The organism is Cupriavidus sp. GW823-FHT06D04 (assembly GCF_058795055.1).
In genome coordinates this window covers 1-115034 of sequence record NZ_JBXAHL010000015.1, presented here as the reverse complement: position 1 = coordinate 115034, position 115034 = coordinate 1, and the positions used below count along the sequence as shown (strand labels likewise).

Here is a 115034-nt window from a genome sequence, read left to right as displayed (position 1 = left end):
CTCTGGAGCGCCATGAGTCACAGAGAGACCTTTGCGTCAAGGCAGCATCCTACAAGATGCCGGCTTTTGCGGCAGATGGAATGGACGTGGTCGCCGTCTGCGAAGCTGCCAGGAATGCCGTGGCCAGCGTCAGGGGCGGCACGGGGCCGGTGTTCCTTGAGCTGCGCACCTATCGTTTCCGCGCTCACTCCATGTACGACCCGGATCTGTATCGCCAGGCGGCCGAAGTCGAGGCGTGGAAGGCACGCGGTCCCATTCATACGTTCACCGCGCGGCTGAAGGCGGAAGGCAAGCTGACGGAAGACGAATTTCTCTCGCTGGACGCCGACGTTGGGGTGGAGGTTGCGAGGGCCGAGGCCTTTGCCGAGGCGGGTACCCTGGAGCCTGTCGAGGATCTGCTGAAGGATGTGTGCTCACCGGCGGGAGGCACCCCATGAGCGTGCGCCTCAGCTACCGCGAGGCCGTGCGCGAAGCCCTGCGCGAGGCGCTTGCCAAGGACCGTCGCGTCTTCCTGATGGGCGAGGACGTTGGCCGCTACGGTGGCAGTTATGCGGTCTCCAAGGGACTGCTAACCGAGTTCGGCCCGGAACGCATCCGCGATACCCCCCTTTCGGAACTCGGCTTCACCGGCGCCGGCATCGGCGCGGCCCTGGGCGGCATGCGCCCCATCGTCGAATTGATGACCGTCAATTTCAGCCTGCTCGCACTCGACCAGATCGTCAATACCGCAGCCCTGTACCGCCATATGTCTGGTGGGCAGTTCTCCGTACCGCTGGTGATCCGGATGGCCACCGGGGCGGGCCGCCAGGTCGCGGCCCAGCATTCCCACAGCTTCGAGGGCTGGTATGCCAGCATACCGGGCCTCAGGGTCCTGGCGCCCGCCACCGTCGAGGATGCACGCCGCATGCTGGCGCCGGCATTAGCCGATCCCGACCCGGTGCTGATCTTCGAGCATGCAGGCCTGTACAACGTGGAAAGCGAAATCCCGGAAGCGTCCGTCGTGGATATCCATTCGGCACTGGTCAGGCGGACCGGCAAGGACGTGGCCCTGATCGCGTATGGTGGCGGCCTGCCCAAGGCGATGCAAGCCGCCGATTTGCTTTCGGCCCAGGGAATCGATGCAGAAGTGGTCGATTTGCGCGTCCTGCGCCCGCTGGACGATGCGACCATCATGGCATCCGTCGCGAAATGCCGTCGTGCGGTGATCGTCGACGAGGGCTGGCGCAGCGTCAGCCTCGCCGCGGAGGTGATGGCGCGCATCGTCGAACAGGTCTTCTATGAACTCGACGCACCGGTCGCACGAGTCTGTTCTGCGGAGGTACCGATTCCCTATGCCAGGCATATGGAAGAGGCCGCCCTGCCCCAGGCCGACAAGATTGCAGCCGCCGCCAGCCAGCTGATCGCATGAGCAAGCCGGCACCCCTCACCTCCCGTGCCCGCAATCGGCGCATCGTTCCGGCGAGGACAACGTGATCGAATTCCGCCTGCCCTCGCTGGGCGCAGACATGGATGAGGGTACGCTGCTCGAATGGGCCGTGAAGCCCGGCGACACCGTGAAGAAGGGGCAGATCATCGCCGTGGTCGACACCAGCAAGGCTGCGATCGAGGTGGAGACGTGGCACGACGGTGTCGTCGCTGAACTCCTGGTTTCGCGGGGAGACAAGATTCCCGTCGGCACGCTGATGGCGACCTTCCTTGAGCCTGGCGAAACACCGGTCGCCATACGGCACGCGCCTAGACCAGAGCCGGCGGGCGGCACTCAGGGTCGACGCATGGTGTCCCCGGCAGCGCGCAAGCTCGCTCGGGAACAGGGGATCGACGTCGAAGCCCTGACCGGCACCGGGCCGGGTGGCGCGGTGACACTGGCCGATGTCGAGCAAGCAGCGCGCAAGCCCGCCGCCACGCCAGGCGACCGATCGGCCGAAATCCGCAAGACAATTGGCGCGGCGATGGCGCGAGCCAAGCGCGAGATTCCCCATTACTACGTCGCAGAGACGATTCCGTTGCGCACTGCGCTCGCCTGGCTCGCACGGGAAAATGCTGGCCGGTCCATGACCGAGCGCGCCCTCCCGGCAGTCTTGCTGATCAAAGCCGTCGCAGTCGCTCTCAAGCGCTTCCCCGAGTTAAATGGATTCTTCCGCAACGGTGCGTTCAGCGCCGCAACGGCCGTGCACGTCGGGGTCGCGATATCCCTCCGCCAGGGCGGCCTGGTGGCGCCAGCGCTGCTGCATGCCGACAGCAAGCCAGTTGCACAACTGATGCAAGAACTGGCCGACCTGGTCAAACGCTGTCGCGCTGGTTCCCTCAGGCGTGCCGAGTTGTCCGAGCCTACCGTCACCATTACCAATCTCGGGGATCAGGGCGCGGAACAGGTGTTCGGGGTCATCTACCCTCCCCAGGTGGCGCTGGTGGGTTTCGGTCGCATCATCGAGCAGCCATGGGCGGAAGACGGTGCAGTGACAGTGATGCCAGCCATGACAGCCAGCCTCTCGGCCGACCATCGTGTCTCCGACGGTCATCGTGGCGCGCTCTTTCTCACCGAACTACGGGAACTGCTGCAACATCCTGAGGAGCTTGATCGATGAACAACGCCAGTATCCGCGCCATCGTCATGTCCACGTTACGCGAGATCGCCCCTGAGATCGAGCCGCAGGCCCTGCGCCCGGATCGTCCGCTGCGCAGGGAGGTCGACCTTGATTCCATGGACTGGCTCCGCTTCCTGCTTGCCCTGCATGAGAAATTGAAGGTGGAGATTCCGGAGTCAGACTACGGCCGGCTCGTCACGCTTGACGATGTCGTGTCCTACCTGGAAGCCGCAGCAACACGTTGAGCTTGCTTCGGCCCGAAGGCTAGAGAACGTCGTGTCCTGCACACCCGGCACACATGGCACCGGATGGAAGCCCTTCGCCGAACAGTGGTCGTCCGTGTCGCCGGCGGGCAAGCCAAAAGCATCGGGGGCAATATGCCAGAGTACGTGAAAACCCCGTCTCCCGAACCGAGACCCACCTGGGTGGAACACTATCCCCCAGGCGTGCCTGCGGAGGTCGACGTCCATCGCTTTGCTTCGCTTGCCGACATGCTCGCGCACAGTTGCCGGCGATACGCCACGCGTGAGGCCTTCACCAGCATGAAAGCTGTTCTCACGTACGCGGAACTCGATTGCCTGACGCGCGACTTTGCCTCGTATCTCCAGCAGCAGGGGCTAAGCCGGGGTGCTCGCGTGGCGATCATGCTGCCAAACCTGCTGCAATACCCCGTGGTGCTCTTCGGGATCCTTCGTGCCGGCATGGTGGTGGTCAACGTCAACCCCCTCTACACGGCGCCCGAGTTGCGGCATCAGCTTGCAGATTCAGGCGCGACCGCGATCGTCGTGTTGGAGAACTTTGCCCACACCTTGCAGGCGGTTCTCGGCTCCACTGCCGTTCGTCAGGTCGTGACCACGAAGGTGGGCGATCTTCTCCCTCCGTTGCGGGCACGCCTGGTCAACCTTCTCGTCAAGTGGATCCAGCGTCGCGTGCCGCCCTGGCGTCTGCCGGGTTCGGTCAGCTTCCATGCCGCGCTGCGACGTGGCCGTCGTCAGCCGCCAGACGAACCTCCGCTTACGCCGGAGGATATTGCCCTGCTGCAATACACGGGTGGCACGACCGGGATACCAAAGGGTGCCATCCTCACGCACGGCAACCTGGTGGCCAATGTCGAGCAGATTTCCGCCTGGCTTGGCGCGACGCTTCAGGCTGGCAAGGAGGTTGTGGTAACGCCGCTGCCCCTGCATCACATCTTTGCGCTGACGGCGAACCTGTTGACGTTCGTGCGATGGGGCGGCAACAACGTGCTCATCACCGACCCGCGCGATCTCCGCACGCTGCTGCGTACGCTGCGGACCACGCGCTTCAGCGCGATCAGCGGGGTGAATACCTTGTTCAGGCTATTGCTCGACGCACCGGGTTTTGCGGAGATCTGCCGGGCAAACGCCGGCAGCCTCAAGGTGGCAGTTGCCGGCGGCATGGCAGTGCAGCGCGAGGTAGCGCTGCATTGGCAGCAGGCCACCGGAGTTCCGTTGATCGAGGGGTATGGCCTGACCGAAGCGGCACCGGTTGTCTGTATCAATCCTGTGGGTGGCGTGGCGTTCAGCGGGGCTGTCGGCATGCCGCTGCCCTCCACACGGGTAGCCATCCGGGACGAGACGGGTCAGGACCTCCCTCCGGGCCAGGCGGGCGAGATTTGTGTGCAAGGCCCGCAGGTCATGCGGGGCTACTGGAATATGCCGGAGGAAACGGCACGCGTTCTCGGCGTCGGCGGGTGGATGCGCACCGGCGACATGGGTGTGATGGACACCCGAGGCAGTATCCGCTTCCTCGCGCGCAGCAAGGAGGTCATCGTGGTATCCGGCTTCAAGGTCTACCCCAAGGAAGTCGAGGATGTGGCCATGCAGCATCCCGGCATCCGGGACGCCTGCGCCATCGGCGTCGCGGACGAACGCTCCGGCGAGTCAGTCAAGCTCCTGGTGGTCAGGCGCGATCCCGCGCTTTCCGCCGAGGCAGTGCTGGCCCATTGCCGCGCGCAGCTGACCGGCTACAAGGTGCCCCACTACGTTGAGTTCCGGCCATCGCTGGCCAGGTCGGCCCTCGGCAAGGTCTTGCTCAGGCCGCAAACCGAAGGGCGGGCAACTACCATCGGAATGCGCCCCTGAGTTGTCGGCGAGTGAAGATGCAATGAATGACATGCGCGATCCTACTCCCCCTTGTGCACCCGAAGCCGGGCCTGCCGATGCGCAACGTCTGCTTGGCATCGTACGCGCGCTGGCGGCAGAGTTGCGGCCCGGTGCGCAGGAAGTCAGCACTTTGGGGATTGATCATTCGCTCGAGCGCGATTTCGGTCTGGACAGCCTGGCGCGCGCGGAGCTGCTGACGCGCATCGAGGACGAATATGGCGCCAGGGTCAATGAAGAAGCGCTCATGGCCGCCGAGACGCCTCGTGACCTGCTCAGTCTGACAGCGCACGGGGCAGCCGCCGCCATCCCCGCTGCGATGCCCGCGGTCCCCGTGGTGCATGGTGCAGCCAGGACGGCAGCAGCCAACCGGCCGCCAGACAGTGCCGCTACGCTCATGGACCTGATTGACTGGCATGCAGCGTCCCATGGCGATGAGATATACGCCACCCTCCAGGGGAGCGGCGACCTCAGCTACGGGTCAATGCGGGCGGGCGCGCTTGCCGTAGCCACTGGCCTGGCGCGGCAGGGCCTGGCCGCGGGGGACCGGGTGGCCCTGATGCTGCCGACCGGACGCGACTTCTTCGACGTCTTCTTCGGCGCCCTCTATGCCGGTTGTATCCCCGTGCCGCTCTATCCGCCCGCGCGCCTCTCCCAGATCGAGGATCACATGCGGCGCAGCGCCGGGATCCTTGCCAATGCCCAGGCTGCCATCCTCGTGACTGCGCCACCGGCCAAGCCCCTGCTGCGCCTGCTGCGCGCGCAATGCGCGGCGCTGCGCAAGATCCTGGCGCCTGCCGATCTCAGCGCCGCTGGTGATGGCCCAAGCGGCGCAGGGCGCGGGCGGCCGGATGACATTGCCTTTCTGCAATACACCTCCGGCAGCACGGGCAACCCGAAAGGGGTCATGCTAACGCATGCCAATCTGCTCGCCAACTTACGAGCGATGGAGCGTGCCGCGCATGTTACCGCGGCCGATGTCTTTGTGTCGTGGCTGCCGCTGTACCACGACATGGGCCTGATCGGAGCCTGCATGGGGGGTCTGCAGCTTGGATTCCGCCTGGTGCTGCTGTCGCCCACTGATTTCCTGACGCGCCCTGCCTCTTGGCTGTGGGCCATTCACCAGCATCGCGGGACCGTGTCCGCGGCGCCCAACTTCGCCTACGAGCTCTGCGCGAGCAAGATTGATGAAAAGGATCTTGCCGGCCTGGACCTGAGTTCGTGGCGTCTGGCATACAACGGTGCTGAGCCGGTCAGCCCGGAAACCATTGAGCGCTTTGCCGCACGCTTTGCCAGGTATGGCTTCGATCGCGCCGCCATGACCCCTGTATACGGCCTCGCCGAATGCTCAGTCGGACTTGCGTTCCCGCCAACAGGACGTGGGCCGTGCGTCGACCAAATCGATCGGGATGCGCTCGCGCGCCAGGGTATCGCCCGTGCGCCGGACCGGTCGGGGCGCAGGGCGCTCAGGCTGGTCTCCAGCGGCCTGCCGCTGCCGGGCCATCAGATCCGCATCACCGATCCAGCCGGGCACGAGTTGCCCGAACGCGCGCTGGGGCATGTCCAGTTCCGAGGCCCGTCCGCGACCACGGGCTACTTCCGCAACCTCGACGCCACAGCGGGCCTGTTCGATGGTCCATGGCTGAGGAGCGGCGACATGGGCTATATCGCAGCCGGCGAGCTTTATCTGACAGGGCGCCTCAAGGACATCATTATTCGCGCTGGCCAGCACTTGTTCCCGCAGGAGCTCGAAGAGGCGATCAGCCGGCTGGCCGGCGTGCGCAAAGGCGGTATCGCGGTCTTCCCCGCCACCGATACACGCTCCGGCACCGAGCGCCTGGTCGTTCTGGCCGAGACGCGCGAAGAGGACGATGACGCGCGCAGCCGGATACGTGCCGAAATCAGCCATCTGGCGGTAGACCTGATGGGCATGCCTGTCGACGAAGTGGTGCTGGCGCCGCCGCGCACGGTACTCAAGACGTCCAGTGGCAAGCTGCGCCGCGCCGCCTGCCGGGAGTTGTACGAACGGGGCGAGATCCATGGCACGCCGCGCGCGCCCTGGCGTCAACTGCTACGGATTGCCATCTCTGGCGCAAGCATCCAGTTCGCGCGCTTCCTGCATCAGGCCTCAGCGTGGATCTGGGGTGCCTGGGTATGGACGGTTTGCGTCCTGTTTGCCCTGCCAGCCTGTCTGCTGGTGGTGCTCCTCCCGGGGCGCCCGCTGCGTCGGCGGATCGCGCGGGCCAGCGCCCGGCTCGGCCTCGCGCTGACTGGGCTGTCTCCAAAGATCGAAGGCCTGCCCGACCTCGGCCGGTCGGCGCCGGTGGTCATCGTGGCCAACCACGCCAGCTACACCGATGTGATTCTGCTCACGGCGGTGCTGCCTCCCCACTTCACCTTTGTGGCGAAGCAGGAACTGCTGCGGAGCCCGCCGCTGGCGATGCTCCTGGGCAGGCTTGGCTGCGCCTTCGTTGAGCGCTTCGACCCCGCGCGTGGGGTCGAAGATACCAGTGCGCTGGAGAAGCGAATCCTGGGGGGCGAATCCCTCGTCTTCTTCCCCGAGGGCACCTTCCGGCGAGAGCCCGGATTGAGGCCTTTCCGGCTGGGCGCGTTCCGGTGCGCCGCCCGCGCGCGGGCGCCGGTTATTCCCATCGCCCTGATCGGCACCCGCTCATTGCTGCGGGACGGGCGCTGGTGGCCGAGTCGTGCTTCGTTGGCACTCGTTGCCGGCGAAGCCGCGTTCGCATCAGGCAATGACTGGCCAGCATTATTGCGACTGCGCGACACGGCACGCAACGAGATCCGCTCAAGGCTACAGGAGCCAGACGCGGCAGATTGATCCGCCGCCTGGGGCGACTACGGCGCCCGCTCCAGGTATTGTTCCCTGCACTCCAACTCACGCCCTCTCACGAGCCTGCTGCCGATCAATGAACCGCGAGTCTCGGTAACGACGGTTCGCTGGCCCTCTTCGTGGCCGGCGTCGTAGAAGTAAATGACCACCCAGTCTGCGGTACGCCGGAGTTCATGGGCGCGCTGGGTATTGGAAAACAGCGCCGTAAAGTGCCACTGATCCTTGGTCACATGCAGGACCGGCAGCCACGCTTTTCCCTCTGGGTTCAATCGCTTTGGGGCAATGGTCGGCAGCGCACCAGCGGCGGCCTTCTCGCGATAGACGCGATCTATCTCCAGCAACATAGATACGGACGGCTCCATCATCGGTGCCTTGCGCTGATGCAGGACTCGCCACTGACGCTGCCGGCTCAGGATTTCATCCAGCGCAGCGCGAATGCCTGCCAGGCGACGCGGGCCAACGCCTTCGACCCGCTCGAGACGGCCGTCGCGAGCCGCAAGCTCCAGCGCTTCAAGGGTATCGATATGCAAGGTGTCACGGATGCGGGTGGCGAGTTCGTGGCCAATCCCCGGCACCGTCTGAAATAGCCCCGCATCGTCCTCTCCACCGCGAAGTCGCTCCAGTTGGCGCCAGCGATCGGTAATAAGCATTTCTGCGATCGCCCCCCGCGATTCCCTTGCCAATGCGGGGCAGCGCATCAAGCGCGTCAATGCCCCCCTCGTCAAAGAGCGCCCGGATATCGGCATCAAGGTTGGCAACGGTGTCCGCGGCAGCCAGGTATGCGCCGACCCGGAACGGGTTCGCGCCCTGCTCCTCCAGGTGCTGCGCAGCTTCCTGCAGGCAATGGGCGACACTGATTGTCGGGAAGATTGCGGGGAAGTTTCATCTTGCCTTGTCAGCCGTGGGGCTTGCGCCGCCATAGTCGGCGGACAGCAACGTGTCGGCCGTACTGTCGGATACTCCTGTCTGTCGGCCCCGTTCAGGCCAGCACCTGCTCTGCGGGTACATGGTCGTAGCCATGAGCGCTTGCGACGGCTGCATAGGTCACGCTCCCGCGACAGATATTTAGCCCGGCCCGCAGGTGGGGATCGTCTGAGAGCGCGCGGGACCATCCCTTGTCGGCAAGGGCCATCGCATTACCGATCGTGGCGTTGTTCAGGGCAAAGGTGGAGGTCCTGGCCACGGCAGCCGGCATGTTAGTCACGCAGTAGTGCAGCACGCCGTCCAGCACATAGGTCGGATCCGTATGGCTGGTCGGACGCGATGTCTCGGCGCAGCCTCCCTGGTCTATCGCCACGTCCACCAGCACCGAACCCGCTTTCATGCGCGCCACCATCGCGCGCGTGACCAGCTTGGGCGCCTCGGCGCCCGGCACCAGCACCGCGCCGATGACCGCATCGGCCGAGAGCAACGCGCGCTCGATACTGTCCGCGCTGGAGTAGACCGTCACGACTTGATTGCCGTACGCAGCGCCGAGATGCCGCAGACGATCGATATTCTTGTCCAATACCGTCACGCGCGCCCCCATGCCAACCGCGATCTGGACAGCATTGGCGCCCACCACGCCGGCACCGATCACCACGACATGTGCCGGCGCAACGCCGGGGACGCCGCCGAGCAGCAGTCCCATGCCGCCGTGCGGCTTCTCGAGGTAGGCGGCCGCCACCTGGACTGACATGCGGCCGGCCACCTCGCTCATGGGGGCCAACAACGGCAGACCACCGTCAGGGCCCGTAACCGTCTCATAGGCAATGCAGACCGCACCGGATTTCAGCAGCGCGGCAGTCAGCTCACGGTCCGCGGCCAGATGCAGGTATGCGTAGAGGATCTGCCCGGGCTTGAGCAGCGCCAGTTCGCGTGGTTGTGGCTCCTTGACCTTGACAATCATCTGGGCCCGGTCGAATACGGCCTTCGCATCGGCAGCCAGCTTCGCGCCAGCCGCTTCGTATTGCGCGTCGGAAAGACCAAGCGCGGTCCCGGCCCCGGACTGGACCATGACCTGGTGACCGCGGCTGACAAGTTCGCGCACGCAGGCAGGCGTCAGGCCAACCCGGTACTCGTTGTCTTTGATCTCTTTGGGCACACCGATCCACATGGCCTTGCTCACACGGGTGGTAGTTCCGGCAGATTCCGCACCAGGTGCTTGAATCGCCCCCAGTCCACCGCCGGATGCACCGAGGCCTCTCCGTGACCATACGCCCGCACCAGGACCGATACCTGCATGGCGGTTTCGATGTCGTTGGCCTCGAAGATATCGAGATAATCATAGGGCCCGAGGGTCGCATAGCTGCCCAGCCATTTCACATCCGGACAGACTTTTTCCAGATAGCCGGCAACGCCGCGTTCCAATGCCTCAAACGATCGCGGCTGCCGCAGGGACTCCACGGAGACACGGGTTTCCATGATAAATATCGCCATGTTCGACTCCTCAAGGTGGCTGCGCCCTTTGTCGGCCGTATAGCTAGAGGCTAGCTGCTGTCTGGCCGCAGCCCTTGTCCCAGCGCAACGTCCGGCACGGAACCCGCGGCCACCTTGCTCGATTGCGCGCAAAGTTCCTGCGAGCGACCCTCAGTTGCCATTGAGTCCTCCGCAGATGCCGCACGACAAACTTTCACCATCACCACTTACCGGAGGCACCGCCACCGCCAAAGCCGCCGCCACCGCCGCCGAATTCGCCAGGGCCCGAGCGGCCGCCATTTCTTCCCGAGCGACCGCCAATAGTTAGCAAGCCCATGTGCGAGCCACCCATTAGCGTGAACAGAGCGCGACTGCTCCCGCAACCATGCCGGCAAAGATGGCGCCGGAGAGCATCCACGCGACCACACCAACGGCCCCACCGGTCGCGACTGCACCCGGGAAGCGCCCCAGCATGGAGCGCAGAACCCCACCCAGGATCAGCGTGAGCACAAGGAGGATTGGCATCAGTTGCCGCATGGGGTCGCCCCGATCCCCTGCCGTTTCCTCCGGCGGTGGCAGCGGCTCCCCTTCGATGACCCCAAGCATGCGGTCGATGCCCGCAGACACACCACCATAAAAATCGCCCTGCTTGAATCGGGGCACGATATCTTCACTGATGATGCGCTTGCTCGCGGCGTCAGTCAGGACGCCTTCGAGGCCGTAGCCCACCTCAGTATGAAGCGCGCGGTCATCCTTGGCGATGATGAGCAGCGCGCCGTCATCGACGCGCTTGCGTCCCAGCTTCCATTGCTCGACCACGCGAAGCGAATACTCCTCGGTGGGCTTACAGGGACCAGAGGTCAGCAGGTGACAAGATCCGTATGCCCAAAGCCCTTGGAATAATCGAGCACGGAAATGACCATTGGGATCACCCTGAATATTCGGACGTCCGCCGTGGTCGGCATCGGCACCGGCAAGGCAATCTGCTCCGGATACTTGAATGGGAACATCCGCAGGATCCTCTCCGCTAAGGCCACATCGACCACCAGTTGCGCGTGCGCCGCCATGGACAGGCCGGTAATCGCCATGAGATCTGGCGTATCGTGATCGATTGTCAGCGAGACACGGTCATCCAATGCCAGATTGGCCGCCTTTTGGCTGCTCGGACCACAGAGGAAGTAGAGCGTGAGACCCTCATTCACATAACCTACAGTGGTAGCCTGAGGCCAGCCATCCGGCCTCAGGGTGGCAAGCGTCATGATCCTGTGTTGGTTCAACAAGGTCAGGATCTTCTGTCTGATCTCTTCGTCCATATTTGGTCACCATGGTTGCACTAGTACAAACGGCCCTAACGGGGCCGGCATGGCTGCCGCCTCGGCTTTGGCTCTATGGTCCTTTCCTTTCCAAGGTAGGGGATGACAAAGCATGCATCGTTGATGCCTGTCAACGAAGGTACTAAATGCCGCCCGGGGCTGGCCGATAGCCGTGCCCCTGACCTGCATCAACCGGCCCACCCTTCCCGGCCCTAAGCTGGAAGCAGTGTCTATGTCCCCGCATACGGGGATCGCTTCACTCCGGCCCGCGGGCGCTCAACAAGGAGGCAACGCCATGTACCAGACAATCGTCGTCGCCATCGACGGCAGCGACTGCGGCGATCGTGCCTTGGCCGAGGCGATCCAGCTCACGGCCATGTTTAAGGCCCGCCTGGAGATCGTCCACGTGGTCGACAACAGCTATCTCAAGTACGACATGGGCTACGGCAGTCTGGCCGACCTGCGCCCCGACCTGGTCGAGGGCGGACGCAGCCTGCTCGCCGAGGCCGCGGCCAAAGCCCGCGCGGCCAAGGTCGAATGCCACACGCAACTGGTTGATGAGATCCTTGCCCTTGGCGACATCGCCACGGCGATTGACGCGGCTGCACAGCGGGTCCACGCCGACCTGGTCGTGGTGGGCACCCACGGCCGGCGCGGGGTGCGCCGCCTGGTGATGGGCAGCGTGGCCGAGGGCCTGGTGCAGGGGTCGAAGGTGCCAGTACTGCTAGTGCGCGCGCCACGGGCTCCGTAAGGCATGGAGAAGGATGCAGAGCCGCCCCTCCCTACGGTCGACCGGCCCTCGGGGGGCGACCGCCGTGCCGCGTCAACCCCGGGCCGGCAGGGTTCGCCGCACGCCGTCCACGTGACGTCCCCGCCAGCCGAACTGGAATGGGCTGCCACGCATGATGCCAGCGAAGTCCTGGACAGACTTGGCGCGACCGAGGCGGGCTTAACCGAACGCGAGGCGGCCTCGCGCCTGGGGACGTGTGGCCCCAACACCATTGCCCCCAACCATGGCCCACACTGGCTTGCCAGCCTGGCCCGGCGGCTGGCTAGCCCCGTCAACGTGATGCTGATCGTGCTGTCGGCGGTATCAGTGCTTGTGCACGACTACAGCGCCGCTGCCTTGACCGGCGGAATGATCGTGCTGAGCGTCTCGCTTGCCACCTGGCAGGGGCAGGAAACGCGTAGCGACCGCGCCGTGGCGGCGCTGCGTACGATGGTCCACACCACCATCGCCGTGCGGCGCCGTGCGGACCCAGGCAGCACGCCCGTCGCGCAGGAGCGCCCGATCGCCGAGCTTGTTCCTGGCGAGATCATCCATCTGGCTGCGGGTGACCTGATACCCGCCGATGCCCGGCTGCTCGCATCCAAAGACCTGTTCGTGAACCAGGCGGCATTGACCGGCGAATCCATGCCGGTGGAGAAATTCCCCGCGCGCTGCGCTGTCGCTACCGCTGCCCAAGCCGGCCATCTTCCCAATATCGCCCTCATGGGGACGGCGGTATTCAGCGGGACAGCCACGGCGGTCATCGTGCTGACCGGCGACCGCGCGATCTTCGGGCACATCGCGCAGTCGATCGCCGGGCAGGAGCCGCCTACCGATTTCGAAGCTGGCCTGAACCGCATCGCCCGGTCGATGCTGGCAATCCTCGCAGTGATGTCGCCATTGGTGTTCCTGATCAACTGGCTGACCAAAGGCGACTGGTTTGAAGCGGTCCTGTTTGCCATGGCGGTTGGCGTGGGCCTCGCCCCCGAGATGCTGCCGATGCTGGTCACCGTCAACCTGGCAAAGGGCGCGATGGCAATGTCCCGGCGCAAGGTCATCATCAAGCGTCTGGCCGCAATCCAGAACCTTGGCGCCATGGACACGCTTTGCACGGACAAGACCGGGACCCTGACCCAGGACCTTGTCATCCTCAAGCAACATGTCGACCTGGCGGGACATGACAGCGAGCGGTTGCTGGAGTTTGCGTATCTCAACAGCTATTTCCAGTCTGGCCTGCATAATCTGCTCGACGTGGCCGTGCGGCGGCATGAGGAGTTGAGCGAGCGCATGCGAATTGCGCAGGCCTACCGGCTGATCGACGAGATTCCCTACGACTTTACCCGCCGGCGCATGTCCGTCGTCGTGCAGGCGCCCCACGCCCGGATGCTGATCTGCAAGGGCGCGGTGGAGGAAGTCTTCTCCGTCTGCACCGCGGCCGAACTTGAGGGTCAGCGCGTGCCGCTGGATACCACGCACTATCGTGACCTGATGGCCATCAGCGATCGCCTGAATGACGATGGCTTCCGCGTCATCGCCATCGCCTTTCGCGAACTGCCGGAGGCGCCGGAGACGCACGCATACTGCCTGGCCGACGAACATGGGCTGACCTTGCTGGGCTACATCGCGTTTCTCGATCCCCCCAAGGAAAGTGCGGCCCCCGCGCTGGCTGCCCTGGCCGACAGCGGCATCGACGTCAAGATCCTGACCGAGGACAGTCCACGCATCGCGAGCAAAATCTGCCAGATGGTCGGGCTTGCACGCAGCGCGCCGGTGCTTGGCAGCGACCTGGACAAGCTGGATGCCCAGGGCTTGGCCGATGCCGCGCTGCGCAACCAGATCTTTGCCAAGCTCACGCCCGTGCACAAGGCAGCCATCGTGCGCGCGCTGCGCGAGCATGGCAGGGTGGTTGGCGTGCTGGGCGACGGGATCAACGACGGGCCGGCGCTGCGCGCCGCCGACGTCGGCATTTCCGTGGACAGCGCGGCCGATATCGCCCGCGAGTCAGCCGACGTCATCCTGCTGGAAAAGAGCCTGCTGGTGCTGCATGACGGCGTCATGGAGGGGCGGCGGGTCTTCGCCAACCTGCTCAAGTACCTGCGCATGAGCGCCAGCTCCAATTTCGGCAATATCTTCAGCGTGCTGGGAGCAAGCGCCTGGCTGCCCTTCCTGCCAATGGCGCCGATCCAACTCCTGACCAACAACCTGCTCTACGATTTTTCCCAGACGGCCCTTCCCACCGACAATGTCGACGACGAGTCCTTGCGCAGGCCCAGGCGCTGGGAGGTCGGCAAGATGGGGGAGTACATCCTTGGCATGGGCCCGGTCAGCTCATTCTTCGACTACCTGACCTTCGCCGCGCTGTTCTGGCTGCTGGGCGCCAATACGCCTGCGCACGCGGCGCTGTTCCAGACCGGCTGGTTCATCGAGTCCCTGTTCTCGCAGACGCTCATTGTCCACATTATCCGCACGCGCAGGCTGCCCTTCATCGAGAGCCGGTCCAGCCAGGCCTTGCTGGCCACTACGGTCGGGCTGTGCCTCGTCGGCGCCTGTCGCCGCTGGCCACACCGCTGGGCATGCACCCGCTGCCGGGCGCTTACTGGCCGCTGCTCGCGGCCATCCTGCTGGGCTATGCTGGCGCTGCGTTTGCCGCGCGCCGCCTGCTGGCGAGGTGGGTGCCGGTGGACTAAAGCGGACGAAGGCGAACGGGCCGGCGGGCTATTGAATGCCGAATGGGTCATGCGCCAGCGCGTAGCTGAACGCATATTCCAGTTCGCCGGACGCCTGGGCGTGCAGCGTGCAGAGCGGTGTGCCGGCTGCGACCTCGTCGCCGGTGCGGACATGCAGCTCCAGCCCCGCCACCTGCCGGCGCGGCGCTCCGGCCAGCTTCGCCGCGCGCGCGATGTGACGGTTGTCGATGGCGGTCACGATGCCGCTACTTGCCGCCACCAGGTCGCGCCGGAACACCGCCTGCCCCGGGGTGCGCAGCCCGCCTTGCGCTTCACAGATCGCCTGGAACCGGGCCCAGGCCGCACCGCTGTCGAGCAGACTGCCGGCCTGCTGCCATCCCTGTCCTTCCGGCATCGCGCCGCAGAACTCCAGCAGCTCCCCCGCCAGCAGCAGCGAGCGCTCGCGCAGGTCGGCGGGCGCCGTCGGCTGGCCCTGCAGCACTGCCAGCACGTCGAGCGCCTCGAGCGCAGGCCCGACGCCCCGCCCCACCGGCTGCGAGCCGTCGGTGCGCAGGATCCGGATCTTCAGCCCGAAAGCGTTCGCGACTTTGGTCATGGCGCTCTGCAGGCGTTCCAGTTCGCTGTCTTCGCGGATCTTCGCCGTCGGCCCCACCGGCACGTCGATCAGCACGTGGGTGGAGCCGGCCGCAACCTTCTTCGACAGGATTGACGCTACCAGCTGCGCATCGCTGTCGATATCCAGGGCGCGCTCCACGCGGATCAGCACGTCGTCCGCCGGACTCAGGCTCAGCGCGCCGCCCCACACCAGCGCCGCTCCAACCTGCTCCACCACGCGCCGCAGTTCCGTCGCGTCCAGGGTCACGCGAGTCAGGGTTTCCATCGTATCGGCGGTGCCGGCGGGCGAAGTGATCGCGCGTGACGAGGTCTTGGGCAGCACCAGGCCTGCCGCCGCCGCGATGGCCACGACGATCGGCGTGGTGCGATTGCCCGGCAACCCGCCGACGCAATGCTTGTCCGCAACCACCTCGCGGTCCCAGCACAGGCGCTCTCCGGACCGAACCATGGCCCGGGTCAGGTCGACGGTCTCGCGCAGGCTCATGCGACCGTCCGCGCAAGCGGTAAGGAATGCCGCAATATGCACGTCCGCGTATCGCCCTGCGCTGATGTCGCCGATGATGCCGTCCAGTTGGGCGCTGTCCAGGTGGCAGCCATAGATCTTGGCACGTAGTGCCCGCACCGACTCCAGCGCCGGCGCATGGGTGACATGCACGACATCGCCGGCGCGTGCCGCCAGCGTGCGTGCCGCGCTCACCGATAGGCTCGCTTCGCCCATGGCCAACAGCGGCGCGCCCAGCAGCGTCAGCGTGGCGATCAATGACCTGTCGCCGATTTGCACGCGCACGCGCGCCTGCGCGGAAAAGCCCTCGGCGCGGCAGACGGGGCAATCCGGATGCATGTAGATGACATGCTCCTGCCAGGTATCGATCTCGAGCGGCCGGAACACCAGCGTCCCGACTTCGCGGGACGCGGCGGCGGCCACGCCATCGCCGAGCCGGCCGGGAATTCCGGGATCAGAACTGGGATCGTTCACGTCATGCCTTGCCGAGTATGACGCTGCTAGCGAGCATCCAGGGCATCCAGGTTGAGCAGCTCGATGGACTTGCCCTGCACGGTAAGCAGGCCTTCCTGCTGGAACCGGGATAAGGCCCGGCTCACGGTTTCCAGGGTCACGCCGAGGAAGCTGCCGATGTCCTCACGCGTCATACGCAGCACAAACGACGTGGCCGAATAGCCGCGTTCGCGGTAGCGTGCCGAGACGCTCAACAGGAACGCCGCCACGCGCTGCTCGGCGGACATGTTGCCCAACAGCATCATCTGGCGCGATTCCCTGACGATCTCGGCACTGAACATCTTGTGCAACTGGCGTTGCAGCGGCTTGATCTCGCGGCAAAGCGCCTCGAGCAGGTGGAACGGGATCACGCAAACCACGCTGTCTTCCAGGGCAATCGCATCGCAGTTATGGATTTCCTGGCAGACTCCGTCCATCCCGATGGTGTCCCCCGCCATGTAGAAGCCGGAGATGATCTCTTTGCCCCGCTCCGGCGCCACCACGGTCTTGAACGAGCCGGCGCGGACCGCATAGAGGCTGCGGAACGGATCGCCGGCGCGGTACAGCCGTTCGCCCTGCTTGATCGAACGCCAGCCCTGCACGACGGAGTCCAGGCGGGCCATGTCGCCGGCCTCGAGGCTGGCGGCCATACAGAGGTTCCCCAGCATGCAGTTCGTGCATCGCGCCCGGGCATCGCCCGGCGCCTGCGGCGCGGCCTGGGTCTCGTGGCGCCTTTCGAACACGACGAACATCTCGGTCGCGCCACAGGCGGCGTCATCCTCAGTGTGCAAGTCAAACATGGTTGTCTCCGGCCCGCAGGCCCTTTCCCTCGTCCCGACCCTCGCTCGTCCCATCGTTTCTGGCGGACCGCAGCGTTGTGCGGCGCCATGTCTGTGTTTGACAGAAGTATTGGCCGGCAGCGCTTGCGCGCCTAGAAGGCTGCGCTGAGTTGACTGTCAGGAATGCAGCAGGGCTTGTCAGGCTTACCTGACGCGCCCTGCCGCATGCGTCCGAGCGGTGCGGCACAAGTGACGCAATCTCGCTATTCGGGGCGCACAAGCGGCGCATTGGTAGGCATTGCGCCGGCGCTTGATGCAAAGCAAACCGCAATCGCCCCCGCTTGCCAAAGTAAGAAGCATCCGGTGCGCATCGCGCGCCGTCATCCCAGGAGACCAAGATGAGCAACATCAGGCGCTACGACCCGTTCTCGATCGAACCGCTCGGCGACATGCTGCAGAGCATGCTGCGCAACTGGCGGATTGCGCCAGGTACCGAGCTGGCGTTCAAGGTCGACGTGGCCGAGTCCGACACCAGCTTCACCATTACCGCCGACCTGCCAGGCGTGAAAAAGGAAGACATCAACGTCAGCGTCGATCGCGGAACGGTGATGATCTCCGCCAAGCTCGAGAAGGCTTCCGAGGAGAAGGAAGGCGACCGCGTGATCCGCCAGGAGCGCTACAGCGGCTCGATGCAGCGCGCCTTTACGCTGGATGGCAACATTGACACGGAAAAGATCGATGCCAGCTTCCAGGACGGCGTGCTGCGCCTGGTGCTGCCCAAGAAGGAAAGCTCGACCCAGCAACGCATTCCCGTACGTTAGGCGAGTGCGCCGAAAAGGAGACCGGGATGCTAGTCCAGGATATCTGCTCAGCGAAAGCCGTGCATGTCCCGCTGTCCTGCACCCTGCAGGAAGCTGCCGTCCAGATGCGGGACCGCCACGTCGGTGCGCTGATCGTGACAGAGAACTCACCGGCCGGGACGCGCGCGGTCGGCATGGTCACGGACCGGGACATCGTCATCGGTGCGACAGCTACCGGTGCGGACCCATGCCAGACCGACGTGGTCGAGGTGATGACGCGCGGCCTCGTGGCGATCCAACGGGATGCCGTCGTCGCCGATGCAATGCAGTTGATGCTGACGCACGGCGTACGACGCCTGGCGGTGCTGGACGGCGAGGCAGTGACCGGAGTGATTGCGCTCGATGACCTGTTCGCCGCCCTCGCAACCGACTGGGGCATGCTGTTTTCGCTCGTGCGCAAGGAGCAGGAGCGAGAGCGTTCCAGCAGCGCGCCGCCCCGGTCGTCCACTTGACCACCAATCCGCCTATTGACTTCACACCCGGTGCCGCGTTCGGCGCCGGACTCGTACAGAGGTAAAGCATGAAAACCGATCATCAGATCCAGAAGGATGTCACCGACGAACTCGACTGGGATCCGGCGATTGACGCGGCGTCCATCGGCGTCGAAGTCCATGAGGGGATCGTCACGCTGAACGGGCACCTGTCCAGCTATGCGGAGAAGCTCGCCGCCGAGCGCGCTGTGGAACGTGTTTCCGGCGTGCGCGCGGTTGTCATCAAGCTGGACGTGCATCCCCCCGGGGCCTTCATGGACGAAGCCATTGCCGAGGCGGCCCGCGACGCGCTGCAATGGCACGTGCATGTACCCGCGGACGCTATCAAGGTTCGCGTTGAGCAGGGCTGGATCACGCTGTCGGGAAACGTCGACTGGGGCTACCAGCGTAGGCTGGCCGAACGCACGGTCAGCCAGTTGCGCGGCGTAATCGGTGTCGTCAACAACATCCGGATGAATGAGAAGACCGCGCCCCCCGATGTGGAACAGCGCATCGAAGAGGCGCTGCGACGCCATGCCCTGCGTGAGGCCCACCATATCAGCGTCACGGTCGAGAACGGCACCGCCACGCTGACCGGCCGCGTCGGCTCCCTGGCCGATCGCCGCGCGGCCATCGGTGCGGTATGGTCTGCGCCGGGTATCTCGGCCGTCATCGATCAGCTGGAAACGCGGCCGTGACGCCAACTGAAAACGCGGTCGAATGCCGATAGCGCGAGGCCGCGTCGGCACGCACGGAGCAGGCGGCACGCGCCGCCATCGCGCCCGAGGGCGCCACGCAAACAGGAGACAACGACATGAAAGGCGATATCCAGCTCAAACAGCATGTAGTCGAGGAACTGGCCTGGGACCCGGCCGTCGATGCCGCCGAAATCGGCGTGCAGGTCACGGACGGTGTGGTCACGCTGACCGGCCATCTCAGCAGCCATGCTGCCAAGTATGCCGCTGAGGACGCCGTCAGGCGTGTGCCCGGCGTGAGGGGCCTGGCCGTCGAAATCGACGTGCGCCTGCCCGATGACGCGCAGCGCACCGATGCCGACATCGCACGCGCCGCGAGCAACATCCTGGCGTGGACCTCGGTGCTACCCGCGGATCGCATCCAGGTGATGGTCGAGGACAGCTGCGTCACGCTGACCGGCACGGTCGACTGGAACTACCAGCGCCTGGCCGCCGAGCGCGCGGTGGCGGGGCTATACGGCGTGGTTAGCGTAGCCAACGCGATCGCGGTTCAACCAGCGATCGCACCTGGCGACGTGAAGGAACGAATCGCCAAGGCGATCGAGCGCCAGGCGGTAGACGACGCGACCCATGTCACCGTCGACGTCAAGGACGGTGTGGTGACGCTCCGAGGCAGCCTGCGCAGCTGGGCCGAGCGCGAGGCCGCCTCCGAAGCCGCCTGGGCAGCGCCGGGGGTCACCGAAGTGTCGAACATCATTCAAGTGAATCTCTGACCTCCCGACTGGGCCCGGGACGCAGGTGGTGCCGGCAGTTGCCAGGAGAGCCAGCCATGACAGTTCGTAACCTCAATGCCCTGTTCCGTCCGCGCTCGGTCGCGCTCATCGGCGCGACGCTGCGGCCGCATAGCGTGGGGGCAACCGTGCTGGCGAACCTGTCCGCGGGCGCCTTCACCGGCCAGCTGTACCTGGTCAACCCGAAGTATGCGACGCTGGCGGGCCAACCCTGTTACGCGCGCGTCGGCGCGTTGCCGGCGGCGCCGGACCTGGCGGTGCTGTGCACGCCCGCACCCACCATCCCGGTTCTCATCGCCGAGCTCGGCGCCGCCGGCACGCGCGCGGCCATCGTGCTGACCGCCGGCTTCGAGGGGCCCGAGGACAGCGCCGGAGGCGCCTTGCGGCAAGCCATGCTCGACGCTGCGCGGCCCCATCTGCTCAGGATTCTCGGGCCGAACTGCGTCGGGCTGATCGCTTCGGGGATCGGCCTCAATGCCAGCTTCGCACCCGGCACGGCCCGGCAAGGCAAGCTGGCATTCGCCACGCAATCCGGCGCGCTGGCCACCGCCGTGCTGGACTGGTCGCGCTCGCGGCAGATCGGCTTTTCCCATTTCATCTCGCTGGGCAACAGTGCCGATGTGGACGCGGCCGACGTACTCGACTACCTGGCCAGCGACGCCGGGACGCAGGCCATCCTGCTCTACGTCGAAGCGATCCGCCACGGCGCCAGGTTCATGTCCGCGGCGCGCGCCGCCGCCCGCAACAAGCCGGTGCTGGTCGTCAAGGGCGGGCGCTCGGCGCAGGCGGCACGCGCCGCCGCGTCCCATACCGGCGCCATGGCGGGTGCCGACGACGTCTACGACGCCGCCATCCGTCGTGCCGGCATGCTGCGCGTGGACAGCACCGAGAGTCTGTTCGACGCCGTCGAGATGCTTGCCCGCATGCGCGGGCTGCGTGGCGAGCGCCTCGCCATCCTGACCAATGGCGGCGGCGCCGGCGTGATGGCGACGGATGCGCTGGCGGATGCCGGCGGGACCCTGGCGCGCCTGTCAGACCAGACCCTGACCCGGCTGGACACCGTGCTGCCCGCCACCTGGCCGCGCGCGAATCCAATCGACATCATCGGCGACGCGCCCGTCAAGCGCTACCTGCAGGCCTACGCCATCCTGTGCGAGGCGCCCGAGGTTGACGCTGTATTGATGATCCATGCACCCACGGCCATCGTGCCGGCCGCCGAGATCGCGGCCGCGCTCGTCGGCGCGCCGTCCGGCGGCAAGCCGCTGCTGACAGCATGGCTCGGGGCGGATGCCGTGCAGCAGGCACGCCGCTTGTGCCAACATGCCGGCGTACCGACCTTCGACACCCCGGAGCGGGCAGTGCGCGGCTTCCTGCAGGCCTGCGAATACCACAGGAACCAGCAGTTGCTGATGCGCACGCCGCCCGCAGACGGCATGTACACGCCGGCTGACAAGAACCAGGTACGCACGATCATCGGCAATGCCCTGCGCGCCGGCAGGGCGTTGCTGACCGAGCCGGAGGCCAAAGCCGCGCTGGCCGCCTATGGCGTCCCCGTGGTCGCGACCCGGACCGCGGCAAGCGTCGATGAGGCTGTCGACCAGGCCACACGGATAGGCTATCCGGTCGCGCTCAAGATCCTGTCCCCGGACATCACGCACAAGTCTGCCGCGGGCGGCGTTGCACTGGACCTCGCCGACGCCGCCGCGGTGCGCAGCGCCGGCAGCGCCATGCTCGAGCGGATCTGGCAGCAAGCCCCGGAGGCACGGGTGGAAGGCTTTACCGTCCAGCCGATGGTCGGGCACGGCGATGGCTTCGAGCTAATCGTCGGCGCCGCCACCGATCCCGTGTTCGGCCCCGTCTTGCTATTCGGCCATGGCGGCGTCAACACCGAACGCATCGGCGACCATGCGGTTGCGCTGCCGCCGCTCGACGCGCTGCTCGCGCAAGACCTGGTGTCGCGCACCCGCATCGGGCGCCTGCTGGAAGGCTGGCACGGACACCCGGGTGTCGACGGGGACGGCTTGCTCCAGGTACTGGTACAGGTATCACGCCTGGTCTGCGATATTCCCGAGATCGCCGAGCTTGATATCAATCCTCTGCTGGCGAGCGCGACAGGCGTCATCGCGCTCGATGCCCGCATCGCCATCAGGGCGCCGGCGCCGGGCACGCGCCCGCGGCTGGCCATCCAACCCTATCCGGAAGCGCTGGAGGAACGCGTCGAGCAGGACGGCCGCACCATTGTGCTGCGGCCCGTGCGCCCCGCCGACGAAGCAGCCTACCAGGCTTACTTCCGCCAGCTGACGCCGGAAGATGTCCATGCACGCTACTTCTGCACGTTCCGCGAGCCGGAACACAGCCAGTTGGCAAGGCTCACGCAGATCGACTACACGCGTGAGATGGCGTTCATCGCGACGACTACCGATGCGTGTGGCCAGACCTCCATCCTGGGGGAGGTCCGGGCCGTTGCCGATCCGGACAATCTCCAGGCGGAGTTCGGCATCGCCGTGCGCTCGGACTGCAAGGGGCAAGGACTGGGAAAGCTGCTGCTCGAGAAGATGATCCGCTATGCGCGCGCAAAGCGCATCGGCGCGCTGGTGGGCTGCACCATGCATGACAACCGGCCCATGCTGACTCTGGCGCGCGCCTGCGGCTTCAGGACCAGCACCGCGGCCGGCGTCGATGGCGTCAACCTGCACCTTGCGCTCGGCGAAGAGGATGCCGGCGTTCTCGCTTAGGGTTGCGGCATCGCAATCGGCGCGCGCGGCTGCCGGTCTACGCTGGTAGCAGGCGAGCAGGCTGCTCGCTGCCTGCAAGCGGCACCTGCGGCAGACGGCGGCGGCAGCTCCACTCCTTTCATCAACCCGTGGGGAGCTGTCCTACCATGAATCTTCAACGTATCCCTGGCTGCCGGGCCCTGCTGCTGGCGGCCCTCCTCTGTGCCGGCACTGCGCCGGCGCTTGCCCAGCCCGATACGTCGCCGGCCGCGCCGCCACGGCCCCGCGAGGCAGTCCGCGGCGCAGACCTGCTCGCCGAGGCGGAGCGTGCCGACATTTGCGCAAGACTGCGCAGCGCCACGTCCGCGCAGGAGCGCCAGGCGATCATGCAGCGCACTCACGACCTGATCGCGACGCGCGCCAGCGAGCGCGGCGTCACGCTGCGCCACGGCGGGTCTGGCAACCGGCGTATGGGGATGAACGACCGCTTTGGCAGCCGCTACGGCATGGACTGCAGTCCGCGCGCGGCGGGAGCGACCGCTGCGGATGGCATGCCGGCGCCCAGGGACGCCGATGGCGTTCGCTACCTGACCGGGGGTGTCGGCCAGGACGAGGCGGCTTACCTGCGCAAGGCCAGCGGCGACTACAGCCTGCGGCTCACTTTCACCGGAAGCGGCGGTCAATACCTCGCTGGTGTCGACACGTATATCTATGACAGCCGCGGCAAACAGCGCTTCGCGGCCGTGTCCGATGGTCCGTTCCTGTTCGTCCAGCTGCCGCCAGGCCGCTATCGCGTCGTCGCCAGCGCGGATGGCAAGGAGCGCGAGCAGACGCTGGTGGTGCCGGCTAAGGGCGGCGTGTCCCGCACGATGCGCTGGACGCCTGCCTCATAGCCATTGGTCCCCAGGGATCCCGGTCTTGGCCGGGTGGCGGCGTACCCGCCAGGTGATCCGGATGCCTGCGCGCCTACCGCCGCGCGCCGGCAATGCCAACGCGAATTGCCATGCCTTCGTCATGGCCGCCGGCGAGCAAGGCGTTGGCAATTTCGATCGCCTTTCCGCGCACTGCCGGCGGCAGCCGCTTCATTGAAGCAAGATATCGGTCAGCATACCAAGGCATCGCAGGCTCCCCCTTCACCCGCCTCGGTAGCAGCCACCGGTGCCAACGCCCTGCGCGCGCCGCAGCGCGTGGCGCTGGGTCCCAGTCTGCGCCGGCGCGACAGGGAAATCCCCTGGCAGGCGCAGCATCAACGACGGTCCGGTGCCATCCGGGCGCACGCGCACGGAGCGGCATTCGATCGCGCCTGCGGAGCGGACCAGCGCGCGATAGTCGCCTGGCGGCAGGCGCAGGTACAGCAGCGGCCCTTCACTCATCACTAGCAGCACTATCTCGCGCCGCGCATCGAACAGGGTCACGGTGACGTCAGACAAGCTGCTGCCATCGACTTCGTTCACAAAGTGCAGATGAACGTTGAAGCGGCCGGCAATGCTGCGCATGGCTGCTACCTGGTCCACCCCGATTCCGCCGGAGACGTAGTCGATGCCATTCATGTTATGAACCGCCGGCGCCGCCGGAACCACGGGCGACTCCACCGAAGCAGCGCCCGCGGGGATGGCAATGAATGGACCCGCACAGAGCAGGCAGGCGGCAAGCGCCATCGCGCGCATGGGAATCTCCTAAGACAAGCCGGTCGCCGACAGGCATCGGTTGCGCCGGTGATGTCATCCAGAGTAGGTGCGCAGGAGGGCGCGATCTTGGGCTACATCAAGACACGGCCACATCCGTCAGTGCGGGGGTGCTGGAACTGGCGATCACGGTCGGCGCGGTGGCTCTTGTGGCGGCGGCAATTAAGCTGGGCGGGGTCCTAGGCAAGACCTAGGCCGCGCAAGCTGACGTCTCGCGGCGCAGGTACATTGACTTCCCTGAAAATCCGAGCCGCCATCCAACCCGGATCAATGGACATTGCTGCGAGCTGTCAGGGATTACTGACACGGCCTTCTGCCGCCCTGACGCCACTCTCAGCCGCCTCCTATATTCTGCCAAATAGGCGGCGGTCATACTGGCCACATGCCAGACAGTATCCAACCCAAGGTCCTCACTGTGTACCTGCTCGAGCATGCGAATGCGATCCGAAGCAGGCAGCTTGGCATCTTCGCACGATTGCCTCGCATACGAATTGCAGGGTCGGGCGCTAGCGCCATCATGGAGCTGACTAGACTCATGCGTCATCGCCCCGACGTTGTCGTGATCGGCTTGCGCACCGCAAGTGGCGGCGCGATCCAGGAGGTGAGGATACTCAGGTCAGCCATCCCAGATGCCATCGTGATCGTGCTGAGCGACGCCCTCAGCCTGCCGCTGCGGCGCGCTTGCCTGCGGGCAGGCGCGAGCTACTGCTTTGACAGGACGCTGGAACTAGACGCGCTGCGCTTGGCGCTGACCGGGCTAGGGACCGCCTCAACATCATAATGCCAGGGCGAGTTCAACTACACGCGACTGCTACAGGTCGGCGTCGTCGTCGAACAGATGGTTCCGCATAGCATACCGCAGCAGCATGGCCTCATTGGGCATTTGCATCTTTTCCATGAGGCGCATCTTGTAAGTGCTAACGGTCTTGGCGCTGACACACAGTGCCATGGCGATCGCCGTGATGGGCTCGCCCAGCACCAGCCGCCGGTACACTTCCAGCTCGCGGTCCGACAGCCGCAGGTGGGGCAAGTCATCGCTCTGATCCTTCAGGCCGCTTGCCAGTTTTGCTGCAATTCCCTGACTCACATAGGTACCACCCCGCGCTACCTGTCCGATGGCGGACACCAGCTCCGTGGCCGCGCTTTCCTTGGTCAGGTAGCCTGCCGCTCCGGCCTGGAACGCACGGACGATATATTGCTCTTCCGCATGCATCGTCAACACGAGGATGCGCAAGGCCGGCGCTTCGGTGCGTAGTAGGCGGATCAACTCCAGACCGCTCCTGCCAGGCATGGACAGATCAAGGAGCAAGACCTGCGGACTGCATTCCCTCACCATTCTTGGTACTTGCGCACCGTCAGCCGCTTCGGCAACCACCTGAAACGACCCCGCCCGTTCCAGGATGTGCCTTAAGCCGTCTCGCACGACGGCGTGGTCGTCCGCAATCATCACGCGTGTCATGCATGGTCTCCCTGTTCATGTGAGAAGAAAACAATCACGCGGAAGGCCCCTCTTCCCACGAGTTCCGCAGAGCGCATCGCCGCGACGGAACCTTCAGCGATTTTCCCTTTCCCATCGAACCGGTTGGCCGGCAGCAGGCTCTCATTGCCGTTAACATGCCAATGGACTATAGAGTCTGTGCCGGAGAAGGCAATCCCGCCATGTGCCCGATGCCCCACGATGGCTGGCAAGCCGCCGGCGCCGGGCACTGTTGGCACGACGCAAGCTCGATCGCAATTGGATGCTCATCCATGAGTCACCTAAAGTGCTGTCGATATGACGCCGCGGCCCTACCTTTCGCAGTGGTGCCAACGCCCGGCCACGCGAGTGATTTGCCGGGCGCTTTATGGCGTTCATCCGGGCGGCAGTTTGTCAAGCGTGGGGGATCTCCCCTAGAATCGTGTTGCTTTGGAGCATTTCAAGGCCCTGCCAGGCCGGCGTTCCGTTGCGGGGGGATATCTACCCTCAAGCAAAAGCCCTTCCCGGGAGCACTTTCGATCGATACGGCGCCCCCGAGCAGACGAGACCGCTCCCGGATGCCCAACAGCCCCAGCGACTTGCGCGGCTCGTTGGCGTGTGGCTTCATGTCCCAGCCTGCACCATTGTCCTGTACTCGCAGGCCAACCCGGTCGTCGTCACACACCAGGTGGATCTGCACGCTGGTCGCGTTAGCGTGGCGAACGACGTTGCTCAGTGCCTCCTGCACGATGCGAAACAGCGCGGTCGCCGTCTGCTCCGGGACATCGACGTCGACGCCGTCCACCGTCACCGCCAGACCATACCGGTTGGCAAAATCGTTCGCCAGCCACTCAATGGCGGGCAGCATACCCAGGTCGTCCAGCAGCGCGGGCCGCAGAGCGCTAGCGATACGGCGGACAGAGGCCACCGTGTCGTCAATGACCGCGTTCATGCCTGCGATCTCGTCCAGCAGGCCAACGGTGGGCTTACACTCCTCCACGTCCGTGCCAAGCATGGCTAAGTCCATCTTCAGCGCGCTCAGGCGCTGACCCAGGTCGTCATGGAGTTCGCGCGCGATGCGGCGCTTCTCCTCTTCGCGAGTGGCGAGGATACTGTCGGAAAGCTGCTGCAATTCCTCGCGCGAGCTTCGTAGGGCCTCTTCGGCACTGACGCGCTCAGTAATGTCGCGCAACATCACTGTATACAGCTTGCCGCCACCGTCGACCGTTTGCGAAATAGAGGCCTCGATCGCAAACTCGCTGCCGTTCCGCCGCATGGCGTAGAGCGCCAGGCGTTGACGCCCCATCTGGCGCTCCGATACACCGGTAATCCCAAACCGGCGCACATGCTCCGCGTGGGCGGCGCGGAAGCGCTCAGGAATGAAGTCGCCCAGTGGGCGCCCGATCGCCTGCTCCGCCGGCCAGCCAAACAAGGTTTCGGCCATCGGATTGAACAGCACGACGCGCTGGTCGCTGTCCACAATGATGATCGCCTCCATGGAGGAACGGATGATCCCAGCGAGGCGCGCCTCGCTTTCCCTCACGCGTTGAAGACTGCGCTGCATGGCCTCCTGAGCACGGACGCGCTCGGTAATGTCGCGCAACATCACGGTGTACAGCTTGGTGGCGCCGTGAACAGTTTGCGAGATGGACGCTTCGACCGGAAATTCGCTGCCATCCCGCCGCATAGCGTAGAGCGCCAGGCGTTGAGACCCCATCTGGCGCTCCGAAACGCCAGTAATCCCAAACCGGCGCACATGCTCCGCGTGGGCGGCGCGGAAGCGCTCAGGAATGAAATCGCCCAGTGGGCGGCCAATCGCCTGCGCCGCTGGCCAGCCAAACAAGGCTTCGGCCGTCGGATTGAACAGCACGACGCGCTGGTCGCTGTCCACGGTAATGATCGCTTCCATGGACGAGCGAATGATATCCGCCAAACGCGCTTCGCTTTCTTCCAGTCGTTGACGGCTGCCCCCCGAGACGCGCCTGAGCCTTCTCAGCCTGATCCAATAGAGACCAACAACGAGCCCGATGCCCCCCCCCAATAGCGGCACCAACGGCGCCAAAAGCCCCCGGTGCCGTTCGACGGTAGCCTGCAAAACGAAGGCAAGCACTACGAAGAGGACGACCGCGCCACTGCCAATCGCCATATCGATAGCATAGGAGCGCGGGCTCTCGAACGATAACAGCTGAGCCTTGTCTTTGGGGGCGAATGGGTTAGTCACGCAACGCGCAATGTCTGGCCGATTCCGGGCTTCTTAATCACTTCTGAATAGAATATAGCGCGACGACACGGTCCTGCAAGCCAAAGCTCAATCCGCTCAGCACCTGAGCCGGCGTGTTCCAAGGCTGGATTCTCGTGCTTCTTCGGCGCTTCGGCAGCCGAGCCGCTGTTGTGGGAAGCCGTTTTAGAGACTAGCTCAGGAATCAGCTCGGCGATGTCGGCAACCCGACGTTTGGCTTGCCCGGCAAAGTGCTAGCCAAACGGCGCCCCCGGCACGGCCTCCGCTAACGCACTGCCAGGTCCGACTGGCAGTAATCGCACCTCAGTGCGACATAAAGACTGGAAACGCTGCCTGGCGCAGTAGGGCGCGGGTGGTGCCGCCCAGCACAAGCTCCTTAAGCCGGGAACGGCCATAGCCGCCGGCGACCAGCAGGTCGGCCTGTACCTTGCAAGCAAGTTGCGGCAGAACGTGGTCGGGGTCGCCCTCCCCGAAAACCAGATCGGCATTGATGCCATGGCTGGCCAGCCACGCTGTCAGCCGGTTCCCGCTGTCACGGTAGGCCACTTCCCCAATGGCACCACCATACTTGTCTGGGCTGACCACCAGGACGGAAACAGCACTGGCATGCGCGAGCCACGGCAATGCGTCCGCTACCGCCCGCGCGGCCTCTCTGCCGCCGTTCCATGCGATGGCGACATGGCGACCAAAGCGCGGGCCGGCCGCGCCCGGCACCAGCAAGATGGGCCGGCCGGCATTGAGCATCGCATACTCCGCAACCCCGGCCAGCAGCGCCGGCACATCGGCATCCGCCGACGGCGGCGCGGGCAGGATGAGATCGGCGAAACGGCCCTCGTCGGCAAGCGCCCAGCCGGATTCGGCGTCGATAATGATGTGCCGGGTGGGAATGTCCGGCGACACTTGCCTGGTCAGCGTGTCGAGGGCTTCCTTGTGACCGGCAACCAGTTTGTGCAGCTGGCTGGCGGCAAGCGCCACGTATTGCCCTGCTTCTTCGCCCGCCCCGCGAAACGGCTCCAGGTTTGTTCCAGTTGCAGTCAGTCCGACCACGCTGCCGCCGAATTTCGCGGCAACCCGTGCCGCCGTTTCAATGCGTGCCGACCGGGCAGAATCTTCGCTGAGGTCGACGAGGATGGTTCTAAAGTCCATAACGTGATTCCGGTTTGTCAGACGTGCCCAAAGATGCACATGACAGGCGCCGGGCTGGATCAATCGAGCGGGTAGGACCGCCGATATTCCGGCATGGTGACCGCCCAGCGCAGATCGCGCTCGATGTGCTGGCGCAGCGCATCGCTTGCCTGTGGCTCGCCGTGCACGACAAACGTACGCCGCGGCGGCTGGTGAAAGCCGCCAAGCCAGGTCATGAGTTCCGCGGCATCGGCATGTGCGGACAGGTTCTCCACCTGCTCCACCGACGCATGCACGGCGATGTCCTTGCCATGGACGCGGATGTCGCGCCGCCCTGCGGCCAGCGCTGCGCCGCGCGTACCCGCCGCCTGGAAGCCGGAAAGCAGGATGGTGTTGCGAGGGTCCGGGCCGTAGGCGGCAAGATGGTGGACCACACGACCACCGGTAGCCATGCCGCTGCCAGCCAGGATGATCTTGGGACTTCGGTCGTGGTTCAGCCAGATCGACTGCTCCATGCTTTGCACCGGGGTGGCGAGATTGCAGGCTGCGGCGCACTCTTCGCGGCTGATGCGCAGCTCTTCCGGATGCAGCGAGAAAATCATGGTCGCGTCGATGGCCATCGGGCTGTTGAGGTACACCGGCACGTCGGGGATTCGCTTGAGCTCGCGCAGGCGGTGCAGGCAGTACAGCAAGCTCTGCGTGCGCCCCACCGCGAAAGCGGGGATGATCAAGCTGCCGCCGCGGCCAATTGTCCGGCTGACTATCTCGCCGAGCACATCCAGCGGGTCGTCATCCGGATGCCGCCGGTCGCCATAGGTGGACTCCACCAGCAGGTAATCCGCCTGACGCACCATCTCCGGCGCGCGCATGACGATGTCTTGCTGCCGCCCGAGGTCGCCGGAGAAGACGATGCGCTTGCCGTCGACGAACAACGTGACGATCGCTGCCCCGATGATATGTCCGGCCCGGGCAAACTCGGCCTCTACGCCGGGCACCACCTGGAAGCGCTTGCCGAATTCCATTGGCTGGAGCCGCCGCATTGCTCGTGCAGCGTCGGCGGCAGTGTAAAGCGGCAATGCGGGCCGGTGACGCGAAAAACCCTTGCGGTTCGCGTAATCGGCGTCTTCTTCCGCCAGGTGGGCGCTGTCTGGCAGCAGGATGCCGCACAGCTGCGCGGTGCCCATGGTGCAATACACGCTGCCGCGGAAGCCGTTGCGCACCAGCAGGGGCAAATACCCGCTGTGGTCGATGTGTGCATGGGTCAGCACCACGGCGTCGAGCTTGGCCGGATCAAGCGGCAGTGGGTCCCAATTGCGCAGGCGCAGGGTCTTGTATCCCTGGAACAAGCCGCAGTCGACCATGACTTGGTGACGGCCGGTATCGAGCAGGTACTTGGAGCCGGTGACCGTATCGGTCGCGCCGAGGAATTGCAGTTGCATGCTGGTGTCCTTTGACGCTTGCGCAAAGCCGCTGGCCCCACCACGGGTGCCGCTGGCTGATACAGGCAGTCTAGGAGGGGGAACCGAGTAGTGGTTGATCCGGATCAATCATGTGGACACACGGGTACCTACGCTTGAACAGTGTCCGGCCCCGCCGGCCGCATATGGCGTACGCGCAGGGTGCACACGCCTGGCTCCGCGCCGAGCATCCCTTGGGAAACCTCATGCAAAATCGCTCCAGCGCGTTGCAAACGGATCGCCCCCGATCTCACGAAGAACCTTACGGTACCCGGGATGGCATCGATCCGGCGCACGTCCCTCCCGGCCTGACCACCGCGCAGGCTCGTGCGCGGCTGGCGGAGGTGGGCCGCAATGTGCTGCCTCAGGCGGCCCCGAAGTCGGTTGTCGCGGTGTTTCTGCGCCAGTTCCTCAGTCCGCTTATTTACATCCTCCTGGCCGCGGCGGCGGTGTCGCTTGCATTGGGTGACCTGAAGGATGCACTGTTCATTGGGGCAGTACTGCTGATTAACGGCGTCATCGGCACCGCACAGGAGCATACGGCCGACAAGGCGACCGTGGCGCTGCGCAAGATGGAGCAGCCCCGTGCCACGGTGATCCGGGACGGCGTGCAGCAGGAGATCGACGCAAGTACCCTGGTACCGGGTGACCTGGTGGTGCTGGAAGCCGGCAGCCGAGTGCCGGCCGACCTGGAACTGACCTACGCCATTGACCTGCAGTGCGATGAATCCCTGCTTACCGGCGAATCGTTACCGGTGCGCAAGCTCTCCGCACGTGATCCCAGCAACGCCCCAGCGAGCGCCCGCCAGTGTCTGACCTTCGCCGGCACTGTGGTGCTCCGCGGCAGGGGCCACGGCATCGTGGTGGCAACTGGCCCTGCCACGCAAATTGGCCGGATTGGGCGGGAACTGGGCCGCGAATCCATCTCGCAGCCACCTTTGATTCTCAGGCTCCAGCGTTTTTCTCGACTGATCGCGGTGGCGGTAGGCGTCGCTGTAGCGTTGCTGGTGTTGGTGGGTATGCTGCGCGGCATGGCATTGCGCGAGCTGTTCATGATGTCGGTCGGACTGGCGGTAAGCGCGATCCCCGAAGGACTGCCCGTCGCCATTTCGGTGGCGCTGGCGATCAGCATCCGGCGGATGGCAAAGGCCCACGTGATTGTGCGCAAAATGCCCGCCGTGGAGTCGCTTGGCTCCTGCACCATGATCGCCACCGACAAGACCGGCACCCTGACCATGAACGAGCTCGTCGTCACGGATATCCGGCTTCCCGGCGGCACGGCGCTGTCCTTCGACGTCGGGCACGACCTGGATGGATGCAAGATCCGCGCCGCCGGCGCCACCGAGCAGGACGCGAGAACGCAGGTAGCGGCCCTGCTGAGGGCCGCGGCGCTGCCAAATGAGGCGCAACTATCCAGGGAGCGCGACGGCTGGACTGGCACCGGGGACAGCGTGGACGTGGCGCTGCTGGCCGCGGCGCACAAGGGAGGCACCGTAGCCAATGAGGTCCGACAGCGGTACCCCTTGGTGGCCCGTATCCCCTATGAGCCAGACCTGCGGTACGCGGCCTCGTTCCACCGGCACGAAGAGACGATCCGCGTGTTCGTCAAGGGAGCGCCCGAGACGCTGATCGCCATGTGCGACCAGGCGGATGTTCGCGGCCATGCCGTGCCGATCCGGCGCGAGGCACTGCTTCGGGAAAAGACAGCGCTGGCCGCGCAAGGACTACGCGTGCTGGCGTTCGCTGAAGGCACGATTGATGCGGAGCCGGACGGGTCCTATGGACACGGGCACCTGGTCAATCTGACCTTTCTGGGAATGGCAGGCATGAAGGATCCGGTTCGTCCAGAGGTCCCCGAGGCTATCCGACGCTGCTACAGCGCCGGCATCGACGTGGCGATGGTGACTGGCGACGATCCGTTGACGGCCAGCGCAATTGGCGCACAGGCGGGGCTGCGCTTTAACGCGGACCAGGTCGTGACGGGCGAGCAGGTGCGCCAGGCCGAGAGCGAGGGGCCGCACGGACTCGACCAACTGACCCGCCGTGCGCGCATCTACGCCCGCGTCAGTCCGGACCAGAAGCTGTCCATTGTCCTGTCGCTGGCAAGAACCGGCCATTTCGTGGCAGTCACTGGCGACGGCGTCAACGACGCTCCTGCGCTCAAGCACGCACACGTCGGTGTGGCCATGGGCCGAAAGGGAACTGAAGTGGCGAAGCAAAGCGCAGACATTGTCCTCACCGATGACAACTTTGCGTCCATCGTCAACGGCATCCATGAAGGCAGGGTGGCGTACGCGAACATTCGAAAAGTCATCTTTATGGTGGTTTCCACGGGCGCGGCCGAAATGGTTCTGTTTCTGCTGGCGATTCCCCTGGGTCTGCCAATGCCATTGCTGCCGGTGCAGCTGCTGTGGCTCAACCTCGTGACCAATGGCATCCAGGACGTGGCTCTGGCTACCGAGCACGCGGAGGGCGATGAACTGTCGTATCCGGCGCGCAAGCCCCGGGAACCGATCTTTGACCGCGTAATGATCCGCCGCATCTGCTATTCGACTCTAGTCATGGGCGTAGGGGGATTCGCAACTTTCTACTGGTTGCTCGACCGCGGCTATCCCATCGACGAGGCACGCAACCAATTGCTGCTGCTGTTTGTGCTGTTTGAGAACTTGCAGACGTTTAATAGCCGTTCGGAGCGCCACTCCGTATTCCGACAGGGGGTCTTCGCCAATCCGATGCTGGTGGCCAGCGTACTGGCCGCCCAGTCATTCCATATTGTTGCCATGTACATACCTGGGTTAAGCGACACGCTCAGTCTCACACCTGTGTCGGCTACGACGTGGGCCGGGCTGTTGTCGCTCGCGCTGACATTGACGATTGCGGTGGAGCTGGACAAGTGGTGCAGCCGGCGGTGCAAGCTGTAGCGCAGAGACCGGTGCTCGCCCACTCGCGGCGCTGACCTTTGCCCCCATGGGTGCGGGCAGACTGGCCGGCGCCGCCGTTCTGACGATCCGTCCCTGAAGTCGACGAATCCCTGCAAGGGCTGCAAACCCTCAGATCTCTGGAATCGTCCGCATGCGTCACTTGAAAGAGAAGGCGGAGGCGCTACTCCATTGGCGCCGGACCCGACGCCCCTTCAGGAGGGTCTCTCGCGACTTTCATTCCGACCATCCTCCGCGCCCACTCAAGTACAGGCAACAGCCGGGGCGGCAAGTGCTGCTCAGCTTCAGCAAAAGATACCCAGCGGAATTCATGGTGTTCCGGCCGGCCCAGTTCCGGGCTAATCGGCAAGACAACGTCGCCCCGGGCCGAAACCGCCAGATAATAGCGAGCCACCTTGCTGCCGCGGTTGTAGGGCTCGGTTTCGCAGTACTGCTCGCCCCACCGAAACTGCAGCCTTGTCAGGCCGGTTTCCTCTTCGGTCTCGCGCAATGCCGCCCCCAGTTCGGTCTCCTCTGGTTCAGGCAACCCCTTGGGGAAATCCCAATTTCGGTAGGCACGTAGAATGAGACAACGCCATTCGCCCGCCTCCGGCCGCAGCACAACCACGCCCGCCGATCGCTTCATTTGATGCGACATCCCGGCCTCGCCCTATTCCTATTCCCCTCTAGGGGAAGAACCGCGCTTGCGTGCTGTGGCCGACCTGGAACGCGCCCACCGACGCCGGCGCGCTGCTGGAGATCGCGGACCGCACTCGCTGCGACCCCATACCATTGCCTATTTGCTTGAACATGCACGCGACCGTCACGCCGGTCCACAGCTCGATTTGCCGAAGCTCGGAAGGTATCCCCGCCATCGCCATTGCGGCCTGCTCGAAGCGACCCTCTACACGCCGGCGGTCCAGGCGGAGGTCAGTGCGACATCAATACGGGAACGGTCAAGGACGCCAGCAACGTGCGCGTCACACCGCCGAGCACCAGCTCGCGCACGTGGCCATGGCTGTAGGCCCCCATGACGATCAGGTCAGCATTGAAATCTGCCGTGCGAGAAAGCAGCAACTCGCCGATGGTCAGATCGGAGCCCCCGGTACCGTGCTCGACCTCTACGGCAACGCCGTAGCGCATCAGCGTCCGGGCCGCGTGGCTGCAAGGCGTTGCGTCCACGCGCATCTCCTTGGACGTGGTTTGCACGTTCAGGATCCTGACCTGCGCGCCGGCGAGGAGCGGAATGGAGTCGTGCAGGGCCCTTGTCGCTTCCCGGCTACCATTCCATGCCAGCATGACCCGCGTCCCCACCGTTGGGAATACCCCCGCCAACGGAATCACGAGCACCGGCCTGCCGGCTTCAAGTATCAAAGATTCCAAAAACTGATGCGCGACGAAGCTGCCGGGATCGCTCGGATCGTACTGTCCGGCAACGATAAGGCCGGCTTCGCGGGCTTCGCGCAGCGCCATCGCCACAGGCTCGCCCTCCACCGCACGCCACTCCGTTTCCACTGACAGCTCGCTCACTGCGGCCTCGAACCGGCGTCGCACCTCGTCGCGTACCTGGTGGCGCCGCTCGCGATCCTCGGCCATGAACTGCTCAGTACCTTGCATAGCATAGACCCACGCGGGAGCCATGAACCCTGCAAACAGCCCAATCAGCCGGCATTCGTTGGCCACGGCCAGACGGGCGGCGAGCTCCAGGCGCCGCGCTGCGCTCTGGCTGGCATCGAGGTGCACTAAAATGCTTTCATAGCGCATGGCTGTACTCCGTCGGCCTGGATGGTCCTGGATTCACTCTAGGTTGTGATGCCCAAGGACGGTTGATGGAGATCAGTGGCGCCTTCGATTGTCCGGGACGTCCAAATTGCTCGAGATTGCGATAACCGGAACGGGGCGAGCTGCAGCCAGCAAGGGCATCGCCTGGGCGCCCACGCGCCCACGCGCCCACGCCTGACACGATTTTACATAGACCGATGATCCGTCGCCACGCTACCCATGCCGCTGGAGCGGCTGCCTCGGGCGCTGTCCGGTGGCGGGAGCAACCGCGCACCCGCCCCGGCCGCCCGGATGGCCCCCACCGACGACGGGGCCGCTGTCATCGCTTGGCTCGCGCGCTAAGCCTGCGACTGACGTCGGCATGCAGCCGGCTCACGCTATTGACATGCGCGCACCCATTCCGTGCCAGATAGGCAGTATTGAACGGTTCGTCTTTGTCGGTCGGGTCAAGCCGACCCAGCGCAAGAAAATCATCTACCGAGAGGTTGAATTCACGAAGATATTCGCGCGCATACGCATAGACCAATGATGGCGGAAATGCATCGAATCCTGCCGGCACTGGCGTGTGCGTCGTGAACACGTTCCCGGCGCCGGTGGCCCACATGGCCTCCCGGAACGAGACATTCGTGCGCTGCATGAAGCGACGGGCTCGCTCCAAGACCACCAGCGCCGCGTGACCTTCGTTGAGGTGACACACCTCCACCTCGATGCCGAGCGCTTCGAGCATGGCCCAGCCGTCAATGCCAAGCACCACCTCCTGTAGCAGTCGCATTTCCGCCCCCCCGCCGTACAGCTTAGCCGTGATGCCGCGTTCCGCGGCACCGTTGCGCACATCGTTGCTATCAAGCAGGTATAAGCGGGTGCGTCCGACAATCGCCTGCCATACACGGACAAACAGCATACGGCCAGGCAGCCTCAGTTCAACTTTCAGCCACGCGCCATCCGCGCCGATCAACGGCTGGATAGGCAGGCTCGTCGGAGCGTTGTGGGGATAGGCTTCCCGCTGGTCCCCATTCGCATCGATGATCTGGCAGAAATAGCCTTCCTGGTAGAGCAGTCCTATGCCAATCACTGGCGCATCCAGATCGCTAGCCGTCTTGAGGTAGTCGCCCGCCGGCACTCCGAGCCCGCCCGCCAGATAGCACCGGCGATTCTCAATCGCCCGATTGAGGTCCTGCAAGACGGTGCTGTCGCTCCCGAGTTCATCCAGACGATCTTGCGGAATGTATTGCAGGATCACCCATGGATTGGGGCTGCGCGCCCAGAGCTCCGGATCGATGGTTTGCCACAAGACGTCCAGCGCGTGACTCCAAGTCCAGCGCAAATCGAGTGCCAGCTCCGTCAACGCAGACAACTTCTCCGGCAGGGTTCGCGGCAACGCATACACGTGGGATCATCAGCACAATAGGTTGGTTTGCAGCTGCCCGGCGCCACGCTGCTTTGGTTGGCTGCGCATGTCGGGCCGCCCCGCATATGCCGACAGACAACACCACTGCATCAGTGAAAAGGCACCGGACAGAATCGCCGTGATGGACCGTCGTACCTCCACTTGATCGGCTTGACTTTTCGCGATCACCTCGCGCTGAATGGGCGCGAACCAGTTCTCCCTCGACATTGTCGTCAGCGCCCCGAGCAAGGAATTCGCCTTATCCGCGACAGCGTAAGCAGCCACAAGACAGAGCGTGTACAGGAGCCCCTCGGGATTGCAACGTCGGTTGCACTACACGCCGACCACACGTCCCGGCTTAATCAGGGGCAGCATTCGGTCCTCGCGAACCAGGGCCAAGCGCAGGCAGACGCATGCCCGCCAGTTCACGATAAATACACGCGTAGCTCGCTGCCGAGCGCGCCCAAGCAAAGTCGCTCGACATGGCCAGCTGCCGGAGTTCTGACCAGCGCTTAGGCCGCGTTTCATACAGGGCCAGACAGCGCGACAGCGCGAATTCCAAGGCTTCCCCCGTCGCGTCGTCAAACAAGAAGCCGGTCGCGCCGGGAGCGGGCCGGTCATGCGTGCCCGCATCGCGCACGCTGTCGGCAAGTCCGCCAACCCGCCGCACGATTGGAACCGTGCCATAACGCATGGCATACATCTGGGCCAGGCCACATGGCTCGAAACGGGACCCGTGCAGGAGAATGTCACCGGCTGCATGCAGGCTGTGCGCGTGCGCCTCATCATAGCCGATCTGCACTGACGCGCGCCCGGGAAAGCGGGTGGCCATGGACGTAAAGCCGGATTCCAGCTTACGCTCGCCGCACCCGTGCAGTGCAAATTGCAGCCGCGGGTGGCGCGCCATCATGTAGGGCAACCGCTCGAGCACCACATCGGCCATCTTCTGCGAGGTCAAACGGCTGATGAATACCGTCAGCGGTGCCGACGCATCGACATTCAGATATAGGTCCCGCTGCGCGTCGGCTTTGCATGATTGCTTTCCTCTCAAATCGTCGCGCGAGTAGTGGTGCGACAGATACGGATCGGTACGTGGATCCCATTGCTCCGCATCGATGCCGTTGAGGATGCCGACCAGATCGGCACGTCTGGCCCGGAACAGCCCCTCCATGCCGAAGCCGAACTCGGACGTGCAGATTTCGTTCGCGTACGTCGGGCTGACGGTCGTCACCTTGTCGGCGTAGCGCACTCCAGCCTTTAAGAACGAGAGTTGGCCGTAAAATTCGATGCCGTCGGGTGTCACTGTCTCTTGAGGCAGACCAAGCAGCTCTGCACGGTCGAGTGGAAAGTTGCCCTGGAAAGCCGCGTTGTGGACGGTGAATACGGTGCGTGGCCGGTGCTGGCCGTTCAGTAATAGCAGCAGAGGCACTAGCCCGGCATGCCAGTCGTGCGCATGGACGACGTCCGCACGCCAGTCGGGGATGGCCTGCCCCAGGGCCACCCGTGCGGCCGCGTGACAGAGCACGCCAAAGCGCTGCGCGTTGTCCTCCCAATCGCAGCCGCTCGGATCCTGATAAGGCGTACCGGGTCGGTCAAACAGTTCCGGACAGTCGACCAGCCAGACCGGCAAGCCGGTACCCGGCATCGAACCCGCAATCAGGTGCGCAGAGACTCCCGGCAGCAGTTCCGCAAGCTCGGCTACCTGCCGCGCCGCAACAAGGCGCTCCAAGGCTTCCGGATATGCCGGCATCATCAAGCGGACGTCGATGCCGAGTCGGGCAATCGCTTTGGGGAGCGCCCCGCAGACGTCCGCCAGGCCGCCCGTCTTGGCCAGAGGGAAGATTTCCGATGCCACCAACAACTGACGCAAGGGATCATCGCCGCATCGCGCCTGCCGGGTCGCAGCATCAGCCAAATCCGCCATGATCGCGCTCCTCAGGTCGTTTGGGTACGTGTCTAATTTTTGGCGCTGTGACCGGCGACATCAAGGACGCTATGGCATAGCCCGCATCCCGGGGGACGCGGCGCGTTGAAGGTCCAGGCTACCGGAACTCCGCGCCCCGGAGTTCGTCCCTAATCCTGGGCATGACGCCCCCCTGCTTGAGACCAGCTTGTCCATGTGAACCATGATGTTGGCGAAGGCCAAGACAAATGTCTCCTCTGGACGAATGGCTATTTGAGGCTTTCTCCAGGCATCGCACAGAACAGATTGTCGTCAAAGGCAATGGTCAGCCTAAAGGCATTCATGACATTCTCGTTCGGAGAATGGTGGCGCAGAGTGCATGGCAGGCACCAAATTCTTGCGCGTCTGGCCGAGCCATCGCCGGGCGCGGCCGTCCTTCAACCATGGGAACCAGACTTGACGGCAGGAGTGAAGACTGGGCGAATTGGCTCGATGCGACGGCCCCTTGGCTGCACATTCAGCATAGGTCGCGGAATAGGCTGCGTTTGCCCACGGCCAGAAATCAGATGAACTGCCCGCAAAGCCCCGAGAGTACGGATGACTGATGTGGATCAACTTCGATTCTTGCAGCGCTCCTAGCCTTAACTTGCCGCTCAGTGGGTTTCGCCCTTCGCGGGCGAACGCAGTCCCGTTCCCGTCCGTATGGATATCAGGTGAGAGTGGCGTTGGAGGCAGGCGGCACAAACGGATGTGACGATATGCTCGTGCCATTTTCTGACCCATAGGCTTGGGGGTGCCGTGATGAAAGACTCTTCAGCGTTGGACAAACGAAGCACCACCACGGTCTCCAGCGTCTGGCGCACCATGTTCCCGCCCGCACAATGGCTGCCGAGTTACCAACCGCAATGGCTGGCGCATGACGCCATCGCGGGTGTGACGCTGGCCGCATATGGTATCCCGGTGTCGCTGGCGTATGCATCCCTTGCGGGATTGCCGCCGCAGTACGGAATTTACTGCTACTTGGCCGGTGGGTTGTTCTATGCATTGTTCGGCTCGTCGCGTCAACTTGCAGTCGGGCCAACCTCTGCGATTTCGATGCTCGTCGGCGTCACCGTAGCGGGCATGGCCAATGGAGATCCCAGCAGGTGGGCGTCGATTGCGGCGCTGACTGCTCTCCTGATCTCTGCCATGTGCGTCCTGGCGTGGCTTCTACGGCTGAGTTCGCTGGTCAATTTCATCAGCGAAACGATACTGCTCGGCTTCAAAGCCGGTGCGGCCCTGACCATCGCGCTTACCCAGCTGCCAAAACTATTCGGGGTCAAGGGAGGCGGCGAATTTTTCTTCGAACGGATTGCAGTACTTGCACAGCAGGTGCCGGAGACGAACCTCGCGGTGTTCGGATTCGGCCTGGGCGCGATCGCTGTACTGCTTCTCGGGGAAAAATTCCTTCCGGGCCGGCCGGTAGCACTGTTCGTCGTGGTAGTTTCGATCGCGCTGCTTTCACTGACATCACTCGGCGGACTCGGCTTCAAGGTCGTCGGCGCCCTGCCGCAAGGCTTGCCGGAATTCCGTCTGCCAGACTTGCGGCCACGCGATGTGGACGGAGTGATTCCTCTGGCGTTCGCCTGCCTGTTGTTGTCCTATGTGGAAAGCGTGTCAGCGGCACGCGCTCTTGCTCAATTGCACGGCTACGACATTGATCCACGCCAGGAACTGCTTGGCCTTGGCGCGGCAAATCTGGCTGTGGGATTTTTTCAGGGCTATCCGGTCGCCGGCGGCCTGTCCCAATCGTCGGTCAACGACAAGGCTGGCGCTAAGACGCCGCTTGCCCTGGTATTTGCTTCGGGAACGATCGGACTGTGCCTGCTGTTCCTGACCGGCCTGCTGGCCAACCTACCTAGTGTCGTCCTGGCAGCTATCGTACTAGTCGCGGTCAAGGGTCTAATCAACATCCGCGAACTACGCCACGTATGGCGCGTGAGCCGATTCGAATTCCTGGTGTCCATGGTGGCGTTTGCCGCAGTCCTGCTGCTGGGCATCCTGAAAGGCGTGGTCGTGGCGGTGCTTGTATCCATGCTACTAATCATCCGTCGCGCCGCCCACCCGCATGTAGCATTTCTGGGACGCATTCCCGGGACGCGAATGTATTCCGATATCGAGAGGAATCCGGACAACGAACTTGTCCCGCATGTCCTGATTTTCCGTGTTGAGTCATCGCTGCTTTACTTCAACGTCGAGCATGTGCGTACGGTAGTTTGGCAGAAGATTCACAGCACCGCCGAGCCGCTCCGTTTGGTGGTGTGTGATCTTTCGATTTCCCCCGTCGTTGACCTGGCAGGGGCCCGCATGTTGGCTGCGCTGCATGAAGAACTCCAAGGTGCCGGCATCCCTCTGCGCCTAGTTGCAGCACACGCCGAAGTGAGGGACATCCTTCGTGCTGAAGGGCTCGAAGAGCGTCTTGGCTACTTCGGGCGCCGCATCTCGGTGGCGGACGTAATCGACGGATTCCGGGCGCCCGAAGCATCGGTTATCGCACCAGGAGGCGCGGCGGCGCCAACAGCGGCCTAGCATAGACTCATCGGCACGGCCAGACCAGCAGTCGTGGATTGGTGGCTGTGGCGCGGCCCGCTGAGTCCGGTACAGGCGGAGACAGCCTGACAGAAGGAGAATGTCATGAACAAGCCCGAAAAAATCAAAAACCTGGCCGCCGTATCCGAAGCCCACTCGTCCTACCTCAGCGCCGACGAGCGCGCAGCCAAAGGTCGAGCATTGCGCGACACCGTACCCCGCGTGTCGCAGTCCGGCTGGACGCCGGCAGCAAATCGCCACGATCCGGTCAAACTTCTGGACGAATCCAATGCGGGACGGATTCTCGAACTGATACCGATCCGCTTTGGACGTATGGCGGCTTCTGCCTTCGCCTTCTATCGCGGTGGGGCTGCCTTGATGGCAGCCGATCTTGCCACCACGCCCGCCAGCGGGATCCGCGTACAGGCATGCGGAGATGCGCATCTGATGAATTTCGGCGGATTCGCTACACCAGAACGCAACGTGATCTTCGATATCAACGATCTCGACGAGACGCTTCCGGCCCCTTTCGAATGGGACCTCAAGCGTCTTGCCGCCAGCGTGGCGATCGCTGCCGAGCATCTCGCGCTGCCGAAGAGCGACGCCGCGCGTGTCGTCACTGACCTTGTGCGCGAGTATCGCGAACGGATGTTCAACTACGGTTGGATGCGCGCGCTAGACGTCTGGTATGACCGGATCGACCTGCAGAAGTATGAAGACCGCAGCGGTGATCCCGACATCGTTGCCGCGGCCCGCAAGCGGCTTGCACAGCGAATTGAGGCCGAAAGGCGCAAGACGGTCCCCGACCATCTGTATCCAAAGCTGGTGTCTGCGGAAGGAGAAAAGCCCAGAATCAAGGATGAGCCACCCCTGATCTTCCACCCGACCGAGGAAATGGCGCCCGGCCTTGCGTCGGGCTACGCCGAAGCCATTGCCTCGTATCGGGAAAGTCTTGCCGAGCATACCCGAGTGCTCTTTGACCGATTCCACTTCTTCGACATGGCCATCAAGGTGGTCGGTGTCGGGAGCGTTGGCACGATGTGCGGCGTAGGCCTATTTCTTGCCGCGGATAACGATCCCCTGTTTCTGCAGGTAAAGGAAGCCCGTGCTTCTGTCCTGGAACCTTACGCAGGAAAGAGCTTGCATTCCAATCACGGCCAACGCGTCATCATTGGCCAGCGTCTCATGCAGACTGCTAGCGACGTCTTCCTGGGGTGGACCCGGGGAAAAAACGGACGCGACTTCTATATACGCCAGTTGCGTGACATGAAACTGTCGGCGATCATCGAAGATTGGGATACCGGCATGCTCAGGCAATACGGCCGGATGTGCGCACACGCCCTCGCCCGAGCGCATGCCCGTTCCGGCGATGCCGCTATGATCGCTGGTTACATGGGGTCAGGACAAACCTTCGACGACGCGATCTGCGAGTTCGCGACCGAGTACTGCTCTCAGAATCGGAGCGACTATCGAGCGTTCCTGGCCGCCATTCGCAAAGGACGCATCGAGGCGCGAATGGAGCAAGAGTAAGACCGTACCCCCCTGCTGCGCAACAGCACCCATGAGGAGCCGGCAGGGATGTATACGGCATCAAGCTTGCGATGCATCAATGGGCCAATGCGCATACGACCTACGCTTCAGAACAGGCGGAGCTATATTGCGCGCCTTGTCCGCCAAGGCAGGAGGATTGCCATGACCGCGATGCTGCAGTCTGGAAACGAGGAAAGCCATCATCGATCACTTGCCATGCACGCTAGCAAGGTTATGCGTACGGCTGCCGCTGCGTTGCTTCTTGCTACCGCGCCGCTTCTCCACGCACAGACCCTCGCGGCGCATCCAAAGCCGCCGGAAATCCACCAATCCTCTGGCGTCCGGTATGTCTCGGGCGGCATCGGAAGCGAAGCCGTGCGGCAAATGCAGGCTATCTCCGGCCAATTCAATGTGCGGCTCAGCTTCCAGGACCCTTCGGAAGTCAGGCCCGTTTCTGGCGTCATGCTGATCCTGGCCAACGAGAAGGGCAAACGTCTGCTACGACTGGTCACGGACGGTCCCCTAGCCTATCTCAAACTCCCTCATGGCAGCTATTACCTGACGGTGATCTATCAAGGGGCTGATCATGAGCAGTGGATCACGGCCGAAGACGAACCGATGGATCTCACATTTCTCTTTAACCTGATCGATCTGGAACAATACTGGCTACAAGCAGGGAAACACACGCCCCAGTACCCGACTCCGACATAAACAGGCCTCAAGGGGAAGAACACCGGCTGCCAGGCCGGCGCGTGCGGTGGCGGCATAAGGCATGCAAAGCCGACACCCCTTATTGCGGACCAATGGCCTACCATTTTGATGATGTAACCAAAATTCCGGGATCTTTCGCATCCTATAGTCGGTGCCTTTCCGAAAGTGGAGACTGCAATGGTGGGTTCAAGAATGAGCATCGCGTCGCCGGCCCGTTCCACTCCGAACGGATTGATCACCCTGCTGTTTCACCTGAGTCACGCAGCCTCTCAGGGGCAGCTCGATCCCGTTCTCGTGCGTGATCTTGGCAAACGCATCTACATCGAGATTGATGCATGCAGGACAGACGAAGCCAAGAGCCAGGTCGAGTTGAAACTGCTGTCCGAGGCAATGTTCAGGTTCGAGGATACTTTGCTGGCGGCGCGAAGCCACATGCTGCTCGCGTCGATCCGGCGTTTAGGGAGCACTGAACGTCCGCATCCTGAAGCGGATCGAGGTGCCGGCCACCATGAAGGTGGCCCACCAATCCCGACCAACCGGCCGCCCAATCCTTCGCCCGTCACGGGCCGCTGCACGGATCATCTCGAGCCGCTCGCCACTCTCGATCAAGGTGATTCCCCCTTGTGATAACGCATGGATCAGCCCTCTCGCCGGGCGACGTAATCACTGCAGGGCGGACAGAGGCTTTTGCGATTCGTCAGGGAACGATTCGGAATATTGTTTGATATGAAGCACGAGGGTGAGGTCCCTGCAACCTTCAACTGGCTCCTGGCAGCAGCATTGTGGGACGCCGATCCGTTCAACTATTTGGCTGATAAGCAACGCCTGCCGGCGTTGTTTGATTCTGGAGAATTATCATGGTCACTTCCACTATGTCGCTCGCGCCCACCCTCGTTTCACGAACGTACACTGTCGGTCGCGCCCTTCTCGGCTCTCTTTTCTTATTTTCCGGTCTCCTGAAGATTGGCAACTTCGCGGCCTACTCTGCGTGGATTGCCAGCGCTGAACTGCCGAGCCCGGATCTGCTGCTGGTGCTAACCATCGTGATTGAAATTTGTGGCGGACTGACCGTTATCTCGGGCTGGAACGCGCGGTTGGGCGCGCTGCTTCTTGCACTGTTTCTGGTGCCGACGACCATCATTTTCCACGGCTTCTGGCGCGCCGATCCCGCAGATATCCTGAATCAACTTAATCACATTCTGAAGAATGTCTCAATCCTGGGCGGCATGCTCGTTGTATTCGCCATTGAATCGTCACGTATGCAATCAAGAGCCGCATAGCCTCTAGGGATGGTGTTCTGAAGTCGCAAAGTCCGATGCGCTCAGACGAGGCCTTACCCAAACAATTGGCGCATGAAGCAAGCTACCTGACTTGGTCACCCTGGGCTATGACGATATCGTCATGTCCAGGGCGTCTGCTGGGGCCAGTCGACGCGAACAATGGGATCCTGATGTTCGGCCCCTTGACCCGGTGATGACGGCTGGGGGATGGCCGTGATCAAGCACGACATGGCGCGGCTACAGCAGGGCGAACGGTCGTAGGTCAGGAAGCCAGAAGCCGGGATTACGAGCGCTTTGTGGTGCCAGAGAGTCGTGGTGGCTCCATTGAATTTTCAGCAGGCGGTCAACCTTGTACAAAGATGATCCCGGCGCCTAAGCTCTTTTACGTGTGCACGTACCGATTCCTCACCACGATCATGCCCACTCCAAGCCACGCGAAGATGTCGAATGCCAATCGCGAATGGCGGAAAGTTCGAACAGGAGATTCTCGTATTGCAAGGTGGCGGTGCACTGGGCGCAGACCAGGCAGGTATCTACGCAGCTTTCGCAGAAGCCGGCTTGATGCCTGACTGGATTGCACGTGTATCGTGCTCACGCCCGTCCCCCCTTCCGATCCAGCTGCCCGGCTTCGCCGGCCAGAAGGAGAGCACGCCATGAGCAATGAAGCAGAGAAGAACCGGCTCGATGAGGCGCAGGCGGGCCGGGCGGCCTGGAAGAAATGGGGGCCCTACCTCAGCGAGCGGCAATGGGGCACGGTGCGCGAGGACTACAGCGACAACGGCGACGCCTGGAACTACTTCTCCCATGACCAGGCCCGCTCGCGCGCCTACCGCTGGGGCGAGGACGGCCTCGCCGGTATCAGCGACGACCACCAGGTATTGTGCTTCGCGCTTGCCTTGTGGAATGGGCGCGATCCGATCCTGAAGGAGCGCGCCTTCGGCCTGGCCAACGGCGAAGGCAATCATGGCGAGGACGTGAAGGAGTACTACTACTATCTCGACTCCACGCCGACGCACTCGTACATGAAGTATCTGTACAAGTACCCTCAGGCCGCCTATCCATACACTGACCTCGTCGAGACCAACCGCAGCCGCGGCAAGCATGAGGCCGAGTACGAGTTGCTGGACACCGGCGTGTTTGACGACAACCGGTATTTTGACGTCTTTGTCGAATACGCCAAGGCGGCGCCTGAAGACGTGCTGGTGCGAATCAGCGTCTTCAACCGCAGTCCGGACGCGGCGCCGCTGCACCTGTTGCCGACCCTGTGGTTCCGCAACACGTGGTCGCAGCCGGGGGGCGGTTCGAAACCGATCCTCGAGCGCGTCGATTTCTCCGGGCAAGCGGCGGTCCGCGCCCGTCACAGCGACCCGTTGTTTCTGGAATCGCTGGGCGAGTATTACCTTTACTGCGACCCCGACGTGCCGCTCCTCTTCACCGAGAATGAGACCAACAACACCCGGCTGTTCGGCACGGGCAATGCGTCGCCTTACGCGAAGGACGGCATCCACGACTTCATCGTGCATGGCGATGCCGCGGCAGTAAACCCCGCGCAGCAGGGAACCAAGGCAGCGCCCCACTATCACCTCAACATCGGCGGTGGTGAGTCGCAAGTCGTGCGTTTACGGTTGACGACCCAGGCGCCGGGTGCGGCGTCCGCGCCCTTCCATGATTTCGACGCCCTGTTCGCCGCCAGGCTGGAGGACGCCGATGCCTTCTACGCGTCGATGACACCGCTCGCAATTCGCGACAACCCAGACCGGGTGAGCGTCATGCGCCAGGCGCTAGCCGGCATGCTCTGGACCAAGCAGTACTTCTATTATGACCTCGGCGTCTGGCTCGACGAGCACGGCGCAGGTGGCCGGTTGCCGAAACCGGAGCGCAGGCGGGTACGCAACAGCGAATGGGCGCACATGTTCAACGACGACATCATCTCGATGCCGGACAAATGGGAGTATCCCTGGTACGCCGCGTGGGACCTGGCCTTTCACATGATTCCGCTGAGCATGGTCGACCCCGACTTCGCCAAGCAACAGCTCGACCTGATGCTGCGCAATGACTATCTGCATCCGAACGGCCAACTCCCCGCTTACGAGTGGAATTTCGGCGATGTCAATCCGCCCGTGCATGCCTGGGCGACGATGCAGCTTTACGTCCTCGACAAGGAGCGTCACGGTGGCAGGGGCGACATCGAATTCCTCAAGTACGCCTTCTCCAAACTGCTGGTCAACTTCACCTGGTGGGTCAACCGCAAGGACCGCACGGGGGCCAATGTCTTCGAGGGCGGCTTTCTCGGGCTCGACAATATCGGCGTGTTCGACCGCTCGTCGCCACTGCCCACGGGCGGTTACCTGGACCAGGCCGACGGTACGGCGTGGATGGTGTTCTTCAGCCAGCAGATGCTGCGCATCGCGGTCGAGCTTGCGTTGCAGGAGCCGCTCTACGAGGAGTTCGTCGAGAAATTTTTCCAGCACACGGTGTTCATTGCCGGCGCTCTGGACAGCGTTGGCGAGCGGAACGATGAAATGTGGGATGAAGAGGATGGCTTCTTCTACGATGTGCTGCGTTTCCCGGACGGTAGCGCCACGCGCCTCAAGGTACGCTCCATCGTCGGGCTGCTGCCACTGGCCGCAGTGGCGGTGTTCGAAGAAGATCTCCTCACCAGGCTGCCGAAGTTCCGCGAGCGTGCCAGGCTTTTCCTGGGGCGCCACCCCGAGCTCGCCGCCAACATGCATCTGCCCCAGCAGCCCGGCGTAGCCAACCGGCGCATGCTGGCAATCGTTGGCGAGCAGAAGCTGCGCCGCATTCTGGCGCGCATGCTGGATGAAGAGGAATTCTTTAGCCCGCATGGCATCCGCGCGCTGTCGCGCTTCCACCTCGAGCACCCTTACGTCTTTCACCACGCGGGCCAGGAGTATCGCGTGGCCTACGTGCCGGGCGATTCCGACACTGGCATGTTCGGCGGCAATTCCAACTGGCGCGGGCCGGTGTGGATGCCGATCAACTACCTGCTCTACACCTCGCTGATACGCCTGTATGCCTATTTCGGCGAGGACTTCAAGGTCGAGTGCCCGACTGGGTCTGGCCAGATGATGACGCTGCTCGAAGTGGCGCAGGAATTGGGCGAGCGCCTGAGCCGGATCTTCCTGCGCGACAGCGATGGCCGCCGACCAGTGTATGGCGCGGCGAACAAGTACCGCGACGACCCGCACTGGCGCGACCTCGTGCTGTTCTACGAGTATTTCCACGGCGACACCGGCGCCGGGATCGGCGCCAGCCACCAGACCGGCTGGACCGGCTGCGTCGCGCGCATCATTCAGGGGAATGCCATGCTATCGAAGGACTTGCTGCTAACGCCGGGCGCGCAGGTGGCGACCTTGCGTGCGCTGAGAGCCGCGCACAGGGGCCCGGAGTCTACAACCCAAGGCATTCCTGTCAATCCCGAGAAGGCCACCTAGGCGACCCAGGCCAATCAGCCGCGAAGGGCGAAGAAACCTGCGGAGCCAACGATGCCGCGCTTACCCAGCAACCGAACGAAGAAGTACGCCATGGAGAGCTACTACGCCAACAGAAACCTGCCCCAGCCGGCGATCCCAACGCTGAAATCTCTGGACTTGCCAAAAGACCAGACAGCGCGGTTGACGGGCGCCAATTCCGGGATCGGCCCCGCCATCGTTGTCGCGCTCGGCCGGGCAGGCGCCAACGTGATAGTCCGACGTGGCCAACCCTGCGGACACCGAGCTGGTGGACGAAGGAATTCGCGGCGGCGGGCAGAGCGCGATCACCGCACCCGCCGAATAGCCGATGAGGCGCAAGTGCAAGCCATGTTCGCTGCGGCGGAGCAAGAGTTTGGCACCGTCGACATCCTCGTCAGCACTGACGGCATGGGGCGCAACGCGCCGTTCCACGAGATGAGCGTGGCCCAATGGACGCGGTGATCAGCGTCAACCTTCCTGGCACCCTTCTGCGCGCGCGCGAGGCCGTTCGTGAGTTCCTCCGGCGCGGCGTGCGCCCGGGCGTTTCCGTAGCGACCGGCAACACCATCTTCCCAAGTTCGGTGCACGAGCTGATTCCGTGGACTCGCCACCTCAATTACGCAGCCTCCAAGGACGGGCTGATGCCGCTGATGAAGAGCCTGGCGCGGGAACTCGCCAAGAAGCGCATCCGTGTCATTTCCATAGCGCGGGGCGCGATCCGAACGGCGATGAACGCTCCGGCATGGTCTACGCCAGAGGCCTATGCCGGACTGATGAAGCTCGTGCCGTACAAGCGCATCAGGGAGAGCGGGGAGATCGGCCGTGCCGCGGTCTGGCTAGTGTCGGATTTCACCGACTACATTGTCGGCACGACGCTTCTCATCGAGGGCGGGATGACGCTGTATCCTTGGTTCCAAAGAGGGGATTGACGACTGTGCTGACACCTCGCTATCCGGCACTTTACCAGCTCAACACCCGGGTCAGGATGACCGAGTTGTCGCTGTCGCTCGGCCATGCAGTCACGCTGGATGACATTACCGACGCCGAACTGGACCGTCTGGTGGAGATGGGTTTCGACTGGCTCTGGTTGCTGAGCGTTTGGCAGACCGGGCCTGCCGCGCAGCGCATCTCGCGCAGCAGCGCGGCGTGGCGGCATGAGTTCGAGCAAACGCTGCCCGACCTGTGCGAGTCGGATATCGCCGGCTCCGGCTTTGCGATCACGCGTTACTCCGTGCACCGCGACCTCGGCGGCGACGAAGCGCTGGCGCGCCTGCGCACGCGCGCGCGACAGCGCGGGCTGCGCCTGATGCTCGATTTCGTGCCGAACCACATGGCCCCGGATCACGCGTGGGCCGACGAGCACCCGGACTATTTCGTCCATGGCAGCGAGGAGGATCTGGAGCGTTCGCCCCGCAACTATTGCCGCGTGGCAACGAAGAACGGACCGCTGCTGCTTGCCTACGGCAGGGACCCATATTTCGACGGCTGGCCCGACACTCTGCAGCTCAACTACGGCAATCCGCACTTGCAACAAGCGATGATTGGCGAACTGGAGCGCATCGCCGACCAGTGCGACGGCGTGCGCTGCGACATGGCCATGCTGGTATTGCCCGAGGTGTTCGAGCGTACTTGGGGCATCCGGCCCGACCTGTTCTGGCCGAAGGCGACGGGGTCAGTGCGGCGCCAGCATCCCGGCTTCCTGTTCATGGCTGAGGTCTACTGGGATATGGAATGGACGCTGCAGCAGCAGGGCTTCGACTACGCCTATGACAAGCGCTTGTACGACCGCTTGCGCGAACAGCGCGCCCGCCCCGTGCGCGAGCATCTGGGCGCGGACATGGCCTATCAGGACAAGCTGGCGCGCTTTCTGGAGAATCACGACGAGCCGCGCGCGGCTTCGACCTTTGCACCCAAAGTCCATGCGGCTGCCGCGGTGCTGACTTTCCTCTCGCCGGGCTTGCGCTTCTTCCACCAGGGACAGTTCGCGGGCCGGCGCACGCGTATCTCGCCGCATCTGGTCCGCGCCCCGGAGGAAGCGGTGGACGGAGTGCTCGCGCAGTTCTATGACCGGCTGCTTGCCGTGTTGCGCCAACCGCTGGTTCGCGATGGAAACTGGTCATTACTGGAATGTGTTCCGGTCTGGGCCGACAACACTACGTCGGACAATTTCATCGCGTTCCGCTGGGTACGGGCGCCTCACGAGTGGATGTTCGTGGCCGTAAACTACTCGCCGCAGCAAAGCCAATGCTTCATGCGTACGCCCTTTGCCGAACTGAGGGGGCGGACCGTACGACTCCAGGACCGCCTCAGCCCGGCTGTCTATGATCGACCGGGCGAAGACCTGCGCGCCCGTGGCCTTTTCCTGGACATGCCGCCCTGGGGCTACCACGTCTTCGACTTGCAATGGGTTGATTGACAGGGAAAGTTGGCCGCGCTGGGACGGCATCAGCTGGTTTCGGAGGGCGCCCCGTCAAACCAGCCGGCGGCGCACGATCGCTGTCTCTGGCGCGGTCGCCACCGCATGGCTGCGAGTGTCGGACGCGCCTTATCGCTACTTGCTTCTCTTGATGTTGGCAGTGCAGTGCAACTTCATTTGGTTGGGGATACACGGCATCTACACCGTTAGCGGGTTCTCCAAGTTCGTGGCCGGATCCTTCATGTCCGGCAGCGCGCAGACAGGAGAAAACTCGCTTGGAGGCAAGATGCTCTGACAATGTGGGACTAACCTTGCTTGTATGAGAATCTGGATCAGTTCAACCGGCTGTGCTGACCGCGAGGACTCATCACGCCAATTGAGCCAAAGAACACTTCCTTCATGCTCCAGGGAGGTTATGCGGCGGACTTTATCCTGGGTCTGACTGTCGAGTCGCTCAATGGCGTGCGCAATCGCTCGATGGCTGGCGGCGCGCTGCGGGAGGCGGACCCTGAGTTTCGTCGCGTGCTCGCGTTGATGCGCGAAGTGCAGGCCGCAGGATCGGGAGCAGGCAGAGTATGCACCACCAGTTGAGAATTGTTCTCACAATGACCTCCTACCGCCCGAAAACCGCCGTATCAAGCCGCCCGTATCAAGCCGCGCCCTTTTGTCATTGCCGCACGGCCTTGCCAAGGCACTGATCGCCCGCCGAATGGGCCTCGGACAGCTGTCCCGGCCGGCCGCTTACTTCGCTACTGGTCTGTACCGGCCCCGAGCCGTTTGACGTTTGACGTTTGACGTTTGACGCTGGAAACATAATATGCCCCTGCCAGCCACAGTCGGCGGTGTACTGGCACACATTACCGTCTTGGCCGACTTGGACATCGTTGTTTTTCATGCCACTACAGCGCTGCCAACTGCGGCCTGAATGCCACGCTTATGCGGACGGTTGCGACTGCCGGCAACCGGCATTTCCTATTCCACATAGAAGTGATCCTCAACAATGGCCGCCTTGACTGCGATCTGCATGTCAGTGCGGAGACAGCTACTTGACGGGATGCTGTAGTGCAAGCCGTGTCAGCCGATTGGCCAAGGCCCGTGCCAGGGCATATGGCAGGCAGATCAGTACGGGACCGATAACCACTGCTGCGCCGGGATGCACCTGCTTATAGATGAGCAGTTGCGCCACGGCGTCCAAGCTGACTCCCATGGCCAGCAGATCCCTGACGGCCGACAGCCAGTCACGAAGCAGCGCCTTTCGATTGGCGGCATCCGTTATCAGGGCATACAAGAAGGGAAGGCGACCCGCCCGGGCATCGGCCCAGCCGGCACGACAGCCCAGCAGGATGGCGATGGCCGGCTGCAGGATGAATCTCAAGCGGCCGGGGCCGGTGAACCGCTGGGGCAGCTCCGTGATGAACTGCTTTGAGAACAGATAGATGCGGCCGGTTTCGAAGGTGTCCATCACCGCTGAAGGTAGTGCGGCAAGCAGGATGAGCACGGCGATGATGGTCACGATGGTGCTGATGGTGCGGCGCTTGAGCTTCATGGCTACGCCTTCGGCTTCCTGCATGCCTGGTAGCATGCGACAGCGTCCTCCAGCCGCGGAAACACCCGCTCCGGCCCCAGCGCCTCGCCCAACGGCGATCGCTGCACAACGGCCAGCACCCCCGGAGTCAGGCCCACCAGCCACAGCTCCCTGCCGTTCTCTCTCGATTTCTTCTCGGCCGCAGTCAGCATCTTGAGTGCCGTGTACTCAAGGTCGAACACGGCTCGAAGGTCCAGCACGACAACGCTCGGGTTGGCTTCGGCGACCAAGGATGCAATCTGGTGGGCCAGTCGTTCCGCGTTGGCGAAGAAGATACGGCCCTCCGGTCTCAGGAGCAGCAGACCGGGAAATCGCTCGTCATCAGGATGCTCCGGCGAAGCCGGCCCGAACAGACCGGTGCCCTGCTTGCGTCCGAGCACATGCAAGGGCGGGTTGGATACCTGGTGGGCCAGCGCCAGGAGGGACACCGCAATCGCCACAACGATGCCCTGCAGCGTCCCGAGCAGCACGACACCGACCATCGCCGTCAATGCCCACAGAAACTCCGTGCGCCGCACGGCGAGGATGGCCTGGAACTCGGCAGGATTGATCAGGCCAACCGAATAGACGATCACGACCGCAGCCAGGGTCGCATGTGGCATCTTGCCGATATACGGCGCAAGCAACAGCATCGTGCACAGGGTCGCCGCCGCCGTGACCAGTGCCGCCACCTGTGTACGCGCACCGCCGAGGCGGTTGACCGCCGTCTGTGTCGTGCCACCGCCACCCGGCATGGCCCCCAAGAAGGCGCCGCCCAGATTGGCCAACCCAGTGGCGAACAATTCCCGATTCGCGGCGGGCATGGACTCGTCGTTCTGGACAAAAGCCCGACCCGCCGCAACCGTTTCGGTGAAGCTCATCAGCGCGATGCCTACGGCCGCCGGCCAGAGTGCCCTGACCATGGAAAGGTCAGGCATGGTCAGGGCCGGAAGGCCGGTCGGGACATGGCCAACGACTTCCACGCCATGGCTCCCCTGGCCGAGCAGTGAGACGCCGGCTATCCCTGCAGCCACGGCAATCAGCGGCGCCGGTGCTTTCGGCCAAAAATGTTCCATCGCCACCTGCATGCCCACCGTAAGGAGACCTACGCACAGCGTCGTGAGGGACGTGTGAGGCAGGCCAGCCCCAATCGCCAGCAGGTTGTGGCCGAATGATCCCTTGGTAAAGTGAATGGCCAACAACTTGGGCAACTGGTCCACCACGATCACGATGGCGATCCCTGCCTTGAATCCAGTCAGGACGGGGTCGGAAATGAAGTTGCCGACAAAGCCGAGACGCAGCAGGGAGGCGAGCACGAGAATGACGCCCACCAGCAGCGTGAGCGTGGCCGTAGCCGTCAGCAGCGCGCCCAGATTGCCATGCCCGACCTGGATGGGCAGCCCTGCGACCGTTGCGTAGGCCAGGGCCTTGGGAATTACCACGGCTGCGACGGTCAGCCCTGCAATGACGTCCGGTTTAAGCCACGCCTTGCGGTACGCACGCAGCCAGTCCGGCGCGGCGAGGTGAGGGCCGTCGGCAACTGGCTGGGTGCTTTCGTGAAGCATGTAAATCTCCGATGGATTACTACGCCGGCCATGGCATCGCGGCACGCTTTCGCGCTCCAGCCTGGATCTCGGTCTCCACCTTGGTCCGCCCCTCCCAGATTGCGCGGATGAACGCGCGTAGTCGCTGCGGTTCTGCGAACTGTATTCGGTCGCAAACTCGCCGATGGCGTCATCAAAGGCCTGGCCGGAGCTCATGTAGCCGACGATCATCGCGGCATCGCCGGCGCGCGCGTGCGCGCGGGCCGGGCGTGTGCGTACATCACATCCGTACTGGGGCATCTTCACTATAGGAACTGCCATGGGCGCCCGATTGATCTGGCGTAAGTTTCGTGCGATCCCGGTTTCTATACACCGCGCCTTGACGGGTGACAGCCCAAATCACGGCTGGGCCAGCCACGCAAGACGACGCGACACCCCGGCGATTGGGCGGCAACGGGAAGCCTATTGCCGCACCCAGTGCGAGGCAGAACGTATGAACTGCGTGAGATCATCAATGCCTTGCACTATTTAGTACGTTAAGGTTGGGGCATGGCGCATGCTTCCAAGGACTTGCCGCCGCGTCGCCCACCACCCATGACTTTTTCAAACAGGCTCAGTACGGTGGGGATGATATCGGCGTCCGGACAGCGATGGCCGCGATAGGGTGAGCCAGACAAGCCGCGTCGTCGCCGCAGCCTTTGTGGTGGTCGGCGGCCTCTTGTTTTCTGCTGCTCACTTACTTGGTGTATCGCCAGTCCCTTGACGCGCGAGCGCATAGAGGATTCACTCAACTTTTTTCTTGGAGCTGACTGCCGCGCCTGTTGGTTCATCGCATTCCATTACGGACCTCCCGCAACACCTCGTCGAAAGTGTCGACGCGGATCAGGCCTAACCGCGGAAACTCCAAGTCGACGATGACATAGAGTGTCACCGTCAGCGAGGCCACGAAAAATAGCGCATGCAACCAGTTTCGAGGACCGCGGCTGGCCATGCCATAGCCCGCGAACAACGCTCCAACCCAGCAAAGCGCGAAGAGCATGCCGAAGATGACGCTGGGCGGATGCTCCTTTGTTGAGGCAAGCCGGGTAGCTGCCGTATCGAATGCTGCATTGAGCGCAGGCAACAGAAGCATGGTGGCCGCAGGACTAGCAGTTCGCTGGGACTCCTCTACGGATCTTGTCCAGAGGCGCTCGCGCTGCACGTCCGAACGAGCCAAGGCAGCATCGACGCGTTTGCGGTCGGGGACTGCTCGATAGGCGTCAAGCCGGGCATCCAGATATTGCCTGAATATCTCCTGCAGCTCACCACGTGCTTGTTGCGGCAGCAGGTCCAGACGCAGGTAAGCAGTGCCGATGTCGTTGGCTTCCTGGACGATCAGCGTACGCCGCATATCAAAGCGGCTCGCCGCCCCGGAAAACGTGAAGGCAATCAATAGCCCAAGCAGTGCAAATATTGCGCTTGCGACCGCGCTCACGCCCGTTGTCTCCGGTTCGCGACCGGAGGCAACATGCCATTGCCACACCAATCGGCCGAGCTCCAGAGCAATCATGATACTTGCGAACAAACCGACCGCAAACACCAGCCAGCCGGCCCAACCGGCACCATCCAGTAGGAATGCCAAAATCCCCTCCGGTGTTTTGCCGCGCGATGCGCGCTTTCAACATTGACGACGGTGTGGAACGCTAGATCCAAATTTCGCCACCGTCTGTGCCCTTCCTCACAGACGTCCGGTAGCCAGATGACACTAACGCCTGAACGTCGGCGCTACGGCATAAGCCAACGCCTGTAGCGCGAAGCCGGCCGGCGCGCGACAACTCTCCGGCAGCGACAGTTAAGACTTCGGTCTGTTCGGCCATCTCAAGCGCGTCATCTGTCTCAATGTCAAGGTAGCGCACAGTGCTTTCGAGCCTGTTGGCAAAAAGGCTCGACTATCTCCCGCGCGGAGATAAATCCTGTGTTCACTGGAAACCCCTGTCCGGCGCGGACTTGCCATATGGCTGCTCGACATTGGCATTCTCCCTTGCAGGCACTTTCGCCTGACTGGAGACGATCGTGGAACATTCGATGACTTCGACAACCGATGCGCGCCAGGTGATCACTCGGCAATCGGTTGTGCACCCAGATGTCACCCTACTGAGCAACACTTTCCGCGGCCCGAGGCTTCAAGGTTCACATACCATGTGGAACCACTATGGCATCTGGTAGTCAGCGGAACGGCCGCAAGCGCTGCACCTCGGGTGCCACTACTTGGCGGCGGCGGGCTGCACAGACACCGCTACGGCTTCCGTATAGACCGCCTCAACCCGGTCGCCCTTCTTGATGGTCTTGAGCCGCTCGGGGTCTTCGACCATGAGGTCGACGGTACGTCCCTTTGGCCCCTTGAGGGTCACGGTCTTGGCCGCGGCGTTCACCGCGACGACGTCCGCCGTGGCTGTCACTTCCCTGCCAATCGTCCCACCAGGCTTTGCGCCGGGTGCGGCGCGGTCCGAGATCTCGCGCTCATGCATAGAAAGGGGTCCGCTGCCCTTCTTGAGACTGAGGGTCATGGCTTCCTTGTACTCAACCGTGACAGCATCGCCAACCTTCAGTTGGTCGAAATTCCTGGCTTCTTGGCCGACTGGCAGGTCCACGACCTTGCCGTCACCAGTCTTCAGGGAGACCGTTCGCGTTGGCGTATCAATCTTGAGAATCGTGGCGGTTGCCTTAGCAGTACCTATGAGACTTGTCTGCCCTGGTGCCTGGGTGACGCGCACTTTCGTTTCTGGTTGTGCCCAAGCCGATACGGTCGCCGTCGTCAGGATGGCCATGGCCAGTAGTGCCTTCGTGTTCATGCCGCTCTCCCCTATATGGGTTCCCTTGCTGCGAGACTGCCTGTCCGCAGCGCGGACTGTTGCTAATGGAAGCGCTCCCGCATCACCAACGCGCTGCGCTTATGACCTTTCCAAATCCGCTCCTTTGCTTCTGAAGGGCTTCCTCGTCCACCGAATCAAACGTCAGTAAGACGGAAGGCCTGGAGCCGTCGCCCTCAATATGCTCAATCGAGTCAAACTCAGGAAACCCATACTTGACCAGGAAGGCGCCGATTTCCTCATCGTAGGTTTCCGCGTCGATATTTCCCAGCCGTTCGTGGCGGCGATCCGTGCATCAAGGCAAGGATGGACGAGGGGTAAGCTGCTGGCGGGCGCCGCGGTGTCGATGTCTCCCCGCCACTTGCCCCGGTCCAGCTCAAGGGAAAGCTGCCGGACTCCGTTCCGCCCGGCTGGCGGAAGTTCTTCCTGCGTGAGATCAAGCTGCCGCTGAGGCCATTGCAAGGGAGGCGCTCCCGGGCGGCTGGCCAAGATTGGCCAGCCAGCGACGGCCGCTGTGTCAGAGTGGTCATTAGTTGGCTGTTACAGCATAGACGCATGCGCGTACCCGGTGTTGATGTGCCGCAAGCACGCCGGCGTGCCGCCATCGGGAGCGCAGCGTTGACGGATGTGGCCGGGCTTGATGTAGCCCAAGATCGCGCTCGCGTGCACGCCTACTCTGGATGACATCACCGGCGCAGGCGTCGCCTATCGCCTATCAGCTTCTTGCAGGAGATCCCCATGCGTGCGATTGCGTTGGCCACCTGTCTGCTTTGCCCGGGCGTGTTCGCTGCCATGCCCACTGGTGCCGATTCGGCGGTACCGCTCGCGGTACCAGAGGCGCCGGCGATCCATCATATGAACGGGATCGACTACGTTTCCGGCGGGATCGGGGTAGACCAAGTGGCGGCCATGCGCAGCATGGCCGGGCGCTTCAATGTCCATATGCACTTCGTGAACGAAGCGGATGGCAGCAGCTTGTCGGACGTCACGGTGACGTTGTTCGACGCGCGCCGCGAGATCTTGCTGCTGGTACTGAGTGAGGGGCCGCTGCTCTACCTTCGGCTGCCGCCGGGCAATTATCGTGTGGTGGTTAGCTCCGCAGAGGCGATCGAATCCCGCAGCCTACGCGTGCGCCAGGACGGCAGGGGACCGTCGCTTCTGCTGCGCCTGCCAGGGGACCGTCCCTATGGGCCTACGACCAAGTTGAATCATGGCTGGCTCGAAAGTCCGCCAGTTCCCTCAATCGTCATGAATCCAAGGCTCGGATCACACGCGGCAATCAGATCCTGACAGCCGCCGACGATTGCATCGCAGCATGCCTTGTCGACCAGGCCTAGCTCTCCAATATTGTTCAGATACGTATCATAGCTGTTGGCTCTGTCAACTTGTCGACAGCGAGACAAGTCATTGGCAGGCAGCAATACTTGCTCAGGGGGCCGTTGACGGCTTCTGGCCCACTTCGGTGAACTCGTACCACGCGACGAATCTCGCAGCGAGGTGTTTGCGATAGAGCGACGCGTGCAGCAGATGCCGCTTCAGCGCGAAGTGCTGCCGAATCGGACCGAAGCTCGACAGGAAGGCCTGCGTGCGCTTCAGGTCGCGAAAGCCACGCGTACGCCTTTGGCGTTCACGGGTGGGCTGGTGGCTGTTCTCGGCCCGATTGTTCACGCGGGCGGTCGCCTTCACGAACACGTGCTTGACGCAGGCCAACTCCGGGATGTCGGCTTTCGCCGCCGGGTAGCTGCGCAGCTGATCGGTGACAATCTTGCGCGGCGCCGGGCAAGAGCACAGCACGCGCAGGAAGAAACGTTTAGCGGCAGCCTTGTCGCGCCGCTTCTGCAGCAGGATGTCGAGTTCGGCGCCATGTTCGTCGACCGCTCGCCATAGGACGTAGGGCCCACCGCGCAGCTTCACGAACATCTCGTCCAGATGCCAAGTGCTGCCTGGCTTGCGCCGTGCGACCTTGGCGCGATGCGCGAAGCCGGCGCCGAACTTTTCGCACCAACGGCGAATGGTTTCGTAGGTCACGACGACACCGCCCTCGAACAGCAACTCCTCGATGTCGCGCAGACTCAGGTTGAAGCGAAAATACCAGCGCACCGCGCAGCTGATGATCGCCGTCCGGAAACCGGTGGCCATGATAGAGCGATTTCTTCGCCTCATCTTACCCCGACCGCTTCGCCAACTTGACAACGCCCATGCGCCACCACCGCCGGCCAAACGCGAGCAGGGGAAACCGTCGTATTGGCAGCCGACGCCCGCGACAACGGTGTATCGGGCGCTCGCCCGCCACGTGCGACGACACCTGGCGCCCGGCGGCGTGAGATGGATGGCCCGGTTCATCGCCTCGTGCGATCCGTTCGCGATCGGCGCGTGGATCGGCGGCAGTCCCCCGCGCGCGGCAGGCGTTCATCGACATGCTGTGGGGACGTGCGGCCGAACCAGGCATTGAACAACGGCGTTGGCCTGATCGCTCGCCGCCGGCAGGGACGCGGGTCAGCTTGCTGAACCCGTGCAAGCCGATTGTCAGATGCGCGATGCGCAAGCGCGCGCGACCGCGGCCGTATGCTCGGGCGTCGCCACGTGGGCAGACGCGGCGCCCAGCACATCGTGGCGTGACAGCGCCTGGCTGGCGCGCATCACACCCCGCGGGCTCGGCTTCGCGGCGCCGATCCCTGCAGACTGGACGGCGTCCGCGCATGCGAACAGGGCGATGCGGCAGGTGGCAAACGCCGCCCGCCGACAGGCGCGCCGGGACACGATGTGGGCGGCCAGCCGGGGCGCGTGCCCGACCTGGTCGGTAGCGACCGGTTGGTAGGTGAGCGAGGCGATCGCGCCGGCCGATTGCGATGTGCGGCGTCGCCGCGTGCTGGCCCTGCACGACGGGCGTCCGTGGTGCTGGTTCTATCGCGCGTCCGATGCTCGCTTTGTCGCGCGCTGGGATGACGCACCGCTGCAGGTAGCCGCCGTGACGCCGGGCGCGGCGATCGCGGGCCTGCGGCGCTGTGCGATGTACTATCAGCGGATCGCTCAGGTCGCGTTACCGTTTCCGAGCTCGGCGCGCGCGGTGACGCCCGAGCCGATCCCGCCGTGGCCGGCGGCGGGCTACCAGCTGCAGGAAGGGTTCTGGCAGGAGGCTCATGACCTGACCGAGGTGGCCCTGCTACCAGCGGGCGCGCGCCCTGCCCGATGTTGCCGGGCGCTGATCTGCCCTTCTCTTTTTGGCCCGCGCGACCCATCATGCGGTCAGGTCCGCGTCGGGTTGCGACGAGCTAAATATGGCGATTCAGCCACCCTGGCGAGGGGTTACAACTTTAGTTGAAATATTGACACAACCTTAGTTGTGCGTGCGGCCGCCAACTTACGGGCGCTGCATGACGGGGCCCACACGAATCGCATGCGCAATACAATGCTCCCGTATAGGCGCGGGTCCTGAGGGAGTCTCCAGATGGCCGACAGCAGAGTGAAATCCAATCTTCGCAATACGTGGGAGTCGGCAGCACCCGGCTGGTCGAAGTGGGAGCACGTGTTCGCCACCAATCTTTCGGGCGCCACGGACACGCTCATCGATATGGCCGGTATCCGGCCGGGCATGCGCGTTCTCGATCTGGCCTGCGGTGCCGGCAGCCAGAGCATCCAGGCAGCGATGCGAGTGGGTGCCGGCGGCGAAGTGGTCGCCAGTGATATATCGGGCACCATGCTGGAGCATGTCCGCCGAAATGCCGCTCGTGCCGGTCTTCAGAATATCCAAACGCTGGAATGCGCGGCAGACGAATTGGACGAGACACTCGCCCCGTTCGACGCGGCGATGTGCCGATTGGGATTGATGCTTTTCCCGTCACCGAGTGAGGCATTGGAAGCTGTCCGACGCGCACTCAAGCCTGGCGCGCGTTTCGCGGCACTGGTCTTCACGACGCCGGCCAACAATCCCTTTATGGCCCAGCCGATGGCGATCCTTCTGCGCCACGCGGGCAAGTCCCCTCCCGCGCCCGGACAACCTGGAATCTTCGCACTGGGAGGCGATGGCGTCTTGGAACGCCTGATGAACGACAGCGGTCTTAGCGATGTGAAAACACAGCACGTTCGAGCGCAGCTCGTCTTGCCCAGCGCGTTCGATGCTCTGCAACTGATGCAGGAAGCCGCCGGGGCATACCGGGCTGTGATAGCGGACCTCGACGTCGCGGCGAGATTGAGCGCCTGGAACGATGTTTATGAATGCCTAAAGCAGTTCGACGCCGGTGAAGGCTTTAAGACCGAGCTTGAACTCATCATCGGGTCGGGCGCCAGACCAAGATAGTTTTCGCCCGTTGGAGACTGAAGGTCGCCTACGGGTCCAAATCGCGTCGCTTCATGCTCGAAACTGTACGACAGGAACGGGCACACGAGTCCACCGCTCGCGACTGACCGAAATCGCTTGCCGGCCCAATACGAACGTTCATGGTTAGTCGGCGTACGTCCGAATTGCGCTGCGGATTCAACAGGCCGATGCAGATCGGGAGAAGGCTTGAGTCCTGTCCGCTCGACCAAGCTTGCAGGTGTGAGCGAATGACGGCTCAACAACTAGGGACGGCCGTACCAGACACGAAGACTTGATTGACGGCGAAGGCTCGGCAAGAGACGACCGGGCTGAGACCGAAGCACGCCCTGCCCCGCTTGATTAGCGCGATCGAAACTGCAGCGGAGACCGTGGGCCGGTCGCGCGACATAATCGCCAATAATGTTCCAGGAAGTGGAGGCATCGATAGGACGTTCATCTTGGGAAGATTCAGAGCTTGCTCTTGAGCAACGCCTTCAGTTGCGAAACGTAGGCTGGTGCCCACGTCTCAGCTGATGCAATCGCCTGAATCAGCGCACGGTATTCTCCATATCGACGATTGCGGTTGAGTGCCGCGACAACTTTCGTGGCGAATACTGCAGGCTCGACACCTGCGTGGAGGCTGATGCTGAGCTTGACAAGGTCGGAGCAGGCCTCGTCAAAGATAACGCTGATTTCCCACCCTTCTTCCGTCGTGCGTTCGTAGACTGTATCGGCCAGCGCGACAAACTCCCACATCAGATCGGGTGCAAGGCCGCGCGCGGCTTGGGCAATGGACGAGGCGATGGCCACCCGTATGGCGTCGAGTTCTCTGGATAATTCGCTGATTTGTTCCGTGCCAAGAAACGAGGCTTGCTCACTGAGCTCGCTAATCCATTCACGAATGGCCGCGACACACAGGCGCTACCGCAACGCGTACACCCCCAGTGGACCTGGCTGCAGTGCCGGTATGCCCATGATGTCATATCGCTTGGCACAGATCTCGAGATGTGCATGGGGAGCTCCGGTAGTCCGAGTAGACAATAGACCCTTTTCCCGACGGATTTTCCGGGCCAAGGGTTCGTCGTGCTGGCGCAAGGCAAGCTACCGGGCGGCGCGACGCCAGCAATACGCCAGGAACGTTCCGGCCCGTCGGGGGGCGCGCGGCGGCAAGGTCTGTCACGCGAACCATTACCTCTTGTACTCGGTGTTTCGTTGATCTCGAGTGGGTAGGCGAGGAACCGCCTCACATCAAAGTGGCGAATAAGACGCTAGAGGCAGAATGCGGCGGCAATGCCTAACGCCAACCATTACCGCGTCGTCTTTGTCAACGCACCTTCTTTGGTTCCAGCCGGCAGCCACACGTGTCGGCCTGCGCCATTGAGAAATAAGCCTTTGGACAATTGCTCGTAGTTTAAACGCCTCGCATATTTCCTCGACGACCTTTCCGTCGCGGCACAAGGGAGATCAGGGAGTGAGCAATCAGGTGGAGCGAGATCTTGGCCTGATCCGCGCGCCGTTGACCTAGGTCAACCGTGCTATCGAGATGGCGCCTAAATTTAGGTCAGAAGTCCGTAGCCCGCCGCGATTGTATAGTCATACGTTGGTGTCGGCGCATGGGTTGTTCTACGCTTCCATGGAGAATAAAAATGAAAACGATTTCCACCATCGCCGCTACCCTGATCGCCTCTGCTCTACCGGTCACTGCGGAAGATATCTACGCCCAGACGCTAGAAAAGGTCGCTGCGACAGATAGGATCACGGTCGCTTATCGCGAGGCGGCGGTTCCCTTCAGTTATGTGCTCAGCCCGCATAAAGCCGTAGGGTTCTCCGTCGACCTGACGGAAGCCATCATTGACGATGTGCGTAGTCGGCTGAAGAAGCCCCTCCTCAAAGTTGAATACATCCCGGTGACCGGGCAGAATCGTATTCCTCTGCTTGTCAATGGTACCTACGATTTGGAGTGTGGCTCGACCACCAATACCAGCGCACGCGGCAAGGAGGTGGCATTCTCGATCAATTTTTTCTACGCAGGAACTCGCCTGCTGACCAAGCGCGATTCTGGCATCAAGGGCTACCCTGACCTAGGGAGGAAGACGGTAGCCAGCACAGCTGGCAGCACGAACGAGAAGGTAGTGAGAAAGTACAGCGCCGATAACAAAATCGATATCAAGATAGTCTCCGGCAAAGACTATGCAGACGCCCTGCAGCTCGTTGAAAGCGAGCGTGCGTCCGCACTGGTCTTGGATGACGTTCTGCTGTTCGGCTTGCGCGCCAATTCGAGGAACCCATCTTCGCTTGTGATTGTGGGTGATACGCTTCAGGTGGAACCGTATGCCTGTATGGTTCGTAAGGACGACGCGGAGTTCAAGAAGCTGGTGGATGGAACCATAACGCGACTGATAAGATCGGGAGAATTTACACGACTCTATAAGAAATGGTTTGAATCGCCGATCCCACCCACCGGCGTGAACCTCAATATGCCAATGAGCGAGCCATTGCGGGCTAACCTCAAGGCACGTAGCGACAAGCCGGCGCAGTGATACTTCTGCATTGATCCCATCGGCGGAATGTGCAGGCGGCACACAAGGATACCGCTGGGGCAGGCTCAAGGCTCTTGCTAACCGAGTTAATCACGACATAGAGGCCGGCAATCTTCGACGTTGTTTTGGTAGGAGGCAGTATTCTCAGACGCCATGAAGCACACGCGCATCATAGTCACACATTACGGCGGACCTGATGCACTACAGGTGGTGGAGGAAGAGCGCCCCGAACCCAAGGCCGGCGAAGTACGGGTGAGGGTGCTGGCAGCAGGCGTGGGTCAGCCAGACCTGATGATGCGTGAGGGCTTTCATCCGGAAACGCCGCCGCTCCCGTTCACGCCGGGGTGGGATCTCGTTGGCTTAGTGGATAAGCTCGGCTGTGACGTATCTGGGGTTGAACCAGGTCAGCTCGTTGCAGCCCTGCCGATCAACGGCGCGTACGCTGAGTTCGTCTGTCTAGCCCAGCGTGAACTGGTTCCTGTGCCCTCAGGGTTGGACGCGGCCGAGGCTGTCAGCCTTGTACTGAACTACGTCACCGCGTACCAGATGTTGCATCGCTGCGCCATAGTCAAGCCGGGCCAGCGCGTGTTGATTCACGGTGCGGCAGGCGGGGTCGGCTCAGCACTAATGCAGCTTGGAAGCCTCGTAGGGCTGGAGATGTACGGTACCTGTTCATCGCAAGATGCGATCGCAGTTTCGGGCTTGGGCGGTATTCCAATTGATTACCAAAAGCTCGATTTCGTCAGTGAGATTCGTCGCCTCACGGGTAAGGGCGTGGACGTGGTCTTCGACGGCATCGGCGGTACCCACATCTGGCGTTCCCGCGACGCTCTCCGTCTTGGCGGGAGGGTAGTAGCCTATGGCCTTACTGCCTCGCTACGTGGGGGGCGCTTAGCATCAGGTCGTCCAGGTCGCCGTAATCGCTTTCAGCGACTCGCAATTTTCGGTTTGTACATTGCTGGCAGCTGGCTTCTCCCGGGCCGGAAGCGGGTGGTCCCCTACAGCATCCAGTGGCTCAAGCGGCTGAAACCGGCATTGTTTCGACAGGACTTGATTGCCCTGTTGGACCTTCTTCAACAGAAAAAGATCAAGCCGCTAATTGCCCGGAAACTTCCTCTTGTCGAGGCAAGACTTGCACACGAGTTGCTCGGCGAGAAAGGCGTGGCTGGGAAAATCGTGCTTGTGGGCAATGAGAGACCTTGATGCGGTGAAGAACGGGTGAAACAGCCGAGACCCTGCCAGCCGACATGACTGCTGAAATGTCGGTTTCGCCTTGGAAGCTGCCGTTGGGGATGCGCGGGGCCGAATGGCATAAGAGGCTCGGACAGCGACCGTCCAGAAGAGCGCAAACTCGAATCTCCTTTCGTAAGAAAGGAGATCACCATGGAAACGCTGTATTCCCCCGCTGGCAATCGCGTGCCATGGAACAACGGCAAGATCCCCGGTCGTAGGCGTTGAAACCTTTGCGGGTGAGATTGCCATGATTAGCCTCCTGCCTGCGGCGTTGAGAGCGTGTGCAATGTCCCTATTGGTCGAGGAGCACGCCGTCGGTTGCCTCTTTGACGATGCGCGTACTCCGCCGCAAGGCTTCGCGCTAGGTGGGGTTAGGTTCCGGATAGGCCAGTAACTGCGCCCCGCTGCCATTGACCACCATCGGCAGCGACAGACATACCTCTGGACCTGGCCAGGAACATTTCGAGTGGCATGCCGGAGACCGTCGCGCCGGACCAGTCTACACGCGGCGACCCGATCGCTTCTCTCCGAGCGGCTGCGCGTCGTAGCGCCTGCGATTCACGCCTACGTTCTTGGTGGACACGGCGAATCCGCGGTGATCGGGTGCGCCGGTGCTGATGGCGCGCTCGCGCGCGCAGCGCAGGCGGTCAGATATGACCCGGGCGTTGGCGACCGGCCTCCCATCGAGCGGGAGGATGGCAGCGCAGTTCCTGCTGCCTTCGTCACTTCGAGAGTGAGACCATCATGACGGCACTACGTCGGCGCATGCCTCGTAAAACGAGCCAGCATTAGTGTCGCGGCCGTCTAAGACGCAATGCCACCCGGCAAGCCGGTCAACAGAGTCCCCTGCCGTGATTCCGTGAGCCGCATTGCCACATATCTGGCCATGGACAGCCAAGCTGGCGACGCGCCCCCTTTCCGGAAATTTGCGTTCATGCTAACCACGCTCCAGACCAATCAGGAGGCCAATAGTTAGCGCAACTGCCTGACCCATGGCTTCAGAGAGAATGCAGTCGAGGTCAAGTCCGCTGCGTTTCGCTAAGAGACCGACCTCCCCTATTGGGCAGGCGCCAGAATCACATAACAACTGGCTTGTTGCTCAATTCATTCTTGCCGCTGTCTCGCACAGGGAAATGCTGTCGCAAGTGCTGGCTGATGGCCAGGATGCCATCGATGAGACCGTGCTGATACTCACCGCGTCGGAAGGTGGCTTCCATTTCCCTACAGATTGCGTCCCAGTCGCTGGCGCCGACCTTCGCATGGATGCCACGGTCGGCAACAATCTCGACGCTCCGGTCTGCCAGCAACAGGTAAATCAGGACGCCATTGTTGTGTTCCGTATCCCAGACACGCATCTGAGAGAAGACCTCGACAGCACGGTCACGCGCCGATTGCCCCGCGAATAGGCTCGCCAAACTCAGCGCACCCTCCACAACAAAGCAGAGTTGTCCGAAATGGCTGGATTCGCTCTTCGCAATGGCTTGTTCGACTTCCCTCAATACATCCTCTGGGAAGGAACGCCCGACCCGCCAGTGCGTCATCAACAGATGTCTCACGATGCGTTTGACGTTTTCCATCACCATTTACCCGAAGCCCCACCGCCGCCAAAACCACCACCGCCCCCCCCGAATCCACCCCGTCCGGACCGGCCACCGAAGCCGCTCCGACCGCCAATACCTCTCCAGCCAATGTGTGAGCCGCCGAACAGCGTAAAGAAGAGCGCGATAGCGCCAGCCATAAGCCCGACTGCAAGGGCGCCAGACAAGAGCCAACCGATGAATCCGACCGCACCGCCGGCGGCCACCGCCCCCGGGCCTCGCCCCAAGAAGGACCGCAGCAGTCCGCCTAATACAACCGTGAGCACAAGGATCACCGGCATGAGTTGCCGCACTGGGTCGCGCTCACCTCCTTCACGCCGTGGTGTCGGCAACGGCTCCCCGCTGATAACACCCATGATGCGTTCCACACCGGCTGTCACGCCGCCATAGAAATCACCCTGCTTGAATCGGGGAACGATGTCGTCGCTGATGATGCGCTTGCTCATAGCATCCGTGAGAACGCCCTCAAGGCCATAGCCAACTTCGATTCTGACCGTTCGGTCGTCCTTTGCAATGATGAGCAGCGCCCCGTCATCCGTCCCTTTTCGCCCCAGTTTCCATTTCTCGACGACGCGAATTGAATACTGCTCAATCGCTTCGGGTTGCGTAGTTGGCACCATGAGAACGGCGACCTGGCTCCCTTTCTGCTCTTCGAATGCTTGCAGTTCTTGCTCTAGGGCCGCCTGTTGCGCGCTCGTAAGCGTGGCGGTCAGGTCCGTCACGCGTGCCGTCAGGGAGGGAACGGCAACGTCGGCTGCGGCGCCCAGAGACGCGAACACCAAGAAGACAAGAAACAAGCCTCTTGCGGCCGACAGCCATTTCACTTGGCACCCCCAGGCGCGCTTGCCGGCGCGGCACCGAAGTCCACCAGCGGCGGCTTGGCAATTGTCGCTTCGCTAGCGACGGTGAAGTTGGGCTTCTCCTTGTAACCGAAGACCATTGCCGTCAGGTTTGAGGGAAACGACCGCACGGTGACGTTATAGGCCTGAACTGATTGGATATACCGGTTTCGCGCTACGGTTATCCGATTCTCCGTGCCCTCAAGCTGAGACTGCAGGTCTCTGAATCCCGCATCGGCCTTCAGCTGGGGGTAATTCTCGGAAACCGCCAGCAGCCTCGATAGGGAGCCGGAGAGCGCCTGCTGTGCCGCCTGAAATTGGGCAAAGGCCTGCGGGTTGTTGAGCAGCTCAGGTGTGACCTGGATTGCGCCGACACGCGCCCGCGCCTCGGTCACCTGCGTCAGGACTTCACGCTCATGGCTGGCGTAACCCTTCACGGTGTTGACCAGGTTAGGGACCAAGTCAGCACGGCGTTGGTACTGGTTCACCACTTCCGACCAGCCTGCCTTGACCTGCTCGTCCTGGGTCTGGATCGCGTTGTATCCACAGCCCGTCAGCCCAATTGCGAGCATTGCCGCAAGTGCCACCCATAGCTTGTGCACGAGACACCCTCCATCCTTTGGCAATCTTCAAACGCCGGACCACATGAGCCTAATAATGCCCCAGTAGCCCTGTCGCGACTAGCCCGCAATCGAAAATCCAGTTTTCAGCATTTATGCTAGGCAGCGCGAAAGGCCGTTTGCTTGATTTGCCTCAACAACGCTTGTTGGCCCAGTCGGGAACCGAATGGTTCGCGACTTGACCCAGCGCCGCTACATAGAATGACTACAGGGCGACGGCGTGAAAGGGGTTCGAGATGTCTATCATGGAGAACATTGCGATTTCTATCTCGCGTTGGCCGTCGTGGCGAGGCGAGCAGACGGAAATGTGCGAGCACAAGGGCATCGGACATCCCGATAGCCTATGCGATGGAGCTGTCGAAGCTGCGGCACGCGCCTTGTGTCACGCCTACCTCGAAGCCTATGGAGCAATCCAGCACTTCAATCTGGACAAGGCCCTACTCATCGGCGGCATAAGCACGCCAAAGTTCGGCGGTGGCAAAGTGCTGCGCCCAACGCGGTTGTTAGTGTCCGGCCCTATTACCGAACTTCCATCGGCCAAGGCCGAGCTAGTTGTCGAGCAGGCCATTCGCGAGTACCTGGCAACGTCCTTGGGCAGTATTGGCAATGACATCCGCATCGAGCCAATCCTCCGGCCCTCAGCCCCGAACCTCCGGCGGGTGACCAACGCAGCGTCTCTTCCACTGTCCAATGACACATCCTTTGGCGTCGGCTATGCGCCACCCTCATCGCTTGAAAGAGCGGTGCTGTTGGTTGCCGACCTTCTACGCTCACGTGCCGACAGGGGAGTGTTTGAGGCGGCGGGCCTCGATTACAAGGTGATGGGGTGTCGGCTGGGTGAGCATCACCGTCTGACTCTTGCACTGGCGTTTGTCGACCGACGCGTACACGGCGTCGACGAGTACTTCATCCTCAAGGGGCGAATTGGGTCGTATCTGGCCGAGCGCATCGGCACTGAGTGCGAGATTGCAATCAATACCCTCGATAGCCGGGATGCCTGCGACGAAAGTGGGATCTACCTGACGGTCACTGGCTTGAGCGCTGAGCACGGTGATGACGGCCAGGTCGGTCGCGGAAACCGTGTCAATGGCCTGATCACCCCCTATCGGCCAATGTCGCTGGAGGCGGCAGCGGGCAAGAACCCGGCGTCACATGTCGGCAAGCTCTACAACGTGCTTGCCCACCGGTTAGCCACTCATATTCAAGCAAGCGTGGATGGTGCGGATGAAGTCATCGTCCGGCTTCTCTCCGGAATTGGACGCCCCATCGACCAGCCCCAACTGTTTGCCATTGATGTCGTGGCCGAGCGCGGCCTCTCGAGCGCCCAGGCGCAGCAAGTTCGTGAACTCGCGAGGCAACAGCTGGCGGAGTTCCCTGCCTTGGTCAATGAGCTGATCCATGGCACGGTAGCGGTCTTCTAGGCCCGCAATACGGGGAGCACAGCAACCTCGGCTCCGGCATCGGCTGGCCCAGCGGCTTCTGCAGCCTTCAAACGTGCTTCGTGTGGCGTTCGACATTCATTCCCGAACCGGCACCCCACTGCGTCCCTGATCTCCCATGAACGCTTGATTGAAATCAAGAAGCAAATCGACTGGTCGCCCAGAATGAAATGTAATTTACGCGCTGCAGATCCTCCTAATCGCCCCAAGGAGAGGACGGAATGCCGACCAAGTCCACCACCCCTAATGGGAGGAATTACGGCATTACCGACGCCCAGGCAGTTCCAACGGCCGCCGCGGGCCCAGCCGCACCCCAGCAGCTCGTGCGTGACCCAGTTTGTGGCATGGAGATTTCCCCACAGGAGGCCGCTGCCAGCACGGAAGTCGACCAGAAGCGATATTGGTTCTGCTCCCCACACTGTGAGCAGGCTTTCCTCGCCAACCCGGCGAAATATATTCTTCACCCCGTAGATAGGCGTAGCTCGGCTGGGCCTTCTAGCAGTCCTAGCCCACCGGACGTCGCTCCTATCCCTGCGGCGAGGCCCGCGCTTGCTTCCCGCGCCGCTAAGCCACTCGCCAAGGACCCATCTGCGGAATGATGGTGGACAAGGCTACGGCCCTGTCCGCCGAGCGTGGCAACCGCGTCGCTCGTTTTACTTTGAATCGGAGGCGTCGCGAACGGTTTTTCAGCAAGACCCGACGAGATGCATACATCGGCATCATCGGCACCACGGCTGCTGCTAGGCGATACCGTCTTCCCTTTTAAGGAGGAAAACATGAACCACGACCACAACGGTCATGAGCGGCCTGCCGACGCACTGCGCACCGTGGCCAGGTCCAAGCTGGTCATGATTGGCTTTCTGCTGGTGATTGCCTACTTCCTATGGACTGAACACCGGGCACACGTCATTCAGTTCCTGCCATTACTTCTGCTGGCCGCCTGCCCCCTGATGCACATCTTCATGCACGGTGGACATGGACATGGACACCGTCACCGACCGGATGACGCCACAAAGGACACGACCACCAAGGGAGAGCGATGATGCAACCCGAAACACAATCCAGCTACGGCCTCTGGACGCTGGTCATTATCAACTCCGCTGTCTTCATCATCTTCGCCTTCAGCTTCACCAAGCCGAAGACCCAGCGCGATTGGCGCTCGTTTGGCGCGTTCTCCGCGTTTATTGTGGCGCTCTTCACAGAGATGTATGGCACCCCCCTGACTATCTATCTTCTGCTGCCGTGGCTTTCGGCGAAGTTCCCGGGAATCGACTTCCTCTCGCATGATGCCGGTCATCTTCCGGAGATGATTTTTGGCTGGAGCGGCAATCCACACCTGGGGCCATTTCACATCGCCAGCGACATTCTAATTTTTGGCGGCTTCATCATGCTGTCTTCCGCCTGGCGCATTCTGTACCTGGCCCAGCAGCAGCACCGCCTCGCGACCACTGGTCTCTATGCGCGCATGAGGCACCCTCAGTATGTCGCTTTCGTCCTGATTATGTTCGGCTTCCTGCTGCAATGGCCGACGATAGTCACTCTGGTGATGTTCCCCATTTTGGTCTGGATGTATGTTCGGCTGGCCAAGGCAGAGGAGCAGGACGCACTGGCCGAGTTCGGGCAGGCCTATGAGGAATATCGGCACAAGACACCAGCATTCATTCCGCACATCTCAGGCCGAGATGTTCCGCGGACGCGTCCTCATTGAATTCAACCGTAATCTTCCTTGCACCCGGAGGCTGCCATGAAGCCGTTCAAGACTGGTGTGACGCTATCTGCAACAGTCGTGCTCTTCTACGTTCTATGCACGCTCGTTTGGATGGTTCTTCCTGAGCCCTTCATGAATTTCATGAATGCGCTCTTTCACGGGCTCGATTTCCGGCGCCTTCAGACGGGCGAACCGATATCTTGGTGGTCGGTCATCTACCCGGCCTTCGTTTTTGCAGTGTGGTTCTTTGCTGCTGGGGCTTTCTTTGCATGGTTACACAACAGCTTTCGGGGAGAGACCTGACACCAAGAATGGCGACTACCGATATGACTGCAAGGCTTAGCGCCACAGCTTTTTGGGACCGGCGGCCGACCTCGAATAGCGGTGGCAGTCGAATTTTCTTGGCTTACCCGAAAGATTAAAGGGTTTCTATGGAACCGCGTCAGCAGCAGTTTTCCCTATGGTATGTGGTCCTGGCAGTTTCCGCGATGCTCTTCCTTCAGAGCGTCCTGTTCTCGTCCCATGTCGAGACGCTACCGTACAGCGACTTCAAGGTCCTACTCAAGGCCGGAAAGCTCAAGGACATCACGCTTGGAGAAGGAGCTATCACTGGCACGCTCAGCACCACTGGCATTGAGACACTGCTCCCCAAGCAACAGGTCGAAGAGATGTTGCGCCAGGGAAAGGGAGACCACCCGTTCTCCACGCTTCGGGTCAACGACCCCAATCTGGTCCAGGACCTCGAAGCCGCCAAGGTGCGCTTCGTCGGCCAGGCCGACAGCAAGTGGATTGGCACGCTGCTGTCGTGGATTGTTCCTGCAATGCTCTTCTTTGCCGTCTGGAGCTTTCTCATCAAGCGGGTGGGCAGCGCCGCCGGCGGGATGTTGGAAATAGGCAAGAGCAAGGCAAAGGTCTACATGCAGAAAGAAACGGGGGTGACGTTTGCCGACGTCGCCGGCATCGATGAGGCAAAGGAGGAGTTAGCCGAAATCGTCAACTTCCTGAAGGACCCGCAGCGCTATCGGCGTCTGGGGGGCAAGATTCCCAAGGGCGTACTGCTCCTGGGGGCTCCTGGCACCGGCAAGACATTATTGGCAAAGGCAGTAGCCGGCGAAGCTGGTGTGCCGTTCTTCACCATGAGCGGTTCTGAGTTCGTTGAGATGTTTGTGGGCGTTGGAGCCGCGCGGGTACGCGACCTGTTCAACCAGGCCGAAACCAAGGCACCCTGCATCATCTTCATTGACGAACTCGACGCGCTAGGCAAGACCCGTGCCCTCGGTGCAGTTACCGGCAATGACGAACGCGAACAGACCCTGAACCAGTTGTTGGTTGAGATGGACGGATTTGATACCAACAAAGGCGTCATCATCATGGCGGCCACCAACCGGCCAGAAATCCTGGACCCGGCGTTGCTGCGCCCCGGCCGCTTCGACCGCCATATCGCGCTAGACCGCCCTGACCTGAAAGGGCGCGAGCAGATTCTCAAGGTACACATCAAAAATGTCGTTCTTGCCCCGACCGTCGACCTGACCAAGCTGGCCGGGCGCACGCCCGGATTCGCGGGCGCCGACCTCGCCAACCTTGTCAACGAGGCCGCACTGCTGGCGGCCCGGAAGGGCAAGGATGCCGTGGAGATGATTGATTTTGACGAGGCGCTGGACCGCATCGTAGGCGGCTTGGAGAAGAAGAACCGCGTGATGAATCCGCAGGAGAAGGAAACCATCGCCTACCACGAGGCCGGTCATGCCATCGTGGCTGAGTCGCGGCCACATGCTGACCGAGTTTCCAAGGTCTCTATCATTCCCAGAGGCGTCGCAGCACTGGGGTACACGCAGCAGACCCCGACAGAGGACCGCTATCTCCTGAAGCAAAGCGAGCTGTTCGACCGACTCGATGTTTTGCTTGGAGGTCGCATTGCCGAACAGATTGTCTACGGAGACGTTTCGACCGGCGCGCAAAATGACCTGCAACGCGCAACAGACATGGCTCGCCAGATGATTACGCAGTTCGGCATGAGCGAGCAGCTTGGACTCGCTACTTACGAGGATATGCCGAACCCGCTCTTTACCGGACCAGGACTGATGCCTCGGCAACACAAGGAATACAGCGAGAGTACTGCGCAAATCATCGATGCAGAAGTCCGGACGATTCTGGGCGATGCCAGCCAGCGGGTGAAGCAGACCTTGCTGGCAAACCGGCACAAGCTGGACGCGCTGGCAAAGCTACTTCTCGAACAGGAGGTCGTAGACCGACCTTCGCTGGAGCTGTTGCTCTCCGAGAAAGTTACCCCGCTCACACCCGGCAAGGCTAGCCCCGCCGCGCCCAATGTGCCCGATCCGCGAAAGGTGAACCATGAGAACGACGGCAAGTAGCCAGACGGCTCCCCATCCGAGGTAAGCTCCATGTGACCTATGAGGAGATGGTCCACCTGCTCAAATCGAGCGGGTCAAACTACAGAAGCACTTCATTTCCTGCAGCGACCGGATTCTGGTGATTCTTGAGGGAAGGGATGCGTCTGGGAGGGATGGGACCATCAAGCGCATTGTCGAACACCTTAGCCCCGCGTGAAACGGGTGTCCCGACCGGCATCAACGTGACTGGTCGAGGTTTTGAAAAAATTGACACGCCTCAGAAGCCAGACCCGGCCCATGGCAAGGCCATCTACACCGCGCAATGTGCGTCCTGCCACGGTGGCGAAGGCCAGGGTACTAAGAATCCGCAAGGCGGCTATGTGTTCCCTCCGGTCTGGGGCAAGGACTCGTTCAATGTGGGCGCTGGCATGGCGCGCCTGTACACGGCGGCCGCGTTCGTGAAGCACAACATGCCGCTTGGGCAGGGCGGAACGCTGTCAGCCCAGGACGCGGTTGACGTCGCCGCTGACTTCACGCAGAAGCCGAGGCCCGATTACGCTGCATGGGTGAAAGACTGGCCCAAGGGGGACCGCCCGAAGGATGCACGCTAGCTTCAGTCGAGGCACGGCCGGTGTCGGCGTTCCGCACTAGCTTGCGCTATATCAAGAACCGACGTCCAGCAAGAGGCAAGACTATTTCAGTAGCTCTCGCTTCAAAAGCTGGATGTGCAGAGCAGCAAGTCCATTCCGCTTTTCGTCCACACCGTCTTGTTATTGACAAGGAGCCTGCAATGCAAGCAAATGTTGGAACCATTGACCGAATCCTCCGGATTGTTATCGGGTTGGTCCTGATTGGTCTGGCCGCGACCGGAGGCATTGGCGCCTGGGGCTGGATTGGCGTCCTGCCACTTCTTACCGGCATAGTGCGCATCTGTCCTGCCTACAGCATTCTGGGTGTGAAAACATGCTCGACACCGAAGGCTGGCGCAAAGTAGTTCGATGTCAACCAGTTGAGCAGCCGAGGGGCTGCTCGCGTCAATGATGTTGAACGATGGTTCAATCGCCGTGCGCATTTCCTAGACGATGGAGGCTTCATGAGTGGCATTCCGGAATTCAAGACCGTAGTCAAAAATGTGTCTGCGCAAATGCGCCGCTTGCGTGAGACCCAACCTGACTTGATGACAGCCTTCTCCCAACTGGCTGCGGCCGGTACCAAAGAAGGTGCGCTAAGCAAGAAGACGAGGGAGTTGGTGGCATTGGGTATTGCCGTCGCTTGCCGTTGCGACGACTGCATTGGCTTTCACGTCCAAGCGCTTGTCAAGCTGGGAACCGCGCGAGCCGAATTGGAGGAAGTGCTGGGAACAGCCGTGTACATGGGGGGCGGACCGTCCATGATGTATGCCACACACGCATTGAAAGCCTTCGAGGAATTCACGGCCGACGCGTAGCCCGACCTGGTTATTATCGAATGGCTTTTTCTCTGCGCCGCATGTGTACTAGCTGCATTGCCTGGCTGAGCGCAGTCCCGCTTTCTACCCGACAGGTACCTCGCAAATGAAAAAGACCTTTACTTGTGTCGCTCTGGCAGTTGCTGCCTCGACCGTCCCGCCGCTTGCCAACGCTGCCGATGTCCAGCGCCAAGTCGAAATCGCCGAGCGAGGCAAAAACGTCATGCCGTTCAACCTCAAGGCTACAACCCATATATTTACCAAGACTGCTGTGGGTGGAACGCAGCGCGTTATAGCCAAACATGCTGGCGACAAAGAGCAGACCACGCTGATTAGGGAGCATCTGCAAGAGATAAGAAGCCAGTTCATCGAAGGCGACTTTTCCAGTCCATCATACATTCACGGCAATGACATGCCTGGCCTGACCGAGCTTCGTTTAGCAAAACCGGGGCAAATTGCCATTGAGTACCGGGAGGTCGCCGACGGCGCCGAACTCGACTACCGAACATCAGATGCCAATTCCGTTGCGGCATTGCACAACTGGTTCGACGCACAACTCGCCGACCACGGACCGGATGCCGTCGAGGGCCAGCGGCATCATCATGGTGACATGCCCAAGCCGTGATTGAGGGTTCCCTCCTTCAAGTGTCGCCACTGTTGCCCATGCGGCATCACAGAACCTCAACACGCCGCCGCTCTTTGCGCGCTGTCGTCATGCGGTCGGTCGGCGGAGCAAGATTGCATAGGCAGTCGGATTGGCTAACCAACTGGCTCGCCTGCGGTTGGCTCCGTCGCTACGGATGATGCGTCGTGCTACTTGGCTGCCGCCAGCATGTAGTCAACGGCGGCTTTCACCTCCTCATCGGAGGCGCTTCAGCCACCCCTGGGGTAGCCTCATACCGAGTCCGCCCAGCGCATGCGCATACAACGTTGCCGGCCCAGCTTAATGCGGAGGCTCATGAGGCCTCGTCGCCAAATCTCGGTGCAGTCATTATTTGTTGGAGGCCGATATACCGGTCATTCATGTATTGCCGCTGCTTTAGCTGCTCCGGTGCCGCATCGCGGATATCGATGAGAACTACCGTTTTTCGGACTTCAACAGATCCGACAACTCATTGGACTCCTCGGGGATCGTCACAGGTCGAGACTTGATGCGCTGGCGGTGGCGCCCAACGTGTCAACCAAGTCTGATTGCGGCATAGCACGGGCCAGAAGCGAGGCCAATGCGTCGGGTGAGTTGCGCAAACACGTACTGACCCGTGCACTAAATAGTGCGCAAATCAGGCTGCGTAGCAAACATGCTTTTCCTGAAAAAGGTTACGGATGACATGAGGATGCTTCTGCAGGCGATGCAGATCGCGACGCACGCTATCGATCAGTAAGCGTCCGGGCAACCCGTCTTGAATTGAGGTGAAGGTCTTGGGAGCATCGTGTCCGCTTAACGAATAGGTGGACACGTGAACACTATCGAACAAGAGGCTCCGGCCGGACGACGTCGGCGCCGCCGCTACAGCCGCGAATTCAAGGCTCAGGTGGTTGCTGCATGCCAGGGACCAGGTGTTTCGATTGCAGCAATTGCGTTGCATCACAAGCTCAACGCTAACCTGCTCAGGCGCTGGGTTGACCAGGCCGAAGGGAATGTGCCGGCCCTGATCGTCGGCAGCGAAGTGGCAGTCCAACGGGCCGCGACGCCGGCATTCGTGCCGGTACCGCTCGAGTCGAGGAACGTGCGCTCAACCGAGATCCGTGTCGAAGTGCGTCGCGCAGACCAGTCGATCACGGTAAGCTGGCCGACATCCGAAGCAGCGCAATGCGTTGCCTGGCTGCGCGAGTGGCTGGCGTGATCCGCATTGACGAGGTTTGGCTGGCGGTCGATCCGCTGGACATGCGGGCCGGCTTCGACAAGGCGCTGGCCAGGGTGGTCACGGTGTTCGGGGCCGCGCATCCGCACCATGCCTACCTGTTTGCCAATCGCCGGGCCAACCGTATGAAGGTTCTGGTTCACGACGGCATCGGCATCTGGTTGGCAGCACGCCGGTTAAATCAAGGGCAGTTCGCGTGGCCGCGTTCCGGCGAACCAAAGCAATACCCGCTGACGCACGAACAATTGGCCGGCCTGGTGCTTGGATTGCCATGGCAGCGCATCGGTCAGGATGGAGTGATCCGAATCGTGTAACGTCCGCGATTGCAATCGGTGCGCGTGCCGATGTTTGTGGAATGCCGGGCACGGCACAATAGCCGGCATGATCGACACCGCACAACTCCAGGGCATGAACGCAGACCAACTGCGGGTGCTGGCCATGGATTTGATGTCAGAAGTGCGGGTGCGGGATAGTGAGTTGCGCCTCAAAGATACCCGCATCGCCCAGCTCACGCATGAGATGGCTGTGTTGAAACGGTGGAAGTTTGCCGCCCGTAGCGAGAAGCTTCCAACCGAGCAACAGAGCTTGCTTGACGAAGCCATCGACGCAGACCTGATCGCCATCGAGCACGAGCTCGAACAACTCGCCAGCAAACCGAAGAACGAGCCCCCGCCGAACAAACCGCGCCGTGCGCCGCTGCCGCCGAATCTGCCGCGTGTCGAAGTTCGCCATGAGCCGACGTCGACCACGTGTGGTTGCGGCTGTCAGCTCAAGCGCATTGGCGAAGACGTCAGCGAGAAGCTGGACTATACGCCCGGCGTGTTCACCGTCGAGCGTCATGTGCGCGGCAAATGGGTGTGTGCGCAGTGCGAAACGCTGACGCAGGCCCCGGTGCCGGCCCAGGTGATCGACAAGGGAATCCCTACCGCCGGATTGCTTGCGCAGGTGCTGGTAGCCAAATACAGCGATCACTTGCCTCTATATCGGCAGGAACGCATCTTCGAGCGCGCAGGCCTGGCCATTCCTCGGTCCACGCTCGCGCAATGGGTCGGCATGTGCGGCGTGCAACTACAGCCACTGGTGGACGCGCTCAAGGAGCAGATTCTGCAACATCGTGTGCTGCATGCCGACGAGACGCCGGTGGCCATGCTCAGTCCCGGTAAGGGCAAGACGCAGCGCGCCTACCTGTGGACGTATTGCCCCGGGGCCTTCGAGGATCTGCGCGCAGTGGTGTACGACTTCGCCGACAGTCGCGCGGGCGAGCATGCGAGGAACTTCCTTGGCAACTGGAAAGGCCAGCTCGTCTGCGACGACTTCACCGGTTATAAGGCGCTGTTTGCCCAGGGCATTACCGAGTTAGGTTGCATGGCGCACGCAAGACGTAAGTTTTACGACCTCCACGCAGCGAGCAAAAGCCAGATCGCACAGGATGCTCTGCAGTACATAGGTGAGCTCTACGAGGTCGAGCGGGAAGTGCAGCAGCTTGCTGCACAATTGCGGCTGGAAATCCGGCAACAACGCGCCCGGCCGATTGCCGATGCGCTCCACGCCTGGATGACCGGGCAACGCGCTCGCGTGAGCGAGGGATCCGCTATCGCCAAGGCGCTGGACTACAGTCTGCGGCGATGGACTGCCCTGACGCGGTACCTCGAGGATCCGCAAGTCCCGATCGATAACAACTGGTGCGAAAACCAGATCCGTCCGGTTGCTCTCGGCCGGAGCAATTGGCTCTTTGCGGGATCGCTTCGGGCAGGCCGTCGCGCTGCTGCGGCCATGAGCCTCCTTCAGTCGGCCAGGCTGAACGGTCACGATCCCTACGCCTATCTCAAAGACGTTCTCACACGACTGCCAACGCAGCCCGCAAGTCGCCTCGAGGAGCTTCTGCCTCATCACTGGCAACTCCCGCAGTCCTGACCGCGGCGCTGTCGTCAAGACGGGATCACCGCGCGCTTACATCGATCATTTCCGTCTTGCTGGTCGGCCGGCCCTCGCCCATCGCGTTGGTTTTCACATCCTGATTGAGCAACTCATCGGGGTTCAGCTCGGGACAGTATCCGGGCAGCCGTATCAGGCGCAGCCGCTCAGCATTTTCCGCGACGAATTGCCCGACTGACGGACCTGAAGCCGTGGTATGCAGCGAAGCCATCATTCCGCGGCAAATATTGATACGCGATCTTCTTAGTTTGCAGCGCCTGCTACGCGGCCTACGATTCAGGTTTCCCTGTTCTCAGAACGCCGAAATCGCGGGTAGCCGTCACGCGCTGACCAGCCCGCGCTGCAGGGCGGTTTTGAGCATTGAGAAGACATGCCGTGCAACAGGATTGACCGCATTGGGACGCGCCCAAAGGTAGTAGGTGACATCGGGCAACCGCGGCAAGCCATCGTTCTCGCCCAGGATACGCATGTCCGCCGTCAGCAGGTCGATGCTGCGCGCCGTAATGCCCAATCCACCGCGCAGCGCCGCCTTGATGCCGATCAGGCTTGGTGCCAGATAAGCGATACGCCAGGGTACACCAGCATGCGTCAACGCCTCGAGCGACAGCTTGCGGAACAGGCTCGGCTCATCGGCCAGGATCAGCGGTACCGGCGTGCCGTGCTCATAGACAAAATCCGCCGAACACACCCAGATCGTAGGCGTGGTGCGCAGCACAATGCCTTCGAGTGTATTGTCCTCGCGCGTGGAAACGGTCAGGTCAATTTCGCCGCGCCGCAGCGATTCCATCAGGAATGGGCTTCTGCCGACATGGATCTCCAGCCGCAGCGCCGGCGACGACCGAGCAATATGCGACAGCAGCACCGGAAGGATGGTATCCGCCACATCGTGCGGCGCGCCAATGCGCAGCGAGCCGGTCAGGTCTCCCTCGCGCAGCATTCGGAGCGTCTCGTCGTTGATGGTCAGCAGCTGCCGCGCGTATTCCAGCAGCTTCTTGCCATGCCGCGTCATCTGCTTGCCACGGCCCTGGCGCTCGAACAGCGTCAGCCCAAGCTGTTCTTCCAACCGTTGCATCTGCTGGGTGACGGCCGATTGCGTGCGTTGCACGGCTTCGGCGGCGGCGCCAAAGGTTTCATTGTCGGCAATGGCCACCAGTGTGCGAAGCAGGTCCAGATCGAGGTTACGCATTCATTAGTCCTGCTAATGGGTTTTCGTCGCGCATTAAGTGGTTTTCAGGGCTGATGTTCATTACAGTGAAACACGAAACAGCGTTCTACCCCTCAAAAACAGAGATTACAAGGATCGATTGCATCATGTCCATCACACAACAGCGCCAGGCAGCCGTCGGAGAGACCATCGAATCCATTAAGAATATCGTAGATAAACGCGCCGTCACGCGCGCCAGCTTGGCCGATGTCCTGTCCCATGTGGAAGAACTGGCCGCCCGCACCGAACTGTGGGGCGAGACCGACTTCCCGCCGCCCGAGCCCGGTGAACGCCAGGCGCGTTACCTGATCACCGAGGATCCTGACCAGACCTATGCGCTGTACCTGAACGTAATGCGTCCGGGCAAGCGCATCCCGCCGCACAACCACACCACCTGGGCCTGCGTGGCCGGTGTCAGCGGCATCGAATTCAACGATGTCTACACCCGCACCGACGATGGCAGCCAGGCCGGTGTGGGCACGCTCGAATATTCGCATACCGTGGAAGTCGGCCCGCGCTGTGGCATCGCGCTGCTGCCTGACGATATCCATTCCGTGGAAATCCAAGGGGAAGACGTCATCCGCCATCTGCATATGTATGGTCGGGCGCTGGAAACGCTGACCGAACGGCTGACGTTCGACCTCGAGACCGGCCGCTGCCAGATCATGAACGTGGGCGTACAGACCCGCCGCTAAAAGAAAGCCTGAACGGGGGCCTGAGCCATACCGTCAGGCCGCCCACTCCTGAGATCCGACCCGACGAATTTCCTCTCCGCGGAGAGGGCGGCCACCCTTTGCCCAAAATTTCATGAGCCAAGCTTCCTATACCGCTGTCGACGCCGTCACCCTGAAGGGCTGGCTGCACGATGCCGACGAGATCGCCCTGTTCGATGTGCGCGAACACGGCCAGTATGGCGAGGGCCATCCGTTCTATGCCGTGCCGCTGCCCTACAGCCGGCTCGAACTCGACATCGGCCGCCTGGCACCTCGTACCGATGCGCGCATGGTGCTGGCCGATGACGGCGACGGCGTGGCGCAGGCCGCAGCCGCCGCGCTGGCACGCCTTGGCTATACGAACCTGTTTGTCCTCGATGGCGGCGTCCCGGCCTGGCAGGCCGCCGGCTACGCGCTGTTTGCCGGCGTCAACGTGCCGTCGAAGACCTTCGGCGAACTGGCTGAGCACCACTACCGCACCCCACGCGTCACCGCGCAGGAACTGGCAGCCATGCAGGCCGGTGCCAATGCACCGGTGGTGCTCGATGGCCGCCCGACCGGCGAATTCCGCAAGATGAATATCCCGGGCGCGATCTGCTGTCCCAACGGCGAACTCGCCTATCGCCTGCGTGACCTGGTGCCCGACAGCACCACGCCGATCGTGATCAACTGTGCGGGCCGTACGCGCAGCATCATCGGTGCGCAATCGCTGATCAATTTTGGCGTGAGCAACCCGGTCTATGCGCTCGAAAACGGTACGCAAGGCTGGTACCTGAACGATTTCACGCTCGAACACGGCGGTACCGCACGCTATCCGGAGAACGCGTCGCCACGCGAACTCGATGCCGCGCGCAACGCCGCGCAGGCGCTGGCCGCCCGCTTCGATGTGCCGCGCATCGCCGCCGCGCAGGCCATTGCATGGCTGGCCGACAGGTCGCGCACCACATTCCTGTGCGACGTGCGCACCCCCGAGGAATACGCCACACAGACGCTGCCCGGCGCGCAACACACCCCTGGCGGCCAGCTTATGCAGGCTACCGATCAATATGTCGGCGTGCGCCGCGCTAGGCTGGTGCTGTTCGATGCCGAAGGGGTGCGCGCCATCGTAGTGGCCAGCTGGCTGCGCCAGATGGGCCATGACGCCGTGGTACTCGATGGCGGATTGCAGGCAGGACTCGTGGCCGGAGTCAAGGCTGCGCACGGACCCGCATATCGGGTGGCCGCGCCGGCCACCATCAATGTCGCGCAGTTGGCCGCCGGAATGGCCACGCAATCGATGCTAGCGCTGGACCTGCGCGGCAGCATGACGTACCGCGCCGGCCGAATCGCCGGCAGCCACTGGTCTACGCGTGCGCGATTGGCACAAAACCTGCGCGGCGTGCCGCACGACACCACGCTGGTGCTGATCGGCGATGCCGACGGCGATGATCCCGCTGACCTGGCCTTCGCTGACCTGCACACGCTCGGCTATCGCGATGTACGCCGGCTGCACGGCGGCTTCGGCGCATGGCGGGATGCCGGCCATGCCGTGAGCCGGGGCGCCGAGACCCTCCCCGATGCGCGGTGCATCGACTACCTGTTCTTCGTGCACGACCGCCACGACGGCAACAAGGCCGCAGCCCGCCAATACCTGGCTTGGGAAACGGGGCTGATCGGCCAGCTCGACGCGCAGGAATTGGCCACCTTCCGTTTCAGGCCTCTCGACTGATTCCCACCCGAACCTGCAAGTCCGCCACGACAAACCTGCCAAAAGAGAACGAGGTCGCCCCATGTCACGCCCGATGTCATCACGCTTTCCGCAGCTTCTGGTTGCAGCACTCACCTTCACCATGTTCGGCGCCGCCACGGCGCAGCCGCTGGCGCCGGTCAACGATTATCCGTCGCAGTCGCTACGCATCGTGTCGCCGTTTCCCGCCGGCGGCGGCAATGATGCCGTGACGCGCGTGGTGGCCGCGCGGCTGTCACAAGTGCTAGGCCAGAGCGCGGTGACGGACAACCGCGGCGGCGCCGGCGGCAATATCGGCACGCGCTATGTGGCGGAGTCGAAGCCCGATGGCTATACGGTGCTGACGTCGCAGGTATCGATCATGGCCGTAAACCCGACGCTCTATCGCGCGCCGGGCTTCGACCCGATCAAGCAGTTCATTCCGGTCACGCAGATCAACGCTGCGCCGCTGGCTATCGTCGTCTCCACCAACGCCCCCTGGAAGTCGTTCGAGGAACTGGCAGCACAGGCCAAGGCGCAGCCGCAGAAGATCACCTTTGCCACGCCCGGCAACGGCACGCTGTCGCACCTTGTGGGCGCGGTGCTTGACAAGGACAGCAAGGTCTCGCTGCAGCATGTGCCATACAAAGGTGCCGGGCCGGCCATCAACGACCTGCTCGGCGGACAGGTAGATGTGCTGATCACGTCCACCTCGTCGGTGGCCGGTTTCATCCAGACTGGCCGCATGCGGGCATTAGCCGTCACCAGCCCGCGTCGTCTCGGGGTATTCACTAAGGTGCCGACCCTTGAAGAACTGGGCTATCGCAATGCACGCTTTGAGGACTGGTACGGCTTCTTCGTGCCGGCCGGCACGCCGCCCGAGCGCGTGGCGCTGCTGAATCGTGCCATCGTGCAGGTGCTGCAGATGCCCGACGTGGTGAAGACCATCCGCGACAGCGGCAGCGACGTCATAGCCAACAGCTCCGAAGCATTCGCCGTACAGCTCAATCAGGACATCTCCCGCTGGTCGCAGATCGTCAAGCTGTCCGGCGCTCATGTCGACTAACGGAAGGCACGAACCTTGCGACGTCTCCCACAATCGTGAGCCACCCCACAGGCCAACCATGACGAAAGCGCTCCCAACACGCCTTGCCCATGCCGGGCGCATATCCGCTGTGTCCGGCGGCCAACCGGTCAACCCAGCCGTGGTGCGTGCGAGCACCGTGCTGTTCGAATCCGTTGCCCAGCAGCGAGAGATGCGCGCGCGTCGCGATACCGAGCGCCTGTTCACCTACGGTGCGCGCGGTAACCCCACCAACTTCGCGCTCGAAGACATGGTGACGATGCTTGAAGGCGGCTATCGCACACGCCTGTTCCCGTCGGGGCTGGCTGCGGCGGCGATGACGATCCTAGCCTATGTACGCCCCGGCGAGCATGTGCTGCTACCCGACTGCGTCTATGAGCCAGTGCGCAACCTGGCCAACGGCTTCCTGCGCCAGCACAGCATCGCTGCCGACTTCTATGCGGCGGACGGCTCCGACCTCGATGCGAAGCTGCGCCCGGAAACGCGGCTGGTCTATGCGGAAGCCCCCGGCTCGTTGGTCTATGAAATGTGCGACCTGCCCGCGCTGGCGGAACGCGCACATGCAAACGGCGCACTGGTCGCCGCCGACAACACCTGGGGATCGGGTCTGCTGTATCGCCCGCTGGAACTCGGCGCCGATATCTCCCTGATGGCCGCCACCAAGTACCTGTGTGGCCATTCCGACGTGATGATGGGCACGGTCTGCACCACCGAGGCCGCCTGGCAACCACTGGCGACGATGTCCGACTCCTTCGGCATGGCCGTGAGCCCCGACGATTCCTATCTGGTCCAACGCGGGATCCGCTCCCTAGGCGCGCGTCTCGCGCAACATCAGGAAAGCGCATTGGCGGTGGCGCAATGGCTGCTCGATCGCCCCGAAGTCGCACAGGTCTTCTGCCCTGCCCTGCCGCACGATCCCAATCACACGCTGTGGCAACGCCACTGCCATGGCACCAATGGCCTGCTCTCTTTCACCTTGCATTCGCAGGCGCCGGTGGCGCCCGAACGCTTTGTCGACAACCTGCAGCTGTTCGGCATCGGTGCCTCATGGGGCGGCTTCGAAAGCCTGGCGGTACTCGCCGACATGCGCCGCGCGCGCAGCATCAGCGACTGGTCATCGCACGGCACCGTGATTCGGCTGCATATCGGCCTGGAGGCCGTGTCCGATCTAATGTCCGACCTCGATCAGGCATTCGCCGCCATCGCTCACATTGAATCGACTGAACAGGAGTCCTCCCATGCCCATCATCGGTGACTGGTTGCGCCAGCAATCCGGCCCCGCCCGCACCAGCGGCCAGCTGCCTGTCGGCTCGATGGCCTCGGGCGTGAGCGTCACGCTGCCCTATGTGGCGATGCGTGGCGCGCAACCGGCGCGATGCCTGGGCACGACCGCAAACGGTGATTGTGCAGGACATCTGGTGGACGGCCACGGCACGCCATGCCGATATCGTGCTGCCAGTGACCACAGCATTGGAGCGCAACGATATTGGCGGTTCTTCGCGCGACCGCCACGTGCTGGCAATGCACCAGGCCATCGCGCCGCTGCATCGGGCACCCGCGGCCACCAGCCTGTGGCGCGTCAGGCGGCGCGGCCGGATCACCGCCGATGAAGGCGGCCTGTTCATTCCGGCCACGCGTGCCGGGGATCTGGTGCATGAGGGTGCGTCGATCGGGGACACGCTCAAGCTCGATGCCTCGCTCACGGCCGTCAAGCCGTTCACGCACGACGGCATCCCAATCGGCCTGCGCAGCGATCCGGTCGTCCACACCGGCGAACGGCTGGCCTTCGTGGAAACTCAACTCGTAAAGCACTTCATACAGAAAAAATGATGCTCTACCATATCGGTTGATATGGAGATAGCATGGGCAGAACGGAGATAGACCGACTGGTTGTTGTGGTGGGGCACGCGATTGCCAGGCACCGCATAGCAGCCAACCTCACTCAGGAACAGGTGGCGGAACGGTTGGGGATTGGCAACGAGGCGGTCTCCCGAATGGAGCGTGGCGTCGTCATGCCCACGATCGCGCGCCTGGCCGAGTTGGCTGACATCTTCCAGTGCGACACCTCGGAACTGCTGACCGGGGCCAGCACCCGCTCCAGCGATCAGGCCAACCATCTCGCCCGGCTACTGACGAAGGTCAGCAGCCCGGACCGCGCCATGATCGTGGCCATGGTCGAGACCCTGACCGCGCGACTAGCTCGTCGCTGATCCGCTCCACTTCCGTTACCCTCAGTACCCCTCCGGTAAGAGCAGGGTCGTGACCGAGCGATCTGCCGGGGCGCGTTCATATAAGTTGGGGAGGCCTCCAAGGGAGCGGGCGCTAAGAGCATCCGGGCACCGCGCCGGCGCCCAGCGATTGATGGTTGCAGGCGAAGCTTGGCGATTAATTGCATTTCAATTTCGGCGTAACGGCTTGGCCTGGAACGGGGGCGCCGCCACTGGCGGAAGAGCGCAACCACGGCGACCGCCAGGAAATCCCGTCCGTCGCGCCCATCGATAGCCTCCGACCTCTTCGCCGCTCAATTCGTTATCCCGATGCCATGCCTCGACCTGCGCGCCAATTTCGTCGACCTGACGCTCCAGCATCCTTCAGATGCTCCAGCAGCCGCTGGACGAGCAGACGGAACGAGCCTGGCAACTCATTGGTCGCATCCTCGATCAACTCCGGCACCTGCCTGGCAATACTCCCGATACCCTGGGGAACTACTAATCCAAACTCGGCCAGCAAACCACGAATCTGGTTGGCCTGCGAGGTGCGCGCTTTCACGAAGCCCTGACGCGCACGATGCAGCGCCAACACCGCCTGCTGCTCAACATACTTGATCGGCACAAACCTCATGTTCGGCCGTGCTACCGCTTCGCAGATTGCCTAGGCATCGGCCGCATCGTTCTTGTTCGTCTTGACATACGGCTTGACGAACTGCGGCGCCATCAGCCGCACCGTGTGACCGAAGCTCTGCAGCTTTCGAGCCCAGTGGTGCGCGCTGCCACACGCCTCCATCCTAATCACGCCCGGCGGCAGAGTCGCAAAGAACTCGGCCACCTGGGCACGCTTGAGCTGCTTTCTCAACGTCGCTTTGCCCAGCTCATTCACACCGTGGATCTGAAACACATTCTTCGCCAAAGCGATGCCAATCGTCGTGACCTGCATGAGGGATGCTCCTGTTTGAGAGATTGCCATGCTCACCAGTTTGGCACTCATGTACCTTCACGGGGAGGGGCGTCCATCCCATTAACGCCCCGATGAAGATATGGAACGTATGATGTCAAAAGCAGCCAAGATGCGGCGCAGGCGATACCCGCAAATGGAGCTGTGCCACAACGTTCCATGGGACTAAATTACAGCAATGCCGAGACCCCTTTCTCCTGCCTCTGAAACAGCTGGCACCAGACGCATGCCCTACCGGATCGACCGGGAGTTCGCGCGTGGCCTAGTCTGGTTCCGGCGTGACCTGCGCGCCGACGACCATGCAGCGCTGCACTATGCCCTCAAGCACTGCCGCCAAGTGTGGTGCGTATTTGTCTTCGATCGCGAAATCCTTGACCCGCTGATTGCCCGCGGACGCAAGGTCGATCGGCGTGTAGAGTTCATCCTGAGGTCGTTAGAGCCGTTACGCAGGACGCTGACCGATGCGGGCGGTGGCCTGATCGTGCTTGACGATACCGCGCGCGATGCCATTCCTCGGCTGGCGGCCGAACTCGATGCAGAAGCCGTCTTTACGAACCACGACTACGAACCTGCGGCGAAGCGGCGTGACACGGCCGTAAGTCAGGCACTGGCTTCCGACTTCCGGGTGCTGTTCACATTCAAGGACCAGGTTATCTTCGAGGCTGACGAGCTCATGACCGGCCAGGGCCAGCCGTTCAGCGTCTTCACGCCGTACAAGAATGCGTGGTTACGCGGAGTGCAGCCGTTCGACCTTCGACCGTATCCAGTCGACAAGTATCTGGGCGCGCTGGCACCGGTGCCCCGCCAGTATCAAAAGGCTTCGCCAATGCTGGACGATCTCGGCTTCGCTGTCAGCAATCTCGCCGAGATTGCGATGCCCACTGGCAGTGATGGCGCCCGTGCACTATTCGACGAATTCATCGACCGCATCGGCGACTATGGCAACCGGCGAGATTTTCCCTCGCTGCGCGGCCCGAGCTACCTGTCGGTACACCTGCGCTTCGGCACGATCTCGATCCGCACGCTGGCGCGAGCCGCGCTCGACGCCGTACTGCGCGGCGGCAGCAAAAGCGCCGGCGCGGCCGTCTGGCTGTCCGAACTGATCTGGCGCGACTTCTATTTCATGATCCTCCACCACCATCCCCGCGTGGCCGACGGAAAGTCTTTCCGCCCCGAATACGATGCGCTGCGCTGGGTCGACTCTGTCACGGGCGACAGATACTTTCAGGCATGGTGCGACGCACAGACCGGCTATCCGCTGGTCGATGCCGCGATGCTGCAGATCCGCCAGAGCGGCTACATGCATAATCGTCTACGGATGGTGACTGCAAGCTTTCTCGTCAAGGACCTCGGCGTCGACTGGCGACGCGGCGAGCAATATTTCGCCGACCAGCTCAATGATTTCGATTTCTCGGCAAACAACGGCGGGTGGCAGTGGGCTGCATCAACGGGCTGCGATGCACAGCCGTACTTCCGTATCTTCAATCCGGTCATGCAATCGGAGAAATTTGATCCGCAGGGGCGATTTATCCGCAAGTACTTGCCGGTGCTGGCACAGATGCCGGACAAGTACATCCATGCGCCATGGACGGCGCCGGTGAATGTGCTGGCTACAGCGGGGGTGAAGCTTGGGGAGAACTATCCACCCCCGATCGTGCAGCACGACGTTGCGCGGAAAGAGACCCTTGAAAGGTATGCGGCGATAAAGAAATCGATGCGCACCGAGTTCTAGATCGGCGAACTTCAGCGCGCTCGTCGGGTGGCGCCGCTGCGCCGGAATCTCGATGCCTTCGAGCCAGGCGTTCAGTTCGGCCGGCGAGAAGCCGCCCTGGGCCAACGCCGCCAGCGAGGGAAAGCGGCGGCGCTCGAGTCGCTCGTACCACAGCACGAAGCCGGTACGGTCCCAGTAGAGGATCTTGACCTTCGAGCGGTCGCGGCCACGAAGACGAACAGGTGACCCGACAACGGGTTCTGTCCTAGCAGCGGCTGCACCAGATATGACAGAGCGTCGATGGACTTGCGCATGTCGACCGTATCGCGGTAGATGAAGGCTCGCACATCGCCGGTGATCAGCACCGTCCGCCTCCCAGTTGCCCGAGCACAAAGCGTACGATGCGCTCGGCATGCGCGCCGGTGAGTTCGATGCGCGCGCCGGCCAGTGCGATCACTACATGGTCACGCCCCCTCGATGGCGCGATGTCGGCCACCGCTTGCACGGCGGGTGCTGTGCCCGTGGCCGCCGCGATGAACGCGGTGTCGGCGGTCACCGTCAGAGGCATCACAGCCGGCTGGTCGTGGTCCACGCGCTTGCGCCACAGGCCAGAGGTGCTGACCGCCAGGCCATGCTGCCGGCAGAAAGCGCGGATGCCCAGCCCGCTATTGTTCCACTGCGCCACCATCTCCCGCCAGAAGGCTTGATCATGCCGGTAATACCTCGTCCCTTCGTGTCCACTACTGCCGTCTCGATGCTCGGCCATCGCTTCACTCCTTATACCGTGAAGCCGCTACCTTCTCATCGCTGCTCCTGCCTCACCAGATGGGTTCCGCTGACGCTTACGATCGCGCGGGAAAGGCATGCGGCGCGCTGTCGCTGGCTCTGCACGGTGCTCTATCTGGGCGGGCTGCGGCCTTTGGATTCACCGGCACAGCCATGGGCGCATTCCTCGGCCAGCGCAACGCCCAGGGCGTCAAGCAGGACGGCCGGCCCAGCGACAACTATCTTGGCCGGTTGGCCGGGATGGTTGTCCGAAAGCTTTAGTTCATGGTTGTCGGCGGCGCTGACCGAACCTTAAGTCAGCATGACTTTCGTCGAGGCAATGGCTGGCCTGCCAAGCGTATCAACGTTAAGGCACACAATCATGCTAGGCAGAACATCCACGCTTTGCCGGTCGACAATGTTTGGACAATCGGTAACCGTACAAGTATTGCTTACCGCTTGAACAATTGAGACGGACCAAGACGGCAGGCGGACCCCTATCAGGTCACTCTGCGATCGCAATGATCTGGTTTAGTTGCTCACAAGCCGCAGCAAATACCTCCAAGGGAGCCTGTCTCCAGGTCTCACGGCCACCTTGCGGATTGCAGTCGATCCAGATGATGTCACGTCGCTCAGGCACCCATAGCTTGCCCGCCATTAGATAGCCTCCGCGCCGATGCGTTGCGTGACCATGGATTCGCTGCCGTGCTTGATTGGGTCAAACTGAAGGATATGCATCCGATGCTGGTCCTGTCCCCGCGGCCGTTCAATGAACGGACCAGCATCGTGATTGGCTTGCCGATGACTACCGCAGCCTACAACGATATCCAATCGCCGATGCTGAAGTCGGTGAGTCAGTAAGGCCGGTTGCCACGCGTCAGAAGATATGCCTGATACCCAGCGCCGCGCCAGACATGCTGTTCTTCCCTGCCCCGAGGTAGTAGCCGGTTCCCAGCCCACCGACAGAGGTATCGAAGTTCAGGGACGCGTTCTTGGCATAGGCAGTAGTCAGATAGAGGTTAGTGCGCTTCGACAGGTAGTAGTTGTTGATTACCTGCACCTGCCATGGATTGGCGATATTGCCCAGTAGCGCATTGGTAACCGGATTGGCGACTTGCTTGACGTTGTCATAGTAGTAGCCGGCCGTCACCTGCCAGGTCTGGGTCACATGGGGGATGGTTCCGGTTTGCTGCGGCAGATCGGCGCATAAATTCTAGACTTTGCGTTGGGCATCATTCCGACTTTTACGGCATGCGCGCGTCCTCGTTCCGGCCACTCCCGCCCTCAAATCGCGTGTCGCTGTGGTCCTCTACAGAGGAGTCCTCGCTCAGAAAAGAGCGTCACGGTGCAATAGGTTGGGCCGCAATGTGGAATTCTCAGGCCCACCAAGGGGTCATGACTTCAGCAAAGCGGCCAGGTACTGGCATCGCACGACCCTATGGCTTGCATCTCAGATGCAGACCGACCTTTGCGCTCCAATCCATTGCACCATACAGCCCGCCGCCGCTGCCGCTGCCGCCAATAATTTCGTGATCGTGAAATTGCAGATTAGGCCCCGCTGATATGCCGCTGTGCATGCCAGGCCGACCGTATGCGGCGTGGAGGTCCGAAAGTCCTGTTGCTATTCCCTTGGGCTCGACCTCTTTGGCGACGCGTCCTCGTTGCTCAGCGCGTGCTGGCGCGACCCCGCTCACTTCTGGCGGCGGTCGCCGACCCACCAGGCCATCGTGAGGCTTGCCAGCGTCCCACCTCAACAACGCAAACTGACGATGACGCGATGATGTTCAACAAACTAGTCTAATTTCCATATTTTGACTAGAATACTGAACATATGCCAGCCTTCACTGATACTACTTCCGTCCTAGAACGTCACTTGCTGCTGCAACTCGGCGACCGCATCAAGCGTCTGCGGAAGGCCCAGAACTTCAGCACGGTCGAGATGGCCAAGCGCGTTGGCATCTCCCGGACGACCCTCGCTGCCGTTGAGGCAGGCGACCCCGCGCCGACGATGGGCACTTACCTTCGCGTCATGTCGGTCCTCGGCGTGGCCGGGGATCTCGCCCTGCTGGTCAGCGACACCTTCCAGCCGCCGCCGGCAAATTCAGCAGCCGCCTCGTCCAAGCGTACCAGACCGCAGGTGCAAGTTATGGTGACGACGGATCCCAGCCGCCATCAAGCTCAGGATTTGCAGAGCATGGCGCTGCACAAGGAGGCGATCCGAATGATTCATGAGGATCCTGCCCTACTGGGCCGGGCCCAAGAGGTGCTCAGGCGATGGCGCTCGCAGGGAGACTCACGGTCTGATTCACTTTGGTCCGAGTGGGAAACGATTCTTGCGAACCGGTCGTGGCGCAAGGCGCTTGGCCGAACTCGACGTGCTCAAGAGCTTCGCCAAGCCTCTCCCCTGCCGGCTGTTCTACCCGACGCCCTTCGGCAGGAGGTGCTTGCACAGATCCAGGCGTTGAAGAAAGGCGTTGTGATCGGGGATCAGGAATGAACCGGGAAGATCTGGAACACATCATTCGGGCCGCGGCCGACATCACGAATGAATACGAGTTCGTTGTCGTTGGCAGCCAATCGATCCTAGGGCCGATCCCCAACCCGCCGGCAGTTTTCACGATGTCTGCGGAGGCCGACATCTACCCGCTCAATGCCATCGACAAGGCGGATGCGATTGACGCGGCCATCGGAGAAGGCTCGCGTTTTCACGAGACGTACGGTTACTACGCGCAGGGCGTCGGGCCAGAGACCGCCTGCCTGCCGGCCGGATGGCAACGCCGCCTGCAGCGCATCCAGACGGCGGGCACGAATGGACGGGTTGGCTATTGCTTGGACGTCGTTGACCTCTTTATGGCGAAGGCGGTAGCGGATCGCGACAAGGACCGCGTCTTCTGTATGGCCCTAATTCAATACGGCTATGTTTCGCCGCGCGCAGCGCTCAGCCGCGTCCAGGACATGCCGATAGAAAAAGCTGCACAGGGACGACTGCGTGCACGCATCAAGCGCTGGACGAAGGCCTTGCGGGACCAAGGTCATGCGGTTCCCGATGGCGACGCCTAGTCGGAGCTATCCGTTAGGCGGCGTAGGTGCAGTAACAACGTTGCCCCGGTGCTCGCCAACTCGCCATAAGGCACCGTTATCGGATCTTATTGCCATGCCCCCGGCTCACGCTCTTCTCCCCGCCCATGCCTTGCGACGGACAGCGTGGAGTGCAACGGCAGTAACCGGCCATCTCCTTCCATTCGCCAGCGCGCGCAGACGGACATCCAAACGGCGGCTCCACCAGACAACGGACATTCGTGCGCGGCCCATATCAGTTGCATCTTCGGCCACCATAAGCGACATTCGTCCCCTCGTCTGACAAGCGTCCGTGCGTCAACTCGACTGAGCGAGCGCGGCGGCGACCGCATCGTCGACGCTGTAATGAACGTCTGACGGGGTGAGACCAGGCATGCCTGCCAAAGTCAGCAACGCCAGCGCGGGCTCCTTCAGGCGCGCGAAGAACAACCTCTTGCCGCGCGCAGCAGCAAAGCGTTCGAATTCCATCAATGCCTCCACGCTGGTGCTATCCAGATCGGGGGACTCTTCCAGACTGAGAACAATCGATTGCGTGCTGTCCCCCGCGTTGACGACCAACGTCCTCACATGCTGCATCATGACTTCGACATTGCCAAAAAAGAGCGGTGCCTCCGGACGCAGGACGATCACGCCCGGGACTGGTCGCGCATCAGAATGCGCTGCGAGAACAAGGAAATCGTGTCCTTCGCCAAGGCGGCCGAGGGTGCTCACGTTCGGAACCGAGAGCCCTCGCAAAAGCATCAGCAGGCTGAGCCCAATCGCGGCGAGCAACCCGTAGAGCACGCCTAGTACGAGCACTGCCAGCACGGCGGCGGCGACGAGGATACGGTCGCGATGCAAGCGCAAATACGGGGTGAATACTGATGGGTTCAACGCGTGACTAAGCGCATGGCAAACGACAGCAGCGAGAACCGCGGTGGGCGTGAGCGCCACCAATGGCAGCAAGGGGAGCATGATGACGGCCACCACTACCGCAGCGAACCAACCTGCCCAGCGCGACTGGGCACCAGCCGCTTCGCTAGTGGCACTTGCCGAATAGCCCGCGCCTACAGGCAGACCATGAAAGAGCCCTGACAGCATATTTGCAGCGCCGAGCGCGAGCAACTCACGGTTCGGCACCGTCAAGTCTCCATGCTTGAGTGCTAACGTGCGGATCGAGCTATACGATTCGGCGTAAAGGATCAGCGCCAGCGCAAAGGCGAATTCGCCAAGTTGGGCCCATTGGTGGTGATCAAGGCTGGGCAACGAAGGCATTTGGCCCGATAGTTCGATTGTGCCGACCACCGACACCCCATGGGCGTGAAGGCCGAACCAACGACTGGCGACGATGCCTAGCGAGATGACGACGAACGCGCCCGGCACCTGGCGTGAGCGACCGAAAGCGAATAGCAGGACCAGCGCGACGAGCCCGGTTGCTAACTGCCAGACGTTCCACTGCGGGTAGCTACGGGCAAGCTCGATCAGGAAGCCGGCAGAATCGGTGTGCTTGAGGCTCACGCCGAGAAAACTCGGGATCTGTCTTATAATGATGACAATTGCTAGACCGAACGCGTAGCCTCGCAGCACGGGTTTGGCGATGAACTCAGAAGCGCTGCCCAAGCGTGCGAGCGACGCGCTCACGAAGATCAACCCGGTAATCAATACGAGCCCGGCGGCCAGCAGCATGCGCATCGGCAGGCTGTCACCGGCCATTCCCACTGCTACGGCTGCAACGACGGCTGCCGACGATGACGTGGCCGACACAATCGCAAAGCGGCTGTTGCCCAGCAGGCCGTAGGCGACGAGTCCCGCGAGCAGCGCTATGACGCCCGTCTGAGGTGGTAGGTTGGCAATGGTTGAATACGCGATTGCCTCAGGAACGAGCAGGCCAGCGACAGACAACCCGGCGCGCAGGTCAGGCAAGTAATGGCCCGCGAGAACGCGCGCGGACGCCTTGCACGGATACTTTTTCATACCCTTCCGGTCGTTTTGCATTAGCTATGCAGGATAACGGTATCACGTTGGCTCGAAGGAACTGGCGAAGTACCACTGCTTTTCGCTGGGGCGCTTCAGATTACCAGGATGAGCCGGAACATCGCTGGACCTCCATTGGACATTCCCCGACGCACTGAGCGAGCGCGTGTCCCGCATGCGGCATGCCGTTGCAGTTCGTGATCGCTCATCCTCTATTCGGCTGTAGGAATGCAACCGGGACCCCGAAGTGTTCCAGTGGCAATATTGCTCAACTGGACAAATTGCGATAATGCCGTGACTCGGCTATTTTTCATAGTTGGTCGATCGCCTATTGTTTCCGACACCGCGATTGCGAAGACCCGCGGAGATTGCAGGCAACCGCCAGTTCGATCGTCGTCACGCGCGACAGCCGCATCCCTCGCGCACGGTGAAGAACATGCCGCAGTCTGGGTTCGGCCAGGGGGGCGCTTGCGGTTTCCGAATCGACGGCCGGAGTAAGGAGGCGGTGCGCGCATATTGGATACCGACTGCGCTCGTTGATCTATTAGGACGCGTCAGATTCGCCATTCGTCCCGCTGGGAGAACGACCATGAATTTCAATTCCGACGATTTCCGAGTGCGCGAGGGCGACACGGTTTTGCTTACGAAATGGCCGACGCGCGTGACTCCCCTCCACGGGTCGAGGGACCAGTATCGTACTCTGCTAGCCGAGCACATCGAGAGGCTCAGCAAGCTACAAAGTTTGCTCTATGCGGACAACCGCTACTCTGTTCTCCTCATCTTCCAGGCAATGGATGCGGCGGGCAAGGACGGCGTCATCAAACACGTCATGTCGGGCGTCAACCCGCAGGGATGCCAGGTGTTCAGCTTCAAGCATCCGAGCGCAAACGAACTTCAGCATGATTTCCTCTGGCGCACCACCCACGACCTGCCGGAACGCGGCCGCATCGGCATCTTCAACCGCTCTTACTATGAGGAGGTGTTGATCCTTCGTGTGCATCCCGAGATCCTTCGCGGCGAGGGTCTATCGCTTGTGTCGGGTTCTGGCGAATCCCTCTGGCATGGCCGCTACCGTTCGATCGCTGATTTGGAAGCCCATCTTTACCGTAACGGCACGCGTGTCGTGAAGTTCTTCCTGCATCTTTCGAAGGAGGAACAGCGTAAGCGCTTTCTCGCGCGCATTGACGATCCGAATAAGAACTGGAAATTCAGCATGGCCGACGTCGAGGAGCGAAAATTCTGGACGAAATACATGACGGCGTACGAGAAATGTCTGAGCGCGACTAGCACGGAACTCGCGCCCTGGTACGTAGTACCCGCCGACGACAAGGAGGACGCACGGCTGATCGTGTCGCAGATCATCCTCGACACCCTCGGTGAGCTGAAATTGCAGTACCCGAAGACGACCGCCGAGCGGAAAAAGGAATTATCCGAGATCCGCGAGCAACTCACGAAGCAGAGAGACTAATCGGACAGGCCGACGAAACACGTCCTTGGCAGCAGCTGATTGTTTAAGGCTTACGCATCGTGGGAAGAACGTCCGGTTTCGGGCTTCTCGGACGGCCGCAACAGGTCGATCACGCACCTGTGCACGATACTGGACATTTCGGACCGGCTGCAACGGGGAATGCACGAATGGCGAGTTTGGCGGATGATCTGCCGACCGACCCGAAGACATGAATGACAGCTGTACCCTCAAAAGCTGCCGATGAGGTGGTGTCTGGTCCAGCGGCCGGAGTGCAGCCGGCAAGAGCCGACCGCCACCCTCCCGTCAATCGACCGAGGTCGGAGGCCAGCAAGCTGTTCGCTTGCGCTGAAGTAGCGTGTCGCGACTTCTGCAACGTAGCCGACCCTCAATTTAGTCATGGCCCAGAGACACATTCGATACCATACAGCCGCACTATTCGCAGCGGCGCTCTTTCTTATTGGACGACTCCTCCTATGAGGTCGCGTTGGAGCGCGGAAGAGTGGTCGCAAGCGCCGGCGTGTCTAGCGCCTCATCCAGGCTGCACACCGAAACCGAATCGCATTACTGGCCCTCGCGCGCCAGACGGCGCCATTCCCCCGGCGTCATCCCCATCGTGTCGGTGAACACACGCCGGAACGCTGCCACGGATCGATACCCGACTGAGTCGGCCACGGCCTCGGTGGTCATCATCGGCTTCTTCAGTTCGTTGGCGGCCAGGCTCATGCGGATATCGGTCAGCAATTCGATGGCCGAGCGCCCCAGCTTGTCCTGAAAGTGCCGCATGAAGGTGGCGCGCGACATGCTGCACAAGTCGGCCAGATCAGGCAGGTTCCAGGGTCGCGCCGGATCGGCGAACATCGCCGAAATAGCCGGAGCCAGCCGTGGATGGCCGGCAAGCGCCAACAAGCCTGCCGGGGCCTGCTCGGATTCGCTTGCTGCGCGCAGTACCAGTGTGAACAGCGCCGAGGTAAGCGCGTTGAGCATGGCATATCCGCCCAGTTTGTCTCCGGCGGCCTCCATGCGCATCAGCCCCACGAGACTGGCCAGGTGGTTCGAAGCGGACCCGATGGCGTCATCATCATGGCCGTCCATGGCCCGTACCACCAGATTCGTGGGTAGATAATTGCGAATCAGCCGATCATGGGGCGGCTCGATGAATAATCGCCCGCACAACAGGTCCAGATGATCGCCCTGGCCGTCATTCTGGCTAAGCATCCATCCTGCAGAACCTTGGCGATTGTAGGTAAGACCCGGCGCATGTCCGCTGCCATCGTGCAGGACGTGCGCCGACCCGTGAGGCAACAGCACGATATCTCCTCCCACCAACTCCATGGTCGTCTCGGTCTCCGGATTCTCGATAATCGCCCGGCCCTTGAGCACGACGTGGTAGGGAATCTCGTGCGCTGCGGACTGGGGCCAGGCCACACGCCATGGCTCGCCGTAGACGCAACGGACCTCGAGCCGGCCAGTGATGGTGATCATTTGCAGGAGCTGGCTCAGCCAGTCGACTTGGGACATAGGACCTCGAGAATTTGAAACGCTCAAGCATCATATTGCGATTGCACACCGGTTGTGCGAAGCAAATGGCCTCAGTGCTCGAGCTGACCGGACACGTAGCGCGCAAGCTCGTCCGGGCAACTGGACGGCCAGGAATTCCTTCGCGTACGCGCCGCCATCCAGGCACTTGCATGCCGGCTGGGAAGCCCGAGCGATGAACGATGCGGTCGTAAAGCCGCATGCCGTACTTCGCGGACCCTGCACCTATGCTCCGATGGGTTTCACCCTGTACTTTTGATGGTAGGTGCTCCTGATTTCGTCCTGACTTCGAGGAGGGTGGGCAAAGACATGGGCTGGAGACAGTAACGGGATGATCGAAGTGGTTTCGATTTTGACGACGTGATTGACGGGATACTCTGGGCCATTCGTCGCCCGAACCCAATCGGCGATCATCAAGTACTCACCATCGCCTGGCGGCAGCACCAACGCGCGACCCTTGAATCGATAACCGCGTCTCTGGAAGATGTCGACCACGTTAATTTCGATGGCGGGATTTCGCCTCAAGTTCAGTATCGTTCGGGGCGATGCGATATCGGCGAAGTAGAGAACGCCGTTCGTGACCGTCAAGGACGCCTTCGGCGAAAGATTGGGCGTTCCGTCCGCGTTGACTGTCGCGACGAACGACAGCATCGCCTGCTTGATGATCGCCTCCATGTCGGCGGTGATTTCAATCATAGATATCCTCGCTTGAATAGAATTTGAGCGGCTCCGTGCGTCGCCGGCCGTTGCGGTATCCATCTACATGCACTCAGTCGCGAGGCGGAATATTGATTCCCATTTGAACGGCTGGGCGCGCGAAACCGCGATCGAGCCATGCCTGCACATGAAGGAAGCGATCGAAGCCGACGAGCTCACGCGCCTCATAAAAGCCGATCAGGTTACGCACCCACCCGAGCAGCGAAATATCGGCGATGCTGTAGTCAGCGCCCATCACCCAGTCGCGGCCCGCGAGACGTTCGTCGAGGACACCGAGCAGCCGGGCTGATTCGGTTGCGTAGCGGTCGCGTGGGCGCTTGTCTTCATAGGCTTTGCCGGCAAACTTGTTGAAGAAGCCGACCTGGCCGAACATCGGCCCGACACTGCCCATCTGCCACATCAGCCACTGGATCGTTTCGTAGCGCGTGTTGGGATCGGTGGAGAGGAACTGCCCCGTCTTGTCTGCGAGGTAGATCAGGATCGCTCCGGATTCGAACAACGCCAGCGGCCGGCCGCCCGGCCCTTCGGGATCGTAGATCGCCGGAATCTTGCCATTAGGATTGAGTGCCAGGAAGGCCGGATCGTGGTTTTCGTTCGCCATGATGTCGATGCGGTGAGGCTCATAGGCAAGGCCTGTTTCCTCCAGCATGATGCCGACCTTCACTCCGTTGGGCGTCGGTAAGGAAAAGAGTTGCAGCCGATCGGGGTACTGCACCGGCCAGCGCGCAAAAATTGGATGATCGAGTGTCACATTCTTTCTCCTAGACTTGTCGGGTCATACGAAAAGCCCGGACGCATTCCCAAGAATCTTTCCCGGGTGCCTCCGGGCTTTGGCGTAGCGCTCGCATCAAACCTTCAAGCCCCTCGGAGAGGGTCGATGCGACCGGATAGCGTTCAGATCGAGCCAGCCGGCGTAACGGCGGGAAAGTCCTTCTCGGGATCGAACACGTTATTGAAGAAATTCGTCAGGGAGTACATGGCAACCAGCGCGACGATCTCCATGACGTTCGCATCCGTGTAGCCGGCGTCGCGGACGGCTTTCAGATCGGCGTCAGTGACGTTGCCGCGGGCCTCGATGACTTTGCGCGCAAACTGGACGGCGGCGTCGCGCTTCGGGTCGTTGGCACGGCCCTTCCGAGCGAGAATGATTTCATCGGCCGGCAGCTTGGCCAGATGCTCGGCCGTATAACTGTGAACTGTCAGGCAGTAGTTGCAGCCATTCACTTCGGAGACAGCGAGGCCGATGCTGTCGCGCGTCTTCACGTCGAGCGCCTTACTCAAGGAGCCAAGCAGGGTGGCCCATGAGTTGAACGCGACGGGGCTCTGCGCGAAGGTCGCCATCATATTTGGGGTGAACCCGATGTTCTTGGTAATTGCATCGAGGGTCGGTTTCGAATCGGCCGGCACCTGTTCCGGCTTTAGAGCAGCAGTTCTTGGCATCGTAATCTCTGTAAGTTGCTGGTTTCACTAATTGGGGAAAGTCCATGCGGGAACCATCCCCCGGCTTACTTCGTGCCCAAGTCTTGGGTCGAAGCTGGTCAGGCCTTCAAGTGGGAGGTACCTTGTGTTTGCCTCTCACTTGGCAGCCGCTTGGTCGTTCGGCGTGATCACTGCCGCGGCGACGCGCCTATACCAAATCCAACACATCGGCCACTGGCAGGCGCGGCTTCTGCGGCCAGTTTCCGAGACGCTCCGCTCCTACGGACAACAGCAGGACCGGCACTTCGTCTTGGGCCACTCCGAACTCGCGGTGCACCCCTTCGGCATCGAAACCAATCATCGGCGTCGAACCCAGGCCCAGCGAGCGGGCCGCGTAGATCATCGCCGCCGCGCCGAAGGTGGCAGTGCGTACTGCCTCGTCGCGCTGGCGCTGCGGGTACTCCATGTACAGATTGCGTGCGGGGATTTCCCATTCCGGCACCATCTCTGCCGGAATGACGCCCGCTTCCACCAGCGGCGCCAGGCGATCTGGTATTACGCTGGAATCGGCCAACTGACCGCAGACGATGAAGGTAACGGCTGCTTCGGTGATCGGGGGCTGGCTCCAAGCGATCGGACTCAGCCGAGCCTTGGCTTCAGGCGAGCGTACGGCGATGAAGCGCCAGTTCTGCATGTGGAAGGATGTCGGCGCGCTTGTGCCGATCCGCACCAGCTCGCGGATTTGCTCGTCGCTCAAGGTTGCGGTGGGGTCGTAGTACTTGGCCGTGCTGCGGCTCAAGATACAGTCGATGACAGCGTTGGTCATGGTGGTTCCGTTGGTCATGGGCGCGAGACTCATTCATCAGGTGGTTAGGAGCCTCAACTTTAGGTCTACCGAATGCAGATTTCGAGACTCCATGTACTCAAAAGAATGCCCAAAAGGATCAAAGCAACAAGGCAATCCATCCGGCATCGGCGGCACGGCTCAGGGAAAATCGCCGCGTCGGGATCAGCCGAGCGAAACTTCGAAGTGTGATGTCGTGCTCGCCCGGCAAGGCGGTTTACTCGATGGGTGGAAAGTCAACGTCGGTACAGACGGTGAGCGCGATGGCCAGCGAGATCTCAGCCAAATGGGTGTCGGTGTAGCCGGCGGCATGATGGATGAGGCCGGGGCGAGGTGGCCCAGTGCGGTAGGCAGCACTGCCTTGAAGACGGCCTCGATGAGCTGCTCAGGAAAGGCCAGCCTCGATACACCAATCAAATAGCTTCCGCACTGAGATCGAATAGTCGTCTTCCGCAGGCACACCATGAGAGGCCACCTCTTTTCCATTCGCTGCGGTCGTGTTGGTCACATCTGATCTCCTGTTGAATGACCCGGCCCGGAAAGCTTGTCGCGCCGAAACTCCGACTACGCAAACTACGCGGCCAGTTGCTGCCGTGCCGCGCCGAAGCGCGGATGCCGCGAGAAAATCTCGGCAGCCCAGTTCACGAATACGCGCACCTTGGCCGACAAGTGCCGGTTCTGTGGATACATCGCGGAGATTGGCAGTTCGTCGGATTGCCACTCGGTCATGATTTCCACCAGCCGGCCACTGTTGATATAGGGATCGGCCATCGCTTGCGAGATGCGGGCGATTCCGTGGCCGTCCAATGCGCAGCCCAGGTAGAGGTCGGCATCGTTGGTGGAGATCGCCGAAGGCAGCAAAACTTCGCTGCGTTCGCGGGCACGGATCAGCGGCCACGGCGTTTCGCGCCCGGTGCGGTTCGACAGGAAGTTCACCGCCTTATGCAGGGCCAGTTCTGTGAGATCGTGAGGTGTACCAAAGCGGCGCAGATAGATCGGTGATGCATAGAACGCCAGCTTCACCTGGCCGATGCGACGTGCCACCATCGATTCGTCAAGCGCACCCACGCGCAGGACCACATCCACGCCTTCCTTGAGCATGTCGATCGGCTTGCCGTTGGTGGTCAGCTCGAGCTTCAGTTCCGGATACGCATTGAAGAAGTCGCGCAGTCGCGGCATCAACACCATTTGCGCGAGTGCGCTCGTGGTGTCCACTGCCAGTGTGCCGCGTGGCGAGTTGTTGTGATGCGTCAACGACTGTTCCGATTCCTCGACGTCGGCCAGGATGCGGACGCAGCGTTCGTAATAGGCAGCGCCTTCGGTGGTCAAACTGATGCGGCGCGTGGTCCGGTGCAGCAGCTTGACTCCAAGGTGAGTCTCGAGATGCTGGATCTGGTGGGTGTGCGTAGGCTTTGGCAGGTCGAGCGACTCCGCCGCGCCCGCAAAGCTGCCGACATCCACCACCCGAGTGAATGCCTGCATTGAGACTAGACGATCCATGATGAAAGCTATCGAAAGGAGTAAGACCTAAGCTACGGGGCGGGCCGTATCGCGCAGTGTCGAGGCACCCCGCGACGGCCTGATCCGGCTCTTTTGCGCGAGCAGGCTGAAGCAGGCCCGTGCCGCCGATCACGACCATCTTCTTGGGCCTTCTCTTTCTGAGTATCGGTTGGTTTTCGGCGATGCACCGCACGAGTCCTGAGGACGGACCCGAACCAGCGTGTCACGCAAATAGTTTTCGGTACTGGATGAACTCCGAGCGATCAGCGATGCAGTCGTAAAGCTGCATGGCCCCATGGTTGGCTTCGTGCGTCAGCCAGTGCACACGGGACGCCCCGCGACGTTTCGCATCCGCATAGACATGCTCGATCAGCGCGCGGCCAATTCCGCCGCCACGCGCCTGGTCGGCAACAAACAGGTCCTGCAGGTAGCAGTAGTCGCCGGTTTCCCAGGTGGATCGGTGGTAGATCGAATGCACCAGCCCCAATGCTTTCCCCCCAACCATGGCAAGCGCTGCATGCATCGGTTCCGCTGGGTCCAAGAAGCGTGCCCAGGTCCGGAGCGTCACGGACTCGGGAATATCCACATCGTAAAACCTCTGATAGCCTTTCCACAGCGGAAGCCAAAGATCAAAATCGTAGTTTTCAATGGCTTTGATCTCGACTGATTGCATAGAATGCTCCCGAAATAGAGGATGCTGGCCGCCCGGCTGCTGCTCGCGGACGGCGCGCGGACGTGGCCCAATACCTCCAACGGGCGATTTGCAGGCACCGATGATCCGCTGCATTCCGCGCGTCGGCAGAACTTAGCGCCAGCGAATCGCCCTATCCACTCAGGACTTCTGATCGCTGAGCCACGGACCACGTAGAGATGCCAGGAGAAGAGAAAGCGATGCAGCCAGTAGAACAAGATCCTTAAGAAGGAACTGGCCCGGTGCTGCGGAAATCGCCGGGAATCCACCCGCCGTCGCTTCTGCCACGCCAGGTGTGCTCACGAAGAAGGTGAGCGTTATAAGATAGGTCGTGGCGGACATCGCCGCTCCCAATGCTGAAAAAATGGGCTCGAAGGCCCCAAGAATAAGAGCCGCAGCGGTGGATAGCTCAAGTACGCCTATCACGTAGCTTGCCCCTTGAACTCCAAATAGGGCGTGCAGCCAGCTCATGATCGGACTGTGTTCGATAAACGGAGCGATACCGGCTGCTTCGTATGCGGTGAACTTCATTCCGCCGAACCAAAGAAAGATAACGACCAAAGCCCATCTAAGCAGGGCCAAGAAGTTGAGTGAACCGGCGCCCTTTTCAGCAATTTGAAGAGGAATCGGACTGGCCATTTGCGAACCTCCTTGAGTTGAATGTGCCTCTGACATATATGCAGTGCACCGCCCTTCCCTCGCAGCGCTCGCGGGTCTTGCACCGTGCAAGCCTTCAATACCTGGCGCTGTCGAGTGCGTCTGAATGTCTATTTGATGGGCGTGATCAGCAATTAGACGAGGTCCAACACATCGGCTACTGGCAGGCGCGGCTTCTGCGGCCAGTTTCCGGGACGCTCCGCTCCTACGGACAACAGCAGGACCGGCACTTCGTCTTGGGCCAGTCCGAACTCGCGGTGCACCCCTTCGGCATCGAAACCAATCATCGGCGTCGAACCCAGGCCCAGCGAGCGGGCCGCGTAGATCATCGCCGCCGCGCCGAAGGTGGCAGTGCGTACTGCCTCGTCGCGCTGGCGCTGCGGGTACTCCATGTACAGATTGCGTGCGGGGATTTCCCATTCCGGCACCATCTCTGCCGGCATGACGCCCGCTTCCACCAGCGGCGCCAGGCGATCTGGTATTACGCTGGAATCGGCCAACTGACCGCAGACGATGAAGGTAACGGCTGCTTCGGTGATCGGGGGCTGGCTCCAAGCGATCGGACTCAGCCGAGCCTTGGCTTCAGGCGAGCGTACGGCGATGAAGCGCCAGTTCTGCATGTGGAAGGATGTCGGCGCGCTTGTGCCGATCCGCACCAGCTCGCGGATTTGCTCGTCGCTCAAGGTTGCGGTGGGGTCATAGTACTTGGCCGCGCTGCGGCTCAGGATACAGTCGATGACGGCGTTGGTCATAGTGATCCCTATGGGTGAAGGGACAGATGTAGGTATGCGAGTGCTTCGCGTTCCGAGGCGATGCTTACTTGAGCGGCGTGGTCAGTTCTTTGTCGTTGCTATCAACGACGAATACCGCCAACAGCTTTGCTGGTTCGGTTCTGCTCGCGTTCCGGCTCACGGGATGGCGTGAGCCCGGCTCCTCGAAAAACGCCTCCCCAGCCTTGTAGACGCGTTCCCGCTCGTCATTCACCTTGCTGGCGATGCTGCCGGAGACAACATACGCATAGATGAACGCCGACTTGGCATGGGTATGAGGTAGCGAAGCGCCTCCGGGTGGATAGATGACTTCCACGGTAACGAGCGATTTACCCGGGATGTTTTGTATGGCGCGCGAAAAGTTCGGCTTGACGACATCGCCAGGGCCGCCGGTTTCCGCGCCATGAGCAGCAGCGACCCCGGAATAGGCCACGCTGGCAGCGACAACGAGAGAAAGAAGTGTGCGTTGACGTTTCATGTTCAGCTCCGTGTTGGCTAGAATCATGAACGTCAGGCGGTTCGCATAAAAGAACCAAAAACCTGAAATCCTAATGCACCACGAACCATGGCGAAAATCCTGGATTTGAAGGTCGACCGCGCGTCGAAGACAGCACTTGCAGAACAGATACGCGCGGGAATCACCGTCGCCATTGAGAGCGGGGTACTGCTTCCAAGTGCCAGGCTGCCGTCGTGGGTGGACCTGGCAGCGCAGCTGGGCGTGGCGCGCGGCACCGTCAAGACCGCCTACGAGCGGCTGACCGACGCGCAGTTGATCGTCTCGTCGCGTGCCGGCGGAACAAGAGTTTCCGAGCACGCGCCGGCAGTGCGCCCGAGCACGGACCGGACGCGGTCGATCGAGACGGATCTGCAATCCGATCTATACCAGCACTTCCTGCCCGGCCCCGCAGTGTTTCAGATGGGCGTGCCCGCATCGGACTGTTTTCCGACCACATTGTTTGCACGACTGCGCGCCCGTGCGGCGCGCGATGAAGTCGAAGCGCCGGCGTCCTATCCGGACCCGCGCGGCGAGCATGAACTCCGCCGGGAAATCGCCGCGCATCTCGCCTTGTCACGCGGCATCGAATGCCAGCCCTCGCAGATCTTCATCACGGCAGGTTTCTCGGGAGCGCTCGGTATAGCCTTACGCGTGCTCCAGGCCGAAGGCCGCAAGGCATGGGTCGAAGATCCGGGCTTTCTTCCGAGCCGCAGGGCCTTGTCCATTTCCCAGCTCACGACTGTTCCCGTGCCTGTCGATGATGAAGGCATCGACGTCAGCTACGGCGAAAGGCACGCACCGGATGCCGCGCTGGCGCTGGTCACTGCGGGACAACAGGCGCCCCTGGGCCCGACGTTGTCGCTGGCCCGCCGGGTGCAACTGCTCGAATGGGCGATCCGCTCGGAGAGCTGGATCATCGAAGACGACTACTTGGGTGAACTCCAGCTCAAACGCCACGCGGCGCCGGCGCTGGCATCACAGGATCGAGCGGGGCGGGTCATTCATGTCGGGACGTTCAGCAAGACGATCAGCCCGACGCTGCGGCTGGGCTTCGTCGTGGTGCCACCGGCCCTGGTATCCCGTTTCGATGAAGCTGTGGCCTGCCTGGCTTCCGCACCTGGGCCGGCCGTGCAGATGGCGACGGCAGAGTTCATGCGAGACGGCCATTACATGCGGCACTTGCGGCGCATGAAGCGCATCTATGCGGCCCGAAGCCAAGCGCTGCTGGCAGGCCTCGAGTCCCGGGAATTCGAGGCCTATCCGGCTGGACTGGCTATGGTGGTGCGGCTCCCCGACGACGCCGACGACAAGACGATCGCCCGGGAAGCCTACGCCTATGGGCTCGCGCCCGCGGCGTTGTCGGGCTGGTACTGTTCCACATCTACGCAGCGATCGGGGCTGCTACTCGGGGTGGCGACAGCGATTGAACAGCAGATTCCAGCCGCTTGCGATCGCCTGCACCACCTGATCCGAAAGTTCACCTGATCGCAATGGGTCGGGAGCGGAACTTCGACGCGACAGCGGCGTCGGCGACCTAATGGATTTCCGGTTTCGGCCATGAAGCGTAGTTGGTCCACGCGATCACTCGGCCAATCGAACGTCGGCTCCAGCCAAGCTAACGGACTTTCGCTGGCCAGCGATGCAAGTCGCTCCATCGGCGGAAGCGGAACGCTCTGGTCATCTCAGAGACTTATCATGAGAACGATTTCTATTTCTAGATAATCCAGATACCGGTTGATTAGATGGAAGGGCTGGACAGATAAGCCCCCTGGAGTAAAACGAAGCTTCACGAACCCGTTTTACGAAAGGAGCCTGCAAATGAATGCGCCTGACACAGCCCTTCAAGGACAGGATAGGGCAGTTATTGGTCGACTGTATATGTCCTTCGAATTGGGCGAGAAAAGTTGGAAGCTGTCGCTTGGCGACGGCGTACGCGGGCCGAGCCGGTATACGGTGGCAGCCGGTGACAAGGACGCGGTCCTGCGAGCGATTGCCAAGGCCAAAGCACGCTGCGGACTGGCATCGCAGGTGCCGGTCCGCAGTTGTTACGAGGCTGGCCGCGATGGCTTCTGGCTGCACCGCTGGCTGACCGAACAAGGCATTGATAACTTGGTGGTGGACTCGTCCAGCATCGAAGTCAACCGGCGTGCACGACGTGCCAAGACCGACCGGCTCGACGGCGACAAGCTGCTCTCGATGCTGCTGCGTTATCACGCGGGCGAGCGGCGCGTGTGGGGCGTCGCGCGAGTTCCCACCCCGGAGCAAGAAGACGAGCGGCGGTTGCACCGGGAACTGGGGCGACTCAGGCAGGAACGCACCGCCCTCAGCAACCGAATTCGCTCGCTGCTGGTATTGAACAACCTGCGGGTCGCCCACGTCGGCGGCCGTTCCTGGGCGCACTGGTGGAACGATCATGGCGCGCAACTGCCTGTGGGGCTGCGCGCCGAGATCGAGCGCAGTGTCGCGCGACTCGCACTGGCGGTTACGCAGATCAGGATGATCGAAGCCCAGCAGCACGCGACCGTAAAGGCCGGCGCGCAGCCGGCGATCGCCATGCTCGCGCGGCTGCGTGGGATCGGCGTCGGCAGTGCCTGGATCCTGGTCAAGGAACTGTTTGGCTGGCGGAAATTTCACAACCGGCGCGAAGTCGCCAGCTCGCTGGGCTTGGCGCCGACGCCCTACAGCAGCGGCGAAAGCCAGGTCGAGCAAGGCATCAGCAAGGCTGGCAACAAACGAGCCCGCTGGCTGATGATTGAACTGGCGTGGAGATGGTTACGCTACCAGCCTGCAAGTCAGCTCACCCAATGGTTCAATGAGCACTTTGCGCCAGGTGGCAAGCGCATGCGGCGCATCGGTATTGTGGCACTGGCACGGCGATTGGCTATTGGCCTGTGGCGCTATCTCGAGTACGGCGAGATTCCAGTCCAGGCCAGCTTCAAACTAGTCGCAACGTGATGCCGCCTGAGTATGGAAGGCTAAGCGGTAACGATCGCAGGTCAGCGCGCCCGTAACAGACTCGGGCTGCCCCCAGCGGGTAGCCGTTCTTCTAGATGGGGCGCGCGCAGGTAACAGGGGTGTTCCAGCGCTTTGCGCATGCGGTATGTGGTGACCCGGCCTTGCGCCGGGCACGGATAGAAGGTAGACCGGGGCTGTTTCCCCGGCCTTACGTAACCCCGACCTCGGTTTCAAGCCGTGTCAGCCCACGAAGATTCGAGGCTTGCAAGGAGAAAGCATCGCGCCAGTCATGTCTATGGAAATTCAATCCCGGAGGAGCTTGACATCCTTGCCCTCATAGAAGGGTCTGTTCAGGTCCGGTCGGCCCCGGCGCGAATGCCCGCTGCGATGAAGGTCACCAGGTACTCGGACTTGCGCCGCACGTCGCCGGCCTTGACCTTGCCGCCGGAGATGCGCTCGATACGGCTGTCGAACACGCTCATTACCAGCGCCCCCACGGCAAACAGATAGGCCCAATGCGCATAGCCGGCGCTGTTGCCTGGCAGGGCCTTGCGGATCGCCTTGACGAATTCCATGGCAAAGGGGTCGAAGTAGTCCGCAACAATGCCTCGCTCAGCTTCTCTTGGATCCGATGCCTCGCGTGCGACGAGCTTGGCGTAGGCAATGCCGGCCTCCGTGTCCTGGATCCGCATTACTGGCTGCACGAACGCACGCACGATGTGCTCCACCGGATCCTCGCCGGCGATGAGGGGTTCGTGTAGCGCCGCCAGCCGGGCCTCGAACAGCGTCTTACGCCGTTCAAAGAGCGCGCGGTACAGATTTCGTTTGGTCTCGAAGTGGTAAACGATCAGCGGCAAGCCAACGTCCGCGGCCGCCGCGATATCACGCATCGACACGCCGTCAAAGCCGCCCTCGGCAAAGAGCCGCTCCGCTGCATCGAGCACGCGTTCGCGCTTGCTCGCTTCCGGGATCGGCAGCCCCTGCACTTCTTCCCGCGCCCTGCCCCGCGCCCCGACCGCCGACTTCCGCGCTTCCCTGCCTTCCATGCTGCCTCCATATAGACGCGCCATTGTAGCGAACCTCACTTCGCCACATTCGCACCCGAGTTTACCCCAGTGTAACGTTTGACTGTACGAGCGTACAGTTCGTTCCGTTCGAGACTGCACGATCGTACAGTCAGTGCAAACGGGTGCGTCACCTGCTTCGGCCAGGGGCGCCAAATCAGGAGACCCATCATGCCCCCCAATCCTGCTTCGCTGAAGTGGCGCGTGCTTATCGGCTGCTTCCTGAGCTATATGTTCGACGCGGTGGACATCATCATCCTTGCCATCGCCATGCCGGCCATTACCGCATCCCTTCACATCACACAGGCGCAGGCCGGCTTGCTGGTCACAGCCACGCTGCTCGGCATCGGGCTGAGCAGCGTGGTGATGGGGAGGCTGGCGGATACCATGGGCCGCCGCACGGCGCTGCTACTGTCGCTGGTGACTTTCGGCGCGCTCACGATGGCAATTTCCGGCGCCACCGACTGGCGCCAGATCCTCTTCCTGCGTTTCCTCTCAGGCCTCGGCTTGGGCGGGGTCTGGAGCACGGCCGCGGCACATGTCAACGAGACCTGGCCCGCGCACCAGCGAGGACGGGCCACTGCCTTCGTGCTAAGTTCCTTCTCGGCGGGCGCAACCGTGGCCGCTTTGGCAGCGGCCTACCTGCTACCGACGCATGGCTGGCGCATGTTGTTCCTTCTCTGCGGCGGGGCCGTGGCCATCGCCATCTTCTACGTCTGGCTGCGCGTGCCGGAATCGGAGGTCTGGCTCGCGCAACGCTATGGCGACCAGTCCGCCAGAGCAAGCGCCGGCCGCGCCAGCCTTGCTGAGTTGTTCGCGCCGAGCTTGCTGCGCATTACCCTGCTCGGCACCGCGACCTCGGCCTTGGCGCTGTCCGCGTACTGGGGCGCTTCGACCTGGCTACCGACCTTCCTGGTCAAGGAGCGGGGGCTCGATGTCACCACCATGGCAAGCTTCGTGGCCGTGCTGAATGTCGGCATGTTCCTCGGGTACAACGTCTTTGGCCTGCTCGCAGACCGCATCGGGAAACAGCGTGCCGTGATCGCGTCGCTGGTCGGCTCCGGACTGACGCTACCGGCCTACGCTTTCGCCACGGACCATGCGACCCTGCTCGTCCTCGGCCCGGTATTCGCCTTCTTCATGGCCTTCGCCGGCCTCGTGGGCTCCTACTTCGCCGAACTGTTCCCGACGCACATCCGCGCAACCGGCGCCGGATTCTGCTTCAACGTCGGCCGTGGCATCTCCGCCTTTGCTCCGCTGGCGCTGGGCTGGGCGGCGACTGGGTTCGGCTTTGCGCCCAGTATCGCGCTGTGCGGCGGCTTGTTCCTGCTATCCGCGATCGTGGTTGCCCTGCTGCCACGCGAAATTGCCGAGCAGGATACCGGTGTGGGCGCCCGCAAGGCGCCGGGCACCGCGCCGTCCCTCGATGCCAGTTGAGCCCGCCTTCCCCCTTTTCACGCATCTCCAAAGAGGACCTCCCACCATGACCCGCCGCTTCGTCGATCTCTCGATCTACCTGGAAAACGATGTCGTCTCCGATCCTCCCGGCTATGGCCCCCGGATCGAATACCTGTCGCACCGCTCGACCGCCGAGCAGGTCACGTCTTTTTTCCCGGGACTGAAGCCGTCCGACCTGCCGGACAGCGAAGGCTGGGCGATCGAGCGCATCCAGCTCAATACGCACAATGGCACCCACCTGGATGCACCCTATCACTTCCACAGCACCATGAACGAGTCATTGGGGCAGCGCGAGCGCGCCATCACCATTGACGAGGTGCCGCTGGAGTGGTGCTTCCAGCCAGGCGTGAAGCTCGACTTCACCGGTCTGGACGACGGCTATGTGGTGACCGCTAACGACGTTGATGCCGAACTCGACAGAATCGGGCACGTGCTCAAGCCGCTGGAGATCGTGGTGGTCAACACGCGTGCGGGCAAGCGCTACGGCCAGCCTGACTACGTCTCGTCCGGCTGCGGCATGGGGTTCGACGCCACCATGTACCTGCTTGAACGTGGCGTGCGGCTGACCGGTACCGACGCGTGGAGTTGGGACGCGCCGTTCGTGCACACGGCCCGCAAGTATGCCGAGACACAGGACGCCTCGCTGATCTGGGAAGGCCACAAGGCGGGCCGCAACATTGGCTATTGCCACCTGGAGAAGCTGCACAACTTGGAGGCGCTGCCGCCGCATGGCTTCTACATCTCCTGCTTCCCGCACAAGATTCGCGGGGCCTCGGCCGGCTGGACCCGCGCCGTTGCCATCTTCGACGATGCCCTGAATGCCGCCTGATACCACCATGGAACTGAACCACACCCATGATGCCTCCCGCCACACCTGGCTGGACTCGGCCAATGCTGCAGGCTGCGATTTTCCGCTGCAGAATCTTCCGCTCTGCATATTCCGTCGGCTTGGCCGCGCGGAGCCCTGGCGTGGCGGCGTTGCGATCGGTGACCAGATCGTCGACCTGGCCGCCTTGCATGGCAGAGGCTGCCTGCAAGACCTGGCCGCCGAAGCCACGCAGGCCGCCGCAGCGCCGACGCTAAATGCACTGCTGGACCTGGGTCCGAGCGCCTGGCGCGCATTGCGCCACGGCATCTTTGCGCTGCTGGAGGCAGACAGTGTGCATGAGCGTCCAGTACGCGAAACGCTGGTGCCGCAGGCGGCGGCCGAGTTTGCGGTCCCGGTACACATTGGCGACTACACGGATTTCTATACTTCGCTCGACCACGCCGTGAACTGCTGTCGCCAGTTCGGGCTGGAGGTGAACCCCAATTTTGATTGGCTGCCGATCGCGTATCACGGCCGGGCGTCTTCCATCGGCGTCAGTGGCCAGCAGGTCTACCGGCCGATGGGGCAGTACCGCGCCGATCCGGGCAGCGCACCTGTGTATGGACCTTGCCAGCGTCTGGACTACGAACTGGAAGTGGGCGCGGTGATTGGCATCGGAAATGCACGTGGTACGCCTATCCCGCTGGCAAAGGCACAGCAGCACATATTCGGCCTGTGCCTGCTCAACGATTGGTCCGCGCGCGACATTCAGACTTGGGAGATGCAACCGTTAGGGCCTTTTCTGGCCAAGAACTTCGCCACCACATTGTCGCCCTGGATCGTCACGCTGGAAGCCCTGCTGCCTTACCGTACAGGCTGGACGCGCGCCCCAGGGCGCCCGCAACCGCTCGACTACCTTCGCTCGGCGGACAATGCCGCGGCCGGCGCCTTCGACATCCAACTGGAGGTCTCGATACTCAGCGCGCGCCAGCTAACACAGGGCCGGCAACCGCGCACGCTGACCCATACCAGCTTCCGACACCAGTACTGGACGCTGAGCCAGATGATTGCGCACCACACCATGGGCGGTTGCAACCTACAGAGCGGCGACCTGCTGGGCAGCGGCACGATCTCGGGCCCCGCCCCAGGCGAGGCGGGTGCGCTGATCGAACTCACAGTATCCGGGACGCAACCGGTAGATATCGGCGACGGCGAACAACGCGGCTTCCTTGAGGATGGCGATACCGTCGTGTTCCGTGGCTGGTGCGAGCGCGACGACTATGCGCGGATCGGCTTCGGCCTCAACTATGGGACCGTGCTGCCGGCCCCCGCGTCCGCCTGACCGTCTCCAACCCACTACTGCCGCGCGCGCCACTCCCCGCCGATTATGGGCTGCGATGCTGTGGTGAGTGGGGCCTCGCGCTCAGCTCCCTCGGGCGAATACCGGCATTCGCAATGCCGCAGAAAAGGACGACCGCCCCCGTCAGTGAGGCTGCTCATGCGCCAAGACCACGCTGTTCTTTTGAGGTGATCGAAGTAAATAAAACGGAGGAGATCAATTTTGTACAAGGAACGACAAGCAAGCTTTGCCGTCTATGGTAAGGCTGGTAGCGAACCGGGTTGCACACGGAGGGCGCAACCGATAGTAAGGTTGTATGCGCTGGCACTCTTTGCGCTGCCTTGCGGGTCCTACGCGACCAACGCACAGCTATATGGACTCGCGGACGCATATGTCGGCGTTACCCATCTCAGTGGACAACGTTCTGCAACTGGCGTGGAAAGTGGAGGTCTGCAGACGTCCTTCTGGGGCATGACAGGAAGCGAAGATTTGGGAGCCGGTCTTAAGGCGAACTACCGCCTCGAGGGATTCTTCCAAATGGACACGGGTGCCAATGGGCGCGCTCCCACGGATGGCCTCTTTTCCCGAAATGCCTACGTCGGCCTGGAGGGCGGTTTTGGCGAAGTGCGTCTCGGGCGACTAGCAAATCCGACGTTTCTGGCGACCGCGCTCTTCGATGCGTTTTCCGGCTCGACGAAGTTTTCGCCGCTCCAGAACGTCCTGTGGACGCCCCAGCAGGGCCGATACATTGCCGGCGATACCGCGTGGAATAACGCGATTGGCTACTACTCACCGGAATTCGCGGGAATTTCGTTCCGGGGCTTGTATAGCCTTGGCGAGCAGCCGGGCACGAATTCGCAGAACAATGCTGTCGGTATGCTGCTCTATGATCGCGGGCCTTTATCGGCGAGTTTTGCCATCCAGAGAACCCGGCTTGGTCCCGGACTTCCTGCGGGAAGCTGGGCGCAGACAGCGATGGTCGGGGGATTGTCCTATGACTTCAAGGTCATCAAGCTGCTGACCGAGTATGTCCACACAAGTACCAGCGGTGCATCAACGACGACCGACGCGCTGCAGGTGGGTGCCCAGATTCCGGTCGGCAGCGGGAAGATCCTGGCCTCTGCAGTGTCTTCACGCGTACGTAGCGATGTCATGGCGGACTATCGGCGTCACGGACTTGCCGGTGGTTATGACTATGCTCTGTCGAAACGCACGGACGTATACGCTGTGACGATGTTCGACAAGGTTACCGGAAAAGGCAGTGGCACCAGCTTTGCGCTGGGCATGCGCCACAAGCTTTAGCCGCTTACAAGATAAACCGATCAGGAGACAGACATGCAAATCGATTGGGACGTTGAAATCCCCATGGACGATGGTTTGGTGGTTCGGGCCGACGTCTTTCGCCCGAAAGAGGAAGGACGCTACCCGGTGTTGATGTCCTACGGGCCATACGCCAAAGGCCTGCCATTCCAGGTGGGATTCCCCGCACAATGGCAATCGCTCACTACTAAGCACCCGGAAATTCTGAAGGGCAGCAGCAGCAAGTACGCGAACTGGGAAACCGCGGATCCGGAGAGATGGGTGCCGTTGGGTTACATCTGCATTCGCGTGGACTCGCGCGGCGCTGGCCGATCGCCGGGCGTCATCGATTGCTTCTCCCCGCGCGAGGCGCAGGACTTCTACGATTGCATTGAATGGGCAGCGAAACAACCGTGGAGCAACGGGAAGATCGGCCTGGCCGGCGTTTCCTACTACGGAGCCACCCAATGGCTGGTGGCGGCGAAACGTCCTCCGCATCTGGCCGCGATCTGCCCGTTCGAGGGGTTCTCCGACTACTATCGCGACGCCTGCCGGCATGGCGGCATCCTCAACACGTTCATGGTGGCCTGGTATCCGAAGCAGGTGGAAAACGTGCAGCACGGCCTCGGACGGCGTGGGCATGTGAATCCCAACACCGGGTTGCCTATCTCCGGGCCAGCCGAGCTCAGCGACGAGGAACTGCTCGCCAATCGCGTGGACATCAACGCGACGCAGTTGAGCGCCGAGCTCATCAGTGATAGCTACTTCGACGGCCGCCGTGCGGACTTGGGTGCAATCGAGGTACCGGTGCTTTCCTGCGCAAACTGGGGTGGCCATGGCCTGCACCTCCGCGGCAATGTCCAAGGCTACTTGGGGGCCGGCTCGAAGCATAAGTGGCTCGAATTGCACGGGCTCGAGCATTGGACGGAGTTCTATACGGACTACGGCGTGGCGCTCCAGAAGCGGTTTTTTGACCGCTTCCTCAAGGGCGAGGACAACGGCTGGGATCGGCAGCCGCCGATCAAGATGCAGGTGCGCCACGTGGATCGTTTTGTGGAGCGCGACGAGCATGAATGGCCCTTGGCGCGCACCGCATGGACGCCCATGTATCTGGACGCCGGCGCACAGAGCCTGCGATCGGAGCCGAGCGTGACAGCTTCGCGCGTCTCGTTTGACGGCATGGCAGGCAAGGTAAGCTTCAGCACTGCACCCTTCGAGCGCGAAACCGAGGTGACCGGCCCGCTGTCTGCCACGCTCTGGATCTCCACGACGGCCCGCGATGCGGATCTGTTCCTGACGCTGCGGGCTTTCGCTCCGGACGGCAAGGAGCACCTGATCTTGGGGGCAGTCGAACCCAATGCACCCCTCGCGCAAGGCTGGCTTAGAGCGTCGCACCGAAAGCTGGATCCTCAAGCCTCCAGGCCGTATCAGCCCGTGCACACGCACCGGGAGATCCAACTTCTCGAACCGAACGAGATCTACGAGCTGCAGGTCGAGATCTGGCCCATGTGCTTCGTCTTCCCGAAGGGCTACCGGCTGGTGCTGACTGTGGGCAGCTCGGACTTCGAGCACGACCTGCCCGGACCCTATCCGCAGATTTATGGCAAGTCGATGCGCGGCTCGTCGGTGCTGCTGCACGATCACCCCGACGACCGCAGGTCTGACCGCTTCGCCGGTCAGACCACCGTCCACACGGGCGAGAAGTACGCGTCGTTCCTGCTTCTCCCCGTCATTCCCGCAACATGCTGAAAGGGGGGCGCCATCAGCACGACGCGTCGGAAATTCCTCGCGCGCACCGCTGGTGCATTTGCGGCCGCCGGCCTCCTGCCGCGGCACGCCGCCAACGCACAACAGGCATGGCCGGCCAGAGCGGAGGTTCCACCAAGATGACGCCGAGAGAGCGGCTTGCCCCGCCGCTGCGTTTCAGGCCCGAGATGGCGTCGCTCAACAGGGCTCGATGAACTTCTCGATCCATCCAGAGGCCCGGGCAATGCTTCTTCGCTCGGGAACTTGCAGCAGCTTGCGTTGCATGCCCCCCATTCGGACGGGTGCGTATCAGAGGGAAAGGGACGCGCTGACGATAGCAGCTCTACGAGCTGACCATAGTTCGGCCCGAAGCGGCCATCTGTCGGCGTGATTGCGAATGGCAGAGAGGGGTCGGAAAGCGCCGGTCGCCCCCTCCCCTCAACTTACGTCCCTCAGAATGAGGCAGAGTTAGCCGCATGCATGA

The 115034-nt window shown here is 62.3% G+C and carries 98 protein-coding genes and 10 pseudogenes (1 of these 108 running past the window's edge); 63 read left to right on the top strand and 45 right to left on the bottom strand.

Features of this window, described 5'->3' with window-relative positions; all coding sequences use genetic code 11:
* From pdhA to AC1Q7H_RS19760, 6 genes are all read left to right on the top strand, one after another.
* On the top strand, positions 1-437 hold the 3' portion of the coding sequence (gene pdhA / locus AC1Q7H_RS19785) for a pyruvate dehydrogenase (acetyl-transferring) E1 component subunit alpha (RefSeq protein WP_492381593.1). The gene continues 586 nt to the left of window position 1, outside the view; the window shows 437 of its 1023 coding nt (coding positions 587-1023); its start codon lies beyond the left edge, outside the window; the stop codon is at positions 435-437.
* Positions 434-1408, top strand: coding sequence for an alpha-ketoacid dehydrogenase subunit beta (locus AC1Q7H_RS19780; RefSeq protein WP_492381592.1), 975 nt, complete (start codon positions 434-436; stop codon positions 1406-1408). Before pdhA ends, AC1Q7H_RS19780 begins: the two co-directional genes overlap by 4 nt.
* Before the next feature lie 61 nt (positions 1409-1469).
* On the top strand, positions 1470-2585 hold the full coding sequence (locus AC1Q7H_RS19775; RefSeq protein WP_492381591.1) for a dihydrolipoamide acetyltransferase family protein: 1116 nt from the start codon (positions 1470-1472) through the stop codon (positions 2583-2585).
* The gene (locus tag AC1Q7H_RS19770; RefSeq protein WP_492381590.1) at positions 2582-2830 is read left to right on the top strand and encodes an acyl carrier protein; all 249 of its coding nucleotides are present in this window, start codon (positions 2582-2584) and stop codon (positions 2828-2830) included. Before AC1Q7H_RS19775 ends, AC1Q7H_RS19770 begins: the two co-directional genes overlap by 4 nt.
* A gap of 180 nt (positions 2831-3010) precedes the next feature.
* Positions 3011-4690, top strand: coding sequence for an AMP-binding protein (locus AC1Q7H_RS19765; protein WP_338084280.1), 1680 nt, complete (start codon positions 3011-3013; stop codon positions 4688-4690).
* Positions 4691-4712: 22 nt separating this feature from the next.
* Positions 4713-7547 (top strand): AMP-binding protein, encoded by a 2835-nt coding sequence (locus AC1Q7H_RS19760; protein WP_492381589.1) that lies wholly within the window; start codon positions 4713-4715, stop codon positions 7545-7547.
* Between the two features lie 17 nt (positions 7548-7564).
* Here AC1Q7H_RS19760 and AC1Q7H_RS19755 read toward each other — a convergent pair.
* The 5 genes and pseudogenes from AC1Q7H_RS19755 to AC1Q7H_RS19735 form a co-directional block, all read right to left on the bottom strand.
* Positions 7565-8429, bottom strand: a pseudogene (locus AC1Q7H_RS19755) (helix-hairpin-helix domain-containing protein).
* A 109-nt stretch (positions 8430-8538) separates the two neighbouring features.
* On the bottom strand, positions 8539-9654 hold the full coding sequence (gene ald, locus AC1Q7H_RS19750) for an alanine dehydrogenase (RefSeq protein ID WP_492381624.1): 1116 nt from the start codon (positions 9652-9654) through the stop codon (positions 8539-8541).
* Positions 9655-9662: 8 nt separating this feature from the next.
* Complete coding sequence (locus AC1Q7H_RS19745; RefSeq protein ID WP_153954480.1) at positions 9663-9977, bottom strand: GYD domain-containing protein; 315 nt, start codon at positions 9975-9977, stop codon at positions 9663-9665.
* Between the two features lie 199 nt (positions 9978-10176).
* Positions 10177-10793, bottom strand: a pseudogene (locus AC1Q7H_RS19740) (TPM domain-containing protein); the annotation flags it as partial.
* A 23-nt stretch (positions 10794-10816) separates the two neighbouring features.
* The gene (locus tag AC1Q7H_RS19735; RefSeq protein ID WP_153954479.1) at positions 10817-11269 is read right to left on the bottom strand and encodes a pyridoxamine 5'-phosphate oxidase family protein; all 453 of its coding nucleotides are present in this window, start codon (positions 11267-11269) and stop codon (positions 10817-10819) included.
* Between the two features lie 295 nt (positions 11270-11564).
* Here AC1Q7H_RS19735 and AC1Q7H_RS19730 point away from each other — a divergent pair, with 295 nt between their 5' ends.
* Entirely contained in the window at positions 11565-12020 is a 456-nt protein-coding gene (locus tag AC1Q7H_RS19730) for a universal stress protein (protein ID WP_211982979.1), read from the top strand.
* 3 nt (positions 12021-12023) lie between these two features.
* Positions 12024-14522 (top strand): annotated as a pseudogene (gene mgtA / locus AC1Q7H_RS19725) (magnesium-translocating P-type ATPase); the annotation flags it as partial.
* Positions 14523-14753: 231 nt separating this feature from the next.
* Here mgtA and AC1Q7H_RS19720 read toward each other — a convergent pair.
* Both AC1Q7H_RS19720 and fnr read right to left on the bottom strand, forming a co-directional pair.
* On the bottom strand, positions 14754-16181 hold the full coding sequence (locus AC1Q7H_RS19720; RefSeq protein WP_249221553.1) for a thymidine phosphorylase family protein: 1428 nt from the start codon (positions 16179-16181) through the stop codon (positions 14754-14756).
* A gap of 161 nt (positions 16182-16342) precedes the next feature.
* A complete protein-coding gene (gene fnr, locus AC1Q7H_RS19715; RefSeq protein ID WP_492381588.1) occupies positions 16343-17134 on the bottom strand; it encodes a fumarate/nitrate reduction transcriptional regulator Fnr in 792 nt (263 codons plus the stop codon).
* A gap of 377 nt (positions 17135-17511) precedes the next feature.
* Between fnr and AC1Q7H_RS19710 the strand changes: the two genes are divergently transcribed.
* The 6 genes from AC1Q7H_RS19710 (at position 17512) to AC1Q7H_RS19685 (ending at position 23536) form a co-directional block, all read left to right on the top strand.
* On the top strand, positions 17512-17934 hold the full coding sequence (locus tag AC1Q7H_RS19710; protein WP_153954474.1) for an Hsp20/alpha crystallin family protein: 423 nt from the start codon (positions 17512-17514) through the stop codon (positions 17932-17934).
* A 26-nt stretch (positions 17935-17960) separates the two neighbouring features.
* Positions 17961-18425: a CBS domain-containing protein gene (locus AC1Q7H_RS19705; protein ID WP_153954473.1), complete on the top strand. Its 465-nt coding sequence runs from the start codon at positions 17961-17963 to the stop codon at positions 18423-18425.
* 68 nt (positions 18426-18493) lie between these two features.
* Positions 18494-19141, top strand: coding sequence for a BON domain-containing protein (locus AC1Q7H_RS19700; protein ID WP_153954472.1), 648 nt, complete (start codon positions 18494-18496; stop codon positions 19139-19141).
* A 116-nt stretch (positions 19142-19257) separates the two neighbouring features.
* Positions 19258-19911, top strand: coding sequence for a BON domain-containing protein (locus tag AC1Q7H_RS19695; RefSeq protein WP_492381587.1), 654 nt, complete (start codon positions 19258-19260; stop codon positions 19909-19911).
* Between the two features lie 56 nt (positions 19912-19967).
* Positions 19968-22664, top strand: a complete 2697-nt coding sequence (locus tag AC1Q7H_RS19690) for a bifunctional acetate--CoA ligase family protein/GNAT family N-acetyltransferase (protein WP_492381586.1) — start codon at positions 19968-19970, stop codon at positions 22662-22664.
* 146 nt (positions 22665-22810) lie between these two features.
* Positions 22811-23536, top strand: a complete 726-nt coding sequence (locus tag AC1Q7H_RS19685) for a carboxypeptidase-like regulatory domain-containing protein (protein WP_492381585.1) — start codon at positions 22811-22813, stop codon at positions 23534-23536.
* A 240-nt stretch (positions 23537-23776) separates the two neighbouring features.
* Here the strand turns inward: AC1Q7H_RS19685 and AC1Q7H_RS19680 are convergent, their stop codons facing one another.
* Positions 23777-24310 (bottom strand): hypothetical protein, encoded by a 534-nt coding sequence (locus tag AC1Q7H_RS19680; protein ID WP_211982965.1) that lies wholly within the window; start codon positions 24308-24310, stop codon positions 23777-23779.
* A gap of 553 nt (positions 24311-24863) precedes the next feature.
* Between AC1Q7H_RS19680 and AC1Q7H_RS19675 the strand changes: the two genes are divergently transcribed.
* Positions 24864-25109 carry a response regulator gene (locus tag AC1Q7H_RS19675; protein ID WP_228772452.1) on the top strand — a complete coding sequence of 82 codons (246 nt, stop codon included), beginning with the start codon at positions 24864-24866 and terminating at the stop codon, positions 25107-25109.
* Between the two features lie 30 nt (positions 25110-25139).
* Here AC1Q7H_RS19675 and AC1Q7H_RS19670 read toward each other — a convergent pair whose 3' ends face one another.
* The 4 genes from AC1Q7H_RS19670 to AC1Q7H_RS19655 form a co-directional block, all read right to left on the bottom strand.
* Positions 25140-25787, bottom strand: a complete 648-nt coding sequence (locus AC1Q7H_RS19670) for a response regulator (protein ID WP_211982963.1) — start codon at positions 25785-25787, stop codon at positions 25140-25142.
* 457 nt (positions 25788-26244) lie between these two features.
* The gene (locus AC1Q7H_RS19665; RefSeq protein WP_492381623.1) at positions 26245-27930 is read right to left on the bottom strand and encodes a PAS domain-containing sensor histidine kinase; all 1686 of its coding nucleotides are present in this window, start codon (positions 27928-27930) and stop codon (positions 26245-26247) included.
* A gap of 396 nt (positions 27931-28326) precedes the next feature.
* Positions 28327-29169 carry a universal stress protein gene (locus AC1Q7H_RS19660; RefSeq protein ID WP_492381584.1) on the bottom strand — a complete coding sequence of 281 codons (843 nt, stop codon included), beginning with the start codon at positions 29167-29169 and terminating at the stop codon, positions 28327-28329.
* A gap of 59 nt (positions 29170-29228) precedes the next feature.
* Positions 29229-30587 carry an MBL fold metallo-hydrolase RNA specificity domain-containing protein gene (locus AC1Q7H_RS19655; RefSeq protein ID WP_492381583.1) on the bottom strand — a complete coding sequence of 453 codons (1359 nt, stop codon included), beginning with the start codon at positions 30585-30587 and terminating at the stop codon, positions 29229-29231.
* Positions 30588-30811: 224 nt separating this feature from the next.
* On the opposite strand from AC1Q7H_RS19655, the gene AC1Q7H_RS19650 reads away from it, so the two are divergent.
* A complete protein-coding gene (locus tag AC1Q7H_RS19650; protein WP_492381582.1) occupies positions 30812-33526 on the top strand; it encodes a cation-translocating P-type ATPase in 2715 nt (904 codons plus the stop codon).
* A 181-nt stretch (positions 33527-33707) separates the two neighbouring features.
* On the opposite strand, the gene AC1Q7H_RS19645 is transcribed toward AC1Q7H_RS19650, so the two are convergent.
* From AC1Q7H_RS19645 to glgA, 4 genes are all read right to left on the bottom strand, one after another.
* Positions 33708-34181 carry an NUDIX domain-containing protein gene (locus AC1Q7H_RS19645; protein WP_249221419.1) on the bottom strand — a complete coding sequence of 158 codons (474 nt, stop codon included), beginning with the start codon at positions 34179-34181 and terminating at the stop codon, positions 33708-33710.
* Between the two features lie 272 nt (positions 34182-34453).
* Positions 34454-35287, bottom strand: a complete 834-nt coding sequence (locus tag AC1Q7H_RS19640; protein ID WP_492381581.1) for a universal stress protein — start codon at positions 35285-35287, stop codon at positions 34454-34456.
* Positions 35288-35624: 337 nt separating this feature from the next.
* Positions 35625-36692 carry an alpha-glucan family phosphorylase gene (gene glgP / locus AC1Q7H_RS19635; protein ID WP_492381580.1) on the bottom strand — a complete coding sequence of 356 codons (1068 nt, stop codon included), beginning with the start codon at positions 36690-36692 and terminating at the stop codon, positions 35625-35627.
* Positions 36693-37050: 358 nt separating this feature from the next.
* Positions 37051-38616, bottom strand: coding sequence for a glycogen synthase GlgA (gene glgA / locus AC1Q7H_RS19630; RefSeq protein WP_492381579.1), 1566 nt, complete (start codon positions 38614-38616; stop codon positions 37051-37053).
* A gap of 780 nt (positions 38617-39396) precedes the next feature.
* Between glgA and AC1Q7H_RS19625 the strand changes: the two genes are divergently transcribed.
* From AC1Q7H_RS19625 to AC1Q7H_RS19585, 9 genes and pseudogenes are all read left to right on the top strand, one after another.
* The gene (locus AC1Q7H_RS19625; protein WP_492381578.1) at positions 39397-41163 is read left to right on the top strand and encodes a SulP family inorganic anion transporter; all 1767 of its coding nucleotides are present in this window, start codon (positions 39397-39399) and stop codon (positions 41161-41163) included.
* 105 nt (positions 41164-41268) lie between these two features.
* Entirely contained in the window at positions 41269-42693 is a 1425-nt protein-coding gene (locus AC1Q7H_RS19620; protein WP_492381577.1) for a DUF2252 domain-containing protein, read from the top strand.
* A 162-nt stretch (positions 42694-42855) separates the two neighbouring features.
* Entirely contained in the window at positions 42856-43404 is a 549-nt protein-coding gene (locus AC1Q7H_RS19615) for a hypothetical protein (RefSeq protein WP_492381576.1), read from the top strand.
* A 192-nt stretch (positions 43405-43596) separates the two neighbouring features.
* Entirely contained in the window at positions 43597-44031 is a 435-nt protein-coding gene (locus AC1Q7H_RS19610) for a hypothetical protein (RefSeq protein WP_249221414.1), read from the top strand.
* 230 nt (positions 44032-44261) lie between these two features.
* The gene (locus AC1Q7H_RS19605) at positions 44262-44684 is read left to right on the top strand and encodes a DoxX family protein (RefSeq protein WP_492381575.1); all 423 of its coding nucleotides are present in this window, start codon (positions 44262-44264) and stop codon (positions 44682-44684) included.
* 653 nt (positions 44685-45337) lie between these two features.
* Positions 45338-48139: an MGH1-like glycoside hydrolase domain-containing protein gene (locus AC1Q7H_RS19600; RefSeq protein WP_492381622.1), complete on the top strand. Its 2802-nt coding sequence runs from the start codon at positions 45338-45340 to the stop codon at positions 48137-48139.
* Positions 48140-48190: 51 nt separating this feature from the next.
* Positions 48191-49086: pseudogene (locus AC1Q7H_RS19595) on the top strand (SDR family oxidoreductase).
* Positions 49087-49091: 5 nt separating this feature from the next.
* On the top strand, positions 49092-50573 hold the full coding sequence (locus tag AC1Q7H_RS19590) for an alpha-amylase family glycosyl hydrolase (protein ID WP_492381621.1): 1482 nt from the start codon (positions 49092-49094) through the stop codon (positions 50571-50573).
* Positions 50574-50972: 399 nt separating this feature from the next.
* Complete coding sequence (locus AC1Q7H_RS19585; RefSeq protein WP_249221413.1) at positions 50973-51164, top strand: hypothetical protein; 192 nt, start codon at positions 50973-50975, stop codon at positions 51162-51164.
* Positions 51165-51615: 451 nt separating this feature from the next.
* Here the strand turns inward: AC1Q7H_RS19585 and AC1Q7H_RS19580 are convergent, their stop codons facing one another.
* The 5 genes and pseudogenes from AC1Q7H_RS19580 to AC1Q7H_RS19560 form a co-directional block, all read right to left on the bottom strand.
* Positions 51616-52143 (bottom strand): hypothetical protein, encoded by a 528-nt coding sequence (locus AC1Q7H_RS19580; RefSeq protein WP_492378722.1) that lies wholly within the window; start codon positions 52141-52143, stop codon positions 51616-51618.
* Complete coding sequence (locus tag AC1Q7H_RS19575; protein ID WP_492381620.1) at positions 52122-53981, bottom strand: SulP family inorganic anion transporter; 1860 nt, start codon at positions 53979-53981, stop codon at positions 52122-52124. The genes AC1Q7H_RS19580 and AC1Q7H_RS19575 overlap by 22 nt, the downstream gene beginning before the upstream one ends.
* A 526-nt stretch (positions 53982-54507) precedes the next feature.
* Complete coding sequence (locus tag AC1Q7H_RS19570; RefSeq protein WP_249221412.1) at positions 54508-55302, bottom strand: bestrophin-like domain; 795 nt, start codon at positions 55300-55302, stop codon at positions 54508-54510.
* A gap of 214 nt (positions 55303-55516) precedes the next feature.
* A pseudogene (locus AC1Q7H_RS19565) lies at positions 55517-55591 on the bottom strand (integrase); the annotation flags it as partial.
* A gap of 333 nt (positions 55592-55924) precedes the next feature.
* Positions 55925-56512 carry a DUF1344 domain-containing protein gene (locus tag AC1Q7H_RS19560; protein WP_211982939.1) on the bottom strand — a complete coding sequence of 196 codons (588 nt, stop codon included), beginning with the start codon at positions 56510-56512 and terminating at the stop codon, positions 55925-55927.
* A 756-nt stretch (positions 56513-57268) separates the two neighbouring features.
* Here AC1Q7H_RS19560 and AC1Q7H_RS19555 point away from each other — a divergent pair.
* Complete coding sequence (locus AC1Q7H_RS19555) at positions 57269-57820, top strand: hypothetical protein (RefSeq protein WP_492378725.1); 552 nt, start codon at positions 57269-57271, stop codon at positions 57818-57820.
* 138 nt (positions 57821-57958) lie between these two features.
* Here the strand turns inward: AC1Q7H_RS19555 and AC1Q7H_RS19550 are convergent.
* A pseudogene (locus AC1Q7H_RS19550) lies at positions 57959-58682 on the bottom strand (IS6 family transposase); the annotation flags it as partial.
* Between the two features lie 666 nt (positions 58683-59348).
* Here AC1Q7H_RS19550 and AC1Q7H_RS19545 point away from each other — a divergent pair.
* A complete protein-coding gene (locus AC1Q7H_RS19545; protein WP_492378726.1) occupies positions 59349-59852 on the top strand; it encodes a hypothetical protein in 504 nt (167 codons plus the stop codon).
* Between the two features lie 126 nt (positions 59853-59978).
* A complete protein-coding gene (locus AC1Q7H_RS19540) occupies positions 59979-60827 on the top strand; it encodes a class I SAM-dependent methyltransferase (protein WP_492378727.1) in 849 nt (282 codons plus the stop codon).
* Positions 60828-61295: 468 nt separating this feature from the next.
* On the opposite strand, the gene AC1Q7H_RS19535 is transcribed toward AC1Q7H_RS19540, so the two are convergent.
* On the bottom strand, positions 61296-61718 hold the full coding sequence (locus AC1Q7H_RS19535; RefSeq protein WP_492381619.1) for a DUF6880 family protein: 423 nt from the start codon (positions 61716-61718) through the stop codon (positions 61296-61298).
* A gap of 755 nt (positions 61719-62473) precedes the next feature.
* Here AC1Q7H_RS19535 and AC1Q7H_RS19530 point away from each other — a divergent pair.
* Both AC1Q7H_RS19530 and AC1Q7H_RS19525 read left to right on the top strand, forming a co-directional pair.
* Complete coding sequence (locus tag AC1Q7H_RS19530) at positions 62474-63367, top strand: transporter substrate-binding domain-containing protein (RefSeq protein WP_492381574.1); 894 nt, start codon at positions 62474-62476, stop codon at positions 63365-63367.
* Between the two features lie 153 nt (positions 63368-63520).
* On the top strand, positions 63521-64570 hold the full coding sequence (locus AC1Q7H_RS19525; RefSeq protein ID WP_492381573.1) for a medium chain dehydrogenase/reductase family protein: 1050 nt from the start codon (positions 63521-63523) through the stop codon (positions 64568-64570).
* 1106 nt (positions 64571-65676) lie between these two features.
* On the opposite strand, the gene AC1Q7H_RS19520 is transcribed toward AC1Q7H_RS19525, so the two are convergent.
* Genes AC1Q7H_RS19520 through AC1Q7H_RS19510 form a run of 3 tightly spaced genes read right to left on the bottom strand, consistent with a single transcriptional unit; the run spans position 65677 to position 67609 of the window.
* A complete protein-coding gene (locus tag AC1Q7H_RS19520; protein WP_492381572.1) occupies positions 65677-66183 on the bottom strand; it encodes a TPM domain-containing protein in 507 nt (168 codons plus the stop codon).
* Positions 66177-67022, bottom strand: a complete 846-nt coding sequence (locus tag AC1Q7H_RS19515; protein WP_492381571.1) for a TPM domain-containing protein — start codon at positions 67020-67022, stop codon at positions 66177-66179. Before AC1Q7H_RS19515 ends, AC1Q7H_RS19520 begins: the two co-directional genes overlap by 7 nt.
* Positions 67019-67609, bottom strand: a complete 591-nt coding sequence (locus tag AC1Q7H_RS19510; RefSeq protein WP_492378739.1) for a LemA family protein — start codon at positions 67607-67609, stop codon at positions 67019-67021. The genes AC1Q7H_RS19515 and AC1Q7H_RS19510 overlap by 4 nt, the downstream gene beginning before the upstream one ends.
* 284 nt (positions 67610-67893) lie before the next feature.
* Here AC1Q7H_RS19510 and AC1Q7H_RS19505 point away from each other — a divergent pair, with 284 nt between their 5' ends.
* From AC1Q7H_RS19505 to AC1Q7H_RS19455, 11 genes and pseudogenes are all read left to right on the top strand, one after another.
* Positions 67894-69078, top strand: a complete 1185-nt coding sequence (locus AC1Q7H_RS19505; RefSeq protein ID WP_492381570.1) for a methionine adenosyltransferase — start codon at positions 67894-67896, stop codon at positions 69076-69078.
* Positions 69079-69440: 362 nt separating this feature from the next.
* Positions 69441-69739 (top strand): annotated as a pseudogene (locus AC1Q7H_RS19500) (YHS domain-containing protein); the annotation flags it as partial.
* 133 nt (positions 69740-69872) lie between these two features.
* Entirely contained in the window at positions 69873-70139 is a 267-nt protein-coding gene (locus AC1Q7H_RS19495; protein WP_492381569.1) for a DUF2933 domain-containing protein, read from the top strand.
* Positions 70139-70804: a methyltransferase family protein gene (locus AC1Q7H_RS19490; protein ID WP_492381618.1), complete on the top strand. Its 666-nt coding sequence runs from the start codon at positions 70139-70141 to the stop codon at positions 70802-70804. Before AC1Q7H_RS19495 ends, AC1Q7H_RS19490 begins: the two co-directional genes overlap by 1 nt.
* Before the next feature lie 36 nt (positions 70805-70840).
* Entirely contained in the window at positions 70841-71107 is a 267-nt protein-coding gene (locus AC1Q7H_RS19485; RefSeq protein WP_153954444.1) for a DUF5676 family membrane protein, read from the top strand.
* 128 nt (positions 71108-71235) lie between these two features.
* Positions 71236-73176, top strand: a complete 1941-nt coding sequence (gene ftsH / locus AC1Q7H_RS19480) for an ATP-dependent zinc metalloprotease FtsH (protein ID WP_153954443.1) — start codon at positions 71236-71238, stop codon at positions 73174-73176.
* A gap of 14 nt (positions 73177-73190) precedes the next feature.
* Positions 73191-73366: pseudogene (locus AC1Q7H_RS19475) on the top strand (polyphosphate kinase 2); the annotation flags it as partial.
* Entirely contained in the window at positions 73329-73766 is a 438-nt protein-coding gene (locus tag AC1Q7H_RS19470) for a c-type cytochrome (protein ID WP_492378732.1), read from the top strand. The pseudogene AC1Q7H_RS19475 and the gene AC1Q7H_RS19470, both read left to right, overlap by 38 nt.
* A gap of 179 nt (positions 73767-73945) precedes the next feature.
* Complete coding sequence (locus AC1Q7H_RS19465) at positions 73946-74149, top strand: YgaP family membrane protein (RefSeq protein ID WP_153956691.1); 204 nt, start codon at positions 73946-73948, stop codon at positions 74147-74149.
* A gap of 99 nt (positions 74150-74248) precedes the next feature.
* Positions 74249-74602 carry a carboxymuconolactone decarboxylase family protein gene (locus AC1Q7H_RS19460; protein WP_153956690.1) on the top strand — a complete coding sequence of 118 codons (354 nt, stop codon included), beginning with the start codon at positions 74249-74251 and terminating at the stop codon, positions 74600-74602.
* Positions 74603-74708: 106 nt separating this feature from the next.
* Positions 74709-75227: an aspartate carbamoyltransferase gene (locus AC1Q7H_RS19455; RefSeq protein WP_492381568.1), complete on the top strand. Its 519-nt coding sequence runs from the start codon at positions 74709-74711 to the stop codon at positions 75225-75227.
* A 655-nt stretch (positions 75228-75882) separates the two neighbouring features.
* On the opposite strand, the gene AC1Q7H_RS19450 is transcribed toward AC1Q7H_RS19455, so the two are convergent.
* Positions 75883-76059: a hypothetical protein gene (locus AC1Q7H_RS19450; RefSeq protein WP_492381567.1), complete on the bottom strand. Its 177-nt coding sequence runs from the start codon at positions 76057-76059 to the stop codon at positions 75883-75885.
* Between AC1Q7H_RS19450 and tnpA (AC1Q7H_RS19445) the strand changes: the two genes are divergently transcribed.
* The 3 genes from tnpA (AC1Q7H_RS19445) to tnpC all read left to right on the top strand — a co-directional run bounded on the left by tnpA (AC1Q7H_RS19445) (position 76060) and on the right by tnpC (position 78378).
* Positions 76060-76446, top strand: a complete 387-nt coding sequence (gene tnpA / locus AC1Q7H_RS19445; RefSeq protein ID WP_492381566.1) for an IS66-like element accessory protein TnpA — start codon at positions 76060-76062, stop codon at positions 76444-76446. It abuts the gene before it with no gap.
* Positions 76443-76778, top strand: coding sequence for an IS66 family insertion sequence element accessory protein TnpB (gene tnpB / locus AC1Q7H_RS19440; protein ID WP_492381565.1), 336 nt, complete (start codon positions 76443-76445; stop codon positions 76776-76778). The genes tnpA (AC1Q7H_RS19445) and tnpB (AC1Q7H_RS19440) overlap by 4 nt, the downstream gene beginning before the upstream one ends.
* 67 nt (positions 76779-76845) lie before the next feature.
* Positions 76846-78378 (top strand): IS66 family transposase, encoded by a 1533-nt coding sequence (gene tnpC, locus AC1Q7H_RS19435; RefSeq protein ID WP_492381564.1) that lies wholly within the window; start codon positions 76846-76848, stop codon positions 78376-78378.
* 25 nt (positions 78379-78403) lie between these two features.
* Here the strand turns inward: tnpC and AC1Q7H_RS19430 are convergent, their stop codons facing one another.
* Both AC1Q7H_RS19430 and AC1Q7H_RS19425 read right to left on the bottom strand, forming a co-directional pair.
* Positions 78404-78613: a transposase gene (locus AC1Q7H_RS19430; RefSeq protein ID WP_492381563.1), complete on the bottom strand. Its 210-nt coding sequence runs from the start codon at positions 78611-78613 to the stop codon at positions 78404-78406.
* A gap of 105 nt (positions 78614-78718) precedes the next feature.
* Entirely contained in the window at positions 78719-79585 is an 867-nt protein-coding gene (locus AC1Q7H_RS19425) for a LysR substrate-binding domain-containing protein (protein WP_013958670.1), read from the bottom strand.
* Positions 79586-79710: 125 nt separating this feature from the next.
* On the opposite strand from AC1Q7H_RS19425, the gene AC1Q7H_RS19420 reads away from it, so the two are divergent.
* From AC1Q7H_RS19420 to AC1Q7H_RS19395, 6 genes are all read left to right on the top strand, one after another.
* Positions 79711-80298, top strand: coding sequence for a cysteine dioxygenase family protein (locus tag AC1Q7H_RS19420; protein ID WP_153956687.1), 588 nt, complete (start codon positions 79711-79713; stop codon positions 80296-80298).
* A gap of 112 nt (positions 80299-80410) precedes the next feature.
* Complete coding sequence (locus tag AC1Q7H_RS19415; RefSeq protein ID WP_492381562.1) at positions 80411-82024, top strand: rhodanese-like domain-containing protein; 1614 nt, start codon at positions 80411-80413, stop codon at positions 82022-82024.
* Positions 82025-82085: 61 nt separating this feature from the next.
* Positions 82086-83087, top strand: coding sequence for a Bug family tripartite tricarboxylate transporter substrate binding protein (locus AC1Q7H_RS19410; protein WP_153956685.1), 1002 nt, complete (start codon positions 82086-82088; stop codon positions 83085-83087).
* 58 nt (positions 83088-83145) lie between these two features.
* A complete protein-coding gene (gene metC, locus AC1Q7H_RS19405) occupies positions 83146-84360 on the top strand; it encodes a cystathionine beta-lyase (protein ID WP_211982921.1) in 1215 nt (404 codons plus the stop codon).
* Between the two features lie 101 nt (positions 84361-84461).
* Positions 84462-84935, top strand: coding sequence for a molybdopterin-dependent oxidoreductase (locus AC1Q7H_RS19400; RefSeq protein ID WP_492381561.1), 474 nt, complete (start codon positions 84462-84464; stop codon positions 84933-84935).
* Positions 84936-84967: 32 nt separating this feature from the next.
* Complete coding sequence (locus AC1Q7H_RS19395; protein WP_153956682.1) at positions 84968-85315, top strand: helix-turn-helix domain-containing protein; 348 nt, start codon at positions 84968-84970, stop codon at positions 85313-85315.
* 309 nt (positions 85316-85624) lie between these two features.
* On the opposite strand, the pseudogene AC1Q7H_RS19390 reads toward AC1Q7H_RS19395, so the two are convergent.
* Positions 85625-86258 (bottom strand): annotated as a pseudogene (locus tag AC1Q7H_RS19390) (IS110 family RNA-guided transposase); the annotation flags it as partial.
* Between the two features lie 196 nt (positions 86259-86454).
* Here AC1Q7H_RS19390 and AC1Q7H_RS19385 point away from each other — a divergent pair.
* Entirely contained in the window at positions 86455-88008 is a 1554-nt protein-coding gene (locus tag AC1Q7H_RS19385) for a cryptochrome/photolyase family protein (RefSeq protein ID WP_211982917.1), read from the top strand.
* Positions 88009-88104: 96 nt separating this feature from the next.
* On the opposite strand, the pseudogene tnpB (AC1Q7H_RS19380) reads toward AC1Q7H_RS19385, so the two are convergent.
* Positions 88105-88301 (bottom strand): annotated as a pseudogene (gene tnpB / locus AC1Q7H_RS19380) (IS66 family insertion sequence element accessory protein TnpB); the annotation flags it as partial.
* 44 nt (positions 88302-88345) lie between these two features.
* Positions 88346-88753: an IS66 family insertion sequence element accessory protein TnpA gene (gene tnpA / locus AC1Q7H_RS19375; protein WP_013958661.1), complete on the bottom strand. Its 408-nt coding sequence runs from the start codon at positions 88751-88753 to the stop codon at positions 88346-88348.
* Between the two features lie 740 nt (positions 88754-89493).
* On the opposite strand from tnpA (AC1Q7H_RS19375), the gene AC1Q7H_RS19370 reads away from it, so the two are divergent.
* Complete coding sequence (locus AC1Q7H_RS19370) at positions 89494-89613, top strand: hypothetical protein (RefSeq protein WP_492381560.1); 120 nt, start codon at positions 89494-89496, stop codon at positions 89611-89613.
* Positions 89614-89629: 16 nt separating this feature from the next.
* Here AC1Q7H_RS19370 and AC1Q7H_RS19365 read toward each other — a convergent pair whose 3' ends face one another.
* Positions 89630-89920 carry a porin family protein gene (locus tag AC1Q7H_RS19365; protein ID WP_153956679.1) on the bottom strand — a complete coding sequence of 97 codons (291 nt, stop codon included), beginning with the start codon at positions 89918-89920 and terminating at the stop codon, positions 89630-89632.
* 663 nt (positions 89921-90583) lie between these two features.
* On the opposite strand from AC1Q7H_RS19365, the gene AC1Q7H_RS19360 reads away from it, so the two are divergent.
* Entirely contained in the window at positions 90584-91249 is a 666-nt protein-coding gene (locus tag AC1Q7H_RS19360) for a helix-turn-helix transcriptional regulator (RefSeq protein WP_153956678.1), read from the top strand.
* Positions 91246-91812 (top strand): DUF6036 family nucleotidyltransferase, encoded by a 567-nt coding sequence (locus AC1Q7H_RS19355; protein WP_153956677.1) that lies wholly within the window; start codon positions 91246-91248, stop codon positions 91810-91812. Before AC1Q7H_RS19360 ends, AC1Q7H_RS19355 begins: the two co-directional genes overlap by 4 nt.
* A gap of 315 nt (positions 91813-92127) precedes the next feature.
* Here AC1Q7H_RS19355 and AC1Q7H_RS19350 read toward each other — a convergent pair whose 3' ends face one another.
* A complete protein-coding gene (locus tag AC1Q7H_RS19350) occupies positions 92128-93783 on the bottom strand; it encodes a SulP family inorganic anion transporter (protein WP_194946941.1) in 1656 nt (551 codons plus the stop codon).
* Positions 93784-94372: 589 nt separating this feature from the next.
* Here AC1Q7H_RS19350 and AC1Q7H_RS19345 point away from each other — a divergent pair.
* On the top strand, positions 94373-95251 hold the full coding sequence (locus AC1Q7H_RS19345; RefSeq protein ID WP_035823710.1) for an ADP-polyphosphate phosphotransferase: 879 nt from the start codon (positions 94373-94375) through the stop codon (positions 95249-95251).
* Positions 95252-95812: 561 nt separating this feature from the next.
* On the opposite strand, the gene AC1Q7H_RS19340 is transcribed toward AC1Q7H_RS19345, so the two are convergent.
* From AC1Q7H_RS19340 to AC1Q7H_RS19320, 5 genes are all read right to left on the bottom strand, one after another.
* Complete coding sequence (locus AC1Q7H_RS19340; protein ID WP_153956675.1) at positions 95813-96769, bottom strand: AraC family transcriptional regulator; 957 nt, start codon at positions 96767-96769, stop codon at positions 95813-95815.
* Positions 96770-97012: 243 nt separating this feature from the next.
* Positions 97013-97483, bottom strand: a complete 471-nt coding sequence (locus AC1Q7H_RS19335) for a pyridoxamine 5'-phosphate oxidase family protein (protein WP_153956674.1) — start codon at positions 97481-97483, stop codon at positions 97013-97015.
* 73 nt (positions 97484-97556) lie between these two features.
* Complete coding sequence (locus AC1Q7H_RS19330) at positions 97557-98255, bottom strand: glutathione S-transferase N-terminal domain-containing protein (RefSeq protein ID WP_211984084.1); 699 nt, start codon at positions 98253-98255, stop codon at positions 97557-97559.
* A 143-nt stretch (positions 98256-98398) separates the two neighbouring features.
* The gene (locus tag AC1Q7H_RS19325) at positions 98399-98944 is read right to left on the bottom strand and encodes a carboxymuconolactone decarboxylase family protein (protein WP_492381559.1); all 546 of its coding nucleotides are present in this window, start codon (positions 98942-98944) and stop codon (positions 98399-98401) included.
* Positions 98945-99131: 187 nt separating this feature from the next.
* Positions 99132-99767 carry a nitroreductase family protein gene (locus AC1Q7H_RS19320; RefSeq protein ID WP_492381558.1) on the bottom strand — a complete coding sequence of 212 codons (636 nt, stop codon included), beginning with the start codon at positions 99765-99767 and terminating at the stop codon, positions 99132-99134.
* Positions 99768-99840: 73 nt separating this feature from the next.
* Between AC1Q7H_RS19320 and AC1Q7H_RS19315 the strand changes: the two genes are divergently transcribed.
* Positions 99841-100188, top strand: a complete 348-nt coding sequence (locus AC1Q7H_RS19315) for a hypothetical protein (protein WP_492381557.1) — start codon at positions 99841-99843, stop codon at positions 100186-100188.
* Between the two features lie 152 nt (positions 100189-100340).
* Here the strand turns inward: AC1Q7H_RS19315 and AC1Q7H_RS19310 are convergent, their stop codons facing one another.
* The 5 genes from AC1Q7H_RS19310 to AC1Q7H_RS19290 all read right to left on the bottom strand — a co-directional run bounded on the left by AC1Q7H_RS19310 (position 100341) and on the right by AC1Q7H_RS19290 (position 103863).
* Positions 100341-101267, bottom strand: coding sequence for a LysR family transcriptional regulator (locus AC1Q7H_RS19310; RefSeq protein WP_492381556.1), 927 nt, complete (start codon positions 101265-101267; stop codon positions 100341-100343).
* 223 nt (positions 101268-101490) lie between these two features.
* A complete protein-coding gene (locus AC1Q7H_RS19305) occupies positions 101491-101940 on the bottom strand; it encodes a GNAT family N-acetyltransferase (RefSeq protein ID WP_013958580.1) in 450 nt (149 codons plus the stop codon).
* A 159-nt stretch (positions 101941-102099) separates the two neighbouring features.
* Entirely contained in the window at positions 102100-102597 is a 498-nt protein-coding gene (locus tag AC1Q7H_RS19300) for a YkgB family protein (RefSeq protein ID WP_013958579.1), read from the bottom strand.
* Positions 102598-102749: 152 nt separating this feature from the next.
* Positions 102750-103367, bottom strand: a complete 618-nt coding sequence (locus AC1Q7H_RS19295; protein ID WP_211984088.1) for a nitroreductase family protein — start codon at positions 103365-103367, stop codon at positions 102750-102752.
* Between the two features lie 64 nt (positions 103368-103431).
* Entirely contained in the window at positions 103432-103863 is a 432-nt protein-coding gene (locus AC1Q7H_RS19290; protein ID WP_492381555.1) for a cupin domain-containing protein, read from the bottom strand.
* A gap of 87 nt (positions 103864-103950) precedes the next feature.
* Here AC1Q7H_RS19290 and pdxR point away from each other — a divergent pair, with 87 nt between their 5' ends.
* Positions 103951-105366, top strand: a complete 1416-nt coding sequence (pdxR, locus tag AC1Q7H_RS19285) for a MocR-like pyridoxine biosynthesis transcription factor PdxR (protein WP_492381554.1) — start codon at positions 103951-103953, stop codon at positions 105364-105366.
* A 333-nt stretch (positions 105367-105699) separates the two neighbouring features.
* Positions 105700-106836: an IS110 family RNA-guided transposase gene (locus AC1Q7H_RS19280; protein WP_492381553.1), complete on the top strand. Its 1137-nt coding sequence runs from the start codon at positions 105700-105702 to the stop codon at positions 106834-106836.
* A gap of 350 nt (positions 106837-107186) precedes the next feature.
* On the opposite strand, the gene AC1Q7H_RS19275 is transcribed toward AC1Q7H_RS19280, so the two are convergent.
* On the bottom strand, positions 107187-107882 hold the full coding sequence (locus AC1Q7H_RS19275; protein WP_041228960.1) for a TetR/AcrR family transcriptional regulator: 696 nt from the start codon (positions 107880-107882) through the stop codon (positions 107187-107189).
* A 249-nt stretch (positions 107883-108131) separates the two neighbouring features.
* Between AC1Q7H_RS19275 and AC1Q7H_RS19270 the strand changes: the two genes are divergently transcribed.
* The 5 genes from AC1Q7H_RS19270 (at position 108132) to AC1Q7H_RS19250 (ending at position 114553) form a co-directional block, all read left to right on the top strand.
* On the top strand, positions 108132-109337 hold the full coding sequence (locus AC1Q7H_RS19270; protein ID WP_492381552.1) for an MFS transporter: 1206 nt from the start codon (positions 108132-108134) through the stop codon (positions 109335-109337).
* Between the two features lie 46 nt (positions 109338-109383).
* The gene (locus AC1Q7H_RS19265) at positions 109384-110187 is read left to right on the top strand and encodes a cyclase family protein (RefSeq protein ID WP_041228959.1); all 804 of its coding nucleotides are present in this window, start codon (positions 109384-109386) and stop codon (positions 110185-110187) included.
* Between the two features lie 7 nt (positions 110188-110194).
* Entirely contained in the window at positions 110195-111508 is a 1314-nt protein-coding gene (gene fahA / locus AC1Q7H_RS19260; protein WP_211984091.1) for a fumarylacetoacetase, read from the top strand.
* A gap of 219 nt (positions 111509-111727) precedes the next feature.
* The gene (locus AC1Q7H_RS19255) at positions 111728-112807 is read left to right on the top strand and encodes a porin (protein WP_211984093.1); all 1080 of its coding nucleotides are present in this window, start codon (positions 111728-111730) and stop codon (positions 112805-112807) included.
* Positions 112808-112840: 33 nt separating this feature from the next.
* Entirely contained in the window at positions 112841-114553 is a 1713-nt protein-coding gene (locus tag AC1Q7H_RS19250) for a CocE/NonD family hydrolase (protein WP_492381551.1), read from the top strand.
* Positions 114554-115034 lie beyond the last annotated feature (481 nt).

What these genes read in the sequence shown, in the direction of transcription:
- AC1Q7H_RS19780 (WP_492381592.1), top strand. Translation starts at nt 434, where the DNA reads ATGAGCGTGCGCCTCAGCTACCGCGAGGCCGTGCGCGAAGCCCTGCGC.
- AC1Q7H_RS19770 (WP_492381590.1), top strand. Translation starts at nt 2,582, where the DNA reads ATGAACAACGCCAGTATCCGCGCCATCGTCATGTCCACGTTACGCGAG.
- AC1Q7H_RS19760 (WP_492381589.1), top strand. Translation starts at nt 4,713, where the DNA reads ATGAATGACATGCGCGATCCTACTCCCCCTTGTGCACCCGAAGCCGGG.
- ald (WP_492381624.1), bottom strand. Translation starts at nt 9,654, where the DNA reads ATGTGGATCGGTGTGCCCAAAGAGATCAAAGACAACGAGTACCGGGTT.
- AC1Q7H_RS19745 (WP_153954480.1), bottom strand. Translation starts at nt 9,977, where the DNA reads ATGGCGATATTTATCATGGAAACCCGTGTCTCCGTGGAGTCCCTGCGG.
- AC1Q7H_RS19735 (WP_153954479.1), bottom strand. Translation starts at nt 11,269, where the DNA reads ATGGACGAAGAGATCAGACAGAAGATCCTGACCTTGTTGAACCAACAC.
- AC1Q7H_RS19730 (WP_211982979.1), top strand. Translation starts at nt 11,565, where the DNA reads ATGTACCAGACAATCGTCGTCGCCATCGACGGCAGCGACTGCGGCGAT.
- AC1Q7H_RS19720 (WP_249221553.1), bottom strand. Translation starts at nt 16,181, where the DNA reads ATGCATCCGGATTGCCCCGTCTGCCGCGCCGAGGGCTTTTCCGCGCAG.
- fnr (WP_492381588.1), bottom strand. Translation starts at nt 17,134, where the DNA reads ATGTTTGACTTGCACACTGAGGATGACGCCGCCTGTGGCGCGACCGAG.
- AC1Q7H_RS19710 (WP_153954474.1), top strand. Translation starts at nt 17,512, where the DNA reads ATGAGCAACATCAGGCGCTACGACCCGTTCTCGATCGAACCGCTCGGC.
- AC1Q7H_RS19705 (WP_153954473.1), top strand. Translation starts at nt 17,961, where the DNA reads ATGCTAGTCCAGGATATCTGCTCAGCGAAAGCCGTGCATGTCCCGCTG.
- AC1Q7H_RS19700 (WP_153954472.1), top strand. Translation starts at nt 18,494, where the DNA reads ATGAAAACCGATCATCAGATCCAGAAGGATGTCACCGACGAACTCGAC.
- AC1Q7H_RS19695 (WP_492381587.1), top strand. Translation starts at nt 19,258, where the DNA reads ATGAAAGGCGATATCCAGCTCAAACAGCATGTAGTCGAGGAACTGGCC.
- AC1Q7H_RS19690 (WP_492381586.1), top strand. Translation starts at nt 19,968, where the DNA reads ATGACAGTTCGTAACCTCAATGCCCTGTTCCGTCCGCGCTCGGTCGCG.
- AC1Q7H_RS19685 (WP_492381585.1), top strand. Translation starts at nt 22,811, where the DNA reads ATGAATCTTCAACGTATCCCTGGCTGCCGGGCCCTGCTGCTGGCGGCC.
- AC1Q7H_RS19680 (WP_211982965.1), bottom strand. Translation starts at nt 24,310, where the DNA reads ATGCGCGCGATGGCGCTTGCCGCCTGCCTGCTCTGTGCGGGTCCATTC.
- AC1Q7H_RS19675 (WP_228772452.1), top strand. Translation starts at nt 24,864, where the DNA reads ATGCGTCATCGCCCCGACGTTGTCGTGATCGGCTTGCGCACCGCAAGT.
- AC1Q7H_RS19670 (WP_211982963.1), bottom strand. Translation starts at nt 25,787, where the DNA reads ATGACACGCGTGATGATTGCGGACGACCACGCCGTCGTGCGAGACGGC.
- AC1Q7H_RS19665 (WP_492381623.1), bottom strand. Translation starts at nt 27,930, where the DNA reads ATGGCGATTGGCAGTGGCGCGGTCGTCCTCTTCGTAGTGCTTGCCTTC.
- AC1Q7H_RS19660 (WP_492381584.1), bottom strand. Translation starts at nt 29,169, where the DNA reads ATGGACTTTAGAACCATCCTCGTCGACCTCAGCGAAGATTCTGCCCGG.
- AC1Q7H_RS19655 (WP_492381583.1), bottom strand. Translation starts at nt 30,587, where the DNA reads ATGCAACTGCAATTCCTCGGCGCGACCGATACGGTCACCGGCTCCAAG.
- AC1Q7H_RS19650 (WP_492381582.1), top strand. Translation starts at nt 30,812, where the DNA reads ATGCAAAATCGCTCCAGCGCGTTGCAAACGGATCGCCCCCGATCTCAC.
- AC1Q7H_RS19645 (WP_249221419.1), bottom strand. Translation starts at nt 34,181, where the DNA reads ATGTCGCATCAAATGAAGCGATCGGCGGGCGTGGTTGTGCTGCGGCCG.
- AC1Q7H_RS19640 (WP_492381581.1), bottom strand. Translation starts at nt 35,287, where the DNA reads ATGCGCTATGAAAGCATTTTAGTGCACCTCGATGCCAGCCAGAGCGCA.
- glgA (WP_492381579.1), bottom strand. Translation starts at nt 38,616, where the DNA reads ATGGCGGATTTGGCTGATGCTGCGACCCGGCAGGCGCGATGCGGCGAT.
- AC1Q7H_RS19625 (WP_492381578.1), top strand. Translation starts at nt 39,397, where the DNA reads ATGAAAGACTCTTCAGCGTTGGACAAACGAAGCACCACCACGGTCTCC.
- AC1Q7H_RS19620 (WP_492381577.1), top strand. Translation starts at nt 41,269, where the DNA reads ATGAACAAGCCCGAAAAAATCAAAAACCTGGCCGCCGTATCCGAAGCC.
- AC1Q7H_RS19615 (WP_492381576.1), top strand. Translation starts at nt 42,856, where the DNA reads ATGACCGCGATGCTGCAGTCTGGAAACGAGGAAAGCCATCATCGATCA.
- AC1Q7H_RS19610 (WP_249221414.1), top strand. Translation starts at nt 43,597, where the DNA reads ATGAGCATCGCGTCGCCGGCCCGTTCCACTCCGAACGGATTGATCACC.
- AC1Q7H_RS19605 (WP_492381575.1), top strand. Translation starts at nt 44,262, where the DNA reads ATGGTCACTTCCACTATGTCGCTCGCGCCCACCCTCGTTTCACGAACG.
- AC1Q7H_RS19600 (WP_492381622.1), top strand. Translation starts at nt 45,338, where the DNA reads ATGAGCAATGAAGCAGAGAAGAACCGGCTCGATGAGGCGCAGGCGGGC.
- AC1Q7H_RS19585 (WP_249221413.1), top strand. Translation starts at nt 50,973, where the DNA reads ATGCTCCAGGGAGGTTATGCGGCGGACTTTATCCTGGGTCTGACTGTC.
- AC1Q7H_RS19580 (WP_492378722.1), bottom strand. Translation starts at nt 52,143, where the DNA reads ATGCAGGAAGCCGAAGGCGTAGCCATGAAGCTCAAGCGCCGCACCATC.
- AC1Q7H_RS19575 (WP_492381620.1), bottom strand. Translation starts at nt 53,981, where the DNA reads ATGCCCCAGTACGGATGTGATGTACGCACACGCCCGGCCCGCGCGCAC.
- AC1Q7H_RS19560 (WP_211982939.1), bottom strand. Translation starts at nt 56,512, where the DNA reads ATGAACACGAAGGCACTACTGGCCATGGCCATCCTGACGACGGCGACC.
- AC1Q7H_RS19555 (WP_492378725.1), top strand. Translation starts at nt 57,269, where the DNA reads ATGCGTGCGATTGCGTTGGCCACCTGTCTGCTTTGCCCGGGCGTGTTC.
- AC1Q7H_RS19540 (WP_492378727.1), top strand. Translation starts at nt 59,979, where the DNA reads ATGGCCGACAGCAGAGTGAAATCCAATCTTCGCAATACGTGGGAGTCG.
- AC1Q7H_RS19530 (WP_492381574.1), top strand. Translation starts at nt 62,474, where the DNA reads ATGAAAACGATTTCCACCATCGCCGCTACCCTGATCGCCTCTGCTCTA.
- AC1Q7H_RS19525 (WP_492381573.1), top strand. Translation starts at nt 63,521, where the DNA reads ATGAAGCACACGCGCATCATAGTCACACATTACGGCGGACCTGATGCA.
- AC1Q7H_RS19520 (WP_492381572.1), bottom strand. Translation starts at nt 66,183, where the DNA reads ATGGTGATGGAAAACGTCAAACGCATCGTGAGACATCTGTTGATGACG.
- AC1Q7H_RS19510 (WP_492378739.1), bottom strand. Translation starts at nt 67,609, where the DNA reads ATGCTCGCAATTGGGCTGACGGGCTGTGGATACAACGCGATCCAGACC.
- AC1Q7H_RS19505 (WP_492381570.1), top strand. Translation starts at nt 67,894, where the DNA reads ATGTCTATCATGGAGAACATTGCGATTTCTATCTCGCGTTGGCCGTCG.
- AC1Q7H_RS19495 (WP_492381569.1), top strand. Translation starts at nt 69,873, where the DNA reads ATGAACCACGACCACAACGGTCATGAGCGGCCTGCCGACGCACTGCGC.
- AC1Q7H_RS19490 (WP_492381618.1), top strand. Translation starts at nt 70,139, where the DNA reads ATGCAACCCGAAACACAATCCAGCTACGGCCTCTGGACGCTGGTCATT.
- AC1Q7H_RS19485 (WP_153954444.1), top strand. Translation starts at nt 70,841, where the DNA reads ATGAAGCCGTTCAAGACTGGTGTGACGCTATCTGCAACAGTCGTGCTC.
- ftsH (WP_153954443.1), top strand. Translation starts at nt 71,236, where the DNA reads ATGGAACCGCGTCAGCAGCAGTTTTCCCTATGGTATGTGGTCCTGGCA.
- AC1Q7H_RS19470 (WP_492378732.1), top strand. Translation starts at nt 73,329, where the DNA reads ATGGGACCATCAAGCGCATTGTCGAACACCTTAGCCCCGCGTGAAACG.
- AC1Q7H_RS19465 (WP_153956691.1), top strand. Translation starts at nt 73,946, where the DNA reads ATGCAAGCAAATGTTGGAACCATTGACCGAATCCTCCGGATTGTTATC.
- AC1Q7H_RS19460 (WP_153956690.1), top strand. Translation starts at nt 74,249, where the DNA reads ATGAGTGGCATTCCGGAATTCAAGACCGTAGTCAAAAATGTGTCTGCG.
- AC1Q7H_RS19455 (WP_492381568.1), top strand. Translation starts at nt 74,709, where the DNA reads ATGAAAAAGACCTTTACTTGTGTCGCTCTGGCAGTTGCTGCCTCGACC.
- tnpC (WP_492381564.1), top strand. Translation starts at nt 76,846, where the DNA reads ATGATCGACACCGCACAACTCCAGGGCATGAACGCAGACCAACTGCGG.
- AC1Q7H_RS19430 (WP_492381563.1), bottom strand. Translation starts at nt 78,613, where the DNA reads ATGATGGCTTCGCTGCATACCACGGCTTCAGGTCCGTCAGTCGGGCAA.
- AC1Q7H_RS19425 (WP_013958670.1), bottom strand. Translation starts at nt 79,585, where the DNA reads ATGCGTAACCTCGATCTGGACCTGCTTCGCACACTGGTGGCCATTGCC.
- AC1Q7H_RS19420 (WP_153956687.1), top strand. Translation starts at nt 79,711, where the DNA reads ATGTCCATCACACAACAGCGCCAGGCAGCCGTCGGAGAGACCATCGAA.
- AC1Q7H_RS19415 (WP_492381562.1), top strand. Translation starts at nt 80,411, where the DNA reads ATGAGCCAAGCTTCCTATACCGCTGTCGACGCCGTCACCCTGAAGGGC.
- AC1Q7H_RS19410 (WP_153956685.1), top strand. Translation starts at nt 82,086, where the DNA reads ATGTCACGCCCGATGTCATCACGCTTTCCGCAGCTTCTGGTTGCAGCA.
- metC (WP_211982921.1), top strand. Translation starts at nt 83,146, where the DNA reads ATGACGAAAGCGCTCCCAACACGCCTTGCCCATGCCGGGCGCATATCC.
- AC1Q7H_RS19395 (WP_153956682.1), top strand. Translation starts at nt 84,968, where the DNA reads ATGGGCAGAACGGAGATAGACCGACTGGTTGTTGTGGTGGGGCACGCG.
- AC1Q7H_RS19385 (WP_211982917.1), top strand. Translation starts at nt 86,455, where the DNA reads ATGCCGAGACCCCTTTCTCCTGCCTCTGAAACAGCTGGCACCAGACGC.
- tnpA (WP_013958661.1), bottom strand. Translation starts at nt 88,753, where the DNA reads ATGGCCGAGCATCGAGACGGCAGTAGTGGACACGAAGGGACGAGGTAT.
- AC1Q7H_RS19370 (WP_492381560.1), top strand. Translation starts at nt 89,494, where the DNA reads ATGCTGGTCCTGTCCCCGCGGCCGTTCAATGAACGGACCAGCATCGTG.
- AC1Q7H_RS19360 (WP_153956678.1), top strand. Translation starts at nt 90,584, where the DNA reads ATGCCAGCCTTCACTGATACTACTTCCGTCCTAGAACGTCACTTGCTG.
- AC1Q7H_RS19355 (WP_153956677.1), top strand. Translation starts at nt 91,246, where the DNA reads ATGAACCGGGAAGATCTGGAACACATCATTCGGGCCGCGGCCGACATC.
- AC1Q7H_RS19350 (WP_194946941.1), bottom strand. Translation starts at nt 93,783, where the DNA reads ATGAAAAAGTATCCGTGCAAGGCGTCCGCGCGCGTTCTCGCGGGCCAT.
- AC1Q7H_RS19345 (WP_035823710.1), top strand. Translation starts at nt 94,373, where the DNA reads ATGAATTTCAATTCCGACGATTTCCGAGTGCGCGAGGGCGACACGGTT.
- AC1Q7H_RS19340 (WP_153956675.1), bottom strand. Translation starts at nt 96,769, where the DNA reads ATGTCCCAAGTCGACTGGCTGAGCCAGCTCCTGCAAATGATCACCATC.
- AC1Q7H_RS19335 (WP_153956674.1), bottom strand. Translation starts at nt 97,483, where the DNA reads ATGATTGAAATCACCGCCGACATGGAGGCGATCATCAAGCAGGCGATG.
- AC1Q7H_RS19325 (WP_492381559.1), bottom strand. Translation starts at nt 98,944, where the DNA reads ATGCCAAGAACTGCTGCTCTAAAGCCGGAACAGGTGCCGGCCGATTCG.
- AC1Q7H_RS19320 (WP_492381558.1), bottom strand. Translation starts at nt 99,767, where the DNA reads ATGACCAACGGAACCACCATGACCAACGCTGTCATCGACTGTATCTTG.
- AC1Q7H_RS19315 (WP_492381557.1), top strand. Translation starts at nt 99,841, where the DNA reads ATGTACTCAAAAGAATGCCCAAAAGGATCAAAGCAACAAGGCAATCCA.
- AC1Q7H_RS19310 (WP_492381556.1), bottom strand. Translation starts at nt 101,267, where the DNA reads ATGGATCGTCTAGTCTCAATGCAGGCATTCACTCGGGTGGTGGATGTC.
- AC1Q7H_RS19305 (WP_013958580.1), bottom strand. Translation starts at nt 101,940, where the DNA reads ATGCAATCAGTCGAGATCAAAGCCATTGAAAACTACGATTTTGATCTT.
- AC1Q7H_RS19300 (WP_013958579.1), bottom strand. Translation starts at nt 102,597, where the DNA reads ATGGCCAGTCCGATTCCTCTTCAAATTGCTGAAAAGGGCGCCGGTTCA.
- AC1Q7H_RS19295 (WP_211984088.1), bottom strand. Translation starts at nt 103,367, where the DNA reads ATGACCAACGCCGTCATCGACTGTATCCTGAGCCGCAGCGCGGCCAAG.
- AC1Q7H_RS19290 (WP_492381555.1), bottom strand. Translation starts at nt 103,863, where the DNA reads ATGAAACGTCAACGCACACTTCTTTCTCTCGTTGTCGCTGCCAGCGTG.
- pdxR (WP_492381554.1), top strand. Translation starts at nt 103,951, where the DNA reads ATGGCGAAAATCCTGGATTTGAAGGTCGACCGCGCGTCGAAGACAGCA.
- AC1Q7H_RS19280 (WP_492381553.1), top strand. Translation starts at nt 105,700, where the DNA reads ATGAATGCGCCTGACACAGCCCTTCAAGGACAGGATAGGGCAGTTATT.
- AC1Q7H_RS19275 (WP_041228960.1), bottom strand. Translation starts at nt 107,882, where the DNA reads ATGGAAGGCAGGGAAGCGCGGAAGTCGGCGGTCGGGGCGCGGGGCAGG.
- AC1Q7H_RS19270 (WP_492381552.1), top strand. Translation starts at nt 108,132, where the DNA reads ATGTTCGACGCGGTGGACATCATCATCCTTGCCATCGCCATGCCGGCC.
- AC1Q7H_RS19265 (WP_041228959.1), top strand. Translation starts at nt 109,384, where the DNA reads ATGACCCGCCGCTTCGTCGATCTCTCGATCTACCTGGAAAACGATGTC.
- fahA (WP_211984091.1), top strand. Translation starts at nt 110,195, where the DNA reads ATGGAACTGAACCACACCCATGATGCCTCCCGCCACACCTGGCTGGAC.
- AC1Q7H_RS19250 (WP_492381551.1), top strand. Translation starts at nt 112,841, where the DNA reads ATGCAAATCGATTGGGACGTTGAAATCCCCATGGACGATGGTTTGGTG.